General features: G+C 64.1%; 110 protein-coding genes and 1 tRNA gene (2 of these 111 cut by a window edge). 74 read left to right on the top strand and 37 right to left on the bottom strand.

Annotation, left to right across the window (positions count from 1 at the left end):
• Both JGZ97_RS00850 and rsd read right to left on the bottom strand, forming a co-directional pair.
• Positions 1-242 carry the start of a WD40 repeat domain-containing protein gene (locus JGZ97_RS00850; protein ID WP_207060701.1) on the bottom strand. 733 nt of this gene lie to the left of the window's left edge, so 242 of the gene's 975 nt are visible here — the first part of the coding sequence; its start codon is at positions 240-242; the stop codon falls past the left edge of the window.
• An 11-nt stretch (positions 243-253) separates the two neighbouring features.
• Complete coding sequence (gene rsd, locus JGZ97_RS00845; RefSeq protein ID WP_207060700.1) at positions 254-718, bottom strand: sigma D regulator; 465 nt, start codon at positions 716-718, stop codon at positions 254-256.
• Positions 719-893: 175 nt separating this feature from the next.
• On the opposite strand from rsd, the gene JGZ97_RS00840 reads away from it, so the two are divergent.
• The gene (locus JGZ97_RS00840) at positions 894-1,301 is read left to right on the top strand and encodes a flagellar basal body-associated FliL family protein (RefSeq protein WP_207060699.1); all 408 of its coding nucleotides are present in this window, start codon (positions 894-896) and stop codon (positions 1,299-1,301) included.
• Positions 1,302-1,315: 14 nt separating this feature from the next.
• On the opposite strand, the gene gshA is transcribed toward JGZ97_RS00840, so the two are convergent.
• From gshA to ftsY, 8 genes are all read right to left on the bottom strand, one after another.
• Positions 1,316-2,881 carry a glutamate--cysteine ligase gene (gene gshA, locus JGZ97_RS00835; RefSeq protein WP_207060698.1) on the bottom strand — a complete coding sequence of 522 codons (1,566 nt, stop codon included), beginning with the start codon at positions 2,879-2,881 and terminating at the stop codon, positions 1,316-1,318.
• A gap of 80 nt (positions 2,882-2,961) precedes the next feature.
• Positions 2,962-3,756 (bottom strand): thiazole synthase, encoded by a 795-nt coding sequence (locus JGZ97_RS00830; RefSeq protein WP_207060697.1) that lies wholly within the window; start codon positions 3,754-3,756, stop codon positions 2,962-2,964.
• A 35-nt stretch (positions 3,757-3,791) separates the two neighbouring features.
• A complete protein-coding gene (gene thiS, locus JGZ97_RS00825) occupies positions 3,792-3,992 on the bottom strand; it encodes a sulfur carrier protein ThiS (RefSeq protein WP_207060901.1) in 201 nt (66 codons plus the stop codon).
• Positions 3,992-4,393, bottom strand: a complete 402-nt coding sequence (locus tag JGZ97_RS00820) for a DUF423 domain-containing protein (protein ID WP_207060696.1) — start codon at positions 4,391-4,393, stop codon at positions 3,992-3,994. Before JGZ97_RS00820 ends, thiS begins: the two co-directional genes overlap by 1 nt.
• Before the next feature lie 50 nt (positions 4,394-4,443).
• Positions 4,444-5,298 carry an RNA polymerase sigma factor RpoH gene (gene rpoH / locus JGZ97_RS00815; protein ID WP_207060695.1) on the bottom strand — a complete coding sequence of 285 codons (855 nt, stop codon included), beginning with the start codon at positions 5,296-5,298 and terminating at the stop codon, positions 4,444-4,446.
• A gap of 221 nt (positions 5,299-5,519) precedes the next feature.
• Positions 5,520-6,506, bottom strand: a complete 987-nt coding sequence (gene ftsX, locus JGZ97_RS00810) for a permease-like cell division protein FtsX (protein WP_207060694.1) — start codon at positions 6,504-6,506, stop codon at positions 5,520-5,522.
• Positions 6,499-7,155, bottom strand: coding sequence for a cell division ATP-binding protein FtsE (gene ftsE / locus JGZ97_RS00805; RefSeq protein ID WP_207060693.1), 657 nt, complete (start codon positions 7,153-7,155; stop codon positions 6,499-6,501). Before ftsE ends, ftsX begins: the two co-directional genes overlap by 8 nt.
• Positions 7,156-7,171: 16 nt before the next feature.
• On the bottom strand, positions 7,172-8,620 hold the full coding sequence (gene ftsY, locus JGZ97_RS00800) for a signal recognition particle-docking protein FtsY (protein WP_242521443.1): 1,449 nt from the start codon (positions 8,618-8,620) through the stop codon (positions 7,172-7,174).
• A 137-nt stretch (positions 8,621-8,757) separates the two neighbouring features.
• On the opposite strand from ftsY, the gene JGZ97_RS00795 reads away from it, so the two are divergent.
• From JGZ97_RS00795 to JGZ97_RS00780, 4 genes are all read left to right on the top strand, one after another.
• The gene (locus tag JGZ97_RS00795) at positions 8,758-9,870 is read left to right on the top strand and encodes a hypothetical protein (RefSeq protein WP_207060692.1); all 1,113 of its coding nucleotides are present in this window, start codon (positions 8,758-8,760) and stop codon (positions 9,868-9,870) included.
• Complete coding sequence (gene rsmD / locus JGZ97_RS00790) at positions 9,830-10,426, top strand: 16S rRNA (guanine(966)-N(2))-methyltransferase RsmD (RefSeq protein ID WP_207060691.1); 597 nt, start codon at positions 9,830-9,832, stop codon at positions 10,424-10,426. Before JGZ97_RS00795 ends, rsmD begins: the two co-directional genes overlap by 41 nt.
• 157 nt (positions 10,427-10,583) lie before the next feature.
• Positions 10,584-11,060, top strand: a complete 477-nt coding sequence (gene coaD, locus JGZ97_RS00785) for a pantetheine-phosphate adenylyltransferase (protein ID WP_207060690.1) — start codon at positions 10,584-10,586, stop codon at positions 11,058-11,060.
• Positions 11,061-11,100: 40 nt separating this feature from the next.
• The gene (locus JGZ97_RS00780; protein WP_207060689.1) at positions 11,101-11,349 is read left to right on the top strand and encodes a YfhL family 4Fe-4S dicluster ferredoxin; all 249 of its coding nucleotides are present in this window, start codon (positions 11,101-11,103) and stop codon (positions 11,347-11,349) included.
• Positions 11,350-11,414: 65 nt separating this feature from the next.
• Here the strand turns inward: JGZ97_RS00780 and JGZ97_RS00775 are convergent, their stop codons facing one another.
• Entirely contained in the window at positions 11,415-11,924 is a 510-nt protein-coding gene (locus tag JGZ97_RS00775; protein WP_207060688.1) for a DUF501 domain-containing protein, read from the bottom strand.
• A 100-nt stretch (positions 11,925-12,024) separates the two neighbouring features.
• On the opposite strand from JGZ97_RS00775, the gene JGZ97_RS00770 reads away from it, so the two are divergent.
• Positions 12,025-12,447, top strand: a complete 423-nt coding sequence (locus JGZ97_RS00770; RefSeq protein WP_207060687.1) for a hypothetical protein — start codon at positions 12,025-12,027, stop codon at positions 12,445-12,447.
• A gap of 17 nt (positions 12,448-12,464) precedes the next feature.
• On the opposite strand, the gene recG is transcribed toward JGZ97_RS00770, so the two are convergent.
• Entirely contained in the window at positions 12,465-14,555 is a 2,091-nt protein-coding gene (gene recG / locus JGZ97_RS00765) for an ATP-dependent DNA helicase RecG (protein WP_370583973.1), read from the bottom strand.
• The gene (locus tag JGZ97_RS00760) at positions 14,552-15,460 is read right to left on the bottom strand and encodes a hydrogen peroxide-inducible genes activator (protein WP_207060685.1); all 909 of its coding nucleotides are present in this window, start codon (positions 15,458-15,460) and stop codon (positions 14,552-14,554) included. The genes recG and JGZ97_RS00760 overlap by 4 nt, the downstream gene beginning before the upstream one ends.
• A gap of 124 nt (positions 15,461-15,584) precedes the next feature.
• Here JGZ97_RS00760 and JGZ97_RS00755 point away from each other — a divergent pair, with 124 nt between their 5' ends.
• A complete protein-coding gene (locus JGZ97_RS00755; RefSeq protein WP_207060684.1) occupies positions 15,585-16,460 on the top strand; it encodes an SDR family oxidoreductase in 876 nt (291 codons plus the stop codon).
• Positions 16,461-16,486: 26 nt separating this feature from the next.
• Here JGZ97_RS00755 and hemB read toward each other — a convergent pair whose 3' ends face one another.
• Positions 16,487-17,497: a porphobilinogen synthase gene (hemB, locus tag JGZ97_RS00750; protein WP_207060683.1), complete on the bottom strand. Its 1,011-nt coding sequence runs from the start codon at positions 17,495-17,497 to the stop codon at positions 16,487-16,489.
• A gap of 195 nt (positions 17,498-17,692) precedes the next feature.
• Here hemB and JGZ97_RS00745 point away from each other — a divergent pair, with 195 nt between their 5' ends.
• From JGZ97_RS00745 to JGZ97_RS00730, 4 genes are all read left to right on the top strand, one after another.
• Positions 17,693-19,726: a TonB-dependent receptor domain-containing protein gene (locus JGZ97_RS00745; RefSeq protein WP_207060682.1), complete on the top strand. Its 2,034-nt coding sequence runs from the start codon at positions 17,693-17,695 to the stop codon at positions 19,724-19,726.
• A 66-nt stretch (positions 19,727-19,792) separates the two neighbouring features.
• A complete protein-coding gene (gene elbB, locus JGZ97_RS00740) occupies positions 19,793-20,446 on the top strand; it encodes an isoprenoid biosynthesis glyoxalase ElbB (protein ID WP_207060681.1) in 654 nt (217 codons plus the stop codon).
• A gap of 69 nt (positions 20,447-20,515) precedes the next feature.
• A complete protein-coding gene (locus JGZ97_RS00735) occupies positions 20,516-21,463 on the top strand; it encodes an ABC transporter substrate-binding protein (protein WP_207060680.1) in 948 nt (315 codons plus the stop codon).
• Positions 21,460-23,766 (top strand): ATP-binding protein, encoded by a 2,307-nt coding sequence (locus JGZ97_RS00730; RefSeq protein ID WP_207060679.1) that lies wholly within the window; start codon positions 21,460-21,462, stop codon positions 23,764-23,766. Before JGZ97_RS00735 ends, JGZ97_RS00730 begins: the two co-directional genes overlap by 4 nt.
• 94 nt (positions 23,767-23,860) lie before the next feature.
• On the opposite strand, the gene JGZ97_RS00725 is transcribed toward JGZ97_RS00730, so the two are convergent.
• Together JGZ97_RS00725 and JGZ97_RS00720 are read right to left on the bottom strand one after the other, a co-directional pair.
• Complete coding sequence (locus tag JGZ97_RS00725) at positions 23,861-24,964, bottom strand: TRAP transporter substrate-binding protein (protein WP_207060678.1); 1,104 nt, start codon at positions 24,962-24,964, stop codon at positions 23,861-23,863.
• 36 nt (positions 24,965-25,000) lie between these two features.
• Complete coding sequence (locus JGZ97_RS00720) at positions 25,001-25,219, bottom strand: hypothetical protein (RefSeq protein WP_207060677.1); 219 nt, start codon at positions 25,217-25,219, stop codon at positions 25,001-25,003.
• A gap of 10 nt (positions 25,220-25,229) precedes the next feature.
• Between JGZ97_RS00720 and hexR the strand changes: the two genes are divergently transcribed.
• The 23 genes from hexR (at position 25,230) to JGZ97_RS00605 (ending at position 49,367) form a co-directional block, all read left to right on the top strand.
• Entirely contained in the window at positions 25,230-26,105 is an 876-nt protein-coding gene (gene hexR / locus JGZ97_RS00715) for a transcriptional regulator HexR (protein ID WP_207060676.1), read from the top strand.
• A gap of 176 nt (positions 26,106-26,281) precedes the next feature.
• Positions 26,282-26,479 carry a PA3496 family putative envelope integrity protein gene (locus JGZ97_RS00710; RefSeq protein WP_207060675.1) on the top strand — a complete coding sequence of 66 codons (198 nt, stop codon included), beginning with the start codon at positions 26,282-26,284 and terminating at the stop codon, positions 26,477-26,479.
• Positions 26,480-26,619: 140 nt separating this feature from the next.
• Positions 26,620-26,874, top strand: a complete 255-nt coding sequence (locus JGZ97_RS00705; RefSeq protein ID WP_207060674.1) for a sulfurtransferase TusA family protein — start codon at positions 26,620-26,622, stop codon at positions 26,872-26,874.
• Positions 26,875-26,907: 33 nt separating this feature from the next.
• Positions 26,908-27,255 (top strand): hypothetical protein, encoded by a 348-nt coding sequence (locus JGZ97_RS00700; protein ID WP_207060673.1) that lies wholly within the window; start codon positions 26,908-26,910, stop codon positions 27,253-27,255.
• Positions 27,243-28,646 carry a hypothetical protein gene (locus tag JGZ97_RS00695; protein ID WP_207060672.1) on the top strand — a complete coding sequence of 468 codons (1,404 nt, stop codon included), beginning with the start codon at positions 27,243-27,245 and terminating at the stop codon, positions 28,644-28,646. The genes JGZ97_RS00700 and JGZ97_RS00695 overlap by 13 nt, the downstream gene beginning before the upstream one ends.
• A 64-nt stretch (positions 28,647-28,710) precedes the next feature.
• Positions 28,711-30,204, top strand: a complete 1,494-nt coding sequence (locus JGZ97_RS00690) for a B12-binding domain-containing radical SAM protein (RefSeq protein ID WP_207060671.1) — start codon at positions 28,711-28,713, stop codon at positions 30,202-30,204.
• Between the two features lie 38 nt (positions 30,205-30,242).
• Positions 30,243-30,917 (top strand): NnrU family protein, encoded by a 675-nt coding sequence (locus JGZ97_RS00685; protein ID WP_207060670.1) that lies wholly within the window; start codon positions 30,243-30,245, stop codon positions 30,915-30,917.
• A 115-nt stretch (positions 30,918-31,032) separates the two neighbouring features.
• Positions 31,033-32,130, top strand: a complete 1,098-nt coding sequence (locus tag JGZ97_RS00680; protein ID WP_207060669.1) for a 6-bladed beta-propeller — start codon at positions 31,033-31,035, stop codon at positions 32,128-32,130.
• A gap of 92 nt (positions 32,131-32,222) precedes the next feature.
• Positions 32,223-34,922: a cytochrome c3 family protein gene (locus tag JGZ97_RS00675; protein ID WP_207060668.1), complete on the top strand. Its 2,700-nt coding sequence runs from the start codon at positions 32,223-32,225 to the stop codon at positions 34,920-34,922.
• 39 nt (positions 34,923-34,961) lie between these two features.
• Positions 34,962-35,981: a hypothetical protein gene (locus tag JGZ97_RS00670; RefSeq protein ID WP_207060667.1), complete on the top strand. Its 1,020-nt coding sequence runs from the start codon at positions 34,962-34,964 to the stop codon at positions 35,979-35,981.
• 41 nt (positions 35,982-36,022) lie between these two features.
• Positions 36,023-36,802: a formylglycine-generating enzyme family protein gene (locus JGZ97_RS00665; RefSeq protein WP_207060666.1), complete on the top strand. Its 780-nt coding sequence runs from the start codon at positions 36,023-36,025 to the stop codon at positions 36,800-36,802.
• Between the two features lie 3 nt (positions 36,803-36,805).
• The gene (locus tag JGZ97_RS00660; protein WP_207060665.1) at positions 36,806-37,783 is read left to right on the top strand and encodes an SUMF1/EgtB/PvdO family nonheme iron enzyme; all 978 of its coding nucleotides are present in this window, start codon (positions 36,806-36,808) and stop codon (positions 37,781-37,783) included.
• Positions 37,770-38,627 carry a tetratricopeptide repeat protein gene (locus JGZ97_RS00655; protein WP_207060664.1) on the top strand — a complete coding sequence of 286 codons (858 nt, stop codon included), beginning with the start codon at positions 37,770-37,772 and terminating at the stop codon, positions 38,625-38,627. Before JGZ97_RS00660 ends, JGZ97_RS00655 begins: the two co-directional genes overlap by 14 nt.
• 58 nt (positions 38,628-38,685) lie before the next feature.
• On the top strand, positions 38,686-39,459 hold the full coding sequence (locus JGZ97_RS00650; RefSeq protein WP_207060663.1) for a formylglycine-generating enzyme family protein: 774 nt from the start codon (positions 38,686-38,688) through the stop codon (positions 39,457-39,459).
• 33 nt (positions 39,460-39,492) lie between these two features.
• Positions 39,493-40,374 (top strand): formylglycine-generating enzyme family protein, encoded by an 882-nt coding sequence (locus JGZ97_RS00645; protein ID WP_207060662.1) that lies wholly within the window; start codon positions 39,493-39,495, stop codon positions 40,372-40,374.
• 19 nt (positions 40,375-40,393) lie between these two features.
• Positions 40,394-41,215 (top strand): cytochrome c biogenesis protein, encoded by an 822-nt coding sequence (locus tag JGZ97_RS00640; RefSeq protein WP_207060661.1) that lies wholly within the window; start codon positions 40,394-40,396, stop codon positions 41,213-41,215.
• Between the two features lie 124 nt (positions 41,216-41,339).
• Entirely contained in the window at positions 41,340-42,302 is a 963-nt protein-coding gene (locus JGZ97_RS00635; RefSeq protein ID WP_207060660.1) for a MoxR family ATPase, read from the top strand.
• A gap of 10 nt (positions 42,303-42,312) precedes the next feature.
• A complete protein-coding gene (locus JGZ97_RS00630; protein WP_207060659.1) occupies positions 42,313-43,245 on the top strand; it encodes a DUF58 domain-containing protein in 933 nt (310 codons plus the stop codon).
• Positions 43,239-43,745, top strand: coding sequence for a DUF4381 domain-containing protein (locus JGZ97_RS00625; RefSeq protein ID WP_207060658.1), 507 nt, complete (start codon positions 43,239-43,241; stop codon positions 43,743-43,745). Before JGZ97_RS00630 ends, JGZ97_RS00625 begins: the two co-directional genes overlap by 7 nt.
• Entirely contained in the window at positions 43,742-44,761 is a 1,020-nt protein-coding gene (locus JGZ97_RS00620; RefSeq protein ID WP_207060657.1) for a VWA domain-containing protein, read from the top strand. Before JGZ97_RS00625 ends, JGZ97_RS00620 begins: the two co-directional genes overlap by 4 nt.
• Entirely contained in the window at positions 44,758-46,683 is a 1,926-nt protein-coding gene (locus tag JGZ97_RS00615) for a VWA domain-containing protein (protein WP_207060656.1), read from the top strand. The genes JGZ97_RS00620 and JGZ97_RS00615 overlap by 4 nt, the downstream gene beginning before the upstream one ends.
• A gap of 54 nt (positions 46,684-46,737) precedes the next feature.
• A complete protein-coding gene (locus tag JGZ97_RS00610; protein ID WP_207060655.1) occupies positions 46,738-48,462 on the top strand; it encodes a BatD family protein in 1,725 nt (574 codons plus the stop codon).
• 200 nt (positions 48,463-48,662) lie between these two features.
• Positions 48,663-49,367 (top strand): DUF1294 domain-containing protein, encoded by a 705-nt coding sequence (locus JGZ97_RS00605; protein WP_207060654.1) that lies wholly within the window; start codon positions 48,663-48,665, stop codon positions 49,365-49,367.
• Between the two features lie 334 nt (positions 49,368-49,701).
• On the opposite strand, the gene JGZ97_RS00600 is transcribed toward JGZ97_RS00605, so the two are convergent.
• Positions 49,702-49,777 (bottom strand) — tRNA-Phe (locus JGZ97_RS00600).
• Positions 49,778-50,030: 253 nt separating this feature from the next.
• Here JGZ97_RS00600 and JGZ97_RS00595 point away from each other — a divergent pair.
• The 17 genes from JGZ97_RS00595 to JGZ97_RS00515 all read left to right on the top strand — a co-directional run bounded on the left by JGZ97_RS00595 (position 50,031) and on the right by JGZ97_RS00515 (position 63,628).
• Positions 50,031-50,852, top strand: coding sequence for a hypothetical protein (locus JGZ97_RS00595; RefSeq protein ID WP_207060653.1), 822 nt, complete (start codon positions 50,031-50,033; stop codon positions 50,850-50,852).
• On the top strand, positions 50,849-51,457 hold the full coding sequence (locus JGZ97_RS00590; RefSeq protein ID WP_207060652.1) for a PilN domain-containing protein: 609 nt from the start codon (positions 50,849-50,851) through the stop codon (positions 51,455-51,457). Before JGZ97_RS00595 ends, JGZ97_RS00590 begins: the two co-directional genes overlap by 4 nt.
• Positions 51,447-52,097 carry a hypothetical protein gene (locus tag JGZ97_RS00585; protein ID WP_207060651.1) on the top strand — a complete coding sequence of 217 codons (651 nt, stop codon included), beginning with the start codon at positions 51,447-51,449 and terminating at the stop codon, positions 52,095-52,097. Before JGZ97_RS00590 ends, JGZ97_RS00585 begins: the two co-directional genes overlap by 11 nt.
• Positions 52,090-52,434, top strand: a complete 345-nt coding sequence (locus JGZ97_RS00580) for a hypothetical protein (protein ID WP_207060650.1) — start codon at positions 52,090-52,092, stop codon at positions 52,432-52,434. The genes JGZ97_RS00585 and JGZ97_RS00580 overlap by 8 nt, the downstream gene beginning before the upstream one ends.
• A complete protein-coding gene (mshL, locus tag JGZ97_RS00575) occupies positions 52,434-54,023 on the top strand; it encodes a pilus (MSHA type) biogenesis protein MshL (protein ID WP_207060649.1) in 1,590 nt (529 codons plus the stop codon). The genes JGZ97_RS00580 and mshL overlap by 1 nt, the downstream gene beginning before the upstream one ends.
• Position 54,024: 1 nt before the next feature.
• Positions 54,025-54,939 (top strand): ExeA family protein, encoded by a 915-nt coding sequence (locus JGZ97_RS00570; RefSeq protein WP_207060648.1) that lies wholly within the window; start codon positions 54,025-54,027, stop codon positions 54,937-54,939.
• Positions 54,936-56,183 carry a tetratricopeptide repeat protein gene (locus JGZ97_RS00565; protein ID WP_207060647.1) on the top strand — a complete coding sequence of 416 codons (1,248 nt, stop codon included), beginning with the start codon at positions 54,936-54,938 and terminating at the stop codon, positions 56,181-56,183. Before JGZ97_RS00570 ends, JGZ97_RS00565 begins: the two co-directional genes overlap by 4 nt.
• 9 nt (positions 56,184-56,192) lie before the next feature.
• On the top strand, positions 56,193-57,980 hold the full coding sequence (locus tag JGZ97_RS00560; RefSeq protein WP_207060646.1) for a GspE/PulE family protein: 1,788 nt from the start codon (positions 56,193-56,195) through the stop codon (positions 57,978-57,980).
• Between the two features lie 5 nt (positions 57,981-57,985).
• Positions 57,986-59,215 (top strand): type II secretion system F family protein, encoded by a 1,230-nt coding sequence (locus JGZ97_RS00555; RefSeq protein WP_207060645.1) that lies wholly within the window; start codon positions 57,986-57,988, stop codon positions 59,213-59,215.
• Positions 59,212-59,760, top strand: coding sequence for a Tfp pilus assembly protein FimT/FimU (locus JGZ97_RS00550; RefSeq protein ID WP_207060644.1), 549 nt, complete (start codon positions 59,212-59,214; stop codon positions 59,758-59,760). The genes JGZ97_RS00555 and JGZ97_RS00550 overlap by 4 nt, the downstream gene beginning before the upstream one ends.
• Before the next feature lie 121 nt (positions 59,761-59,881).
• Positions 59,882-60,400, top strand: a complete 519-nt coding sequence (locus tag JGZ97_RS00545) for a type II secretion system protein (RefSeq protein WP_207060643.1) — start codon at positions 59,882-59,884, stop codon at positions 60,398-60,400.
• A 9-nt stretch (positions 60,401-60,409) separates the two neighbouring features.
• Positions 60,410-60,955, top strand: coding sequence for a hypothetical protein (locus JGZ97_RS00540; RefSeq protein WP_207060642.1), 546 nt, complete (start codon positions 60,410-60,412; stop codon positions 60,953-60,955).
• Positions 60,918-61,475, top strand: a complete 558-nt coding sequence (locus tag JGZ97_RS00535) for a prepilin-type N-terminal cleavage/methylation domain-containing protein (protein WP_207060641.1) — start codon at positions 60,918-60,920, stop codon at positions 61,473-61,475. The genes JGZ97_RS00540 and JGZ97_RS00535 overlap by 38 nt, the downstream gene beginning before the upstream one ends.
• Positions 61,475-62,305: a PilW family protein gene (locus JGZ97_RS00530; protein WP_207060640.1), complete on the top strand. Its 831-nt coding sequence runs from the start codon at positions 61,475-61,477 to the stop codon at positions 62,303-62,305. The genes JGZ97_RS00535 and JGZ97_RS00530 overlap by 1 nt, the downstream gene beginning before the upstream one ends.
• 31 nt (positions 62,306-62,336) lie before the next feature.
• Positions 62,337-62,750 carry a hypothetical protein gene (locus tag JGZ97_RS00525; protein WP_207060639.1) on the top strand — a complete coding sequence of 138 codons (414 nt, stop codon included), beginning with the start codon at positions 62,337-62,339 and terminating at the stop codon, positions 62,748-62,750.
• Between the two features lie 31 nt (positions 62,751-62,781).
• The gene (locus JGZ97_RS00520; protein ID WP_207060638.1) at positions 62,782-63,150 is read left to right on the top strand and encodes a hypothetical protein; all 369 of its coding nucleotides are present in this window, start codon (positions 62,782-62,784) and stop codon (positions 63,148-63,150) included.
• A 58-nt stretch (positions 63,151-63,208) separates the two neighbouring features.
• A complete protein-coding gene (locus JGZ97_RS00515) occupies positions 63,209-63,628 on the top strand; it encodes a PilZ domain-containing protein (RefSeq protein WP_207060637.1) in 420 nt (139 codons plus the stop codon).
• A 75-nt stretch (positions 63,629-63,703) separates the two neighbouring features.
• On the opposite strand, the gene radA is transcribed toward JGZ97_RS00515, so the two are convergent.
• Positions 63,704-65,071, bottom strand: a complete 1,368-nt coding sequence (gene radA, locus JGZ97_RS00510; protein WP_207060636.1) for a DNA repair protein RadA — start codon at positions 65,069-65,071, stop codon at positions 63,704-63,706.
• Between the two features lie 107 nt (positions 65,072-65,178).
• Here radA and JGZ97_RS00505 point away from each other — a divergent pair, with 107 nt between their 5' ends.
• Complete coding sequence (locus tag JGZ97_RS00505) at positions 65,179-66,456, top strand: bifunctional O-acetylhomoserine aminocarboxypropyltransferase/cysteine synthase (protein ID WP_207060635.1); 1,278 nt, start codon at positions 65,179-65,181, stop codon at positions 66,454-66,456.
• A gap of 209 nt (positions 66,457-66,665) precedes the next feature.
• Here the strand turns inward: JGZ97_RS00505 and JGZ97_RS00500 are convergent, their stop codons facing one another.
• From JGZ97_RS00500 to rpmE, 3 genes are all read right to left on the bottom strand, one after another.
• The gene (locus tag JGZ97_RS00500) at positions 66,666-67,934 is read right to left on the bottom strand and encodes a malic enzyme-like NAD(P)-binding protein (protein WP_207060634.1); all 1,269 of its coding nucleotides are present in this window, start codon (positions 67,932-67,934) and stop codon (positions 66,666-66,668) included.
• 127 nt (positions 67,935-68,061) lie between these two features.
• Positions 68,062-68,871 (bottom strand): thermonuclease family protein, encoded by an 810-nt coding sequence (locus JGZ97_RS00495; RefSeq protein WP_207060633.1) that lies wholly within the window; start codon positions 68,869-68,871, stop codon positions 68,062-68,064.
• Between the two features lie 20 nt (positions 68,872-68,891).
• A complete protein-coding gene (rpmE, locus tag JGZ97_RS00490; RefSeq protein WP_207060632.1) occupies positions 68,892-69,107 on the bottom strand; it encodes a 50S ribosomal protein L31 in 216 nt (71 codons plus the stop codon).
• Between the two features lie 258 nt (positions 69,108-69,365).
• On the opposite strand from rpmE, the gene JGZ97_RS00485 reads away from it, so the two are divergent.
• From JGZ97_RS00485 to JGZ97_RS00460, 6 genes are all read left to right on the top strand, one after another.
• Positions 69,366-71,573, top strand: coding sequence for a primosomal protein N' (locus tag JGZ97_RS00485; RefSeq protein ID WP_207060631.1), 2,208 nt, complete (start codon positions 69,366-69,368; stop codon positions 71,571-71,573).
• A gap of 83 nt (positions 71,574-71,656) precedes the next feature.
• On the top strand, positions 71,657-72,268 hold the full coding sequence (locus JGZ97_RS00480) for an SPOR domain-containing protein (protein WP_207060630.1): 612 nt from the start codon (positions 71,657-71,659) through the stop codon (positions 72,266-72,268).
• Between the two features lie 78 nt (positions 72,269-72,346).
• Positions 72,347-72,874 (top strand): ATP-dependent protease subunit HslV, encoded by a 528-nt coding sequence (gene hslV / locus JGZ97_RS00475; RefSeq protein ID WP_207060629.1) that lies wholly within the window; start codon positions 72,347-72,349, stop codon positions 72,872-72,874.
• 3 nt (positions 72,875-72,877) lie between these two features.
• Positions 72,878-74,206 (top strand): HslU--HslV peptidase ATPase subunit, encoded by a 1,329-nt coding sequence (gene hslU / locus JGZ97_RS00470; RefSeq protein WP_207060628.1) that lies wholly within the window; start codon positions 72,878-72,880, stop codon positions 74,204-74,206.
• A 10-nt stretch (positions 74,207-74,216) separates the two neighbouring features.
• On the top strand, positions 74,217-74,591 hold the full coding sequence (locus JGZ97_RS00465; protein ID WP_370583972.1) for a gamma-butyrobetaine hydroxylase-like domain-containing protein: 375 nt from the start codon (positions 74,217-74,219) through the stop codon (positions 74,589-74,591).
• 10 nt (positions 74,592-74,601) lie between these two features.
• The gene (locus JGZ97_RS00460) at positions 74,602-75,231 is read left to right on the top strand and encodes an SCP2 domain-containing protein (protein ID WP_207060626.1); all 630 of its coding nucleotides are present in this window, start codon (positions 74,602-74,604) and stop codon (positions 75,229-75,231) included.
• Here the strand turns inward: JGZ97_RS00460 and JGZ97_RS00455 are convergent.
• A complete protein-coding gene (locus JGZ97_RS00455) occupies positions 75,228-75,890 on the bottom strand; it encodes a fumarylacetoacetate hydrolase family protein (RefSeq protein ID WP_207060625.1) in 663 nt (220 codons plus the stop codon). The two genes, JGZ97_RS00460 and JGZ97_RS00455, sit on opposite strands and share 4 nt — an antisense overlap.
• A gap of 186 nt (positions 75,891-76,076) precedes the next feature.
• On the opposite strand from JGZ97_RS00455, the gene JGZ97_RS00450 reads away from it, so the two are divergent.
• From JGZ97_RS00450 to JGZ97_RS00440, 3 genes are read left to right on the top strand one after another with little or no spacing between them, the layout of a single operon-like run.
• The gene (locus tag JGZ97_RS00450; protein ID WP_207060624.1) at positions 76,077-77,762 is read left to right on the top strand and encodes a diguanylate cyclase; all 1,686 of its coding nucleotides are present in this window, start codon (positions 76,077-76,079) and stop codon (positions 77,760-77,762) included.
• Positions 77,750-78,748, top strand: coding sequence for a cytochrome-c peroxidase (locus JGZ97_RS00445; RefSeq protein WP_207060623.1), 999 nt, complete (start codon positions 77,750-77,752; stop codon positions 78,746-78,748). Before JGZ97_RS00450 ends, JGZ97_RS00445 begins: the two co-directional genes overlap by 13 nt.
• Entirely contained in the window at positions 78,745-81,303 is a 2,559-nt protein-coding gene (locus JGZ97_RS00440; RefSeq protein ID WP_207060622.1) for an EAL domain-containing protein, read from the top strand. The genes JGZ97_RS00445 and JGZ97_RS00440 overlap by 4 nt, the downstream gene beginning before the upstream one ends.
• A gap of 90 nt (positions 81,304-81,393) precedes the next feature.
• Here JGZ97_RS00440 and JGZ97_RS18410 read toward each other — a convergent pair whose 3' ends face one another.
• Entirely contained in the window at positions 81,394-82,317 is a 924-nt protein-coding gene (locus JGZ97_RS18410; RefSeq protein ID WP_207060621.1) for a MurR/RpiR family transcriptional regulator, read from the bottom strand.
• A 157-nt stretch (positions 82,318-82,474) separates the two neighbouring features.
• Between JGZ97_RS18410 and JGZ97_RS00430 the strand changes: the two genes are divergently transcribed.
• The 6 genes from JGZ97_RS00430 (at position 82,475) to JGZ97_RS00405 (ending at position 88,860) form a co-directional block, all read left to right on the top strand.
• Complete coding sequence (locus tag JGZ97_RS00430; protein WP_207060620.1) at positions 82,475-83,032, top strand: TRAP transporter small permease; 558 nt, start codon at positions 82,475-82,477, stop codon at positions 83,030-83,032.
• The gene (locus JGZ97_RS00425; RefSeq protein WP_207060619.1) at positions 83,029-84,309 is read left to right on the top strand and encodes a TRAP transporter large permease; all 1,281 of its coding nucleotides are present in this window, start codon (positions 83,029-83,031) and stop codon (positions 84,307-84,309) included. Before JGZ97_RS00430 ends, JGZ97_RS00425 begins: the two co-directional genes overlap by 4 nt.
• Before the next feature lie 28 nt (positions 84,310-84,337).
• On the top strand, positions 84,338-85,369 hold the full coding sequence (locus JGZ97_RS00420) for a DctP family TRAP transporter solute-binding subunit (protein ID WP_207060618.1): 1,032 nt from the start codon (positions 84,338-84,340) through the stop codon (positions 85,367-85,369).
• A gap of 65 nt (positions 85,370-85,434) precedes the next feature.
• The gene (locus tag JGZ97_RS00415) at positions 85,435-86,673 is read left to right on the top strand and encodes a diaminopropionate ammonia-lyase (RefSeq protein ID WP_207060617.1); all 1,239 of its coding nucleotides are present in this window, start codon (positions 85,435-85,437) and stop codon (positions 86,671-86,673) included.
• Positions 86,673-87,917 (top strand): M20 family metallo-hydrolase, encoded by a 1,245-nt coding sequence (locus tag JGZ97_RS00410; protein WP_207060616.1) that lies wholly within the window; start codon positions 86,673-86,675, stop codon positions 87,915-87,917. Before JGZ97_RS00415 ends, JGZ97_RS00410 begins: the two co-directional genes overlap by 1 nt.
• Before the next feature lie 13 nt (positions 87,918-87,930).
• The gene (locus JGZ97_RS00405) at positions 87,931-88,860 is read left to right on the top strand and encodes an N-carbamoyl-D-amino-acid hydrolase (RefSeq protein WP_207060615.1); all 930 of its coding nucleotides are present in this window, start codon (positions 87,931-87,933) and stop codon (positions 88,858-88,860) included.
• A gap of 87 nt (positions 88,861-88,947) precedes the next feature.
• Here JGZ97_RS00405 and JGZ97_RS00400 read toward each other — a convergent pair whose 3' ends face one another.
• Positions 88,948-89,223 (bottom strand): HU family DNA-binding protein, encoded by a 276-nt coding sequence (locus tag JGZ97_RS00400; protein WP_207060614.1) that lies wholly within the window; start codon positions 89,221-89,223, stop codon positions 88,948-88,950.
• Between the two features lie 199 nt (positions 89,224-89,422).
• Between JGZ97_RS00400 and JGZ97_RS00395 the strand changes: the two genes are divergently transcribed.
• From JGZ97_RS00395 to phoR, 4 genes are all read left to right on the top strand, one after another.
• Positions 89,423-89,968 carry a chorismate lyase gene (locus tag JGZ97_RS00395; RefSeq protein ID WP_207060613.1) on the top strand — a complete coding sequence of 182 codons (546 nt, stop codon included), beginning with the start codon at positions 89,423-89,425 and terminating at the stop codon, positions 89,966-89,968.
• 41 nt (positions 89,969-90,009) lie between these two features.
• Positions 90,010-90,891, top strand: a complete 882-nt coding sequence (ubiA, locus tag JGZ97_RS00390) for a 4-hydroxybenzoate octaprenyltransferase (RefSeq protein WP_207060899.1) — start codon at positions 90,010-90,012, stop codon at positions 90,889-90,891.
• A gap of 81 nt (positions 90,892-90,972) precedes the next feature.
• Positions 90,973-91,671, top strand: a complete 699-nt coding sequence (phoB, locus tag JGZ97_RS00385; RefSeq protein WP_207060612.1) for a phosphate regulon transcriptional regulator PhoB — start codon at positions 90,973-90,975, stop codon at positions 91,669-91,671.
• 6 nt (positions 91,672-91,677) lie between these two features.
• A complete protein-coding gene (phoR, locus tag JGZ97_RS00380; RefSeq protein WP_207060611.1) occupies positions 91,678-93,000 on the top strand; it encodes a phosphate regulon sensor histidine kinase PhoR in 1,323 nt (440 codons plus the stop codon).
• A gap of 40 nt (positions 93,001-93,040) precedes the next feature.
• Here the strand turns inward: phoR and cysZ are convergent, their stop codons facing one another.
• The 3 genes from cysZ to JGZ97_RS00365 form a co-directional block, all read right to left on the bottom strand.
• Positions 93,041-93,796 carry a sulfate transporter CysZ gene (gene cysZ, locus JGZ97_RS00375; RefSeq protein WP_207060610.1) on the bottom strand — a complete coding sequence of 252 codons (756 nt, stop codon included), beginning with the start codon at positions 93,794-93,796 and terminating at the stop codon, positions 93,041-93,043.
• Positions 93,796-94,023, bottom strand: a complete 228-nt coding sequence (locus JGZ97_RS00370) for a hypothetical protein (protein WP_207060609.1) — start codon at positions 94,021-94,023, stop codon at positions 93,796-93,798. The genes cysZ and JGZ97_RS00370 overlap by 1 nt, the downstream gene beginning before the upstream one ends.
• 85 nt (positions 94,024-94,108) lie before the next feature.
• Positions 94,109-95,065, bottom strand: a complete 957-nt coding sequence (locus JGZ97_RS00365; protein WP_207060608.1) for a hypothetical protein — start codon at positions 95,063-95,065, stop codon at positions 94,109-94,111.
• A gap of 66 nt (positions 95,066-95,131) precedes the next feature.
• Between JGZ97_RS00365 and JGZ97_RS00360 the strand changes: the two genes are divergently transcribed.
• Positions 95,132-96,076 (top strand): NADP-dependent oxidoreductase, encoded by a 945-nt coding sequence (locus JGZ97_RS00360; protein ID WP_207060607.1) that lies wholly within the window; start codon positions 95,132-95,134, stop codon positions 96,074-96,076.
• 9 nt (positions 96,077-96,085) lie between these two features.
• Here the strand turns inward: JGZ97_RS00360 and JGZ97_RS00355 are convergent, their stop codons facing one another.
• Positions 96,086-96,685, bottom strand: coding sequence for a YjaG family protein (locus JGZ97_RS00355; protein ID WP_207060606.1), 600 nt, complete (start codon positions 96,683-96,685; stop codon positions 96,086-96,088).
• A gap of 117 nt (positions 96,686-96,802) precedes the next feature.
• Between JGZ97_RS00355 and JGZ97_RS00350 the strand changes: the two genes are divergently transcribed.
• Both JGZ97_RS00350 and JGZ97_RS00345 read left to right on the top strand, forming a co-directional pair.
• Positions 96,803-97,348, top strand: a complete 546-nt coding sequence (locus JGZ97_RS00350) for a TRAP transporter small permease subunit (protein ID WP_242521441.1) — start codon at positions 96,803-96,805, stop codon at positions 97,346-97,348.
• Positions 97,345-98,724, top strand: coding sequence for a TRAP transporter large permease subunit (locus tag JGZ97_RS00345; protein WP_207060605.1), 1,380 nt, complete (start codon positions 97,345-97,347; stop codon positions 98,722-98,724). The genes JGZ97_RS00350 and JGZ97_RS00345 overlap by 4 nt, the downstream gene beginning before the upstream one ends.
• A gap of 65 nt (positions 98,725-98,789) precedes the next feature.
• On the opposite strand, the gene JGZ97_RS00340 is transcribed toward JGZ97_RS00345, so the two are convergent.
• The 9 genes from JGZ97_RS00340 to pilQ form a co-directional block, all read right to left on the bottom strand.
• Positions 98,790-99,404: a transglycosylase SLT domain-containing protein gene (locus tag JGZ97_RS00340; RefSeq protein WP_207060604.1), complete on the bottom strand. Its 615-nt coding sequence runs from the start codon at positions 99,402-99,404 to the stop codon at positions 98,790-98,792.
• Positions 99,405-99,466: 62 nt separating this feature from the next.
• A complete protein-coding gene (locus JGZ97_RS00335) occupies positions 99,467-101,470 on the bottom strand; it encodes a hypothetical protein (protein ID WP_207060603.1) in 2,004 nt (667 codons plus the stop codon).
• A gap of 211 nt (positions 101,471-101,681) precedes the next feature.
• Positions 101,682-102,746: a uroporphyrinogen decarboxylase gene (hemE, locus tag JGZ97_RS00330; protein WP_207060602.1), complete on the bottom strand. Its 1,065-nt coding sequence runs from the start codon at positions 102,744-102,746 to the stop codon at positions 101,682-101,684.
• Between the two features lie 102 nt (positions 102,747-102,848).
• The gene (locus JGZ97_RS00325; RefSeq protein ID WP_207060601.1) at positions 102,849-104,270 is read right to left on the bottom strand and encodes an FAD-dependent oxidoreductase; all 1,422 of its coding nucleotides are present in this window, start codon (positions 104,268-104,270) and stop codon (positions 102,849-102,851) included.
• A 66-nt stretch (positions 104,271-104,336) separates the two neighbouring features.
• Entirely contained in the window at positions 104,337-108,782 is a 4,446-nt protein-coding gene (gene gltB / locus JGZ97_RS00320) for a glutamate synthase large subunit (RefSeq protein WP_207060600.1), read from the bottom strand.
• A gap of 175 nt (positions 108,783-108,957) precedes the next feature.
• A complete protein-coding gene (locus tag JGZ97_RS00315) occupies positions 108,958-110,517 on the bottom strand; it encodes an SPOR domain-containing protein (RefSeq protein ID WP_207060599.1) in 1,560 nt (519 codons plus the stop codon).
• 6 nt (positions 110,518-110,523) lie between these two features.
• Positions 110,524-111,615, bottom strand: coding sequence for a 3-dehydroquinate synthase (gene aroB, locus JGZ97_RS00310; protein WP_207060598.1), 1,092 nt, complete (start codon positions 111,613-111,615; stop codon positions 110,524-110,526).
• A gap of 6 nt (positions 111,616-111,621) precedes the next feature.
• Positions 111,622-112,140, bottom strand: coding sequence for a shikimate kinase AroK (gene aroK / locus JGZ97_RS00305; RefSeq protein WP_255537630.1), 519 nt, complete (start codon positions 112,138-112,140; stop codon positions 111,622-111,624).
• Between the two features lie 18 nt (positions 112,141-112,158).
• Positions 112,159-112,765 carry the 3' portion of a type IV pilus secretin PilQ gene (pilQ, locus tag JGZ97_RS00300; protein WP_242521440.1) on the bottom strand. The gene runs 1,481 nt beyond the window's last position, so only the last 607 of its 2,088 coding nucleotides appear in the window; its start codon lies beyond the right edge, outside the window; it ends in the stop codon at positions 112,159-112,161.

The raw sequence follows: 112,765 nt of genomic DNA, 5'->3' as shown, positions 1-112,765 counted from the left end.
ACCAGGTTGGAATAAGCCCCTTCCTGGTGATTCCAGTTGTAGAGGCGCTCGCGCTGCTGCACATCCCACAGGCTGCCGCCATGCTGAATGGAGCCGATAAACGCGTAGCGGGACTGGGGAGAGATGGTGCCGCTGTAGGCGCCCTGTACGGCGAATTCGACCTGTGCGTCGGGGGAGTCAACCCCGCACCCCCCGAGCCCAAGGCTCAGGAAGGCCGCGAGGGCCGCAGCGCCGGGCCGCATCGGGCCGGGGGTCAGACGCGGTCCTTGTGGGCGGTGTGCAGGCGCTCGATCAACTGGTCTTCCAACTCGAAGCGTTCGGCCAACACCTCGCCCAGCTTGGAGAGGTCTTCGCTCAAGTGACAGACTTCCTGCACGCTGAGGCTGTCGATGTTCGAATAGCGGTCGTTGAAGTTGAGCACTTCGTCCGTGCTGGCGCGTACCCGCGGATCCAGCTCCTTGGCCAGTTCCAGGCCGCCATCATTGAATTCATCGGCTTCTGCCAGCAGGTGCTCATAGAGGCCGAAGTGCCAGGATGAAACGTAATCCACCAGAATCTCGCTGAAGCGGCTGAGGGTGCCGATCACGTCTTCGCGGATCGATTGTTGCGGCAGGCTGACAAAAAGGCTCAACAGGTCCTGGCGCTCCTGCAGCCAGCGGTCGATCAGATCGCTGACACCGCCCCAGCGTTCTTTGGCGTCGCGGCATTGTTCCAGCATGGTTGAGCTCCTTGCCTCATTATCGTGATGATGGATGGGGATCAATACTAGCGCCAAGCCCCAATCGATGGCAACCGCTTAGGGGCGGGCTAGGATAGCCCTTTGCAGGCAGGCCGTTATATACTGAATCGCCTTAAACTTGCTGCGATCGTTGTAACCCTGCGAGGTCTATATGATGTTGAAACGACTGCTGCTGGCGGCGCTGCTGCTGGTGTCCGCCCTGCCGGTTCTTGCCCAGCAAGGGGGTGGCGCCTACGTCGAGTATATTGAGCTGCAGCCGCCGTTTATCACCAACTACGGCGGTCCCGGCCCGCTCAAGTACCTGAAAGCGGAGGTCTCTATCAAGGTGACCAGCCGCGAGGCCGAGGCCAAGGTGAAACTGCACCAGCCCAATATCCGCAATAACCTGGTGTTCCTGCTCAGTCGCCAGAACGACGACAGCGTCAACTCTGCCGCCGGGCGCGAGCAGATTCGACGGCAGGCGCTGGAAGCGGTGCGCGAGATCCTGGTGGAGGAGTATGGCCAGCAGGGCTACGAAATGGTCGGCGACCTGCTGTTTACCAGTTTCGTGGTGCAGAGCTGACGCTGTCGAGGCGTTCAGCTCTGCAGGTAGTTCCTGAGGAATTCATCGAAAGGCGGCTGCGCGGCCGCTTCCAGTGCTGCCTGGTCGGCCTGCGAGCGGGCGGTGAGCCGATCCAGCTCCTGCCGGCAGACGGCACTGAGCGCCTGCTCACGGAGCCGTTCGCGGTGCTGCAGTGATTTTTTCAGGGCGAACTCATCGTAGGACAGGTTTTCCCGCTGCAGCTCTTGCAGCACCTGGCCCGAAGGTGTTGCCTCCGGATCGAGCAACTTTTCACGTTGTGCAATCACCGCCTTGGTGTGGCAGGCGCGGTGCTCGGCCCGGTCCAGCTCCTCGGCCACCGGCAGCAGCGCATCCAGCAGCGATAACCCCCATTCTGATAGCGAGCGCTTACCTTCTACGAGCTGGAGTTCCAGACCGGGCTGGCGCCCCCGGCGCACAACGCGGGCGTGGTTCTCTTTTATCCGCGCGCATTCGCTATCGTCGATCTCACCGGACTCCAGCAACAGGCAGTAAACCAGGAAGCAGTCCAGGAACCGTGCCTGTTCGGCGTCCAGTCCCACCGGCAGGAAGGGGTTGATATCCAGGCTGCGCACCTCCACGTATTCCACCCCGCGGGCATTCAGCGCCTGGAGCGGCTTCTCGCCGGAGTGGGTCACTCGCTTGGGCCGAATATCGCTGTAGTACTCGTTCTCAATCTGCAACAGGTTGGTGTTGAGCTGACGGTACTCGCCGTCTACCCGGACCCCGATCTGCTGGTAGGGCGGGTAGGGGGTGGTGATCGCCTGGGCGAGCGTTTTGGCGTAGTTGTCCAGCGTGTTGTAACAGATGTTGAGCTGTGACTGGGCCTGGTTGGAGTATCCCAGGTCGCTCATCCGCAGGCTGGTGGCGTGGGGGCCGTAAAGGGTCTGTTCCCCGTGGCTGAGCAGGCCCTGGCTGTCGCCTTCGACAAAAGAGCGACTCAGGGCCGGTGAGGCGCCGAAAAGGTAGATCAGCAGCCAGGAAAAGCGGCGGAAATTGCGGATCAGTGCAAAGTAGGCGTTGGAACGCAGGTCCTGCAGGCTGGTTCCGGAATCGCCCTTGACCGCTTGGTAATGGGGCCAGAACTCGGCAGGCAGGGAGAAGTTGTAGTGGATCCCGGCAATGGACTGCATCACCCGCCCGTAGCGGTGCTCCAGCCCCACCCGGTAAATGTGCTTGAGACGGCCGATGTTGGAGCTGCCGTACTCGGCGATGGGAATGTCTTCGGGGCCGTTGAGGCTGGGCGGCATGCTCGCCGCCCAGATCAGCTCCGAATCCAGCTGCTCGAAGCTGAAGCGGTGCAACTCTTCCAGGTAATGAAGCGCCTGGTCGATATCGCTGAACACCGGCGTGATGAACTCCAGCAGGGCCTCGGAGTAGTCCGTGGTGATGCGGCTGTGGGTGAGCGCCTTGCCCAGGCCCCGAGGGTGCTCACGTTGGGAGACCCGGCCTGTGGTGTCGACCCGCAAGCCCTCCTTTTCGATGCCGTGCTGGATGCCCTTGAGCAGCCCGCTGTTTTGTTGAAGCAGCGAGTGCAGTGTCCGTTGAAGCTGTTCAGACAAAATCGACTCTTCCTTAAAAGGGGTGGCTGTGGGGCCCGCCAGGGGGCGTTTCCGCAAAGCCCCCGGAGCGGTGTAACACCTCAGACAATCGTGCCGTCCAAGGGGGAGGACGCGCTGGCGTAGAGTTTTCGCGGCATGCGGCCGGCCAGGTAGGCTTCGCGGCCCGCTTCCACCGCCTTCTTCATGGCCGAGGCCATGAGCACCGGCTTTTGCGCCGCGGCGATCGCGGTATTCATCAGCACCCCGTCACACCCCAGTTCCATGGCGATGGCCGCATCGGAGGCGGTGCCCACGCCAGCGTCGACCAGGACGGGGACCTTGGCGTTTTCCAAGATCAGGCGGATATTGTAGGGGTTGCGAATACCCAGGCCGGAGCCGATCAGCGACCCCAGTGGCATGACCGCCACGCAGCCCATGGCTTCGAGCTCCTTGGCGATAATGGGGTCGTCGCTGGTGTAGACCATGACCTTGAAACCGTCGTCGATGAGCTCGCGGGCTGCCACCAGGGTCTCGGTGACGTTGGGAAACAGGGTCTTCTCGTCGCCCAGCACTTCCAGCTTCACCAGATCGTGACCGTCCAGGAGCTCGCGGGCCAGCTTGCAGGTGCGCACCGCGTCCCGGGCGCTGTAGCAGCCGGCGGTATTGGGGAGCAGGGTGTAGCGTTCGGGTGAAACCACGTCCAGCAGGTTGGGTTCGCCGGGATTCTGGCCGATATTGGTGCGGCGCACGGCCACGGTGACGATCTCTGCGCCGCTGGCCTCGATCGCCGCGCCAGTCTCATCCAGGTCCTTGTACTTGCCGGTGCCGACCAACAGCCGTGACTGAAAGGTCTGTCCGGCGATAACCAGCGGTTGCTCCAGGTGCTCTTCGCTCATACCTGCTTTGCCCTTGTTGGGGTTGCTTGCCCGGTTCAGCCGCCGCCGATGGCATGGACGATCTCCACCCGGTCCAACGGGGACAGGGTGGTGTTGCCATGCTCACTACGAGGCAGAATTTCCAGGTTGTATTCCACCGCGATGCGGCGTTCTGTAAGGCCCAGTGTCGTGATCAGGTCCAGTACGGTGCTGCCGGCGGCCACCGACTGGCGTTCGCCATTGAGTTCGATTTCGATCATTTGCCTGTTGTCCCCGCTTGTCGGAACAGGGCCCGCGCCAACACCAGCCAGCCGGCGATCAGCGCCAGCCCTCCCAGGGGCGTCAGCCATGCCACCCAGCGGACCTCTGTGAGGCTGAGTATATACAAACTGCCGGTAAAAATACCGGTCCCGGCCGCCAGCAACGTGCCTGCCAGCCGCAGCCCGCACCAGCCTTTCACTTCAGCCAGAATTCCTACGCCCAGCAGCGCCAGGGCGTGGTAGGCCAGGTAACGGGTGGCGGTATCGAAGGTTGCGAGCGCGGCGGGGGTTAAGTGCCCGCGCAGCGCGTGGGCGCCGAAAGCGCCCAGGGCGACGCCGCAAGCGCCCAGCAGCGCTGCGGTGACAAGCAGAAATCGGGAGGGGGAGCGTTGCACCATGGGGGCACTTCCGTGGCCGCCGCAGAGCGGCGATGGCTTAAAAGCCGGGCTCAGGCTTCCAGAACCGCCCTGACTTTCTTCATGGCATTCTTTTCCAGCTGCCGAATACGTTCGGCAGAGACCTGGTACTGGGCCGCCAGCTGGTGAAGCGTCGCCTTCTCCTCCTGCAGCCAGCGTTGGGCCAGGATATTCTGGCTGCGTTCGTCCAGGTTGCCGATGGCCTGGCGCAGGCGCTGGCTGGAGGTCTCGTCCCACTGGGCGTCTTCCAGCAGGCGGGCCGGGTCTGAACGCTTGTCCTCCAGGTAATAGGCGGGCGCCTTAAAGGCCTGGTCATCGTCGTCGTCAACGCCGTGATCAAAAGGCGTGTCCTGGGAGCTGAGGCGTCCCTCCATCTCGCGCACCACCCTGGGCTCGACACCCAGGTCCTCGGCCACCGCGTCCACCTCGGCGCTGGTCAGCCAGGCAAGGCGCTTTTTGGCGCTGCGCAGGTTGAAGAACATCTTGCGCTGCGCCTTGGTGGTGGCGACTTTGACGATGCGCCAGTTGCGCAGGATGAACTCGTGCATCTCGGCCTTGATCCAGTGCACGGCGAACGAGACCAGGCGGACGCCCACGGTGGGATTGAAGCGCTTCACCGCCTTCATCAGGCCCACGTTGCCTTCCTGAATGAGGTCAGCCTGGGAGAGACCATAGCCGGAGTAGCTTTTGGCGATATGGACCACGAAGCGCAGGTGCGACATGACCAGCAGCCGTGCTGACTCCAGGTCCTGTTCGTGGTAGAGGCGGTCGGCCAGAGCCCGCTCTTCCTCGGCACTCAGCACCGGAATGGCGCTCACCGCCTGAACGTAACCCTCGAGGTTGCGTCCGGGGCTCATCAGGTCCGTAGGCTGCAGGCTGGTACCCATCAATGTCTCCGTTCCAAAGGCGTTTCGGTGTTGCGTGTCCGTTTTGCGCCGGCCCCATGCCGCAACGCAAAAAGCAGCATAGCACAGGCGCCAAAGCGGACCATTTTACTTACGGGGCATGTCCTACGCAACCGGTCGGGTATGTGCACTTGCGCGGGAACTCCTCTCCGGGGCGGCTTGGTCAGCGCCTGGTGGCCGCGAGCGGGCGCCGCTCTGATCGACTAACGTGGCTCGATGGCGTGCAGGTGGCGAACCACGGCGATCCAGGCGCCAAGGACTCCCATCAGGGCGCTGATGAACACCAGCACCAGCCCTGGCAGGGGACCGAAACCGGCCGGGGCGAAGCTGCCTTCGTAAAGGCTGACCAGTGCTCCCACGGGTTCGGACAGCAGCCAGAGTCCGGCCAGGATCAGGCCCCAGGCCAGTACACCGGAAAAAAGCCCGTAGCAGAAACCGCTGTAAAGAAAGGGACGGCGCACGAAGGCGTCGGTGCCGCCGACCAGCTTCACCACCAGGATCTCTTCGCGCCGGTTCTCAATTTCCAGGCGAATGGTGTTGCCCACCACCAGCACCACGGCGGTGGCCAGCAGCACGGCGAGGAGCCCGGTAATGCGCTCGCCCAGGGCAATGATCTGGTTCAGGCGGGCGACCCAGGCCTGGTCGCTCTGCGCCTCGGCGACGCCGTCCACCGAACCCAGCAGCTGGCGCAGTTGCTCCAGGGCAGGCTGGCGTCGGTACTCCGGACTGGGGGTGACCAGGATGACCGCCGGCAGCGGGTTTGCCTGGAGCTGGTCCAGGGCTTCACCGAAGCCTGAGAATTGCTGGAATTCGGCCAACGCATCGTCGGGTGAAAGGTAGCTGAGCGTTTCCACCTGAGCGTTGGCGCGCAGCTGTTGGGCCAGGTCCTCCCCGGCGGCGGAATCCAGGCCTGGTTGCAGGTAGAGGCTGATCTGTCCTTCCCCCTGCCACTGGTGGCTCAGCGACTGGGCATTGCTCAGCCCCACGTAGAGCAGGCCCGGCAGGGAGAGTGCAATGGCCATTACCAGCAGGGTCATCAGGCTGTTGAGGGGGGCGGTGCGCAACCGGCGCAGGCTCTCGGCGGCCACCTGCCGATGGTGATGCAGGTAGCTGCGGCCCCGGTCCTGCCAGCTGACCCGCTGACTGCTGGCGCCCTGGGGGGCGGGGCGTTTGACGGTCGGTTCAGCCATGGTGAACGCGCCCCTTCTGCAAGGTGATGACCCGGTGCGGAAGCCGGGAGATCAGCGCCAGGTCATGGCTGGCTACCAGCACCGTGACCCCCACCTGGTTGAACTGGTGGAAGAGCCCCATGATCTCCGCCGAGAGTCGCGGGTCCAGGTTGCCGGTGGGTTCGTCCGCCAGCAGCAGCTGAGGCTTGTTGACGATGGCCCGGGCGATGCCGACCCGCTGCTGCTCGCCGCTGGAGAGCTGGATGGGGTTGAACTTCTCCTTTTCCAGCAGGCCCACCTTGGCCAGGGCGGCGCGTACCCGGCGGCCGATGGCGTCCCGTTCGTAGCCGGCGATCAGCAGCGGCAGGGCCACGTTGTCGAAGGCGGTGCGGTCAAACAGCAGTTGGTGATTCTGGTGGATTACGCCGATCTTGCGCCGGTGGAAGGGAATCTTGCGCGCCGGCATGCGGTTGAGGTTCTGGCCATTGACCCGCAGTTGACCCTGGCTGGGGCGCTCCATAAGCATGATAAGCTTGAGCAGCGAGCTCTTACCGGCCCCGGAATGGCCGGTCAGAAACGCCATCTCCCCCCGCGCCAGGCGCAGGTCCACCTGGCTGAGCGCCTCGAAGCCGTTGGGGTAGCGCAGGCTGACGTTGTCAAACTCGATCATCGGACGGCGGCTCGGCTCAGTCGAAGAGGGCCTCGACAAACTCGTCGGCGTCGAAGGGCCGCAGGTCGTCGATCTGCTCACCGACACCGATAAAGCGGATCGGCAGGTTGAGCTGCTTGGCAATGGCGAAGATGATGCCGCCCTTGGCGGTCCCGTCCAGCTTGGTCAGGGTGATGCCGCTGACACCCACCGCCTCGGAAAAGAGGCTCGCCTGGCTGAGGGCATTCTGGCCGGTGCCGGCATCCAGCACCAGCATCACCTCGTGGGGCGCGCTGGCGTCGAGCTTTTGCATCACCCGCACCACCTTCTCCAGCTCCGCCATCAGGTTGGCCTTGTTCTGCAGCCGACCCGCGGTGTCGGCGATGACCACATCCACCCCCTTGGACTGGGCCGACTGGACGGCGTCGAAAATCACCGAGGCACTGTCGGCGCCGGTGTGCTGGGCGACCACCGGAACCTGGTTGCGCTCGCCCCAGACCTGCAGCTGCTCCACCGCGGCGGCGCGGAAGGTATCCCCGGCGGCCAGCATCACGGAGCGGCCCTCGGCCTGGAAGCGCTTGGCCAGCTTGCCGATGGTGGTGGTTTTACCCACGCCGTTAACCCCCACCATGAGGATGACGTAGGGCGTTTTTTGCGAATCGATCGCCAGGGGCGCGCTGCTCTCTTCCAGCAGCCCGGCGAGTTCCTGCTTGAGGGCGGCATAGAGGGCGTCGGCGTCGGCCAGCTGCCTGCGTTCGCAGCGCTCGGTCAGGCGTTCGATGATCCCGGTGGTCGCCTCGACGCCTACATCCGCCATCAGCAGCTGGGTTTCAATCTCCTCGAGCAGGTCGTCGTCGATCTCCTTGGCGCCCAGGAAAAGATCGGCCAGGCCGCTGGTCAGGTTGGCCTTGGTGCGGCTCAGCCCCTGCTTGATGCGACCGAACAGGCGCGCCTGGCGCTGTTCCGGGGCCTCTTCGGGCTCGGGTGCCGGCTGGGCTTTCGGGGTGACTGCAGGTTCAGTCTGGGGCACAGGAGCCGGTTCAGGCTCGGGGGCCGGCGCGGGCGCGGCTTCAGGTTCGGGCTCAGGTTCGGGCTCAGGTTCGGGCTCAGATTCGGGCTCAGATTCGGGTGCGGCTACCGGCTCCGGCTTGGGTTCCGGGGCCGCCTCGGACAAGGGCTCGGCGACCGGCTCGGGCGTTGATTCATGCTTAAGCTCAGGCTCAGGCTCAGGCTCAGTGCTCGGTGCAGGCGCAGGTTCTGCTTTGGCCCCGGGAACAGGCTCCGCTTCGGCCTTGGCTTGTGGCTCGGCTGGCTCCTTGGTTTCGGCGCCGGCTTTCTGATCCTGCTCCGCCTGCTCTGAGCCGGCCTCGGCATCAGATCCCGAGGTCAGCCAATAGAGTGCGGCGACAACGATCACCAGGGCGATCCCCCCCATCACATAGGGAAAAACTTCGGGGCCGCCGAGGGCCTGAATCAACTCATTCATCGGGTCTGTATCCATTCTTACGCTAAAAAGATCGGCCTCATCCGCCCTGGGGATCGGGCGCCGGCTCAAAACAGCCGATGATCTTACCATAGAGGGTCTGCTGGGGTATAAAGGCCCAGAGATGATCGAGGCCCTAAATGTTTGGAGATAAACCGCTCTTTTCCCGTCGCCAGTTGAACATCCTGATGGTGGCCGTGACCCTGGCCATCGCGCTGCTGGCAAACCTTGACGACGATTCCGGCAGTCGGTCCGCGGCCGAGGTGCCGACGGAGCGCGCAGAGGTGGCCGGGGTACCGGTTTACTGGAGCAGCCGCCACCGGCAACAGCCGTCTACGCTGATCAACCTGGCGCTGCCAGCCGAAGCGAAGCCGCAGCGGCTGTACGCGGTGTTGCAGGAGCTGACCGGTCGCCTGCCCGCGGAGGTCAAGGCCCTGCGTTATCCGGATCGCTGGACCGTACTGCTTCCGGGTGCGGCGGATTTAGCATCCACGCTGTCGGCACTGGCTGCTCCCCTGCCCGATAACGAATGGCAAACGCGGCTTGAGCGCCAGCGTACCCAGCGCTACTTGCAGGGGGCGTTGCCCGCTCAAGCCCTGACTGAAACCGGCGGGAACGCGGCGGCGCAGGCTGCGAATCTGCATCGCCGTCTTTTAAGTCGCGCTCAACTGAGTCTGAGCCTGAGCGGCACCGAGCTGAATCCGGCGTCGCTGGAGCAGGCGCTGATGCGCCTGCCCGCTGGGGAACCCTGGCCGGCGCGCAGTGAGATGCCGGAGGAGCGCGGCCCCGGTCTCGCCCTGCCCGGACGGCACAGCCCGGACTATCCGGAAACGGCGTTGACCGCCCGGCTGCTGACAATCCTCGCTGAGGATCGGGCGGCAGTGGAGTTTATTCCCGGCGGCTTGCACAGTCGGCTGCGGATTCGTCCGCTGCAGGGGAGCTCGGACTCGGCCTTCAAGACCCTGCGCCAGCGTCTGGAGACGGCGCCGGAACGGCAACTGGAGGGCTTGCAGCAGCAGTTCCTGAGTGACCTGCAGGCGCGGCTGGAGGATCCCGAAGGGTTCGCCTACCAGCAGGGGGTGCAGGCTTTTTACCGGCTTCCTCTGGACTACTGGCCGGGCTTTGTCGCTAGAATAGAGGCCCTGTCAGCCTCGGCGCTGACCCAGCGGGCCCTGGACTGGCTCGACCGTGCAGAACAGAGCGAATCGACAGATGACCCGAAAAAACCGGCCCCGGGCACCGCGCCCCCTTAACCAGCTGCGAATCATCGGCGGCGACTGGCGGGGCCGCAAGCTGAGCTTTCCCGACCTGCCGGGGCTGCGCCCGACCCCGGATCGTCTCCGCGAAACCCTGTTCAACTGGCTGCAGCCCTGGGTTCCCGGCGCCCGTTGCCTGGATCTGTTTGCCGGCAGCGGCGCCCTGGGCCTGGAGGCGCTCTCTCGCGGCGCGGACCACGCCACTTTCGTTGAGCAGGCACCTGCCGCAGCGGCGCAACTGCGCGCTAACCTCGCCCTGCTGGGGGCCCAGGACTGCAAGGTGGCGGCCGGCTCCCTGCCGGGGTGGCTGCAGCAGCCGCCAGAACGGCCCTGGGACCTGGTGTTTCTTGACCCTCCCTACCGCCAGGGGCTGCTGTCCGACTGTTGCGCCTTGCTGGAGAGCCAGGGATACCTGGCGACTGACGCGGCCATCTACCTGGAGGCGGAACAGGAGCTGGGTGTGCCCCGGGTTCCGTCCAACTGGACGCTGCATCGCGAGAAGCGGGCCGGGCAGGTGGCCAGCTATCTTTTTTTGCGTGGCGACGCTGGCTGAAGATCGCTGCTATATCCCGGCAAAATGCCGTAGTTTTCCTTGAGATAGGCATATCAATAGAGCCGCATTCTATTTGTACCGCTAGTGCAATTTCGGTACCATTCGGCCTCGTTTGAGGCCCGCTTGCCTCACCCATCGGCACACGGTGAATTTTTTCATGAATATCGTTGTCTACCCGGGAACGTTCGACCCCATTACCCATGGCCACACCGACCTGGTGACCCGGGCGGCACGCCTGTTTGACCGGGTGGTGGTGGGCATCGCGGCGAGTCCGAAGAAGCGACCGCTGCTGCCGCTGGAGCAGCGCGTGGAGCTGGCCAGGGAAGTGGTGGCGCACCTGGATCACGTGGAGGTGGTTGGCTTCGACGGACTGCTGACCGACTTCATGAAGCAGCAGCAGGCGAACGTGGTGCTGCGGGGCTTGCGGGCGGTATCCGATTTCGAATACGAGTTTCAGCTGGCCAATATGAACCGGGCACTGGCCCCTGAGATCGAGAGTCTATTTTTAACCCCGGCCGAGAAATACAGCTTCGTTTCCTCGACCCTGATCCGCGAGATCGCCAGCCTCGGGGGGGATGTCTCCCAGTTTGTGCATCCGGCCGTGGTCGAAGTCTTGAAGCAGCACCGGGCTTAACGCCGGTGCTCCTGAATCCGCGTATAGAGGTAGCCAAAAAATGGCATTGATTATTACTGACGAGTGCATCAACTGCGACGTATGTGAGCCCGAGTGCCCGAACGAGGCGATTACCCCGGGTGACGAGATTTACGAGATCGACCCGGCCAAGTGCACGGAGTGCGTGGGCCACTATGACACGCCCCAGTGTGTCGAGGTGTGCCCCGTGGACTGCATCCCCAAGGATCCGGATCACGAGGAGACGGAAGAGCAGCTGATGGAAAAGTACAAGCGCCTGCAGGGCCAGTAACGGCTTTCAGGGCCGGGCGAATCACGCCCGGTCCTTCCTTTCCCTTCCTTCGTATTCCCCGCGGCTCAGATCGTCAGGGCCAGCTGCGACAGCCCGAACTCTGCTTCCATTCGTTCCCCGATCAGGTTGCCGTCGCACAGGTAATGGGCGTAGTGCATGTGCAGACAGCGCACCTTGTCCCACTGGCGGATGCCCCCGATACCGTACTCGTCGAACAGCCGGGCAAAGCCCAGGGCCTCGATGCGCGCCCGATCCCCGGCGTCCATCAGCGCCCAGCGGCGCGCTACGTAGGCTTCGTGGTCCCGGCGGTAGCGGGCCCGCAAGTCGGCATCCCGGGCCAGCTCCGCTTCCATCGCCTTGACCCAGCCGGCGGTTTCGATGCGGCTGATCTCCCGGTAAAGATCTTTCGATGAGAGCCAGTACAGGGTGGGGAAGGGCTGTTCGTCCACCAGTGAGCGCATCTGCAGCACCACCGGCAGCCCCGACGCAGTCTGGTGGGCGACGGCGACAATCCCCCGGGGGGGGCGGCCAAGCTGGCGTTCGATCAGTTGCTGTTGTTGCTCGCTCAGGGGCATGGTAAAAGGGTGCCTCGTTTGAAAAGGGCCTATTCTACCCCCTGTGGGCGTGAACGCGAGCCTACCCATCTTTTGGCCTTAACCTTCAAGGAGCCAGACCATGCACGATCACCGCAAAGCCACTTATGCTGTCCTGGCTTTCGGCGCGCTGCTGGTGCTGATCGGCTTGTTCCTTGCCAGCGTACGCCCGCCCCTTGTGGCTAAGGGCGATGAGCCGGCCGTCGGCCCCGATGCCCTGATGGGGCGCTGGCACACGCGAACGGTGGTGGATGGGGATCCCAACACCGCTTACGACGGGGCGTTGCTGTTCGGGAAAGACTTTTATGAGATGGGGAACGCGGTGATCGGCACCTCGGTGCGCATCGAGAACGTCCGTTACCGCCGTGAAGGCGATCGAGTCATGCTCTGGGTGCAGGGCACCCCGGAAAAAGTGACCACGGTGACGCTGCTGGAGGAGGGCGGTGCTCTGGTACGTCTACCGGGACGGGAGGCGCTGCAGATCGAGCTGCGCCGCGCCCCTTAGCCCCTTAAACCAAGCCCTTAAACCTGGGCATAGCGCTCGCCACGGCCGAGCCAGCGACGAATGATGGCGTCCACCCGTGGGGTGTCTTCAGCCAGCTCCTGGGCCACGGCCTTGACCCGGGTCAGCAGGTCGGCGTCGCGCTCCAGGTCCGCCACCTTGAACTGCATCATGCCGGTCTGGCGGGTGCCCAGTACCTCGCCCGGGCCGCGGATCTCCAGGTCTTTCTCGGCGATGCGAAAGCCGTCGTTGGTTTCGCGCATCACCCGCAGCCGCTCCCGTCCCTGTTGCGAGAGGGGATTCTGATACATCAGCACGCAGTGGCTCGCCACCGACCCCCGGCCGACCCGCCCCCGCAGCTGGTGCAGCTGCGCCAGCCCCAGCCGCTCGGGGTTCTCGATGATCATCAGGCTGGCGTTGGGTACGTCCACCCCCACCTCGATCACGGTGGTGGCCACCAGCAGGTCCAGTTCGTGGCCCTTAAACGCGGCCATCACCGCCGCTTTCTCGGCCGCCTTCATGCGCCCGTGGACCAGCCCGATGCGCAGCCCCTTGAGCTGTTCGGCCAGGTGCTCGGCGGTGGCTTCGGCGGCCTGGCACTGCAGGGCTTCGGACTCCTCGATCAGGGTGCAGACCCAGTAGGCCTGGCGGCCCTGCTGGCAGGCGGCCCGCACCCGCTCGACCACGTCATCCCGTCGCTGGTCGGCGATCAGCACCGTGTTGACCGGGGTCCGTCCCGGGGGCAGCTCGTCGATGATGGAGCAGTCCAGGTCGGCGTAGGCGCTCATGGTGAGCGTGCGGGGAATGGGGGTGGCGGTCATGATCAACTGGTGCGGCTGGCCGCCCCCGGCTTCCCCCTTCTCCCGCAAGGCCAGGCGCTGATGCACCCCGAAGCGGTGTTGCTCGTCCACCACCACCAGGCCGAGTCGGTGAAACTTAACCTCTTCCTGAAACAGGGCGTGGGTGCCGACCACCACGGGTGACTCACCGCCGGCGATTCGGGCCAGCGCCTCGCTGCGCTTGCGCCCCTTGAGCTTGCCCGCGAGCCAGTCGACCGTCAGCCCCAGGGGCTCTAGCCAGGCCCGGAAGTTGCTGAAGTGCTGTTCGGCGAGGATCTCCGTGGGCGCCATTACCGCCGCCTGGTATCCGTTTTCCACCGCCTGCAGGGCCGCGAGGGCCGCCACCACTGTTTTGCCGGACCCCACGTCCCCCTGCACCAGCCGCAACATCGGCGCCGGGCTCGCCAGGTCTTTTCCCACCTCTTGATAGACCCGCTGCTGCGCCTTGGTCAGGGCAAAGGGGAGCTGCGCGAGAAAACGTTGTTCCAGCTCGCCCTTGGCATTCAGCGCCGGCGCCCCCTGGCTGCGCTGCTGCTGGCGCAGGCGCAGCAGGCTGAGGTGGTGGGCCAGAAGCTCCTCAAAAGCCAACCGCCGCTGCGCCGGATGGCGCTCCTCGCTGAGCTGGTGCAGATCCGCGTCTACCGGCGGGTGGTGCAGGTAGGTGACGGCCTCGTTCAGCGGCATCAGGCTGAAGCGCTGCTGCAGCGCCTCGGGTAGCCACTCCCGCAGGCCGCACTGCTGGACCTGCAGCTCCAGCGCCTGGGCGCAGAGGTTGCGCAGGCGGCCCTGGGTGACGCCCTCGGTGAGGGGATAGATGGGGGTCAGGCGCTGCTCGGTGGGCTCCGGCGCTTCCTGGGCGATCTCCCGGTACTCGGGGTGGTAGAGCTCCAGCCCCCCGGGTCCCGGCCGGGCCTCGCCGAAACAGCGCAGCTCCAGCCCCGGTTTAAGGGCGTTTTTCTGGGCGGCACTGAAGTGAAAGAAGCGCAGGCTCACCTGGCCGGTGGCATCGCGCAGGCGGCAGCGCAGGCTGCGCCGGCGCCCCATCACCAGGTCGCAGCTGACCAGGGTGCCCTGGATTACCGCCTCGTCGCCCGGGCGCAGCTGGCCGATGGGCTTGATGCGGGTCCGGTCCTGGTAGCGCAGCGGCAGGTGGAAGAGCAGGTCCTGGACGGTCTCCAGCCCCAGCTTGGCGAGCTTGTCGGACATCGCGGCCCCCACCCCCTTGAGGCGGCTGACCGGGATCTGCTCCAGCGAACGGAGGGCGGAGGTCACGGGCGCCCGTCCAGAAACGGCTCGCGGCATTGCAGAATGCTCTGCAGCAGCACCTCGATGGCCTTGGGACGGGGAAAGCTGGCCCGCCAGGCCAGGGCCAGGGTGCGGGAGGGGACCGGGTCGAAGGCCTTGAGGTGCAGTTCCGGTGACTCCTGCAGCCCCACCGCCGCCGACTGCGGTATCACGCTGGCGCCCAGCCCGCCGGCGACCATGTGGCGGATGGTCTCCAGGGACCCTCCCTCGGTGATCAGGGCGCCGGATTCGCGGCGCTGCAACCCGGGGCAGGTCTCCACCACCTGGTCGCGAAAGCAGTGCCCTTCACCGAGCATCAGCAGGCGGGTCTGGTGCAGATCCTGCGGGTCGACCGTGGCCTGCCCGTCCCACTCGTGGCCGCTGGGCAGCAGCATGACGAAAGGCTCGTCAAAGAGGGGGCGCACCAGCACGTCGGCCTCCTCAAAGGGCAGCGCGATGACGATGGCGTCCAGCTCCCCGCGGTGCAGCTTCTCCCGCAGCACCTCGGTGAGGTTCTCCTCCAGGTACAGCGGCATTTCCCGGGCCAAGTCGCGAATTGCCGGCACCAGGTGCGGGTAGAGGTAGGGGCCCACGGTATAGATGGCGCCGATCTTGAGGGTGGCCTTGAGCTGGTCGCGGCCGGCATGGGCCAGCTCGCTGATCCCCTGGACCTCCTCCAGTACTTTCTGCGCCTGGCTGACGATACGCTCGCCCACGGGGGTGGGCTGCACCGAGCTCTTGCTGCGTTCAAAGAGGGGCACCCCCAGCTCCTCCTCCAGTTTCTTGACCGCGACGCTGAGGGTCGGCTGGCTGACGCAGCAACGCTCCGCGGCGCGGCCAAAGTGGCGTTCCTGGGCCAGACTGACGATGTAGCGGAGTTCGGTCAGGGTCATGGGGGATTCCGTTCGGGGTGATCGTGGTCTCGATTTAAGGCGATGCTGACAGGGGAGTATTTTGGTATGCCCCTGCTGTTATGCTCAAGTGATTCCTGAAGGGTTATAAGAGGATCGGCTAACCATGGCAACTATTCTGCTGGTCGGATGTGGGGACATCGGCAGCCACCTGGGGCTGACGCTGGCGCGGCAGGGGCACCGCTGCATCGGCCTGAAAAGGCAGATCGCGGGCCTGCCCGCGGCGATCGAGGGGGTGGCCGGGGACGTCACCCGTCCCGAGACCCTGTCCGGGCTGCCGCGTGATGTCGACTACCTGGTCTACAGCGTGGCCGCCCCGCGTTTTGACGCGGACTGCTACCGGGCGGTTTACGTGCAGGGGCTGGGCAACGTGCTGCAGGCGCTGCAGGGCCGGCAGACAGCGCCGCGACGCTGTTTTTTCGTCTCCAGCAGCGCCGTTTATCACCAGCGGGACGGCGAGTGGGTGGACGAGACCAGCCCCACCCGGCCCACCTCGTTCTCCGGGCAGGCCATGCTCGAGGCGGAGCGGCTGCTGGAAGAAGCGCCGCTGGCCACCACGGCGGTGCGTCTGAGCGGGATCTACGGCCCCGGGCGGCGGCGGTTGCTGGAGTGGGTCAAGGCGGGGGTGGCCTGCGCGGCCGAACCGGTGCTCTACAGCAACCGGATTCACCGGGATGACGCGGTGGGGATTCTGGATTTCCTGATTCGGCGGGATTTGGATGGCCAGGAAGTGGCCGGTCTCTATCTGGCGTCGGACCCCCATCCCAGCCCTTACCACGAAGTGCTGGAGTGGCTGCGCCAGGCGTTGGCGCTGCCGCTGCCGGCGCCCGAGCGCTACGAGGACTTCAGCCAGCGCCTGCGCACCGGCAGCAAGCGCTGTGATTCGAGTCGTCTGCAGGCCAGCGGCTACCGCTTTATTTACCCCAGTTACCGGGAGGGCTTTGCCGACCTGATCGCCGAGGAGCGGGCTGCGGGCGGCTGACCGGGGCCGCCCGGCAGGGACGGACGCTAGCGGTTGAGGACCTGGGCTGCCCGCTTGGCGAAGTAGGTGAGAATACCGTCGGCGCCGGCGCGCTTGATGCAGACCAGGGACTCCATCATTACCGCCTCCTCGTCGAGCCAGCCGTTCTGCGCCGCCGCCATGTGCATGGCGTACTCGCCGCTCACCTGGTAGACGAAGGTGGGCACTTTCAGCTCCTGCTTTACCCGACGCACGATATCCAGGTAGGGCATACCCGGTTTGATCATCACCATGTCGGCGCCCTCGGAGAGGTCCAGGGCGACCTCATGGAGGGCCTCGTCGCTGTTGGCCGGGTCCATCTGGTAGCCGGCCTTGTTGCCCTTGCCCAGGTTGGCCGCCGAACCCACGGCGTCGCGGAAGGGGCCGTAGTAGGCGGAGGCGTATTTGGCGGCGTAGGCCAGAATCCGGGTGTTGACGTGGTCGCCGTCCTCGAGCACATCGCGGATCGAGCCGATGCGCCCGTCCATCATGTCCGAGGGGGCGACGATGTCGGCCCCGGCCTCGGCATGGGACAGCGCCTGTTTGACCAGCGTCTCCACGGTGCGGTCGTTGAGCACGTAACCGTCGTCGTCGATGATGCCGTCCTGGCCGTGGGTGGTGAAGGGATCCAGCGCCACGTCGGTAATCACTCCCAGCTCCGGGTAGGCGTCTTTCAGGGCCCGTACCGCCCGCTGGGCCAGCCCGTCGGGGTTGTAGGCCTCTTCCGCGTAAAGCGATTTCTTGTGCGCCGGGGTTACCGGAAACAGCGCGACCGCCGGCACTCCCAGGCTTACCAGCTCGCCGGCTTCCTTGAGCAGCAGGTCGATGCTCAGGCGCTCGACCCCCGGCATGGAGGCAACGGACTCGCGCTCATTCTCTCCCTCCAGAACAAACACGGGATAGATCAGGTCGTCCGGGGTCAGGGTGGTCTCGCGCATCAGGCGGCGCGAGAAGTCGTCCCGGCGCATACGCCGCATTCGAGTATCGGGAAAGAATCGCTGGCTGTTGTTGAAGGACACGTCCATCTCCTCTGTTGGCTCGCCGGTGGCCGCGAAACGACCTTGGGTGGGGCCCGAATCATAGCGCACCTCCGGCAACGCGAAAACAGCGCGGCTGCACGCGCACCAAAACCGAGCACGGCGCATAGCCCATACCGGTAGCCCCGTGCTAGCATGCCCCCTTAAATGTAGTGGGATTGGTGACAGGAGTCAGGGGTGAGCAGTAGCCGTAAACGCAGACAGGCAGCCGTCGGTGTATTGTTGTTGGGCGTCTTGCCCCTGGTCACGCTGGCGGCGGAGCCGGCCCCGCCGCCACTGACAGAGGCGGACTACCTGGCCGAGCTTGAGTCCACCCGGACCGCTACCCGCATGCGCCAGCACCGCTTCGAGGTGCCCGCCGCGGTCACCCTGATCGATCGACCGATGATCGAGGCCTCGGGGGCCCGGGAAATCGCTGACCTGCTGCGCCTGGTTCCCGGCTTCCAGGCTTACCACGTAAACGGCCACAAGTTCGGCGTCACCGCCCACGGTCTGGGCGCCCCCCATCCCGGCCGCCTGGAGATCATGGTCGACGGCCGTTCAGTCTACCTGCCCTCATTCTCCTCCGTGGATTGGCGCGCCCTAGGGATCGGCATCGCCGATATCGAGCGCATCGAGGTGGCCCGGGGGCCGGCGGTGACTACCTGGGGCTCCAACGCCTTCCAGGGAGCAGTGAATATCATCACCCGCAACCCGGTGGCCTTTCAGGGCACCCGGGCCATCGCCCAGGGGGGCAGCGCCGACAGCGCGCGGCTGGAGTTGAGCCACAGCCAACAGCTCGAGACGCTGAGCCTGCGCACCTCGGCCGGTTACCGGGACAGTGACGGCTTTGAGGTGAATGATGACGGCGAGAGCGGCTATTTCGGCCTGCGGGGGGTGATGACCCCCAGCCTGCGCGACACCCTGGACCTGCAGCTGGGGTTCAGCGGCGGCCACCACGGGGTGGGGGATGCCTTCAGCGATATCAACCGGCGTGATTTCAAGAACTTCTACCAGTCCCTGAGCTGGCGGCGGGACCTGATGTCGGGGGGCGAGCTGCAGTTGAACGCCCACCACAATTACCTGGACTACGAGATGGAAACCTGGCTGCTGTCCGAGGGGCTCGGTATTCCGCCGGCGACGCTGGCCGCCCTCGGGGTGCCCGACGAACCCATTATCGCCAACCTGGAGCACGGTGCCTCCCGGCGCTACGACCTGGAACTGCAGCACACCTTCACCCCGCATCACGGACTGCGGGTGCTCTGGGGGGCGGGAGCGCGCCTCGACAAGGGCAAGAGCAGCGCCGTCTTCTCCACCCGTGGCAGTGAGCAGGCCTGGTTCTGGCGCGCTTTTGGCAACCTGGAGTGGAAGCCCGCCCCGCGCTGGGTCTGGAACCTGGGAGCTATGCTCGAGCACAGCAAGTTCACCGAAACCGAACTTTCGCCGCGCCTGGGACTCAACTATCGGCTCGCCCCGGCCCACACCCTGCGCGCCAGCTACACGCTTGCCCACCGTGCCCCGTCGCTGGTGGAAGCGCGGCAGGATTCGCGCCTGTTCCACAGCAACGGTACCCAGCTCCTGTGGCTGCGTCACGCCGATCCTAGCCTCGGTGCTGAAACCAATCGCGCCCTGGAGCTTGGCTACCTGGGCCAGTGGCCTTCCCGCGACCTGGAGCTGGACCTGAAGCTTTTCTGGGAGCAAATCCGCGACGGCATCGGGCGCGCCACCCTGATCGATGCCCAAGCGCCTCTGTTCTCCCAGGTCGACCCTTCGAGTAACGTGAACAACGCGGATTGGGACACGCGCGGCCTGGAGGTAGAGGCGCGCTACCGCCCCTCCGCGGGCCGCTGGCTGGCCCTGGCCTACAGTTACCTGGAGCTGGACGGCGGCATGACACCGGGCCCGCTGGATGACCCCGCGAACCCCATCTTTGACTTTGATGACCGCGGGCCCCGGCACAACCTGGCCCTGCTTGGCAGCCAGCAGTTGGGTCAGAACTACCGACTCAGCGCGGCCCTCTATCGCCAGAGCGACGTCGACTGGATCGGCGGCTCCGACCTGACCGGCTACACCCGCCTCGATCTGCGCCTGGCCCGGCAGCTGCGCCTGGGCAGAAGTGATGCCAGCATCGCTCTGCTGGTGCAGAACCTGGGCGGCGAGTACGCGGAATTTCACGCGCGCAACCGTTTCGACACCCGCGCCTACCTGACCCTGTACCTGAGCCTGCACTGAATACCAAAGCGTCTAGAATGGAATTTCATACGGCCTCGGCCCCCTACCGGCAAAAAGGAGAAGGCGATGAAGAAGGTGGCAGTCATACTCGCGGGTTGCGGCGTCTTTGACGGCTCGGAGATCTACGAAACGGTGATGACCCTTTACCAGCTGGAGCAGCAGGGCGCCTGCTACCAGTGCATGGCCCCCAACGTGGAACAGCACCACGTGATCGATCACCGATCCGGAGAGCCCATGGCGGATGAGCGCCGCAACGTGCTGACCGAGTCAGCGCGCCTGGCCCGCGGGGAGATTATCGATCTTGCCGAGGCCAAGCCCGATGAGTACGACGCCCTGATTATTCCGGGCGGGTTCGGCGCGGCGAAGAACCTGTCCGATTTCGCCCTCAAGGGCGCCGAGTGCCGGGTCAACGAGCAGGTCCTGGCCTTTGTGCAAGCCATCCACCAGGCGGGCAAGCCGGTGGGGCTGGTCTGCATTGCCCCGGCACTGGCGCCGCGGCTGTTCGGGGAGGACGTCATCTGCACCATCGGTGAGGACGAGAACGTGGCCGAGGCCATCACCGCCATGGGAGGCCGGCACCGTCCGGCCCGCGTCGACGAGGTGGTGATCGACCCCGAGCGGAACCTGGTCACCACCCCCGCGTATATGCTGGCCAACTCCATCTCCGAGGCGGCCGAAGGGATTACCTGCCTGGTTGGTGAGGTACTGGCCCGCGCCTGATCAACAGGCGCGCGATGTTTAGATTCGCAGCAAGAGCAACCACTGTAATGGGTGAAACGGTTGTACCCCATGATAAAGCTGCACCGCGCTAGTCGCGGCAGGTGCCTGCTGGCGCTCTGGCTGCTTCTGGTGTTGCCGGTCCAGGCAATGGCCGCGCGACTGTTGCTGCTGCCCAGCGAGGACCAGCCGCTATACCGGCAGCTGGTGGAGGCGTTGACCGTCGAGCTGGGTGATGACAGCGACTGGTCCTGGCGGGTACTCGACGCCGATGCCGAGCTGTCCGCGTCCGGGCTGGAGCAGGTGGATCTGCTGATTACCCTGGGTACTCGCGCCACCCGGCGCGCGCTGGCAGTGCCGGAACGGCCGCCGACCCTGAGCGTCTTTATCCCCCGCAACGCGTTCGAGGTGCTGCTCGAGGCCTCGCCCGGGGCAAGGGAGGCGCAGGCAGAGGGGCGCCTGAGCGCGCTCTATCTTGAACAGCCTTTTGAGCGACAGCTCGCCCTGGCCAAGCTCATCTCGCCGAACGCCGGTACCCTGGGTACCGTGCTCGGTCCTCGTTCGATCCAGGATCAGGCCGCTCTTGAGCAGGCTGCCAGCCGGCTCCAGCTCGATCTGCTGGTCAGCATCCTGGGGCCGGATGCCAACCCCATTCAGCAGCTCAGCCCCGTGATTGCCAGCAGTGATGCTTTTCTGGCGGTACCCGACAGCGCCGTGTTCAATCGCCGTACCGCGCGCTGGATTCTGCTGATGACCCTGCGCCAGCGCATTCCCCTGGTGGCCTATTCCCGGCGCTACGTGGAGGCCGGGGCGGTAGCGGCGGTCTTCAGCACCACCGCCACCGTGGGCCGTGAGGCAGCCATGCGGGCGCGGCACTGGCTCGCTGACGGGGAGCTGGCAGCCCCCTCGCACCCGGAGCTGTTTGAGGTCAGCGTCAACCCGACCACGGCGCGTTCACTGCGTCTCACCCTGCCACCCGCGCAGGCGCTGGCGGACCAGCTAAGGAGGCTCGCACCATGAAGCGACTCGGCTTGCCCGTCAGGTTCGGGATCCATCAACGGGTGTTGCTGTTGGGGTTGCTTCCGGTGATCCTCATTACCCTGGTGCTGTCCGGCTACATGATCAAGACCCGTCTTGAGCACGAGCGGGAGAGCCTGTTCGAAAACAGCCAGGCTTTAGCGCACTACCTGGCTGCCGGTTCCGAGTTTGCCCTGTTTACCGGCGATACCCGTGACCTGGAATCCCTCACCCGTGGATTGAACGAACGGCCGGAGTTGACCGAGGTGCTGTTTGTCAACGACCAGCTGGAGCTGGTTCACCGCACCGGCCCTCAGCCCTATGACTACCTGCCGGCCGAGCACCGGCACCAGTTGCAGCAGCCGTTCCATCAGCTGGCGTCGGGGCTCTGGGCGTTCCATGCCCCGGTGCTGGCCTCGGATATGGCCATCAATGATTTTGCTCAAACCGCCAACACCCAGCGGCGCCTCGGCTGGGTGGTGGTGCTGGTCAATGACGACGCCCTCAAGGCGCGCCAGGCAGAGATTTTGCTGGATGGGATCATCATCACCCTGGCTGGGCTGGCCCTGACCCTGTTGCTCTCGCGCAGCATCGGGCTGAGCATCACCCGGCCACTGGAGAACCTGGTGCAGACGGTGAACCGGCTCGGCGCAGACGAGCTCAAGGCACGTGCCAGAGAGGGCAGTGCCGGTGAGCTGGGCGAGCTGCAGCGGGGCATCAACAGCCTCGCCGACCGGGTCGAGCACAACCAGTCCCTGTTGCGCGTGGAGGTGGATGAGGCGACCCGCGCCCTGCGCGACACCCTGGGGCAGCTGGAGGACAAGAACCGGGCCTTGGAAGAGGCGCGGGCGCGGGCGGAGACCGCCAACCGCGCCAAGGGCGAGTTTCTGGCCCGCATGAGCCACGAGCTCCGAACGCCCCTGACCTCGGTGCTCGGCTTCGGACAACTGCTGCAGCGTACCCGGCTGGATCACGAGCAGACGGAGTACAGCGAGATTATTCAGCGCACCTCCGGTTTGTTGCTCGCCCTGATTGACGACGTCCTGGACTTCTCCAAGCTGCAGGCCAACGCCATCGTGTTGGAGCAGGTGCCTTTCTCGCTCGCCCAGGCCGCCGAGGATATCCTGGCCATGCACCGTCCACTGGCGGCGGAAAAAGGGCTTGATCTGACATGGCGCGCGCCGGCCGGGTTGCCCAGTCAGGTGGTTGGAGACCCCATGCGCATCCGCCAGGTGATGACCAACCTGGTCAGTAACGCGGTCAAGTTCACCGAGGCCGGCACGGTCGAGATGCTGCTCGTTTCCCAGCGGGCTGCCTCGGGGATCAACCTGGAGCTGCAGGTGAAGGACACGGGGCCAGGAATACCCTCGGCCCAGCAAGCGCGGCTTTTCGCCCCGTTTGCCCAGGCCGATATGTCAATCAGTCGCCGCTACGGCGGTTCGGGCCTGGGGCTGATTATCACCAAGCGTCTGGTGGAACTGATGGGGGGGCAGGTGGGGCTGGACAGCTCGCCCGGCGTCGGGACCCGAATCTGGGCCCGGCTGCCGCTGGCCACGATCGACTCCTTCCCCGGTCCGTTGCCAGAGCAGGTAGGCGATACGCCGGACCCGGGACCGGTGCTCGCGGGGCTGCACATTCTGGTGGTTGAGGATAATCGCTTCAACCGCGTGTTGCTGCAGCGCATGCTGGAATACCGCAAAGCCGAGGTGACCTTGGCGGAGAACGGCCGCCAGGCCCTTGACCAGGTTGCGAACCGCTCCTTCGACCTGGTGCTGATGGACCTGCATATGCCGGATATGGATGGGCTTGAGGCCACGCGCCGTATTCGCGCGCTGCCAGCCCCGAGTGCCCGCGTGCCGATTATCGCCCTGACCGCCGATGTGATGGCCGGGAGCGAGGAGAGCTTCAGCCGGAGCGGTATCGACGGCATCCTTTACAAGCCCATCGACGAGGTACGGCTGATCGAGTGCATCCGCCAGCGGGTCAACCCGTCAGCGACGACAGTGCCGTCCGGCGGCGCAGCCTCGGGGCCTCCGCGCCTGGAGAGCTATGGAATCACCCCCCAGGCGCTCCACGAGGAGCTTCAGCGCCAGGTCGAGGGAATTCACCGCGGGTTTGTTGCACGCAATGCTGAAGCCATGCGCGATCACGCCCATCAGCTCAGCGGCCTGGCGGGACTGTTGGGAATGGCGGAGCTGGAAGCAGCCACCCGCAGCTTCCACCTGGCCGCAAAAGGGGCAAGCGCGCGGCGGCAGTGGCGTGAGCTCTGGCGTCTGGAGCGGGTGATCGACGGCTTGGCGCGCTAACGGGCGCTAGAGAGACGGGCGGGAAACGCAAAGGGCGCGCAAACAAAAGGGCCGCCAGCGGCGGCCCTTGGGTCCTGCGTACTGCGACTCAGGACTAGAGGCTGCGAGCCTCCAGGTAGGCTTTCTCGGATATGGCGTGGTAGGCCTCGGCCTGGTCGCGGAACTGGCGGAAGGAGTCGTACACCTTGCGGGTCAGTTCGTCCTGCTCGGCCTCTTCGGCGACCACCTCGTCGGAGAGCTCCTTGAGTCGCTTGAGCACCTCGTCCGGGAACTTGCGCAGCTCCACGTTATGCTCGTTCACCAGCTGTTGCAGGGCGGCGTTGTTGCGGGCGGTAAAGTCGGCCAGCATGTCCTGATTGGCCACCCGGCAGGCGTTGCGGACGATCACCTGCAGATCCGCCGGCAGGGCCTCGAAGGCTTCCTTGTTGATAAAGCTCTCCAGGGTGGTGCCGGGCTCATGCCAGCCAGGGTAGTAGTAGTACTTGGCCGCCTTGTGCAGACCGAACGCCAGGTCGTTGTAGGGGCCGACCCACTCGGTGGCGTCGATGGCGCCAGACTGCAGGGACGGGAAGATTTCACCGCCGGGCAGCAGCACCGGGGTGCCGCCGGCGCGCTTCAGCACCTCTCCGCCGAGGCCGGGAATACGCATTTTCAGGCCCTGCAGGTCGTCAACAGAGTTGATCTCCTTGTTGAACCAGCCGCCCATCTGCACACCGGTGTTGCCGGCGGCGGCGGGGATCAGGCCGAAGGGTGCGTAAACTTCTTCCCACAGTTGCATGCCGCCACCGTGGTAAAGCCAGGAGTTCATTTCCTGGGCGGTCAGTCCGAAGGGCACGGCGGCAAAAAACTGTGCCGCGCGGCTCTTGCCTTTCCAGTAGTAGGCGGCGCCGTGACCCATTTCAGCGGTGCCTCGGGAGACAGCGTCAAAGATTTCCAGCGCGCCCACCAACTCTTTGGCCCCGTAGACCTTGACCTTGATGCGCCCGCCACTCATCTCCTCAATCAGCTTGGCGAGGTTGTTAGCACCGGTACCCAGGCCCGGAAAGTTCTTGGGCCAGGTGGTGACCATCTTCCACTCGATGGTTTCGGCTTTCTTGGTTTCCTGCTTGGCCTCTTCGGGCTTTTGAGAGCAGGCGGCGAGGGTGCCCGCAGCCAGTGTGCCGAGTCCCAGGGCTTTGATGAGTTCGCGACGTTTCACAAATGCTTCCCCTTGTTGTTTTTAGTTTTTGCCAAGCTAGCATGGAATGATAAATGCCGCAATTTGCCCATCGGCACAAAAAATATCGGAATCAGCCAGTTGAAAGCAGCGCTTGCTGAATGTTGCGTTGCACCATAAAACGTGGAACACTGGCGGTGCGTTGGGCAATTGAATATGCTTCAGCCTCAGTCCGGCGGCGCGAGTCAAATCGTCTGGATTCAACGGGTTCGGCAATCCGGGCCGAAACAGCAGCACGAGACCATCCTTGAACACCGTTAACCTTCTCAAAGCGATCGCTGAGGCGCGCCCCAGCCTGCGCAAGTCAGAGCAGAAAGTGGCTGACTACGTGCTGGCCCAGCCCAACGAGATCATCCACATGCGCATTGTCGACCTGGCTTCCGAAGCCCAGGTCAGCGAGCCCACCGTGGTGCGTTTCTGCCGCGCGCTGCACTACGACGGTTTTCAGGACTTCAAACTCACCCTGGCCCAGGGGCTGGCCACCAGCCCCAACTTCGAGCAGTTCTCCCTGGACAAGAAGGACAGCGTCAGCGACTTCAAACAGAAAATCTTTGACTCCACGGTGGGCAACCTGATCAACGTGCGGGAGACCCTCGACGCCGAGACCCTGGAGCAGGCGATCGACGCCCTGGCCCAGGCCAAGCGTATCGAGTTCTACGGTTTTGGCGCCTCGGCCGCGGTCTGCACCGATGCCCAGCACAAGTTCTATCGGCTCAAGGTCACGGCCGTCTCCTACTCCGACCCGCACCTGCAGGCGATCGCGGCAGTGACCCTGTCCGAGGGGGACGTGGTGGTGGCCATCTCCCAGACGGGCCGCACCAAGGACCTGCTGCACTCGGCCAAGCTGGCCCTGGAGCAGGGGGCCCAGGTGATTGCCCTCTGCCCCAGCAACACCCCCCTCTCAGAGCTGGCCACCATCCCTATCCACATCGACCTGGAGGAAGACCGGGACCTCAGCGCACTGATGGCCTCGCGGGTTATCCACCTGGTGGTTATTGATGTCCTTGCGGTGGGGCTGGCGATGCGCCTGGGTCCCGGGGTCATCGATCATCTCAAGACCATTCGGCGCAGCCTGCGCTCCTTGCGTCAGAACGAAAAACGCCCGCCGCTGCGCAAGAATTGAGCGGGTTCTCGCCCTCAAAAAGTCTTTAACGCAACCGCTGCGTCCGACACAGATTTGATTTTTGCACCAAAACTGAGGTATTTAGGAGGTTACGGGACCGGAGTTGTCGCCGTATCGTCACAGAAGGCGTTTAAGGTGGGTCCCGCTTGATTGCTAGTTGGCATGGAGTGATGACCATGATGCGAAACGACCCCCAGCTGAATAACCTGCAGTCCCAGATTTTCGATATCTTCATGGAGCTCGACTCCGAAACCCAGCAGGCCGAGCGCAAGGCCGCCTGCGACCGCAACCTCAAGGCCCGCCGCGCCATCGAGGATCACTTCGAGCGCAAGCGCCTGCGCAAAGCACTGATCGATTACGACTTCGAAGACTGATCCCGGCTCACCCGGGAACGGGTTCGCCCCTTTCCCGGGCCGCGTTGCCAGGCGCGGGCGCGATACAGTATGCTGGCCCGCAGCGCGGGACTGCCACAGGCCCCGCTTTCCTTGTCACGGGGCCGGGTTAAACGTCCTTCATGTCATCCATCACGACCAGCGATATCACCTGCACGTCCGAGGTTGATGCCCGGGGGCTGCGCTGCCCCCTGCCGCTTATTCGTCTCCAGGAACGAATGGAAACCCTCGCCAGCGGCGAGTCGCTTCGGCTGCTGGCGGACGATCCGGGTATCGAAGACGACCTGCCCGCCTGGTGCGAGGCCACCGGCCACCGCCTGCTCAGCCTGCAGCAGCGTCCCGACGCGAGCTGGCTGGGCCAGGTCGAAAAACAGTAACCGGCGCTTCTCGCGCCCTTTCGGAGAGATCGCTTGAAACCCTGGCTTATCCTGCTCAATAACTTCAGCCATGACCTCTTTACCGGCCTCTGGTTCGGCAGCTTCGTCACCCTCTACGTGCTCAAGGTCAAGGCCGCGGAACTGGGGGCGCCCGGCCCCTGGCTGGCGGAGCTCAACAGCTTTTTCTTTACCTTTTGCTGGGTCTCGCTGCTGCTGGTCTGCCTGACCGGGCTGTTCCGCTTCCTGTTTGACCGCCGCGGCGACGGTGGCATCAGCAAGGACAACTGGCAGGTGAAGAAGCAGATGCTGATCGTCAAACACGCGGTGCTGGGAACCGCTTTCATCGGTGGCAGCATCATGAGCTACGTATGGACGCACTGACTGCGGAGCGCGAAGCGCTGGCCGCCGCCATCGGTGCGCGGATCGAGGCGGGCATCAACGGGGATGCGGCGGCATTTGAGCCGCTGGCGCTGCGCCTGTTCGCCTACCAGTACCGGGCCAATGATCCGTTCCGCGAATACTGCGACGCCCGCGGCGTGACGCCGGAGAACGTCGACCGCTGGGAGCAGATCCCGGCCTTTCCCACCAACGCCTTCAAGGACACCCTGGTCACCTCGTTCCCGCAGGAAGAGGCGGTGATGGCACAGCTGACCTCCGGCACCACGGCCAACAAGCGGGGCCAGATCTTCCGCGACGCCCAGGGCCGGGAACTGGTTTTCGCCGCCAACCGGGTGATGACCGAGGCCTACCTGTTTCCCGACCTCAAGGCCCGCGAGGCCGCGGGGAAGCCCCGCTGCCGGGTGCTGATCCTGGCCCCGAGCCCGCAGATGGCCCCCTCCATGGGCATGGCCATGGGCATGGAGGAGACCCGGGTCCGGTTCGGCGCGGACAACAGCCGCTTTCTGCTGGAGCGCAGCGGCATCGACATCAAGGGCATGGTGGAGGCCCTGACCGAGGCCGAGCGCAGCGGCCAGCCGGTGGCTTTTATCGGCGCGACCGGGGCCTTTGTCTACTTCTTTCAGGCGTGCCAAAAGCGCGGCCTCTCCTTCCGCCTGCCCGAAGGCAGCCGCATCGGTGACGGCGGCGGCTACCGGGGCCGTTTCGGGGAGATGGACCGTAACCAGTACTACCGCATGGCCGAAGAGATCCTGAGGATTCAGGCCGATCACTGCATCAACGTGCTGGGCATGGCCGAAAGCGCCACCAACTACTTTGAAAATCCCCTGCACGATCGCACCCACGGCCTGCGGCCCGGTCCCCGGCGCATGATCCCGCCCCCCTGGACCCGTACCCAGGTGGTGGACCCGCACACCCTCGAGCCCCTGCCCGCGGGCGAAGTGGGTCTGCTGCGGCACTTCGATCTGGCCAACCTGCCCACCGTGCTGGGGGTGCAGAGCGACAACCTGGGGGTGGCCCTGGAGGACGGCAGCTTCCGTATCATCGGTCGCGCCCAGGTCGAGGACGGCAAGGTCTCTCTGCTGCCTGCCGAGCGCACCGTGGGGCCCATGGGGGACAATCGCATTTTCCGTTTCCTGGAGAACTACGTTAACTTCTCCATCCGCTTCAAGATGGGGCTGCTCTCCTTGGGTAAGCGCCAGCCGCGGGCTCCCGCGCCGGTGCCGAACCCGACGGCCAACGGTCCCGCGCGCTCGCCCGAGGCCGACATGGAGACCATGGGGGCGGACTGTCCCTGCGGTGAGGGCATCGAACAGCTGGTGGAACAGGGCCAGAACGGGGACAAAGAGCGGGAAAAGCCCTCCGGTTCCAGTTAAGATATGTCACTCCATCCGGCGCAGCCGCGTCCACCCGTGATTGTCCAGGTTTAAGCAGTTTGTGATGAAAAAGATTCTCTTTATCGCGCCTCCCTATCACTGCTGGGGGGTTCAGGTGATCGGCACCTGGCCACCGCTGCAGCTGGCCTACCTGGCCGGCGTGGCGGTCAAGGCCGGCTTCGAGGCGAAAATCTTCGATGCCATGAACAAGTACGTCACCTTTGACGAGGTGCGCGCCGAGATCCAGCGCTACCGGCCCGATTGCGTGGTCTCCCTAGACTACCTGCCGGTGTCCGGCGCCATCAGCACCGCCACGGTGCCGGCGGCATTGGAAGCGCTTGCGATCGCCAAGGAGGTGGATCCGTCGATCACCACCCTGATCGGGGGCCCCCACCCCACCTTTATGTACCAGGAGATTCTCACCGCCGAGCGCCTGCCGCCGGATTTTGTCCTGCGCGGGGAGAACGAGGCCACCTTTGCCGAGATGCTGCGCCTGTGGAGCGATACGGAGCGGCTGGCCATCAACTGGCGCGAGGTGAAGGGGCTGGCCTTTATCGATGACGGGGAGGTGGTCAATACCCGCCTGCGCCCCCACATCGAAAACCTCGATGATTATCAGCCCGCCTGGCACCTGCTGGACTGGGAGGACTACCACTACAACATCGAGCCCTGGGGGCGCATGGCCTCGATCATGACCACCCGCGGCTGCATGATGGACTGTTCCTTCTGCTCCCACCGGGTGTTCTGGCGCGGCGACTGGCGGGTGCGCTCGCCGGAACTGGTGATCGAGGAGATCCGCCACCTGGTGGACACCTACCAGGTGGAGTTCATCACCCTGATCGACCCTTATCCCACCAAGGATCGGGAACGCTGGGAGCACCAGCTGGACCTGCTGATCGAGGCCCAAATTCCGGTACGGCTGCTGATGGAGACCCGGGTCGAGGACATCATTCGCGACGCCGATATCCTGCACAAGTACCGCGACGCCGGCATTATTCACATGTACCTGGGCGCCGAGAGCAGCGACGACACCACCCTCAACAGCCTCAACAAGGGCACCAGCGTGGACATGAACAAGGAGGCCATCGACCTGCTGCGCGAGGTGGATATCATGACCGAGGCCTCGTTCATGATCGGCTTCCCCGAGGACACCCCCGAGAGCGTCAGCGCCACCATCGACGAGGCGATCCGCCTCAACCCCGATATCGCGGTCTTTCCGCTCATCACGCCGATGCCCTTCACCCCGCTCTACAAGCAGATGAAGAGCCGTATCCGGGTCCACGACTGGTCCAAGTACAACCTGATGACACCGATCATCGAGCCGGACAACATGTCCCTGGACCAGGTGCACCGCGAACTCGCCCGCTGCTACATGACCTTCTACGGCAACAAGATGAAGGAGGTGCTGGAACTGCCCGACGGCTTCAAGCGCCGTTACATGCTCAGCGCCTTCAAGGCGATGATGAAGGACTTCCACAACCACTTCGATTTCGGCGACCACCCGGTCCCTCACGATATGGCGGGGCTGCGCGAACTCAAGGACGCGATCGATTACTGAGCGCGGCCTGAGCGGAGGCCTAGTGAGGGGCGCTGGCCTTGATTGAGTTGTTGGTCGCCGCCGGTGTGTTCGTGTTCAGCCACCTGCTGCCCATGCATCCGTCCTGGCGCGGGAGGCTGGAGCAGCGCTTGGGCGAACGGGGATTTTTGCTCGGTTACAGCCTGCTCTCCCTGGCTGTTCTCGCCTGGCTTGGTCACGCCTTCGCCAGCGCCCCCTACGTGCTGCTCTGGCCCTGGCACCCGGCGACTGCCTGGGTGCCGGTGCTGGTGATGCCCTTTGCCTGCATCCTGCTGGTAGCGGGTCTCAGCTCATCCAACCCCTTTTCGCTCGGGCTTGGCGCCCAAGGCTACGACCCGGGGCGGCCGGGGATCGTCTCCCTGACCCGCCACCCGGTGATGTGGGCCCTGGCGCTTTGGGCTGGCAGTCACATGCCCGCCAACGGTGATCTGGCGGCGGTGGTGCTGTTCGGCCTGTTGCTGCTCTTGAGCCTCACCGGCACCCGCACCATCGAGGGGAACCGCCGGCGGCGTTTCCGCGTCGAACAGTGGGCGGTCTGGCGCGAGGGGACAGGGAATTGGCCCTCCATCGCCTCGGTGGACTGGTCCGGAATCGGTCCGGCGCGCATCGGTGGCGGCCTGGTGCTTTACGGTCTGCTGCTCGCCCTTCACTCACGGCTGGTGGGGCCTGACCCCCTTGCCGTTCTGGGCGGGTAAAGGTCGGGTGGTTGGCCCTCATTTGTTGATATCGAGGCAGGACCCCTTTAGTATCCGTACGTTTGCCATGGAATGGCGCCTTCAAGGCGGTCGGGCGAGAGGTGTAAACGCGCGCATGATGAAAAACCGTGGAATCGGTCTAGGCCCCGTCCTCCTTTGCCTGTTATCCCTGCTGCTGGGTGCCTGCGCCGGCCCCAACTATTCGCTGCAGAACCCGGTTGATGCCATCCCCCTGGACGAACGTCCGACCTGGCCCCGCGGCGGAGAAACGGCCCGCTATCGGCTGGCGGGCCTCTACTACGGCGAACAGAACCTGAATGCCTCCTTTGAGGACGATGCCTCGGCCGCCTTCACCAAGGCCCTTTACTGGGTCGCCGGCGTGTTCCAGGACAACACCAGCCGGCAACTGCAGTCGCCCCAGGGCGTGTTGAGCGATGAGCTGGGCGCCCTTTACGTGGCGGACGTGGGCTGGGGGGGGATTTTTGTCTTTGACCCGCTCTATGCGGCCTCCACCGGCGGTGCCCTGCCGATCTGGACCCGGGCCACCCCTGACGGCGAGCGCTTTATCACGCCGGTCGCCCTGGTGAAGGCGAGCAACGGCGACCTGCTGGTGACCGACGCTGACCTGGGGCTGGTGGCGCGCCTGGACCGAGAGGGGCAACCCAAGGGAACTTTTGGTAAAGGAGTGCTGAACCGGCCCACCGGAATTGCCCGCGATCCCGCACGGGGCCGGATCTACGTGGCGGACACCCAGGACCACGACATCAAGGTGTTCAGCGACAAGGGTGAGCTGCTTGACACCTTTGGGCAACGGGGGGTGGGCGCAGGGGAGTTCAACTTCCCCATCCACCTGGCGTTTGCCCGTAACCGGCTGCACGTGGTTGATTCCATGAACGCCCGCATCCAGGTGTTCGACACCGAAGGTGAGCACTTGCTCAGTTTCGGCAAACGCGGACGCTACCTGGGGGACTTTACCCGTCCCAAGGGGATCGCTGTCGACAGCCAGGGCCATGTCTATGTCTCTGACTCCTTCGTGGACAGCGTGCTGGTTTTCGATGCCGAGGGGCGCTTTCTGCTGCCTATCGGCGGTAGTGGCGCAAGGGCCGTGTTCCAGCTGCCGGCGGGGATCTTTGTCGACGACCGGGACCGGGTTTTTATCTCGGATTTGGATAACGGGCGGGTGGTTGCCCTGGATTACCTGGGTGGAAGTTGACCCGCGGCATACCCGCAGGATTGTTATGCGTTTAAAATAGGGCGCTGGATCGCGCCTGCAATCGCGCGTGCAGGGAAATCGGATTGGTGGTGATGAAAAAAACTCTGGCTCTTGCGGTAACGGCAACACTGGTGCTCCTCAGCGCCTGGGCGCAGGGGGCCCGTGTCTCCGATATCGCCAGAACCAAGCACAACCTGTCCGCCAACTCCGGCGGAGTGGAGAGCACCGAAACCACCGAAATTTGCGTCTTCTGCCACACCCCCCACGGCGCCAATGCCGGCAGCGGCGGGCCGCTGTGGAACCGTCCGCTCAGCGGCCAAACCTATACGATGTACAGCTCCTCGTCGTTGGATGCCGCCTCCCTGGCTGGTAAATCCCTGGGTACCCCCGAGGGCAGCTCCAAACTCTGTCTGAGCTGCCACGATGGCACCATCGCCATCGGTACCGTCAGCAACGAGCCTGGGCAGGACGTGGGTGACGGCACCATCGCCATGACTGGCACCGAGACAGACGGCAGCATGCCGCTGGGTACCGACGGTTATACCCGCCGCCTGGGTACCGACCTGACCAACGACCATCCCATCTCCATCAACCTGGATCTCGACGTGGCCCAATCCGACGGCGAACTGAGAGAGCCGTCCAACGACGCCAAGCAGGAAATACTCGACGGTGGGCAGACATTGGTGGGGGTTCGCGGCGCCGACGGACTGGCCTCAAAGCCCAAGCTGCCCCTGGAACCTACCGGCAGCGGCAATGCCGGGCAGGTACAGTGTGCCAGCTGTCACGACCCCCACATTACTGAGACCGACAGCAGCAAGCACCTGGGGGAAAGTATCAAGTTTTTGCGCCTCAACCGCTTCCAGCTGGCCGAGCCCACCGGCACCTACAGCCAGGAAAACGACATCATCTGCCTGGCCTGCCATGACAAGGATGGCTGGGAAACCTCCGCCCACGCGCTGCAAAACGTTGCCGGCGAGACCTACAAGACGACGCCGGCGGCCACCCGCGAGTTCCCCGATGGTCTGCCCGTCTACAAAGCCGCCTGCCTTAACTGCCACGACACCCACACCGAGTCTGGCGCGCCGCGGCTGATGCGCGCCGGCGCCGATACTAGCGGCAAGGCGGCGGTGGAGGAGACCTGCTACCAGTGCCATACCACCAGCGCCAACGCGGTGGTCAACAAAAGTGAAACGAGCGGCTCGCCGACCAATGCGGTGCCCAATATCGAAACCGAATTCGGCAAGAGCGTGCGCATGCCCATCACCACCGATGATCAGCGCACCACCGGGAATCCGGCGCACGACATTCACAACGCCGATTTCGTCGAGGATCCTGCGAATCTAAACGGTGGTAACAATGCTAACCGCCACGCCGAGTGTACCGATTGCCATAACCCTCACCGGGTGATGCGTAATGTGCGCTTCAACGGCAACGCCGATGGTCTGGGAGACGATACGCTGCGGACTCACGAGACCGGTCGTGATGAAACCAGCGCGGGTCCGGCCGACGGTCGCGAGGGCAATGTGGCCTCCGGGGTGCTGCGGGGCGCCTGGGGGGTCGATCTGCTCAACCCGTCTTTCTTCCGAACCAGCCTGGGCGTCAACTGGCCGGAGCAGATGACGGCCGCGGATTTCGAGATCAAGTCGGGCGACCCGGGCAACAGCGACCTGTCTCAGGCTGAACTCAATGACAACCTGACCCGGGAGTACCAACTGTGCTTCAAGTGCCACTCCAGCTACAGCCAGAACGACCGTCTTAGTGGCGGCCGCTCGGAAACCGATATTCCATTGGGTGGTCACGGGGGCGCTACGGCCGCCAACACCAACGGGCTCGATTATTACACCAACGTGGCGGCCGAGTTCCTCTCGGTCAACGCCACTAACCCGCCAACATCGGGCACCGACCAGGGTGAGGTATTGAACACAGGGGGCGGCGCCGACGGCAACACCGAAGCTTTCGATAGCGGAGGGAATAGTGCCGGTAACCTGTGCGGTGGTGGTGGCTGTGAACCGGTTGCGTCGGGGCCGGGCAATACCAACGCCAACGATACGTCCGGCTTTAAAGATTCACGTGATATTCCACCGGGTAGTAGTCCGTTATTTGATCCGGATATCAACCATCGCTCCTGGCACCCGGTGGTGTTCCCGACCGGGAGGGATCGCGCCAGGCGCGGCATCAACAGCGGAACCGGTCCCGTAAACTTCAGAGCCCCGTTTGCCGACAACATCGGCGCCCAGACCATGTACTGTTCAGACTGCCACGGCGCCGAGGGCTCCTGGGACACCACGAACGGGGGGGCTGATCGTTCCACCGTGCAAGGCCCCCACGGTTCGAATACCAAGTTTCTGCTTAAGACCGACTCCACCAACCCGTGGAACCCTGGGCCCCCATCCAGCGCCGGTATTACGCGACTTGGCAGCACGCGAAACAACTTGGGCCTGTGCGGTAACTGTCACCAACCGGAGGTCGACAACAACGGCAGCGGCTTTTACGGGAACCATATTCCTGACGGCAACATGGGAACCGAGGCCTGCATGAACTGCCATATCGCCATCCCTCATGGGTGGAAAAACAAGGCGTTTCTGGTGAATATGCGCTGTGTCGGCCCGGAAGCCGCCGGTATTACCCAAACCTGCACCTCCCAAGGCTCTTGGGATAATGGCCAGACCATAGAGCCTTACTACGTGGACGCCTACCTGCGGATATCGCTCTGGGCACCGGCGGGCTCCTGGTATTACGAGGCCTGCGGTGGTGACGCCATGAAAAACTGCGCAAGTGGTGACGGTTATTAAGGCTAAACAGCAGTTCGGACCGGTCAAGCCTGAAACGCTATGAGCCAGACCACGCAGCGCACGGCACCACGGTGGTTAGGTCAACTGGCCGCCGCCCACTGGACAGTCCTGTTCTTTCTGGCCACCGCCCTTTCGGCACTGGCGGTCACCCGTACCGAGGGTATGGCGACCGTGCTGATGGTCGTGCCGTTCACCCTGCTGGCACTGAATCTGGGTGCCGCGATTATCACGCTGCCGCGCTTTCGCCGCGATCTGCCGCTGCTGATTTTTCACTTATCCCTGCTGGCGCTGGTCATTCTATTGGTCGCTTCACGATTAACCTATTTCCAGGCAGGGGCGAATTTGGCCGAGGGTGAAACCTTTTCAGGTAACTGGGTGGCCAGTGAAGGCGGCCCGATGCACCACCAAGCCGCCAGGGAACTGTCCTTCACCAACTTAGGTTTTCGTGATGTGTGGCCCCGCCAAGGCCCGTTTCGTTACACCTACAACCGAATTCAGTGGCAGTCAGCGGATGGTCAATCGCACTTTTCGGTGATCGGTAATGATACGCCCCTGGTACTGAATGGCTATCGGATCTACACGGGGCCAGTACGCGGCTTCGCTCCGGTCTTTCGATGGGAAGACAATAAGGGCAACCGCACCGTCGGAATGGTGCACCTCAACAACGAAGTGGTGGATGAGACGCCGTCAGTCAACGAGTGGCAGTTACCCTCGGGAACTCGTGTGTGGGCCATGCTCGATCGTGGGGCGGCTTCTCCCCGTGAATTTGCACCCAGAGCCGATCGACGTGAGCGTCGGAACCTGGGAGCAGACAGTTTGCCGCATTCACTGGTGCTTCGCCTTGGAGATGCCAAGCGGTTTGAACTGCGGGTCGGGGAGAGTGTGGACATTGATAACGGAACCCTGACCTATCTGAAGCTTACTGCCTGGATGGGCTACAAAATTATTTACGACCCCATGCGCCCCTGGCTTCTCAGTACCGTTATTATCGGTGTACTCAGTTTGTGCTGGTTTTACCTGCGCCGCGTTTTCAGAGGCAGCTCATGGGATTCCGACTAAGTCTCCGGCAGGCGACATTCAGTCTATCGATGGGAGTTGCATTGTTGGGGGCAACTGGCAGTGCATGGTCAGCCGTTGCTGCTTGGGCGGACCCGCTGACGGGGCAGCGTTTTTTAAAAATCGACGCGGGATGTTTTTCCAGGGGGAATCCCGATGCGCTGGAGGCAGACCGCTCCGATTACCAGCTGACTCAGCTGGGCTTTAACTCACGCCCCTTCGCTGATGAAGCACCGGTGCACCGCACCTGCCTAGATACCTTTTGGATCGCTCAAACCGAAGTGACCGCCGCCCAATGGCAAAGAGTTATGAACCGCCTGCCACCTGCGGGCGCAGGCCAGCAACCGGCGGCGGGAATAAGCTGGCAGCAGGCACAAAACTTTATTCAAACTTTAAACGCAAAAGCAGCGCCCGAGCGATATCGCCTTCCCACCGAAGCCGAATGGGAGTATGCCTGCCAACTTGGGTTTCCGGAGGGACCACCAAAACGCCGGGGGCAGTATCGCTCGCTGGCCTGGTATAACCTGCTCGGACACCGCGTTGATGCGGCACAGGAGGTCGCAACGCTTTCAGCAGACCAGCTCGGACTTTTTGATATGTTGGGCAATGTTTGGGAATGGACGCAGGACACCTACGATCCCGAAGCTTACATCGACAGCCCGCGGTATCAACCGACATCAACCAAGCCGACCGGAACGCGCGTCATACGTGGCGGCAGTTACCGTAGCCAGTGGCGGCAAGTTCGATGCCGTAACCGCGCTTCCTATCCGGAACGGATGGATGCCGTTAAACAGCTCGGCTTGAGGCTGGTGAGGGAGCCTTGAGAGATGCATAGATGGATCCTCTTCATGCTGCTCATGGTTTCTGCCGTTCCAAGCGCGGTTATGGCGGAATCCGCTTCAGACCTTCCCTCCGAGGTTGTCATAGACGGCATCCCCTTTGTGTTGATACCCGAGGGAAATTTCACTTTTACCGCCCATACCGGGGCGGCTCGCAGCACGCTCAAACCCGGCCAGCAATATTACCGCGATGTTTCGATATGGCTTGATAGTTTCTACATCGGCAAGTGGGAGGCGCGCGCGGTAACGCTCGCGCGCTACCTTAACGAGGCGGCAAGCCAGGCTGTTCGTGATGACTATCAGCGAGGTTGGGATCGCCCCGCTTCTGCAAAGGCGCCCGTTGCAGAGGGGTGTTCGCTTAAACTGTCACAGGAAACGCTTTTTGAAGTTAACGGCGATCCCTATTGGCCCGCAACGGACCTTTCCTGGGAGCTTGCCCACCAACTTGCGACTTGGTTAGGGTTCAGGCTTCCCACCGAAGCCGAGTGGCAGAAGGCCGCTCGCGGCTCTGATCCGCAGATATGGCCTTGGGGAAACACCTTCCCAGACGATACCTATGCCAACTTTGGGATGGGCCGGCACTGCCATCCGGAGCCTGTTAACCAGTATCCGCGCGGCGCATCGCCCTATGGCGCACTGCAAATGGCGGGTAATGTGAGTGAGTATGTCGTTGATTGGTACAACGAACATAACGATTCGCAACTCACGGACGGGACCAGAAACCCTGTACCACCGGCCACAGCGACCCCGCTGCCCTTTGAGGAGCCGCAGCGTATCAGCAAAGGCGGCGACTGGGGAGGAGGACCGACCTTTTTGGCCATCGGTTTTCGTAATTACCGCCAACCCGACCTGCCACAGAACCGCGCCGGTGTGCGCTTTGCGCTTGATGCACAAAAAGTTATTGAGCTGATCGCGGCAGGAAAAGCGTCGGTTTCTGGCAGAATAGAGCACTATGTTGAGAAGTGATGGGGGCGATAAAGGCATGCCGTTAGCTCAAAAGCCAATGCAAGCAAGACGGAAGGATTTTCGCTTACCGGCGTTGATCGGGGTGCTGACTGTGGTTGTGTTAATTGGTTTGGGGATACGAAGCCTGCCGGATACAACGGCTCCGGCGCTGTCGCTTGAAGAAACCACTCAACATCAATCGTTTCAGCGTTTTCAATCACAGGCTCCAGAAGAAGCAGAGGAGAAAGTGTGGAAAACGGAACCCCGGATAAATCCTCAAGATGACCCGAGTGGTCATGCAAAGCAGGCCAGGGAGAGTGAAGCGAGCTTACGTTTCCAACAAGCCTTGGCCATGATGGACACACAGCGCTTTGAGTATGCTTTAGTGGCCCTAAACCGGGTACTCGAATTAAACCCGGATGACCCCCGCGCGCTGACCAAGAAGGGGTTTGCCTTACAGGCACTTGGACAGCCAGCTCAAGCATTCGCGGCATTTGATAGAGCGCTGGATGTTGACCCGGGGCATGCCATGGCCTACTTCGGGGCGGCCGCTGCTTTAGAAAGCTTAGGTGATCTGGAAGCGGCCCTTAGCGGGATGCGATCATTCCTGCACACGACAGACATGGGACCGGAAAAGCTTTATGTAGCCCAGGCCCGTTCGGCCATCTGGGAGTGGGAGGCCCGGTTAGGCCGGGGGCCTTGGGGGCCGACAAAAGGGATCCCGCCGGGATTCAGTGCCGAAGAAGTGCGCCGCGATGGCAAGGGGGTTGGCGTTAAAATTCCGCTGCCCGAAACAGCGGATGAAGAAGGACGCATGCGCTACGAGATAAAAGCTGCAGAAAAAACTGAAATATTTGAACGGTAAGCATTTGCCAGAAAACGAGGCTCAATTCATGCGATATGTAAACCCAAGGTTCTGGCTAGTGACTGTAGCACTTATTTCGGCTACTGCTACTGCTACGGCTGACGATCAGCCGGGTTTCGCGGACATGGCTTTTACCCGTGTTGATGCCGGATGCTTTTTAATGGGACACAATCAGGTAGAAGCGCCTCCCCCCGGCCAGGTTGTCGAAGGGCCCCGAAGTGATGAGTACCCCCAGCACCAGGTCTGTGTGGATGTCTTTGACCTTGGAACCTATGAGGTCACTCAACAAGAATGGTATGCGGTCATGGGTGGCCCGAAACCAACGCACCCGCAACGGCCCGTAGCCAATATTTCGCGAGAACAGATTGGGTACTTTCTTGAGAAGCTGAATAGCCTTCAGAGTGAGAGTCGTTACCGGCTCCCCACCGAGGCTGAATGGGAATATGCCTGCCGTGCCGGCGGCCACGATGAGGGCACCAACTTTCATGACATGGCGCGTCGCGACCGCTTAATGGAAGTTGCCTGGTATAGGCGTCCAGTGCGGCCTGACGCAACGCCAGAGCCGGTGGGCAGCAAACTGCCCAACGCTTGGGGGCTCTACGACATGCTCGGTAATGTATGGGAGCACACCGCGGACAGTTATGTTTCGGATGCGTACGCAACCCATGCTGAGAACAACCCGGTGACGCAATCACCCACGGACAAGTACGTCATCCGGGGTGGCAGCTACAAAAGTGAGCATTTTCAGGTCCGTTGCGGCTCCAGAGTCTACAGCCTAAGTGACGATCCACTTCCGACGGTTGGTTTCCGGCTGGTCAAACAGATTCCGTAAGCGAGCCCGATGATGACTATTGAGGTGAGACGAATGAAACTTGTTGCCGCGTTTTTGACGCTGCTAGGGATAAGCATCGCCGCACAGGCGCAAAGCCTGGATTCCCAGGCATTGCCAGACCAAGTCAGAATAAATGGCGTTGAGTTTGTACTAATTCCCGAAGGCTGGTTTTACAAGGCATCAGCGTCGATTTCAGCCGGAGGCGCCGAACTAGCCGTAGAGGATCCTAAAATCTGGCTGGACAGCTTCTATATTGGGAAGTACGAAGCCCGCGCCAAAGATTTGGTGCGCTTTCTTAATAGCAATCGTGGAGTTGACTACCAGGGGGTTGGGACTAGCTGCTCGATTGGCCGGGAGGCTGACGGACAATACGTGCAGTTTCGGCCCGACGACAACCTTCCCGCCACCCACCTTTCGTGGGAGCAGGCCAGCCAGTGGGCTTTGTGGATGGGGTTTCGACTGCCGACCGAGCTGGAATGGGAAAAAGCGGCAAGAGGACAGGATAAGCGCATTTTTCCCTGGGGGAACGCTTGGCCTGATGAGACCTATCTGAACTTTTACACTAATAGTAAGTGTTCAGTAGAGCGCGTCGATCGTTACAAAAAAGGGGTCTCCCCCTACGGCATTTACAATATGTCTGGCAATGTTTACGAGTATGTAGGTACCTGGCTCGATCACGAGTTTGACCGCAGCTTGAAGGATGGTATGCGCAACCCGACGCCTGCGGATGACAGTGCCAGCACCCGAATAATCCTTAAAGGCGGACGCTGGGGGTCAAAGGCTGACTTTGTGAAAATTGGTTCGCGTATGGCCAGCAGCCCCGATCACATCTGGCGGTGCAATGGAACTCGGTTTGCCATTGATACTGAGGCTGTCAAACGACATCTTGATAACGGCTCAGCCGAAATTCTCTGACAAGAAAGGCTCAACCTGAATGGATTCAACCGCGTTGGAAAACCTGACTCTTTGGCTGGCCCTGGTGGGTTATGTCGCCGTAACTATTTGGGCCCTCTCGGCTCTGGTATTCAAGCGTTCTCTCGGGGAAGGATTATTCTGGCTTTTGCTTTGCAGCACAGCACTTCATACGACCTCTCTCGGGTTGCGTTGGAGCATCATCGACCGGGTTCCCGTGGTTGGGATCTACGAGATGCTTTCAGCCAACATTTGGGGGTTGATGGTGGCGGTGACCGTCGCCTATAAAATCCTGCCAAAAACCCGCCTCATCATAGCTTTGTTGATGCCGATCATCATCATGCTGATGGCATGGATGATGCTCAAGGCGGACGATCCCGCTGCTACTCCCAGCACCTACGACACCATCTGGTTATACATCCACATCGGTTTTATCAAACTGTTTTTGGGGTGTGCGTTTATCGCCCTTGGATTGGCCTTGGTGATCCTGCTTAGGCACAGTGGCTTTGGGCCAAAACGCCTGCTGGAGCTACCTAGCGATGCCGGGCTGGATAATCGCGCTTACCGGTTTATGGCCCTGGCGCTGGTCTTTGATACCCTCGGCGTCGTCTCCGGTGCCATCTGGGCCCAGGACGCCTGGCATCGATACTGGGCATGGGATCCTCTAGAAGTGTGGTCACTGGTCACCTGGCTCTGCATTGGTCTGACATTGCATATCCGCGCTCAATACAAGACCTCCCCTCTGGTGAACGCCTGGTTAATTCTTGCCACCTGGCTGGTCGCCTTTTTTACCTTCTTTGGCATTCCTTTTGTATCGGCTTCCCTGCACAAAGGCATGATTTAGTCGCACGACAAAAGTGCCGCTGGTATTGCCGGCAGAACTTGTGCTCCAGTTACCCGTCAGATCAGATTCTGTTACGTTACGCTCTCTATTTATCAACAGGATAAGGCCTGATAAGAGTCTGAGCATGACCGCACTCAATCAACTCCAGTCCCTTCAACGCTGGCTCGAATCCCAGATCATCGGCCAGCAGACCCTTATCGAGCGGCTGTTGATCGCCCTGCTGGCGGACGGTCACCTGCTGGTGGAAGGCGCGCCGGGGCTCGCCAAGACCCGGGCGATCAAGGCGCTGGCCGAGGGGATCGAGGGGGACTTTCACCGTATCCAGTTCACCCCTGACCTGCTGCCCGCCGATGTCACCGGCTCCGATATCTTTCGCCCGGAGAACGGCAGCTTCGAGTTCCAGCCCGGGCCCATCTTTCACAACCTGGTGCTGAGCGATGAGATCAACCGCGCTCCGGCCAAGGTGCAGTCGGCGCTGCTGGAGGCCATGGCCGAGCGCCAGGTCAGCGTGGGCCGGCGCAGCTACCCGTTGCCGGAGCTGTTTCTGGTGATGGCGACCCAGAACCCCATCGAGCAGGAAGGCACCTACCCGCTGCCCGAGGCGCAACTGGACCGCTTTCTGATGCAGGTGCTGGTGGATTACCCCGATCGCGACGCGGAGCTCGCCATTCTGCGCCTCAACCGCCGCGAGGCCGACCCGGCGGGCTCGATGCAGCGGCCTGAACCCCTGGGGCAGGCCGCCCTGGCCCGGGCCCGGACCGAGGTGCTGGCGCTGCACATGGCCGAATCCGTTGAGCGCTACATCGTCGAGCTGGTGCTGGCCAGCCGTGACCCGGGGCGCTACAGCGAGGCGCTGGCGGGCTGGATCGACTACGGCGCCAGTCCCCGCGCCACCATCGCCCTGGATCGCTGCGCCCGGGCCCGGGCCTGGCTTGCCGGGCGTGACTATGTCAACCCGGACGATGTTCAGGCCGTGGCCCACGACGTGCTGCGTCACCGCCTGCTGCTGAGTTTCGAGGCCGAGGCCAACGGCATGACGCCGCAGGGGGTCATCGACGAGCTCCTGCAGCGGGTGCCGGTCGCCTGAGCAGGTCGCCATGGTAGCTGTCGTCACGCCAGACCGGTTTCGTGTGCGGGGTGCCTTTACCGAGGTGGACCGCCTGGTGGCGCTGCACCGCTGCACCCGCGGGCTCAAGCTCGGCGGCGGGCGCCGCCGCGCAGCCCCCCTGGCCGGGGAGTGGAAGACCCGGCGCCGGGGGCGCGGCATCGATTTCGAGGAGGTGCGCCTCTACCAGCCCGGCGACGATATTCGCGCCATCGACTGGCGGGTGACCGCCCGCAGCCAGCACCCCCACACCAAGGTGTACCGGGAGGAGCGTGAACGCCCCATCATGCTGGCGGCCGACCTGCGCTCACCGATGTTTTTCGGCAGCCGCTGCTTCAAGTCGGTCTACGCGGCCTCCCTTATGAGCGCTTTGGCCTGGGTCGCCCTGGGTAACCGGGACCGGGTCGGCGGCATCGCCTTTGGTGACAGCGACCACCGGGATATCCGGCCCCGGCGTAGCAAGCACGCGGTGCTGGAGTGGATCCGCCAGCTCGACCGCTACAGCCGCAAGCTACAGAGCCCCTGCCCCGGAACGCCGCCGCAGCCCCTGAACCGTCTGCTGGAGCAGCTGATTCACACCTGCCGGCCGGGTACCGCGATCTACCTCGTCAGCGACTTTCACGACCTGGACGCGGCCAGCCAGCAGCGGCTGCACCAGTTATCCCGTCACAACGAACTCACCCTGTGCCTGCTGGCAGACCCCCTGGAGCAGGGGACGGCAGGCGAGGAGGGACTCTGGATCAGCGACGGGCGCCATCGACAGCCGCTGCAGAGCACCGCGCCCCTGGCCGCGGCGCTGCAGGCGAGATACCGGCAGCTGCAGCAAGGGTGCGCCCCCCTGGGGGCCGCCGCCCACCTGTTCGATACCGGGGCGCCGCTGTCCCAGCCCCTGAGTGTCCTTTGCAGCGGGGGCAAGCCATGGTGAGCAGCGCCGCCCCCAGCCTGGCCCAGCTGCGCCCGCTGCAGGCGCCGCCACCGGTCAGTTGGTGGCCGCCGGCGCCGGGCTGGTGGCTGCTGGGGCTGATGATCCTGGCGCTGGTGGCCTACGGTTTGTGGCGCTTTCGCCAGCACCGCCGCCGCAACCGTTATCGTCGCCGCGCCTTGGTGGAGCTGAGCGCCATCTACCGTCAGTATCAGGCGGGGGGGGATGCCGTTCAGTACCTGCACCAGGCTTCCAACGTGATAAGGCGGGTGGCCCTCAGCGCCTTTCCCGCGGAACAGGTCGCCGGCCTTCAGGGCCAGGCCTGGGTCGACTTTCTGCATCGCAGCAGCGGCCTCGAGGGGTTTGCCGAGGGGGCCGGCGTCTGTCTCGCGGCGGGGCCCTACCAGCCCGCCCCCCGGGTGGAGGTGGAGCCGCTGGATGCGCTCCTGCGGGCGTGGGTCGTGCGCCATCGAGGGGATTGGCCCGGTGGGGGAAGGCCATGACGTTCGGTTTTGACTGGCCCTGGCTGTTACTGCTGCTGCCCCTGCCGTGGGTGGTGAACCGGCTGCTGCCCGCCGCTCCGCCCCGGCGCGCGGCCCTGCGGGTTCCGTTCTACCAGCAGGTGGGTGGCACCGAAGGCGGCGCCGATTACCGCCCGGCCCACCGCGGCAGGGCCGCGCTGCTGTGGCTGATCTGGCTGTTGCTGCTGCTGTCGGCCGCACGCCCCCAGTGGGTGGGGGAACCCCAGCCGGTGGCCCTCAGCGGGCGGAACCTGATGCTGGCGGTGGATATCTCCGGCAGCATGGATTCCGAGGACATGCTGCTGGACGGCGCGCGGGCCAACCGGCTGCAGGTGGTCAAGCGGGTATTGGGGGATTTTGTCGTCCGCCGCGCCAGCGACCGCCAGGGGCTGATCCTGTTCGGCACCCAGGCCTATACCCAGGTGCCTCTCACCTTTGACCACCTTACCCTGGCCCGTTTGCTGGACGAGGCGCAGATCGGTTTTGCCGGCGAGAAAACCGCCATTGGCGATGCCATCGGTCTGGCCATCAAGCGGCTGCGCGAGGCACCGGCCGAGAGCCGGGTGCTGGTGCTGCTGACCGACGGCGCCAATACGGCGGGCCGGGTCGAGCCCCTGGATGCCGCCGCCATGGCCGCCGGCGAGGGGATCCGCATCTACACTCTCGGGTTCGGCGCCGAGGAGGTGGAGGTGAGGGGGCTGTTCGGCACCCGCCGGATCAATCCGTCGGCGGACCTGGATGAAACCACCCTGCGGGGAATCGCCGCCCGCACCGGCGGCCGTTACTTCCGCGCCCGTGACCGGGAGGAGCTGGCGGCGGTCTATGCCGCCCTGGACGAGCTGGAGCCGGTGGAGCAGGAGGCCGAGGTGGTGCGCCCGCGCCAGGCTCTCTTTCACTGGCCCCTGGCCCTGGTGCTGCTGCTGAGTTTCGCCTGGGCGGCATTCGCCCTCTACCGGGGGCGTCGAACGCTGCCGGCCGACGCGGAGGCGGCGCGATGATCGAGGCCTTTCACTTTTTGCGGCCCGCCTGGCTGCTGGCCCTGCTCCCGGCGCTCTGGCTGGTCTGGCGGCTGTGGCAGAGCCCGGGCGGCGCCAGCGGCTGGCAGCGTTGGATTCGCCCCGAGCTGTTGCCGCTGCTGCTGGAACGCCCCGGTGGCGCCGGCGGCCAGCGTCTGCTGCTGGCCCTGGCGGCGGGCTGGGGGCTGGCGGTGCTCGCCCTGGCCGGGCCCACCTGGGAACGCCTGCCCGAGCCTCTCTACCGGACCCAGCAGGCCCGGGTGTTGATTCTCGACCTTTCCCCCTCCATGCGCGCCGGCGACCTGAAACCCTCGCGCATCGTGCACGCCCGGCACCGGCTGACCGACCTGATCAACTCCCGCCGCGAAGGGCTGACCGGCCTGGTGGTCTACGCCGCCGATGCGCACGTGGTCTCGCCTTTGAGCCATGACCGGCGCACCTTGCTGGCGCTGACGCCCACCCTCTCCCCGGATTTGATGCCCGCCCCGGGCAGCCGGGTGGAGGCGGCGATTGAAGAAGCGTTGGCGCTGCTCAAGAACGGGCGGCACACCCGGGGTGAGCTGCTGCTGATCACCGATGGCATCGCTCCCGAGGCCGAGGCGCGCATTGGCGAGCTGCTGGGCGGCGGCGATTACAGGCTCTCCATTCTTGGCGTGGGCACCACCGAGGGGGCGCCGGTGCCCCTGGCGGACGGTCGTTTCGCCCGCGACAGCGACGGCAACCTGCACCTGGCCCGCCTGCAGCCGCAGCGCCTGGCCCGTCTGGCCCGGGCCCATGGTGGCGTTTATCGCCCCCTGGCGTTCGATGGCAGCGACGTGCAGAGCCTGAACGCGCAGCTGGCCCGCGCACCGCGCCCGACGGACAAAGACCCGGCGGCGCTGGAACAGCACTTTGATCGCTGGGCGGAAGCAGGCCCCTGGCTGGTTCTGCTGTTGTTGCCCATCGCCGCCCTGGCCCACCGTCGCGGCTGGCTGCTGTTGTTGCTGATCACCCCCCTCACCCTGCCGCAGCCCGCCCATGCCCTCGAGTGGCAGGACCTGTGGCTGACGCCCGACCAGCAGGGAGCTCGCGCCCTGGAAGAGGGGGATCCCGAACGGGCCTCGCGGCTGTTTGCCAGCCCCCAACGCCAGGCAAGCGCCCTTTATCAACAGCAAGCTTACCCGGAGGCCGCCGAGCGCTTCGCCGAGGCGGTGAAGGCCGACCCCAGCGCCGTCAACCACTACAACCACGGCAATGCCCTGGCCCGGGCCGGTGAGCTGGATGCGGCACTGGCCGCCTACGACCGGGCCCTGGCATTGGCGCCCGGTATGGAGGACGCCCGCTTCAACCGGCAGTTGGTGGAGCAGCTGCGCCAGCAGCAAAGCGAGCAGCGGGAGTCGCAAAGCCAGCAGGAGCAACAACAGCAACAACAACAACAACAACAGCAGTCCGCCGCCGGCCAGCAGCCCGACCAGGGGCAAGCGGCGCCCCGGGGAGCAGAAGGGGACCAGGAACAAGCAGCGAACCAGGGGCAGGAGAGCGAGCCACAGTCCGGGGGACAGCAAGTTCAGCAGCAAAGCGGGCAGCCACGGGATGAGCCGCAAGGCCAGCAGCCAGGTGAGCCCAGCCCGCCCCCGCAAGCTCGGGAGGCGTCGCCTTCGGCCGATGAGCAGGCAGGCGAGCCTCCGCCGTCAACGAGCGCCGGACAGGAGGCGGCCCCGGCCGAGCAGGCGCGAATCGGTGCGGAACCGGTGGCGCCGGAGGGCGAGGCGGGGGAAGGGGATGCCGATCCTGCCCTGGAGCGGTGGTTGCGCCAGCTGCCGGAGGACCCGGGCGGACTGCTAAGACGCAAGTTTGCCTATGAATACCAACGCCGCCAGGCCCTGCAGGGCCCTCCCGGCACGCCGCCCCCGCAGCGCTGGTGACAGGCACTCCATGGGACGACAGCAAGTGATGAGCAGAGCCATGACGAGAGAACTATGACGAGATTACAGCAGATCAGCGCGGTGCTGGGGCTCTGTCTGCTCCTGGCCTTTTCCGCGACGGCCGCCGAACTCTCGGCCCAGGTGGACCGTCGGCAGGTGGCGCTGGACGAGACCCTGCGCCTGACCCTGCGGCTGGATCAACGCTCGGTCTCCAGCCCGCCCGATTTCAGCGTGCTGGAAGCCGACTTCGATATTCTCAACCAGGGCCGCAGTACCCAGTTGCGCATCGTCAACGGTCGCTCCGAGGCCTGGACCACCTGGGAGCTGGTGCTGGCGCCCAAGCGCGAGGGCGCCGTCACGATTCCCGCGTTCGACGTGGACGGGGCGCGCAGCGATCCCATCACCCTCCAGGTCGATCAGTCCGCACCGGCCGACGCCAAGGGGAAGGCCGAGTATTACGTGGAGCTGGAGGTGGACAAGGAGCGGCTCTACCCCCAAGAGCAGCTGCTGGTGCGGATCCGGCTGCTGAGCGCCGTACCCCTGGGGGATCTGCGCGGCACGCCGCTGGAGATCGAGAACGCCCGGGTGGTGCCCCTGGGGGAGCAGCAGTACCAGAAAACCCAGGGCGCGCTGGACTACCGGGTGTACCAGCTGGACTACGCCGTCTTCCCGGAGGTATCCGGCACCCTGGAAATACCGCCCCAGCGCTTCACGGCGGTCAAGAATCCCTCGCGGTCGCTGTTTGACCGGGGGCGCGGGCGCCAGGTGCGCATGGCCACCCGGGCCCGGCGACTGGAGGTCAAACCGTTGCCGCCGGGGGCCGAAAGAGCGCGCTGGCTTCCGGCCTCGCGGCTTGAGTTCAGCCAGGAATTCAGTGCGGAGGGAGACGGCTACCGGGTCGGGGAACCCCTGACCCGTACCCTCACCCTGACCGTGGACGGCCAACCCGCAAGCCTGCTCCCTTCCCTGACCTTACCTCCGCTGCAGGGGGCGCGACGGTATCCCGAAGCGCCGGAGAACAGCAGCCGCGAACATCGCGACGGCATCACCGCCACCCAGCGGCTGCGGGTCAGCGTGGTGCCCGGGCAGCCGGGCACCCTGGAGCTGCCCCCGCTGGAGCTGGCCTGGTGGGATACGACTGCCGACCGGGCCCGCGTGGCACGGGTGCCGGCCCGCACCATCGAGGTGCTGCCCGCCGCGGTCTCTCAATCCACACCGGTGGTCGCGGACCCCGCACTGCCACCGGCGCCGGCTGCTCCCGTCCCCGCCCAAGCGCCCGTCGAGTCGCCTCAGGGTACCCATTGGCTGCTCTGGAGCAACCTCGCCTGGGCGCTGATCAGCGCGGGGCTGGCCGTGCTCTGGTGGCGGGCCCGCCGCCGCAGCCCTGCAGGCGCCACCGGGCCTGCCCCTGCGGCAGGACCGCTCGCGGGATCGCGACCCGCCGAAAGCCGGGCCTTTGAGACCCTGCGCGAGGCCTGCCGCGGCGGTGATCCCGGCGCCATTCGACAGGCGCTGCTGGACTGGGCGCCGCTTCGTTTTGAGCTGAATGGGGCCGCGACCCTCGAGGCAATCGGCCGACAGACGCAGGAAGGGGCGCTTATCGAGCAGCTTCGCCTGCTGGACCGGGCCCTGTTTCACCCCCAGGCTGCCCAAGGGCTGAACCCGGACCAGCTGCTGTCGGCTTTGCAGCGGTTGCGTGAGCAGAAACCGGGACCAAGCAGTACGCAAACGGACCTCTTGCCGCCACTCTATCCACAGTCAGGATCGGCCGTAAATTGAGACAGGTTATCGGGGGGCTTTATTAATCGGGCTTCCAGCATAAGGATTTCCGATTTTTATTGAATATCCTGGCGTATAAACAATTCAATCACTGCGGGCGTTCGTCCCGGTGCATTTGTGCCATAAAAGCATGTAAATTAGTGTGAATTTGCTTCGTAGTAGCACTTTCACGTCACAGGCTCTTGAAAGGACCCAGGCTAATGGCTCAACAAAAAGGAACCCTGAAAACTTGGAAGGATGAGAAGGGGTTCGGCTTCATCAAGCCTGATCAGGGTAGCCGTGATGTGTTCGTTCACATGCGGGACTTCGGCAATATCGCCAGAAATCCTCGTGTAGGCGATATCATTTACTACCAGCCCATGAAGGACAAGGAGGGCCGTATTCGTGCGGGTGACGTTCATATCGAAGGGTTGGCTCGCGGGCCTGTTAGTCGTCTCCAAAAAGGGCTTTCCTCGCCAGCAAGCGCCAAGGCTTTGAAGCATAGTGGTAAGCCGCGGCCAAATAAGACAAGGCGTCAAGGCGGCTCTACAGCGACACTGGTGGCCGCTGTTTTCTTCAGCATCCTCGGTATCTCAGCTCTTTCAGGAAAAATAGACTCTCTAATTTTTGCCCTTTATCTAGTAGCGAGCTTGCTTGCCTTTCTCATGTATGCGGTTGATAAATCGGCAGCTAAGAAGGGGGCATGGCGAACTCAAGAAAGCACGCTGCATCTGGTTGCCCTAATCGGAGGCTGGCCTGGCGCACTCCTTGCCCAACAAAAGCTACGCCACAAATCCAAGAAACAGTCTTTTCGCTCTGTATTCTGGATGACTGTCTGCTTGAACTGCGGATTTCTTGTGTGGCTACTTACGCCGACAGGGGCTTCTACGGCAAACGCGTTGATTTCACAGATAGGATGGGGATAAAGGGAGGCCCGGTCTATTTCAGCTTACCGCCGATCGGGTTGGGCGTCTGGTTTCGACTTCTTCGACTAACCGCAGGCCTGCGGTCAGCTGACAACGTTGCACAGGGTGGGAACAAGGGAGGTCCTTGTTCTCCCCGAACGCGAGGGTCAGGACTGCAGGACGTTCTTCAGGCACTCCATCGTTCAGATCACGGACATCAAGGCTGATCCTGAGGCAAATATCGCCTTAGGGCGTCGCGGAAAAGAAGAGATACTGGAAAGATCGGTTCCGGCCGGAGAACGGCCAGAGGCCAGAAACAAAAAGGCCCCGTTCACTGACGAGGCCTTGAAAGAAGTGGTGCCCGGAGGCGGAATCGAACCACCGACACGAGGATTTTCAATCCTCTGCTCTACCAACTGAGCTATCCGGGCAACGGGGGCGTATTAAACACGCCCCTTTTTTATTAGTCAACACGAAATCCGTCGCTAGGCGCTGGAGCGGCGGTGGCATCAGGGGCCGGGCTGTGATAATAAAGGCACTTCAAACTCGTTGGCGTCGGAAGTAAGGGGAAGTACGCTGTTCAGCCTGTTCAGGAAAAAACGTAGTAGGGACGGGCGGGTCGGTCTCTGTTTGCGGCAGGAAGGTGCGGCGCTGGCCCATTACCGGACTGGGGCGGAGCCGGCGTTGAGCCAGTGCGCCCTGATTCCGGGCGTCACTCACGATAATCCCCAACCCCTGCGCCAGGAGGTTGAAGCCCGCGGCCTGCAGGGGTGTGCCACCAGTTATCTGCTGGGGCCGGAGGACTACCAGCTGCTGCTGGTGGAGGCGCCTGCGGTTCCGGAAGCCGAGCTGCTCGAGGCCCTGCAGTGGCGGGTCAAGGATCTGATCGCCTACGATGTCGCCGAGGCGGTGATTGATTACGTCACCCTGCCGGAAGACGCCTACCGCGGGCGCTCGCGCATGCTCTACGTGGCGGTGATGAACCGTCAGGTGTCGGAGCAGGCCGAGGCGCTGACCCGGGCGGTGGGGCTGCATCTTGATATCCTGGACATACCGGAACTGGCGCTGCTCAACCTCAGCGACCTGCTGCCCGCCGAGTCCACCGGCTCGGCCCTGCTGGGGCTACAGGCCGGCACCAGTCATATCAACCTGCTGGCCGAGGGCCAGCTTTACCTGACCCGCTCCCTGGAAGCACCGGCAGAGGTGCTCTCCCCCGATGCGACCGATATCGAGTCCCGTGCCAGCGCCCTCGTTCTGGATATTCAGCGCTCCCTGGATTACTACGAGAGCCAGATCGGCAAGCCCCCCTGCCTCAAGCTCCTGGTCTGCCCGCTGCAGCCGGGCGAAACGCCGCTGCTGTCCCAGTTCCGTTACAACCTGCCGGTAGAGGTGGTGCAGCTGGACCTGGGCGAGTGGCTCACCAGTGCCGAGCCCCTGACACCCTTGCTTCAGGCCCAGTGCCTGCCGGCCATTGCCGCGGCCCTGCGCCCGGAGGGGGCCGCATGAAGCAGCGCATCAACCTCTACGTGCGACGCGAAAAAAAGCGCCTGCCCTTTTCTGCGGGCATCTGCCTGCTGGTGCTGTTGGCGGTGGGGACAACGGTGTTAGCGGCTTACCTGTTTAGCGCCAGCGAGTTGAAACAGGCGCGGGCAGAACTGGCCGCACTGCGCACCGAGCAGGCATCGCTGCAGGCCGAACTCGACCAACTGCAGCAGCACCGGGCACAGCTGGTGGCCTCGCCGGCCCTGGCAACCCAAATCGCACGGCTGGAAGGCACCCTGGCGACGAAGCAGGAGTACCTGGCCCTGCTGGGCGCCTTGGAGCCCGCTGCCCAGACCCCTTTTTCCGTGCTGCTGGACGGGCTGGCGGCGCAGAGCCCGTCTGAGCTCTGGCTGACCCGGATTCAGGCGGCCGAAGGCGGGCGCCTCTTCAGCCTTGAGGGGCGTAGTCTGCGTGCCGGGCTGGTGCCCGAGTACCTGCAGCGGCTGGGCGCCGAGCCCGGCTATCGCCAGGCCCGCTTTGACGACTTCTCCCTGGAGCAGGGCGAGGGGCGCGGCCTGCGGTTCGAACTGAACGCACGACTGGTGCCGGGGGTGGACGGTGAAAGCTAAGCTGCTGGCCCTCGCGGAGCGGTTTGACGGGCTGACCCTGCGCGAGCGGCTGCTGATCCTGATCACCCTGGTGGTGGCCCTGGTGCTGCCCACCTTCCTCTATTTGATCGAGCCGGCGCAAAAGGCCAAGGCCGGCGTGGAGCGTCGCGCCGTGCAGCTGGAGGCGGAGCTGGCCAACAAGAAGCTGGAGCTGGTCACCCTCAAGAGCCGTCCCCTGGTGGACCCCAACGACGCCCTGCGTAGCCAACTGGCGGCGCTGCAGGCGCGGGAGAAGGCCCTTGATGCCACCCTGTTAGAGCGCAGTGCGCGGCTGATTTCCCCGCAGGAGATGCTGGAGGTACTGCAGGCGGCGCTGGCCGAGCAGGCCGGGTTGACCCTGATAAGCGCCCGCAAGGGAGATGCCGAGCAGGTGGCCGAAGGGCCGGAGGGGGCACCGCTGAAGGGGGTTTACCGCCATGACCTGACCCTGGTGGTGGCGGGGGGCTATTTTGACGTGCTCGCCTACGTGCGGGCGCTGGAGTCCCTGCCCCGGCGCTTCTTCTGGGATGCGATTGACTACCAGGTGCGGGACTATCCCCGGGCGGAGGTGACCTTGAAACTGCATACCCTGAGTACCGAGAAGGGGTGGCTGGGTGTTTAGGGCGGCGCTGCTAAGCCTGGCCACGTTGCTGGCCCTGTCTCCCTGGGCAAGCCTGCAGGCCGCCAGCGATCCGACTCGCCCCCCGGTGGTCGTGCGCGCCGCGAAGAGCCAGCCGGCGGCGGCCAATCAATGGCGCCTGGAGTCGGTTATCATGGGCGCCGGGCGCAAGGTCGCGGTGATCAACGGCCGGCGTCTGGGGGAAGGCGATACCCTGGGCGCGGCCCGGGTGCTGAGCATCGACGCCGGCGGCGTGTGGCTGAGCAGTGACGGTAAGCGCCGGCGGCTGCAGGTGCACCGGGCCTTGAACAGAAATTGGATAAAGCGGGATCGAAATTGATGGGGCTGCGAAGCGCGCTGGTTGTATTGGTATCTGTGGTGGTGGCCGGCTGTCAGAGCTGGGCGCCGGTGTCCGGGACCCCGCCGCGGGAGACGGCCATGGCGCAACTGAGCCAGGATGTCGCCGAGCACCGTGCCGCCGAGATGGCCACCCCGGACGCGCAGGTGCTCGAGGCCCTGTTGCCGCCCCTGGACGTGACCCGTGGAGGCCCCGAGGCCGAGGCGCGGTTTGATATCGCGGTCAACGGCCTCGCCGCCCGGGAGTTTTTCATGGGGCTGGTGCAGGGCACCGATTACAACATGGTGGTGAGCGAGGGCATCGGGGGGACCCTCTCTCTGGATTTGAAGAACGTCACCGTGGAAGAGGTCATGGAGATGGTGCGGGATGTCTACGGCTACGAGTACAAGCGCCGGGGCAACCTCTTTTCGGTGGTACCCGCGCGCCTTGAAACCGCGCTGTTTCACATCAACTACCTCAACGTGAGCCGTGACGGCAGCTCCGACGTGCGGGTGAGCGCCGGTACCGTCGCCGACTCCGACGACAGCAACCGCTCGGCGGTGGTGGGCACCCGCATCAACACCCGCAACGCCACCGACTTCTGGGGGCGTCTGGAAGCCACCCTGCGCACCCTGATCGGCAGCGGCGAGGGGCGCAACGTGGTGATCACCCCCCAGGCCGGCGTGGTGGCCGTGCGGGCCATGCCCAGCGAGCTTCAGACCGTGCGCGCCTACCTGGAGCAGGCGGAGCTGACCCTGCAGCGACAGGTGATCCTGGAGGCGAAGATCCTGGAGGTGGAGCTCAGCAACGGCTTTCAGAGCGGCATCAACTGGAACGCGGTGATCGATGCCGGCAGCGACGGTGAAACCCTGGTCCTCAGCCAGTCCAGCGCCGTGCTCAACAACCCGGACAACATCGCCGGGGTGTTCGGCGCCGCCCTCAACCTCACCGACTTCAGCGGCCTGATCCAGCTGCTGGAGACCCAGGGCGAGGTGCAGGTGCTCTCCAGCCCCCGGGTCTCCACCCTCAACAACCAGAAGGCGGTGATCAAGGTGGGTACCGACGAGTTCTTCGTCACCGATATCGAGACCACCACCACCACGGGCACGGCCACCACCACCACCCCGGACGTTGAGCTGACCCCGTTCTTTTCCGGCATCGCCCTGGACGTGACGCCGCAGATCAGCGGGGAAGGGGAGATCATCCTGCACGTGCACCCCTCCATCAGCGAGGTGACCGACCAGCAGAAGACCGTTACCGTGGGGGCCGATACCCTGCAGCTGCCGCTGGCGCTCAGCACCATCCGTGAATCCGACAGCGTGGTGCGCGCCAGCAGCGGCCAGGTGATCGTGATCGGCGGCCTGATGAAATCCGCCGTGAAGGACACCCGCGCCAAGACCCCGGGGATGGGCGATATTGCCGGTATCGGCGCCCTTTTCCGGCAGAAGCGCCAGGCGTCGCTGAAAAGCGAGCTGGTGATCCTGCTCAAGCCCACCATTGCCGGCAGCCGGGGCTGGCAGCGCAGCCTGCAGCAGAGCCTGGACAACTTCACCCAGCTGCGTCGCGCCGACGAGCCCGGGCGGGTGGAGTAGCATGTACGAGCAGCACTTCGGCCTGCGGGAGCTGCCCTTCACCCTGACTCCCAACACCCAGTTCTTTCTCAACCTGCCCACCCACCAGGAGGCGCTGAACCTGATCCTGGTGGCGCTGGGCAACGGCGACGGCTTTGTCAAAATCGTCGGCGAGGTAGGCACCGGCAAGACCCTGCTGTGCCGCAAGGTGCTCGGCGCCCTCGACGAGGCGTGCTACGTCAGCGCTTACATACCCAACCCGGCCCTGAATCCGGAGGACTTTCGGTCTAACTTCGCCCGTGAACTGGGGCTGACGCTGACCCCGGGCGAAACCGGTTTTGCCCTGCTGGAGCGGATCAACCAACGGCTGATCGAGCTTGCCGGGGAGGGGCGGCAGGTGGTGCTGATGGTGGACGAGGCCCAGACCATGCCCGAGGAGACCCTGGAGAGCCTGCGGCTGTTGACCAACCTGGAAACCGAGTCGCGCAAGCTGTTCCAGGTGGTGCTCTTCGGCCAGCCGGAGCTGGATACGCTGCTGGCCCGGCCTTCGCTCCGGCAGTTGCACCAGCGCATTACTTTCTCGTACCGGCTGCGAACCCTCGATCGCAGCGGCACTGGGCACTACCTGCAGCACCGGCTCGGCGCCGCCGGCTACAACGGCCTGCCGCTGTTCACGGCGGCGGCGTCGCGGCTGGTGTACCGGGCATCCAGCGGGACGCCCCGGTTGATCAACATCCTGGCCCACAAGGCGATGATGGCCGCCTACGGCAAGGGTGAGCGGAGCGTCGCCCCCGCCCGGGTGCGCGCCGCCGTGGCCGATACCGAGGGGCTGCGCCTGCCGCTGCACAGTCGCCCCTGGGTGCGTTACCCCGCAGCCCTTGGCGCTCTGCTGCTGGCCGGGCTGTCGGCGTTCTGGTTTTCGGGGACCAGCCTGTGAGCCTGGTCAACGATATGCTGCGGGACCTGGAGCAGCGCCGCGAGCAGGGGAGTGATGGCAACCTGCAGGAGCGCGGTGGCACCCCCCCGGTCACAGCGTCGCCGGCGGCCGAGCGACGTTTTCCGCGCTGGCTGGCGGCACTCGCGGTGGTGGTCGCAGGCCTGGTGGCCTGGCTGCTGCTGAATCCCGAATCGCCGCAGACGGACACCCGCTTTCAGCCGCGCCAGGCCAGGGTCGCCGCATCTGCCGAGAAGGCTACTTCAACTGCGTCTGTCGCCCCTGCTGAAATTGGTACTTCTGCTGAGTCTGTCGTACCGGATGCGCTTGCCAAGCGGGCCGAGCGCACGGTCTCGCCGCAAGCGCCCCGGGCCGTGACCGAAACGACGGCGCCGGAGCGTGCGCCCGAGAATGACCCTGTGGTGACTTTGCCCCGGCTGGCCCCGCCCGAGCCTGCGCCGGCTGCCGAGACTCCTGCCCCTGCCCCTGCGAAGGCGGTGGCTGCCATTGAGACGGCCCCCCTCGCACCCGCGCCGGGTGAGGCAGCTCCCGTCGAGGTCGCTTCCACGCAGGCTGCTTCCACGCAGGCTGCTTCAGTTCAGGCTGCCCCCCTTCAGACAACGGTGCAGAGTTCGCCGCCGGTGGGGCCGCTACGCAAGACGCCCCGGCTGAGCGCGGCTGAGCGCGACCGCCAGACCGTTCAGGATGCCCGCGCCCTGGTCGCCCGGGGCGAGCAGGAAGAGGCCCAGCGGCGGCTTAAGACTTACCTGGGCAAGGAGCCGGGCGCGCTTGAGAGCCGAGCCCTGCTGGCCACCCTGTTGCTCAGCGAGGGGGATGTGGCCGGGGCGGAGCAGGTGCTGGATAGCGGTCTGGCGCTGGCGCCCGAGGCGCCGGGGCTGAAAAAGCTCAAGGCGCGGCTGCTCTTGCAGCAGGGGCGCGCGGAGGCCGCCGCGGCGTTGCTGGCCCCCGCGGCGCCGTCACCCGTCGCCGACCCGGAGTATCACCAGCTGCGGGCCGCCGTGCTGCAGGCCGCGGGCGATCACGGCCAGGCGGTGGAGACCTACCTGGCGCTGCTGCGCCTCGACAGCACCCGTCCGGCCTGGTGGCTGGGGCTGGGGATTTCCCTGGAGGCGCTGGCTGCCCCGGAACAGGCCCGTGAGGCCTATCGCAATGTGCTACGCATTCCCACAGCCGAGCCCGCCCTGAACCGCCATGCCCGCCAGCGGCTGGCGCAGCTGGGCGGTTGAGGAGAGACCATGTCCCCCCCGAAGAAGATCCGCATCGGCGACCTCCTGGTCCAGAACAACGTGATCAGCGAGCCCCAGCTGATGGAGGCCCTGGCCAAGCAGAAGCAGACCGGGCAGAAGCTGGGGCGCACCCTGGTGGCGCTGGGGTTCGTCACCGAGCAGCGCTTTCTCGACTTTCTCTCCCAGCAGCTCAACATTCCCAAGGTCGACCTGACCCACTACGAGTTCGATGCCCAGGAGGTGATGCGCCTCTCGGAGTCCCACGCCCGCCGCTTCAGGGCCATCGTGCTCAAGGAGCACGCCGATCACTTCCTGATCGGCATGGCCGACCCCATGGACCTGCACGCCTTTGACGAGCTGCAGCGGCTGCTGTCCAAGCCGATCCGCCAGGCGGTGGTGCCCGAGAGTCAGCTGCTGGGCACCCTGGACCTGATGTACCGGCGCACCGAGGAGATCGCCTCCCTGGCTGGCCAGCTGGAGGAGGAGATCAGCGACGACGCCTTCGACATCGCCCAGCTCAGCGCCCAGGACGACAGTGAAGTGCCGGTGGTCAGGCTGCTGCAGACCATTTTCGAGGACGCGGTGCAGGTGCGGGCCTCGGATATCCACATCGAGCCCGACGAGCACGTCCTGCGCATTCGCCAGCGGGTGGACGGGGTGCTGCAGGAGAACGTAGTCAAGGAGCGCCGGGTTGCCTCGGCCCTGGTGCTGCGCCTCAAGCTGCTGGCCCAGCTCAATATTTCCGAAAAGCGCCTGCCCCAGGACGGGCGCTTCAACATCACCGTCAGTGGCCGCAGCCTGGACGTGCGTATCTCCACCATGCCGATCCAGCACGGCGAATCGGTGGTGATGCGTTTGCTGGATCAGTCCGCCGGGGCCATCGGCCTGGACAAGGCCGGGCTGCCCGAGGCGTTGCTGAGCCGGTTCCGCAAGCTGATCCACCAGCCCAACGGGCTGATCCTGGTCACCGGCCCCACGGGGAGCGGTAAGACCACCACCCTCTACGGCGCCCTGATGGAGCTCAACGAGGCCAGCAAGAAGATCATCACCGTGGAGGACCCGGTGGAGTATCGCCTGGAGCGGGTCAACCAGGTGGGCATTAACCCCAAGATCGGCCTCGACTTCGCCACCGTGTTGCGCGCTACCTTGCGCCAGGACCCGGATATTCTGCTGGTGGGGGAGATCCGTGATGCGGAGACGGCCGCCATCGCCATGCGCGCGGCCATGACCGGGCACCTGGTGCTCTCCACCCTGCACACCAACGACGCCATCAGCAGCGCCATGCGCCTGGTGGATATCGGCGTCGAGGGGTTCATGGCCGCCAGTGCCCTGCGTGGGGTGCTGGCCCAGCGGCTGGTCCGTAAGAACTGCGTCCACTGCAGCCAGCCCTACACCCCCAGCGCCCGGGAACAGGCTTGGCTGGAGGAGCGGCTCGGTGCGGAGCTCGCGGGGGCCAGCTTTGCCGCCGGCAGTGGCTGCACTTACTGCAACAACACCGGCTACAGCGGCCGTATCGGTATCTTCGAGCTGCTGGAGCTGGACGACGCCATGGCCGACGCCCTACGTTCCAGCAATACCCTGGCCTTTACCCAGGCCGCCCGCAGCGCCCCGGGCTACACCACCCTGGCCGAAAGCGCCCTGGCCTTTGCCGGGCAGGGGGTCACCACCCTGGAGGAGGTGTTCCGGGTTACCGAGCAGATGGACGAGGTGGCGCAGGAGCTGGCCCATGCCTTCCAGCCGCCGGATAAACCCCAGTTCGGTGGCCTCAGCCTCGAGCCCCTGGACGGGGAAGGCTAGGCGGTATGGCGGTCTTTCAGTACGTGGGGCGCGATGCCGGTGGCGCCCGGGTGACCGGCCGCCACGAGGCGGGCAATGCCGGGCAGGTGGCGGCCTTTCTCAGCGAGCGCCAGATCACCCCCGTCTCGATCACCCAGGAGCGGGGGGCGAAGCCGGCCGAGGACAGCGCAGGGGCCGTCAGGCTGCGCCTGCTGCAGCGGGTGAAGCTGGACGAGCTGATCATCTTCAGCCGCCAGATGTACAGCCTGACCAAGGCCGGCATTCCGATTACCCGGGCCATGCGCGGGCTGGCCCTGTCGGTGCGCAACCCGTTGCTGAGCGAGACCCTCAACGCGGTCACCGACGACCTGGAGCAGGGCCACACCCTCTCCGGCAGTCTCAACCATCACCCCAAGGTCTTCTCGTCCCTCTACGTCAGCCTGATTCACGTGGGGGAGAACACCGGTAACCTGGACCAGGCCTTCCTGGAGATCTCCAAGTACCTGGAGCTGGAACGTCAGACCATCAAGAACATCAAGCAGGCGACGCGCTACCCGCTCTTTGTGATGATCGCCATCGGTGCAGCCATCGCCGTGATCAACCTCTTCGTGATCCCTGCTTTCGAGGGGGTGTTCCGAAGCCTGGGCGCGGAGCTGCCCTGGCAGACCCGGGCGCTGATCGCCACCTCCGGCTTTACCCGGGATTACTGGTACCTGATTGTCGGCGGCTTTGTCGGTGCGCTCTACGCGTTTAAGCGCTACGTCGCCACCGAGCCGGGACGGCTGAAGTGGGACCGACTTAAACTGCGCCTGCCGGTGGTGGGCGGGCTGTTTCAACGGATCACCCTGGGGCGCTTCTCTCGGACCTTCGCGCTGGTGATGCGCGCCGGGATTCCCATCGAGCAGGCCCTGACCATCGTCTCCACCGCGGTGGGCAACGCCTATATCGGCGACAAGGTGCGCGGCATGCGCCAGGGCATCGAGCGGGGCGAGGGCTTTACCCGCACCGCCCATGCCACCGGCATGTTCAGCCCCCTGGTGCTGCAGATGCTGGCGGTGGGGGAGGAGACCGGCAACATCGACGACCTGCTGGAAGAGGCGGCCGATTTCTACGAGCAGGAGGTGGAGTACGACCTCAAGGGGCTGGCCAGCGCCATCGAGCCGATCCTGATCGTGGCCATCGGTTTCATGGTGCTGGTGCTGGCCCTGGGGGTGTTCCTGCCGCTGTGGGAGCTCAACGCCTCCGTCAACCGATGAGGGGCGATGCTCGCCGGCAGCGAGGGTTCACCCTGTTCGAGCTGGTGGTCTGCCTGCTGCTGATCACGGTGCTGGCGACCCTGGCCTACCTTCATTACCAGCGCCTGGCGGTGGATGCCGAACGGGCGGCGTTTCGCGGGGTGCTGGGCTGGCTGCGGGCCGGCATTAACCTGGAGCGGACCCGGGCCCTTGGCAGCGGCCAGCCGGCGTCGTTGGAGGCCCTGGAGGGGACCAACCCCATGGCCCTGCTCGCACGGGTGGTGACCCCGCCTGCGAATTACGTCGGCGAGCGCAACGGGGACGAGGCGCTGGCGGTGCCCGGCGGCCGCTGGTATTTCGACAGCGGGACGGGGCAACTGGTCTACCGGGTGCGCTACGCCGCCAACCGGCGGGGGTTGCCCCCGGGGGTGGAGCGGGTGGGGTTTTCTCTAAAGGTGCACCCTGCTCCGGCCGATAAAAAAGACAGGCGGGTTAGACGGGGGCTGGCGTTGACGGCCCAGACCCCGGGCTACGACCGCAGCCCTTTAAGGCTCGGCGGACGCTGAATGAGTTCGTGTTTATTTAACAGGCTATTGTGTAGGGTTTTTCGGTTTTAACTCAACCAAGACTGTTATATCTTTGAACCCTATACAAAAGCTCCGGTGACGGTGACGAAGAGGTCGAATCATGAGTAACAAGCAGTCCGGTTTTACCATTATCGAGTTGATCGTGGTAATCGCCCTTCTGGGGATTCTTTCCGCCGTGGCCCTGCCGCGTTTTATCAGCGTCACCGACGACGCCCATGATTCGGCGGTCGAGGGCGCCGGGGCCGGTTTCGCCACTGGTATCGCCCTGCTGAAGGCGCAGGTGGTGGCCAACGGTGACCTGGGCTCCTTTACCCAGGATGTTGACGGCTACGGCGACGAAACGTTGGACGTCAATGCCAACGGGTATGCCGTGGGCACCAATGTCACTACCAGTGGCGGCGCTGCCTCGCTGTCTCTGACCCAGTGTGCCGACCTCTGGGCCGGTGTCTTCGATGCCAATGGGCCGACCGCCTCGACCGCCGCGGACTCCGACTATACCCCCGCGGGTAGCGGCACCGAGTGCACCTTCACCTACAGCAGCCAGAAAAACGGCCAAGATCGGGAAATCTTGTACAACTCCGCCAACGGCGAGGTGGTGACCGTCATTCCTGCGGGCTAAACCCGCCTCATGACTCCGCGCGTCCGGCCCCCGGTGTCCGGCAGGGTCGGCGCCGGCTTCTCGCTGATCGAGCTGATCAGCATCCTCGCCCTGCTCGGCATTCTCGCCGCCGTGGCTTTTCCCCGTTTCGCCGATACCCAGAGCTATCGCGACCTGCTGCTCAAGGATCAGCTCATCAGCAGCGCCCGCTTCGCCCAGCAGGCGGCCCTGGCCCGCCATAACCAGTCGGTGAGTCTGGTGTTGGGACGGCCTGACGACTGGCGCTTTGAGGTATGGGTGGACACCGACGGGGACGGAACCCAAGATCTTAGGCTGCAGCAGCAGACACCGGAGCGGGGAAACGCCCGCCTGAGCCTGGCCTCACCTACGGCGGTACCTGTCACCGGTGCCAACGCGGTGCGGGTCGGCTACGATAACCTCGGCCACCTGAACACCCTTAACGGGGCGCCCCTCAATGCCAACCTGGCGTTTACCGCCAGCGAGCGGATTGTCTGTCTCTCCCTGGCCGGCTATGCCTATGAAGCAGCGAACCTTGCAGACTGCATCGCCCAGTAGCGCCGGGTTTACCCTGGTGGAGCTGGTGGTGACCATCGCCGTGCTGGCCATCGCGCTGCTGGCGGTGGCCAATTCGCTGCGGTTCAGCAGCCAGTACAGCGCCGACCCGCTCTGGCAGGCCAAGGCGGTGGCGCTGGCCGAGGCCTACAGCGACGAGATCCTGGGCAAGCGCTTTGATGAGCGCACGGCGCTTGGCGGAGTGCCGGCGTGCGTTGGCATCGGCGCCAGCGCCGGCCAGTGTACGCCGGCGGCGGACTTTGGCGCCGCGCTGGCGGAAGAGGCCGGTGAAACCCGCGCCAGCTTTGACGACCTGGACGACTTTCACGGCCTGGATGAGTCCCCCCGCAGCGCAGAAGGGACGCCCCTGGCGCAGTACGCCGGGTACGGTGTCCGGGTGTCGGTGCATTACGCGGGCAGTGAGCTGGGGCTTGATCCATTCGATGCCAAGGCGGTGACGCTCACCGTGACCCCGCCGGGGCAGGCGCCGCTGGTGTTCAGCTTCTACCGGGGCAATTTCTGATGCGCGCCAGCCGCGGCTTTACCCTGATCGAGCTGATCGTGGTGATCGTGGTCATGGGCATCATGGCCTTCGGCACGGTGCAGTTCATCGTCAACAGCAGCCAGGGCTACGCCGACGCGGCGCGCCGGGGCCGCCTGGGTTCGACCGGAGCGGTGGCGGTGGAGCAGCTCGCCCGGGAACTGCGCAACGCCCTGCCCAACAGCGTGCGGGCAGGGCGTTCCCCTAACGTGGGGATTCCCTGCCTTGAGTATGTGCCGGTGCTGGCCGGCACCCATTACCTGGATATACCGGTGCAGAGCGCCTCCAGCGGTTTTCTCTCGGTGCCGTTCATGGCGCCGCCAGCGATCGGCCGGGTGGCGGTTTACCCGCTGCAGGCCGCCGACATCTATCGGCTGGCTTCAGTCCCGGGCGAGCCCTCGGTGATCTCGGCGGAGAAAGTCATCACCGCCCCCTCGGACCTGGTGGGTACGGCAGCGGTACGGGTGGGGTGGGGCAGCAGCCATGCCTTCCCCTCGGCGTCCCCCACCGGGCGTTGGTTTATGGTGGATGAGCCGGTGAGCTTCTGCGTGGTGGGGGACAAGCTGTTTCGCTACGCCGGGTACGGCTTCCATTCGGTCCAGCCTTTTCCGCAAGAGTCGTCTGCTCCGCTGCCCGCCGCCGTGCCGCAGCGACGTCTGCTGGCCGATGCCCTGGTGCTGGAGGGCGAGCCCTTCCGCCTGATCGCCGCCACCCTGCAGCGTAACGCCCTGGTGCGCCTGGACCTCTCCTTCAAGGCAGGCGACGAGGGCGTGCGCATTCAACACGAGGTGCAGCTGCGCAATGTACCTTAGAGACACGTATCCCAGAGAAAGGTGCTCCAGGTTGCGCGGCGCGCAGCGTGGAATCGGGCTGGTGGCGGCGATCTTCGTGATCACCGTGATGGCCCTGATCAGCGTCGGATTGAGTCAGCTGGTGGTCACCGGGCAGCAGGGCTACGGCTACCAGGTACTCTCGGCCCGGGCCTTTCTCGCCGCCGAGAGCGGCGCCCAGTTGGCCGCCAACCAGCTGATGCCTCCCGAGGGCGGCGGGGGGAGCGGCTGTCCGCTGCCGAATCCGCCGCTCCCGGCCGAGGGGTCCGGGGGCTGTGAGGTCCGGTTGGCGTGCAACCAGGTCGGCCCCCTCGAGGTCCAGGGGAGGCTGACCACTTACTACACGTTGCAGAGTGAGGGGCGCTGCGGCAGCGGCAAGGATCTGGCGATACGGCGCCTGACCCTGCGTTTCCAGAGACCGGAGTAGCCCGAGGCCGCCACTCAGCCCCGGAGGTGATATGCGCCAGCCAGGTCGCGCTCGGGTCCTGTTCCTGAGCCTGGGATTGGCCTTTCCCCTGGCCGCGGCAGAGCGCTATTGCCTGCGCACCGATGCCGCACGCGGGATTACCGATGGCGATACCCACCAGAGGAGTAAGCGCGGGTGGGGCGGGCAGGTGGGCAAGGCGGAGGAGGGTTGCTACGACCTGCGGTTTATCAAGGGCAAGTATGCGGCGCTGCTCGACCGGGACGGCCAGGTCGCGTACGAGTCGGCCCCTGAGCAGCTGCAACGGGCGCCCGACAGCCGGGCGTCCCTGCCGCCGGAGATCGGGAGCCGGATCTACTATGCCGCCTACCGCGCCTGGATTCAGACATTTATCGGCGACTGAGGGGCCGGGGTGTCAGGCACAACGTCCAGGTGCGCCCTTTCGGGATTGGCGTTATAGTGTGGCCCAGACAGCCTCGATCATGGAGATTCACCCGGTGGCAGTAACCCATCCCCCCGCGCAGGACCGGCGCCGCTTTACCCGTATCACCTTCGATGCCCGTACCGAGCTGAGGATCAACGGCGAGCGTTGGCCGGTGCAGTTGGTGGATATCTCCCTCAAGGGATTGTTGGTCAGGCTGATCGATCCGGTGGAACTGGCCGTTGGCGATGAACTCGAGGCGCGGGTTACCCTGGCCCGGGGCGAAATCGAGTTGTGCCTGCCGGTGACCCTGACCCGGATGACGCCGCCTTATCTGGGCTTTGAGTGCGGCGCGATCGACCTGGAGAGCATCAGCCACCTGCGCCGCCTGTTGGAGCTGAACCTGGGGGATGCTTCCCTGCTGGACCGGGAGCTGGAACAGCTGGTGGCCGAGGAGTAGCCCGGCCAGACGTTTTCTTGAAGGGCTCCGGCGGCTCTAAGGGCCTCCAGCGCCTCTAACGGGCCTCCAGCGGCTTTAAAGGGCGTCCAGCGCTTCGCTGAGGCGCTCCACTCCGATCACTTCCATTCCCTCAGGCGGATTTTTCGGCGCATTGGCCTTGGGCACGATGGCGCGGCGGAAGCCGTGCTTGGCGGCCTCGCGGATCCGCTCCTGGCCGCTGGGGACGGGGCGAATCTCCCCGGACAGCCCCACCTCCCCGAACACCACCCAGTCCTGGGGCAGGGGCCGGTCGCGCAGGCTGGAGACCACCGCCAGCAGCAGCGCCAGGTCAGCACTGGTCTCCAGCACCTTGACCCCGCCCACCACGTTGACGAACACATCCTGGTCCCCGGTGTGCAGGCCGCCGTGACGGTGCAGCACCGCCAGCAGCATCGCCAGGCGGTTCTGGTCCAGGCCCACGGCGATGCGGCGTGGGTTGCTCAGGTGGCTCTCGTCCACCAGCGCCTGGACTTCCACCAGCATGGGCCGGGTCCCTTCCCAGATCACCATGACCAGCGAGCCCGGACTGGCCTCCTTGGCCCGGTTGAGAAAGATGGCGCTGGGATTGGTGACCTCTTTGAGCCCCTGTTCCAGCATGGCGAACACCCCCAGTTCGTTGACCGCGCCGAAGCGGTTCTTCTGCCCGCGCAGGGTGCGGAAACGGCTGTCGTTGCTGCCTTCGAGCAACAGCGAGCAGTCGATCATGTGCTCCAGCACCTTGGGGCCTGCCAGGGTGCCATCCTTGGTGACGTGGCCGACCAGAAACAGCACGGTGTGGGTCTGCTTGGCGTAGCGGGTGAGAAAGGCGGCGCTCTCGCGCACCTGGGAGACGCTGCCGGGGGCGGACTGCACCTCGTCCATGTGCATCACCTGAATCGAGTCCACCACCAGCACCTTGGGCTTGTGCTGCTGGGCGATCTGGCAGATTGCCTCGGCCCGGGTCTCGGAGAGCATTTTCAGCTTGTCGGTGGGCAGCCCCAGGCGCTGGGCGCGCAGCGCCACCTGCTGCAGGGACTCCTCGCCGGTGATGTAGAGGGCGTCCTGGGTTTCGGCCAGTTTGCACAGGGTCTGCAGCAGCAGGGTGCTCTTACCGGCCCCGGGGTGGCCCCCGATCAGGATCGCCGAGCCGGGCACCAGCCCGCCGCCCAGCACCCGGTCGAACTCGCTGGAGCCGCTGGAAAAGCGGGGCAGGTCGGCCAGGTCCACCTCGGCCAGTTTCTTCACCCCGTCGCCGCCGGCGGTGCCTGCATAGCCGGCAAAGCGGGGGGCGCGACTGGCGGTGGTGGCGCCCAGGCGCACTTCGCTGAGGGTGTTCCAGGCACCGCAGTCGGTGCACTGGCCCTGCCACTTGCTGTAGTCCGAGCCGCAGTCGTTACAGACGTAGGCAGTTTTCTGCTTGGCCATGGGCTTCTCCGCTTCGCTAAGGCGGCGATGATAGCAGATTGGAACCGGGCCCGCTTTTGCGGTTATATTGCCAAATTCCCAATGATAACAAGGACGGAAGCGACCGAATGAAACTCGAGACCCAGGCCATTCACAGCGGCTACCAGCCTGACCCCACCACCAACGCGGTGGCGGTGCCCATCTACCAGACCACCTCCTACGCCTTCGACGACACCCAGCACGGCGCCGACCTGTTCGATCTCAAGGTGCAGGGCAACATCTACACCCGCATCATGAACCCCACCACGGCGGTGCTGGAGGAGCGGGTGGCGGCCCTTGAAGGGGGCATCGGCGCCCTGGCGGTGGCTTCCGGCATGGCGGCCATTACCTACGCCATCCAGACCCTGGCCGAGGCCGGCGACAACATCGTCAGCATCAACAAGCTCTACGGCGGCACCTACAACCTCTTTGCCCACACCCTGCCCAAGCAGGGCATCGAGGTGCGGATGGCGCCCCACGATGACCCGGGCGCCCTGGAAGCGCTGATCGACGACAACACCAAGGCGGTGTTCTGTGAGTCGATCGGTAACCCGCTCGGCAACGTGGTGGATATCGCGGCGCTGGCTGAGGCGGCGCACCGCCACGGCGTGCCCCTGATCGTCGACAACACCGTGGCCACCCCGGCCCTGCTGCGTCCTATCGAGCACGGCGCCGACATCGTGGTGCACTCGCTGACCAAGTACATGGGCGGTCACGGCACCACCATCGGCGGCATCGTGGTGGACTCGGGCAAGTTCCCCTGGGCCGACCACAAGGCGCGTTTCCCCATGTTCAACGAGCCGGATCCTTCCTACCATGGCGTGGTTTACACTGAGGCCCTGGGCGAGGCGGCCTTTATCGGTCGCTGCCGGGTGGTGCCCCTGCGCAACATGGGCGCGGCCATCAGCCCCTTCAACGCCTTCCAGGTGCTGCAGGGGATCGAGACTTTGCCGCTGCGCATGGAACGCCACTGCGACAACGCCATCCGCGTGGCCAGGTACCTGAACGACCACGATCAGGTGGAGTGGGTCAACTACGCCGGGCTCGAGGGCAACGCCGGCTATGAACTCGCCCAGAAGTACGTCAACGGCCGCCCCTCGGGCATTCTCAGCTTCGGCATCAAGGGGGGCGTGGAAGCCGGTGCCCGCTTTATCGACGCCCTGCAGCTGGTCACCCGCCTGGTCAACATCGGCGACGCCAAGTCTTTGGCCTGCCACCCGGCGAGCACCACCCACCGTCAGTTGGCCGAGGATGAGCTGGCCGCCGCGGGGGTCAGCAGGGACATGGTGCGCCTCTCCATCGGCATCGAGCATATCGACGATATCCTGGCCGACATCGAGCAGGCGCTGGAGGCTTCGCGGGGCTGATCCGCGCCCATCCAACTGCCACTTGAAAAGCCTGGCCGAATGGCCGGGCTTTTTTGTGGGCGACATTGGGCGTGTGGCGGGGGTGTCGGCTCCAGCCCTCTTTTTCTTCAGGCTGGCGGCCGCCGGGCACCGCCAGCCCGCGGTTGATAAAAAAGCCCAGCGCGGTGGCTGGGCTTCTTCGTGTAGTGGGAGGCTATCGCGGATAGCGGCTAAAGCTCCGAGACGCTGCCGATCGGGTAGTGGGGCGGTAGCGGCAGGCGCGCCACACCCACTTCCACGGCGGCCTCGGCCACGGCCATGGAGACCTTGCCCAGCAGGCGCGGGTCGTTGGGCTTGGGCAGGATGTACTCCGGGCCGAACTCGATTCCTTCCAGGTTGTAGGAGTCGAGTACCGCTTGCGGCACCGGCTCCTTCGCCAGGTCGGCAATGGCGTACACCGCCGCCATCTTCATTTCGTGGGTGATGTGGCGGGCCCGCACGTCCAGGGCACCCCGGAAGATGTAGGGGAAGCAGAGGACGTTGTTGACCTGGTTGGGGTAGTCGGAGCGGCCGGTGGCCATGATCACGTCAGGACGGGTCTGGTGCGCCAGCTCCGGCTTGATTTCGGGGTCTGGGTTGGCGCAGGCGAAGACGATGGGGTTGGCCGCCATGGTCTTGAGCATCTCCGGGGTGAGCTGGTTGGCGCCGGCCAGGCCCAGGAACACGTCGGCGTCTTTTACCGCGTCTTCCAGGGTGCGCATGTCGGTGTTGATGGCGGCGAACATCGCCTTCTCCGGGGTCAGGTCGCCCCGGCCGTCGTGGATCACGCCGCGGCGGTCCACCACGATGATGTTGTGGCGGCGGATGCCGGAGCTGATCATCAGGCGCAGGCAGGCGGTGGCGGCGGCGCCGGCGCCGAGACAGACCACCTTGACCTCTTCAATGTCTTTCTTGGCCAGTTCAATGGCGTTGAGCAGCCCCGCCACGGTGACGATGGCGGTGCCGTGCTGGTCGTCGTGGAAGACCGGAATATCCAGCCGCTCCACCAACTGGCGTTCGATCTCGAAGCACTCGGGCGCCTTGATGTCTTCCAGGTTGATGCCGCCGAAGGTGGGGGAGATACGGGCGACGGTGTCGATAAAGGCCTGGGGGCTTTCGTTGTCCACTTCGATATCGATGGAGTCGATGCCGGCGAAGCGCTTGAACAGCAGCGCCTTGCCTTCCATGACCGGCTTGCTGGCCAGCGGGCCCAGGTTGCCGAGCCCGAGGATGGCCGAACCGTTGGAGATCACCGCCACCAGGTTGCCCTTCATGGTGTAGCGGTAGGCGTCGTTGGGGTTCTCGGCGATGGCGCGGACGGGCTCTGCGACGCCGGGGCTGTAGGCCAGGCTCAGGTCTTCGGCGGTGTCCGCAGAGGTGGTGATTTCAACGCTGATTTTTCCCGGCTTGGGGTACTCGTGGTAATCAAGGGCGCGTTGAGTAAACGAGGTGTCCGTCATGGTCGCTTTCCATTGGTCAGAAGACTGGGGGCGGCCATGTTATACGAAAGTCGCACCTTGCTCAATGGGGCATGCCGGCGTAACGTCTTGTCAGGCCTGGGTTTTGCCGCCAGTTGAGGCGCCCGGGTCAGTCGGGGCGGAGGTGGAGGGCGTCCGGGTGGCGCAGTTCCAGCATGAAGGGGCGGTAGCCGCGGGCCTTTTCCTTGGCTGATAGTTGTCGCGGCACCACCCAGCCTCGCACTTCCACCAGCCGGTCTTGCAGGTGGGCGAAATCATGGCGCTCAAAGTACTGCATATGGCGCTGGCGGACCCGCACGAAAAGGCGGTCGTCCAACTCCAGGTAAGGGCCGCCGCGGGTCTTGCCCGTGGTGCTGACCCGACCGAGTACCCGTCGAAAGCCGCCGTCTTCGGGGCCGAGGTGCGATGCCCTGACTGGGCGGTAGGCCGGTAGCGACCAGACCCCCAGGCCCGCCGCCTGCGCTTGCGCTTCGGCGGTGTTGAAACAGTCGCGTAGGGCCAGGTTGGGAGGGAAGCTCAAGGAAAAGCCCAGCCCCTGGCGCAGCAGTTCGGCCTCGAGGTTCTGGCCGCGGCCGTTGTAAAGGTGGGCGAGGGTGCGGCCATAGTGGTCCTGCGGGTCTTTTTCGGTGTGCAGGCTCAGGGTGCGGGCCTCGGCGACAAAACGGCGGGCCGCGTTGCGGGCGCTGGCGGCGAGGGGTTGGTCGGGGGCGCCGTCCCGGCCCAGCTCGGGAGTGTTGATGCCGATCAGCCGCACTTTGCGACCGTCCGCCAGGCGCAGGGTGTCGCCGTCAAACACGTGCTCTACCTGGACGGGCTCACCGGGAGAGGGCGGTGCGCAGGGATCGGCCGAGGTGGCGGCTGTAAAAAGCCCAGAAAGCAAAAAGGCACCCCCGAGGAGTGCCTTTTTCACGTTCACCATGGCGTCAGCCCGGTGCGTTTTTACTTCTTCAGGCTGCGGCTGCCGAAGCGCTTGTTGAAGCGATCGATACGGCCGCCGGAGTCCAGTACCTTCTGCTTACCGGTGTAGAAGGGGTGGCAGGCGCCGCAGACGTCCACGTGGATGTCTTTGCAGACGGTGGAACGGGTCTTGATGACGTTACCGCAGGAGCAGGTGGCGGTAATTTCTTCGTACTTGGGATGGAGTTCAGCTTGCATCAGTCTATAACCTCAGAGTTTTTGATGTGCCGCCACCCAGGTTTCTCACTGGGCACCGCACTCATGCAGGGAGGAATTACCTCACACCTGCGACCAGGCGGCGAAGTTTATCAGACTCGGCACCGGAAGCAAGTAATAAGAAGCGTAGGGCGCTTTGGGGGTCGAGAAAAGCGGGGGGCTTTAAAAACCGGGTGCTACAAATACCGGGTGTTACAATGGCCGCTTTTCTTTTCTTTGATTGACGACTGGCCGTAACGGATGACCCCTGAGCTGTTCCTGCGCCTGGCCCTGCCATCGCCCCTGAGGCGCAGCTTTGACTACCTGCCTCCCGAGGGCGTTGACCCGCGGACCTTGCAGCCCGGCGTGCGCCTGCGGGTGCCCTTTGGTCGTCGCGAGCTGGTGGGGGTGCTGCTGGAGGTCGCCGATCACAGTGAGGTGCCCGCCGACAAGCTGCGCCCGGCCATCGCCTGCCTGGATAATGCCCCCCTGTTGCCGGCGCACCTGCTGGTACTGGCCCGCTGGGCCGCAGCCTACTACCAGCACCCGGTTGGTGATGCGCTGTTCTCGTTGCTGCCGGCCCAGTTGCGCCAAGGGGTGCCGGCGGCCTTTCGCCACGAGCGGCTCTGGGTTGCGCGCAGCAGTGAGTCGGCGGCGCTGGCCCGGGCGCCCCGGCAGCAGGAGTTGCTAGCGCTGATTGTCCGCCACCCAGACGGCATCAGCCTGGATGCGATCAAGGCCCTGGGGTATGCCCCGGGCTTGCTGCGCAACCTGGCCGAGCGGGGGCTGGTGGAGGCGGTGACCCGGGAGCTGCAGCCCGCCGCAGGCGCCGCCGAGGGGGAGCTGCTGCACGAGAGCCCCCTGACCCTCAACCGCGAGCAGCAGGAAGCCCTGGCGGCCCTTGCCGAGAGCGGGGACCGCTTCGGCGCCTTTCTTCTCCAGGGAGTGACTGGCAGTGGCAAGACCGAGGTCTATCTGCAGGCCATCGAGCGGGTGCTCAAGCAAGGGCGCCAGGCGCTGGTACTGGTCCCGGAGATCGGCCTCACGCCGCAGACGGTGGGGCGTTTCCGCCAGCGTTTCAACGTGCCGGTCGAGGTGCTGCACTCCGGGCTCAACGACCGCGAGCGTCTCGATGCCTGGCTCAAGGCCCGTGAAGGGCTGGCGCGGATTCTGATCGGTACCCGTTCGGCGCTGCTGACGCCGCTTAAAAATCCCGGCTTGATCGTCATTGATGAGGAGCACGACGGCTCCTTCAAGCAGCAGGAGGGGTTTCGTTACTCGGCCCGGGATTTGGCCGTAATGCGCGCCCGTGCCGAGCGGATCCCCATCGTGCTGGGCAGCGCCACTCCGTCGCTGGAGACCCTCAGTAACGCCCAGAGCGGCCGCTACCATTGGCTGCAGATGAAGTCCCGGGCCGGCGGCGCCCGGCCGCCAGCCTTTGAATTGCTGGATATCCGTGGGCTGGAGTTGGATGAGGGGCTGTGCGCGTCGCTGCTGAACGAGATCGGTCGCCATCTGGCGCGCGGGGAGCAGGTGCTGGTGTTTCTCAACCGGCGGGGGTTCGCGCCCACCCTGATGTGTCACGACTGCGGCTGGATCGCCGACTGTCCCCAGTGCGACGCCCACATGACCCTGCACCGTCGTCCGCCGCACCTGCATTGCCACCACTGCGACTTCCAGTCCCCGTTGCAGCCGGCCTGTCCGGAGTGTCAAAGCCGCAACCTCAACCCGGTGGGAGCCGGTACCGAGCGCACCGAGGAGAGCCTGGCGCGGCACTTTCCCGAGGTGCCTGTGTTGCGGGTGGACCGGGACAGCACCCGGCGCAAGGACGCCATGGCCAAGATCCTGGCTCGGGTGCACCAGCCGGGGCCCTGCCTGCTGGTCGGCACCCAGATGCTGGCCAAGGGGCACCACTTTCCGCGGGTGACCCTGGTGGCGATCCTGGATGCGGACGCCGGGCTGTTCAGCGCTGACTTTCGCGGCATGGAAAAGATGGGGCAGCTGCTGCTGCAGGTTGCAGGCCGTTCCGGGCGGGCTGAAACCCCCGGGCGGGTGCTGATGCAGACCCTGCATGCCGACCATCCCCGGCTGCGCACTCTGGTGGAGGAGCCCTACGAGGTGTTTGCCGGTCAGGAGCTGGCCGAGCGCCGCCTGGCCCAGCTGCCCCCTTACAGCCACCTGGCGTTGCTGCGGGCCGAGGCGATCAGCATGGGGCGGGCAGAGGCGTTTCTGCAGATGGTGCGGGCACTGGTCGAACCGCTTTGCGGACCGGAACTGGTGCTGCTGGGGCCTTTGCCCTCGCCCATGGAGCTCCGTGCCGGGCGCTACCGCGCCCAGCTGCTATTGCAGTGCGCCAGGCGCGGACCCCTGCAAGGGGCCGTCGGGCGCCTCGCCCTGCTGTTGGAAAACAACCCCCAGGCCAAGAAGGTGCGCTGGTCGATCGACATCGACCCGCAGGATATGTTCTGATCCCTTGGCAGCTCCAGTCCGCCCGTAGATAATAGCGCCCACGACCCGACCCCACCCTTACAGCGAGAGTACCCGCTCCTTTCATGGCTCAGGATTACGCACACAAAAACCGCCGTCAGCGACCGGCGGCGCAGAAAGTCAGCGCCAAGCCCGCCCCTGCCGCGTCCGGCGGGCGTTGGTTGTTGGGGCTGGTGACGTTGGTTGCGCTGGCGACGCTGGGAGGCGGCCTCTATTTTCTCACCGGAGTCAGGCCCGATCCGGTGGCGACTCAGGAGACGGTCAAGCGCCAGGCGGGCGAAACCGCCCCGAGTACCGCCAAGGCCGCTCCCAAGGCGCCCGCGGAGCCCGCCGAAAAGGATTACCGCTTCTACCAGCTGCTGCCAAAGAGCGAGGTGGTGCCCCCGGAAGTGGAGGCCTACAAGTCCACCCCCCGCTCCGCCGAGGAGTACAGCCAATACTTGCTGCAGGCCGGATCCTTTCGCAGCGCCAGCGACGCCGACAGCCTGCGCGCCAAGCTGATCCTGCAGGGGCTGCCCAACGTCACCACCAGTCGCGTGGTCTCCGACAGCGGCGCGGTCTGGTACCGGGTGCGGCTGGGCCCCTTCCCCTCGCGCTCCAAACTCAACAAGGCCTATGACAGCCTGGTACGGCTGAACCTGCAGCCGATGCGGGTCAAGCTTCCCAAGGGGGCCTGAGGGCGCGGTCAAGGGTTGAAATTCGCCCGTGCGCCTACATAGTGAACGGATCAGGTTTAGCAAATAGGGCTCTAACCCATGACGACAATTGTTTCAGTTCGCCGCGGCGACAAGGTGGTGCTGGGCGGTGACGGCCAGGTCTCCCTCGGCAACACCGTAATGAAAGGGAACGCCCGCAAGGTGCGACGCCTCTACCGGGACCAGGTCATTGCCGGCTTCGCCGGTGGCACCGCCGACGCCTTTACCCTGTTCGAGCGCTTTGAGGCCCAGCTGGAAAAACACCAGGGGCAGCTGGTGCGCGCCGCCGTGGAGATGGCGAAGGAGTGGCGCAGCGACCGCGCCCTGCGCCGGCTCGAGGCGATGCTGGTGGTGGCCAACGCCGAGGCCTCGCTGATCATCTCCGGTACCGGTGATGTGGTGGAGCCGGAGGCGGGGCTGCTGGCGATCGGCTCGGGCGGTAACTTCGCCCAGGCGGCGGCGAAAGCCCTGATCGAGAATACCGACCTGGGGGCGCGGGAGATCGTCGAGAAAAGCCTCAATATTGCCGCCGATATCTGCGTCTTTACCAACCATAATCTGATGATCGAAGAGCTGGATGCGAGATAAATCATGTCCCAGATGACCCCCCGAGAGATCGTCCACGAACTGGACAAACACATCGTCGGTCAGGCCGAGGCCAAGCGTGCCGTGGCTATCGCGCTGCGCAACCGCTGGCGCCGTATGCAGCTCGACGACACCCTGCGCAGCGAGATTACGCCCAAGAATATCCTGATGATCGGCCCCACCGGGGTCGGCAAGACCGAGATCGCCCGTCGTCTGGCGAAGCTGGCCAACGCGCCTTTTATCAAGGTGGAGGCGACTAAGTTTACGGAAGTTGGCTATGTCGGGCGTGATGTTGAGTCGATCGTGCGCGATCTTGCCGATATGGCGATCAAGATGCTGCGCGAGGAAGAGATGGCCAAGGTGCAGCACCGGGCCGAGGACGCCGCCGAGGAGCGTATTCTTGACGCCCTGCTGCCGCCGCCCCGGAGCGGTTTCGGCGAGGAGCCGCCCCGCGAGGACAGCAGCACCCGGCAGATGTTTCGCAAGAAGCTGCGCGAAGGTCAGCTCGATGACAAGGAGATCGAGGTGGAGGTGAGCGCCTCCCCGGCAGGGGTGGAGATCATGGCGCCCCCTGGTATGGAGGAGATGACCAGCCAGCTGCAGAACATGTTTTCCAACCTCGGCTCCGGCCGCAAGAAAAGCCGCAAGCTGAAGGTGCGCGACGCCCTGAAGGTGCTCCGCGATGAAGAGGCCGCCGCCCTGATCAAGGAGGATGACCTCAAGCACCGGGCGCTGGAGCTGGTGGAGCAGAACGGCATCGTCTTCCTCGACGAGATCGACAAGGTGGCCAAGCGCACCGAGGGCAGCGGCGCCGACGTCTCCCGCGAGGGGGTGCAGCGCGACCTGCTGCCGCTGATCGAGGGCAGCACCGTCAGCACCAAGTACGGGATGCTCAAGACCGACCACATTCTCTTTATCGCCTCCGGCGCCTTCCACCTGGCCAAGCCCTCAGACCTGATCCCTGAGCTGCAGGGGCGCCTGCCCATTCGGGTGGAGCTGGATGCCCTGACCCCGGATGACTTCCGCCGCATTCTGGTCGAGCCGGACGCCTCCCTCACCGAACAGTACCAAGCACTGCTGTCGACCGAGGGAGTGACGGTGACCTTTACCGACGAGGGGATCGAGCGCTTGGCGCAGATGGCCTTTGAGGTCAACGAGCGCACCGAGAACATCGGCGCACGGCGACTGCACACCCTGATGGAACGGCTGCTCGAGGAGGCGTCGTTCGAGGCCAGCGACCGCTGCGGTCAGACCCTCACCATCGACGCGGCCTACGTGGACCAGGCGCTGCAGGCGCTGTCCCAGGATGAAGATCTGAGTCGTTACATCCTCTAGGGGAATGGCCGTGAGCGAAGCGCATCCGCAGAAAATAGCCCTGCACCTTAAATCCCGCGAGCTGGAGCTGGTCTATCCCGATGGCAGTTACCGGCTGGGCGCGGAACTGCTGCGGGTGCTGTCCCCCTCGGCCGAGGTACGCGGACACGGTGTCGGTAACGGTGTGCTGCAGACCGGAAAGCGCCATGTCGGCCTCGTCGCCGTGGAGCCCAGCGGACGTTATGCCCTGAAGCTGACCTTTGACGACGGCCACGACAGCGGGCTGTACAACTGGCACTACCTGCGCGACCTGTGCCTGAACCGCGAGCGTTACTGGCAGGACTACCTGGCCCGGCTCGAGGCGGCCGGTGCCAGCCGCGACCCCGACGGGGCCGGTGCCGACTAGGAGGGAGAAAATGGACTTCTTAAACGCTGGCTTGAACGTGCCGCTGGAGGTGGCGATACGGGCGGCGGTGCGCCGCGACCCCCGGGCCCAAAAGCGCTTGGCGTCCCTCGAGGGGCGGCGGATTCGGGTGGACCTGCGGGTGCCTGCCCTGAGCCTGGTGCTGGCCCCCCACGGCGAGGGCATTGACCTTTCAAGCCCCGGTGAAGAGGCCGTTGACTGCACCCTCGAGGGGGGCGTGGCCGACCTGCTGCAGGTGCTGATGGATGAGAATAAGGCTTTTGGCAAGGGGATCCGGATCAGCGGCGACAGCCAGTTGGCCCTGGATCTGAAGCGTTGCCTGCAGGAGCTGGATCTGGACTGGGAGGGCTTTCTGGGCGATCACCTGGGGGACCTGGCAGCGCACTCACTGGCCGGACTGGTGCGGGACGGCTTGGATTGGGGCCGCCGCAGCCGCGAGTCCCTGCTAGACGATCTCGACAACTACCTGCACGAAGAGCTGCGCACGCTGCCGCCGCGGGAGGAATTGAACGGCTTCTACAGCCAGGTGGACCGCCTGCGGCTGGCTGCCGACCGCCTCCAGGCACGGGTGCAGCGGCTGCAGAGCAGTGTCCATCCCGTGACCGAGGACGCGGGGAGCTAGCGGGCCCGCGTACGCACCTCAAGCACCTCACCAAGCTGCATCCGTAATGCGTCACCCGGATTGAGGGGGCCGACCCCGGCGGGGGTGCCGGTCATCACCACGTCCCCTGGCAGCAGGGAGAAAAAGCGGCTGCAGTAGGCGATCAGCGCGTGCACCGGCAGCGTCATCTGGTTGGTGTTGCCGGCCTGGCGTGGCTCTCCGTTGACCCAGAGGCGCAGGTCCAGCTGGTCGACGTCATCCACCGCATCGACCGGCAGGAAACCCGACAGGGGCGCGCTGGCGTCAAACGCCTTGGCCCGCTCCCAGGGGTGCCCCTGAGCCTTGAGCCGGTTCTGTTCGTCCCGCAGCGTCAGGTCCAGCCCCAGCCCGTAGCCGGCGACCGCGGTTGCAACCTCCTCCTCCGTGGCGCCGCAGAGGGGGCGGCCGATCAGCACGCACAGTTCCAGCTCGTGATGGCATTCGCCACGCTCACGGGGCAGCACCAGCGGTGCGGCCAGGTCGGCGTGGCTGGTGTTGGGCTTGAGAAACAGCAAGGGCTCCTTCGGAACGGCGTTGCCCAGCTCCCGGGCGTGTTCGGCATAGTTGCGTCCCACGCAGACAATCTTGCCAATGGGGAGGTCGATGGCGCGCCCGTCCGGGCGTCGGTGGTGATAGGACATGGGTGCGAAGGCCCTCTGCTGGATCTGGGTTACCGCGGGTCAGGGGCCTATCTAACCGTTTTTGTTGCCGTAGATCAATTGGCGGGGTGCGCACTCCGGAGTTGCTTGCATTGGGCTGTAGCAGTTGATTAGCATGGTCTGATTGCGCGCGAGGGCACCCCGTCCTGCGCCTGTCCAGAGCAGTGCATGGATTCAATTCGGGCCGGTATGTTCAAGCATATAGGGCATAAGATCATCACCGTGTTTGGCATCGTGGCCAGCTTGGCCATGCTGTCGATGATCGCGTTCTATACCTACAATCAAGAAAAAAGCATCCTGGCCCAGAACGAGCGCACCATGACCAAGCTGACCGAGAGCGTCAGTGAAGGCTTGCAGTCGGTGATGCTCGCCGGTTACGCCGACATCGCCCACAGTTTCGCGGCCCGCCTCAGGAACGTGCCCGAGGTGGTCGATTTCGTGATCATGCGGACCAACGGCAAAGAGGCCTTTCTCGATAACAGTACGGTGACCTCGGTCAACAACCGGCTGGGGGAGGAGGACTTCGACCCCAAGGACAACACCCGTATCCACCAGGTGCTGCCGCCCCGCGACCCCAACCTGCAACAGGTGCTGGATACCCGCCGCCAGGTTTCCTACTACGAAACCGACGCTGACAATTCCGAGCTGCTCACCTTCCTGGCCCCCATCCCCAACAGCAAAGACTGCCACCGCTGTCACGGCGGGGATCATGCGGTGCGCGGTGTGCTCAAACTGACCACCTCCCTGGCGCCCATACGGGATGACATCAAAGCCACCCGGTACCAGTCGCTGATGGTGCTGGTGGTGATGCTGGTGCTGGTGTTTATCGTCACCAGCCTGCTGATCCGGCGCTCGGTGGTGGCTCCGATCAACAAGCTCACCGACGCCATGTTGGAAGTCAGCCGCGGCGACCTGGACCAGGTGGTGCCGATTATCGGTCGCGACGAACTGTCGCGGATGGCCCGCAGCTTCAACCACATGTCCCGTGAAGTGCTCAACTCCTACAAGGGAATCAAGAGCGAGCAGGACAAGCTCAACACCGTGATTCTCAGCTCCCTGGAGGGGATTGTGGTCACCGACAGCAGCGGTAACGTGGTGCTGGTCAACCCGGCGGCGGAGAGCCTGCTGGGCAAGAGTGCCGAGGCAATCCGCAAGGACGGCTTCCTCTACATTCTCGACGACCCCGAGCTGATCAAGCAGAACCTGCACGGCGAGGATGAAACGCAGGAGCCGGTGCTCATCGAGTACAAGGATCTGATTCTGCAGATGCTGGCCTCCAGCATTGTGGACTCCCAAGGGCAGGTGATCGGTTCGTCCGTGCTGCTGCGCAACGTCACCGAGGAGAAGAAGCTCGAGCGTAAGCTGATCGAACTGTCCACCACCGACGGCCTGACCAAGCTCTTTAACCGCCGCTACCTCGATGAGACCCTGGCCCAGGAGCTCAAGCGCGCGCGACGTTACAAGCTGGATCTGTCGATTTTGATGTTCGATGTGGACCACTTCAAAAAATTCAATGATACCTACGGTCACGACCAGGGCGACCGGGTTCTGCAGACCGTGGCCCGGGTCATGCGCGAGGCCATTCGGGAGGTGGATATTCCCTGCCGTTACGGTGGTGAGGAGTTTGTTGTGATCCTGACCAATACGTCTCGTAAGGGAGCGCTCACTACGGCCGAACGCCTCCGTAGAATGATGGAGGAGTCCCGCACCGACGACCTGCAGGTCACCATCAGTATCGGGGTGGCCAGCTATCCCTACGTGGACGTGCAGGACGCGGACACCTTTGTGGAGCTGGCCGACGGCGCCCTTTACCAAGCGAAGGAGGAGGGCAGAAACCGCGTATGCGCTGTTTGACCCAGTCTGGCCCGGGCCTTCTGGCCAAGGTGCTGCTTATGCTGAGCCTGGGGCTCGCCGCCCGGGGCGCCCTGGCCGCCGAGCCGGCGCTGGTCCTGAGCCTGAATGCCGAGCCCGCGCGCCCCGTTCCCACCATCGTCGAGGTAGAGCCGCGCAAGCAGGCCCTGGGGCGGAAAATATTCTTCAACCCGCGGCTGTCGAAAGATCAGCAGACCAGCTGTGCCACCTGCCACGCGCTGCCGCCGCTGAAGGAAGGGGAGGAGCTTCACCAGGCATCCGAGCTGATGGGCGACCACGACCGCAGCGTGCCGCTGCTCTACAACGTGGCCCTGGCCTACTGGTGGAACTGGGATGGCCAGTACCGCAGCCTCGACGACCTGCTGGAAGCGTCCTTTCCCGCCCTGGACAAGATGAACCTGGCCTGGGACCAGGTCATTCTGCGATTGCTCGCTGCCTATGGCGATGAATTCGAGGCCATTTACGGCGGCCCGCCCGATCAGCAGCGGGTGGTGGAAGTGCTTGGCGCCTTTCTCAAGGGGCTGAATGCCCCCAATGCCCGCTTCGACCGCTTTCTGCGCGGCGAGGTGGAGGCGCTCTCTCCCCGGGAGCGGGAGGGTTACGAGCTGTTCAAAGAGATCGGCTGTGCCTCCTGCCACCACGGGGTCATGTTGGGTACCAACTTCTTTGAAGAGTTCTATATCTACCGCCACGAGGGTGAAGAGGGGGTGAAGGCGCGTCTGAAGGACCTTGGTCGGTTCTACGTGACGGCCGAGGAGAGCGACCGCAACGTCTTCCGCGTACCTAGCCTGCGCAACGTGGCGCAGAGCGCACCCTATTTTCACGACGGCTCCGCCGACACGCTGGAAGGGGCCGTCGAGGAGATGATCGAACATCAACTGGGGCTCAAGCCCGAGCCGGCCCAGGTGCAGCTGCTGGTCGACTTCCTCCATACCCTGACGGGAAGTCACCCGGGAGTGTCGCCATGAGACAGATGAGCTGGACCCCGATGCTGGCGGGCATCACGATTCTGATGCTGCTCAGCTTCCTGTTCTTCCAGGCCCAGCAGGTGGACGAGATCAACGAAGAGCACTCGGCGGTGCTCGACACCCTCTACCAGGCCCAGCGGCTGGACGACCAGTTGCGCCAGGGCGTGTTGCAGATCTACTACGAGCGTCACCATAACTTTGACCGGGTGCTCCAGGATCAGCGCCGGCTCAGCGGCATCATCCGTGAACTGGGCAGTTCATCCTACAGTTCTTTCCGCGAGGCCAGCACGGGGGTCGAGTACTACGTCAACCGCCTGGCTAACCTTCAGCAGGAGCGCGAGGACCTGCTGGCCCGCTATATGCGAAGCGTTGTTCTGCTCAAAAATGCGGTCTCGGGGCTGTCCCAGAGTCAGTTGACTGCCAAGCTGGAGGCGGGCAGCGAACTCAGGCAGACCGTTGCCGCTTACCGCGACAGCCTGCTGCGCTACGCCACCAACCCGGATCCGGGCCTGGGCGAGGAGGCGCAGGAACTGATCGAGGCGCTGGAGTACGCCCTCTACGATCTCGCCGAGTCGCCGCTGCACGATGAATTTGAATACGGTCTCCAGCATGGTGAAGTGCTGTTGCGCGAACGCCAGCAGCTGGGGGGGCTGATCAACCAGATTTTCGAAGTGCCTATCCCTTCTCACCTGGCCCAGGTCACCGATGCTTACCTGCAGTACCACGAGCAGCAGGAGCGTTTCTCCCGTTACTACCGCATCGGGCTGTTCGCTGCCGGTGCGCTGCTGCTGGTATTGCTGGTGGTCACGCTGCTGCGGCTTCGGCATACCGCGGTGCACCTGTTCGGCGAAAAAGAGATGGCCCAGATTACCCTGAGCTCGATCGGCGACGCGGTGATTACCACCGACCACCACGGGAATATCTCCTTTATGAACCCGGCGGCGGAAAAACTGACCGGGCATACCGCGTCCGGGGCCAAGGGGCGACCGCTGGCAGAGGTGCTGACCCTGGTCAGCGAGATCAACCATCGGCCGGTGGATGATCCTGCAAAGCAGGCGATGGCCAACGAATCGGTGGTGGAGCTGGCCCAGCACATCTACATGGAGCGGCCCGAGGGGGGGCTCAGCCATGTCACCCTGACTGCCTCCCCCATCGGCTACGCCGGGGAGCGTATCCTGGGCGCGGTGCTGGTGGTGCAGGACGAGGGCGAGGCGCGGGTGCTGGCTGAGCAGCTCTCCTACGAGACCTCCCACGACGCCCTCACCGGTCTGCTCAACCGTCTGACCTTTGCCCAGCGTATTCACAACACCCTGAATGAGTATGAAGGCAAACACAGCCCGATTCTCTGGCATATCGACCTGGATCACTTCGCGGTGATCAACGATATCTGCGGCTCCAAGGGCGGCGACGGACTGTTGCGGGTGATCAGCGGCGTGCTCAAGGAGGTGATCGGCGACCACGACGTGCTTTCCCGGGTCGGCGGGGATGAGTTCGCCATTCTGCGGGCCAAGGCGGGGCCGGCGGACGCCCTTAACCTGGCCTGCAAGGTGCGCGAAGCGATTAATGAAATCGACTTCGACTGGGAAGATAATCGCTTCGATATCACCGCCACCATCGGGGTGGTCTTTATCAACGACAGCTACCGGGATCTTTCCGATGTGTTCATGGCGGCCAAGGCGGCGGTGGACACGGCCCGCGAGAACGGGCGCAACAATATTCACATCCATACCAAGGACCATTACGAGAAGAGCCGCAAGCACGAGCTGAGCCTGTGGGTGCCCAAGATCAAGAAGGCGCTGGACGAGAAGCGCTATCACCTCTTCCTGCAGTCGATCTCCCCGGTCACCGAGCAGGGCTGTCAGGCGCCCCACCACGCCGAAGTGTTGATACGGATGGAGAACGAAGAGGGCAAGCTGCTGCCTCCGATCTTTATTCCGGCGGCGGAAGAGTACGACCTGATGCAGCAGGTGGACCGCTGGGTGATTCAGGAGGTCTGCGCTAACATCGCCCTGGCCCAGGAGCAGGGGCTTCCCGACAAGGACCTGTGCTACTCGGTCAACCTGTCGGGGACGACCCTGAGCGACACCTTCTTCCTCGACTACCTGCGTGGGCTGTTTTCCGAGTTTAAAACCCCCACCGAGCAGATCTGCTTCGAGATCACCGAGACCGCGGCGATTCAGAACCTGGAGTCGGCGGTGGTGTTTATCGAGGCGGTGCGCAAGCTCGGCTGTAAGTTCGCCCTCGATGACTTCGGCAGCGGCATGTCATCGTTCGCCTACCTGAAGAGCCTGCCGGTGGACTACCTGAAGATCGACGGCGCCTTCGTGAAGCGTCTCGCCCAGGATCCGGTTCAGTACAGCATTGTCGAGGCGGTCAACAAGGTGGGCCACACCCTGGGGATGCATACCATCGCCGAGTTCGTGGAGGACGATGATATCATCCGCGGTCTGAGCAAAATCGGGGTCAACTACGCCCAGGGTTATGGAATCGACCGTCCCCGGCCGTGGCGGGAGTACTTCGACGCGGCCACGGGTGAGCGGCAGGTGGCCGGCTGAGTCCGGAACCCAATACGCCAGGATAAAAAAAGAGCCCCTCGGGGCTCTTTTTTTATCCTGGGCGCGACGCCGCGTCGCCAGCCAGATTCTCTACTTGCTGATCTGCTTCTCCAACCCTTCCAGCAGGTTGCTGGGTAGAGAGGGGTGTACCCCCGCCACTTTCAACTCTCCGACCTCTTCATGGAGCTGCTCGATCTCGCGCAGGCGGCGATGGCTGTTCTCCAGGTCCTCACACATTGTCAGGTTCACCAGCAGGGTGATGACGCTGCTGACGCTGCTGTAGGAGTCGAACAGCGAACTGCTGTGAACGTGGCAGCGGAGGCTCCACTGGGCCAGCTCTTGCAGTTCGTTGGCCGAGGGGTCTGCGATCAATACGCAGGGCACCTGTCGTTTCTTCGCCAAGCTCATCAGCTCGCGGACCTTGGGGATCCGGCGGCGCATGGCCACCACCACCAGCAAATCCTCGCGGCCAAAGTCGACGAGATCCTCGGCGACGGTCTGTCCGGCCGCCGGTAGCAGCGAGACGTTCGGGCGCAGCAGGCTCAGCTGGCGGTGGAAATAACTCGCCAGAAAGCGGCTATTGCGAAACCCGATTACCGCGACCCGGCGCTGGCGGGTGAGCTGACCGGCGATGGCCCGCAGGGTGTCGGGGTTGAGCGCCTCCAGGGTGCGCTGCAGGTTGACCGTCTCCCGCTCAAGGTGGGCGCTCACCACCTGGCTGCGGTTGAAGGGGCTGGTGCTGGTGCTGTCGTGCTGCTGGTAGAGCGGCGATCCCCAGCGCTGGGCCTCGCGGATCTGCAGTCGGGCCTCATTGAAGTCCTTGTAGCCCAGGCGACGGAAAAAGCGGGTTGCGGCGGCCTTGGAGGTGCCCGCCAGGTCCGCCAGCTCGGTGGCCGAGTAGTTGGCGATATCGCCGGGAAAGCTCAACAGCAAATCACCCAGCCTGCGCTCTGCCGGGGGGAGCTCCTCATAGCACTCCTGAATGCGGGTATCGAGGGGTTTGGGTTCCTGCACGCTCGCCTGACCTCTGCTGCAAATGAAACACGAGTATCATTTTCGCTCATTTATTTAAAAAAATGAAACCAAAATTTCACTTTCGTGTTGACAGACTGAAACCTCTGTTTCAGTATCAACTGAAAAAGAAACCTCAATTTCATTAAGAAGAGGCGTTATGGCAGCGAGCGACGTTGCGCAGCAGAACCGGTTTTCTGTGCGCTTTATTCAGGTCAGTCACAAAATCAACTGGGTGGTTGAGCGCTGTTGTGCGGCCTTGCTTGGGGCCATGGTGCTGATCGTCTGGTTCGGGATCGTCAACCGGTACTTCTTGGAAACCGGGGTAACCTGGACCGAAGAAGCCGCCCGTTACCTGATGATCTGGGCGGCGCTGCTGGCGGTCTCCTGTAGCGCCCGCTACCGGGAACACATCGGCTTTGAAACCCTGATAAGCCGCCTGCCAGCTTCGCCGCAACGGGCCCTGCGCGTGCTGACCGACGTGCTGGCCGTGGGCTTCTTTATCTACCTGACGGTCTACGGACTGCGCATGACCTCTTCTGGGGCGCACCAATACGCCACCATTTTTGGTATGACGATGATGCTGCCTTTCGCCGCGGTACCGGTTTCCTCGGCTTTAACCTTGATCCAGCTGGTGGCGTCGATGCTGAGCGTTTCGCCTCAAGCGCTGGCCGCTGAAACCCACGAAGCGATTGACGGCACGGAGGCGGCATCATGATCACGGTGGCCATCTGTTTCTTCGGACTGATGCTGGTCGGCATGCCGATCGGCTATGTATTGGGCATTGCCGGCACCATCGGCCTGTTCCAGCTGGGCGGCAGCAACTTCCTCGAAATGGGGCCCAAGCGCTTCTTTGAAGGGCTCGACCTGTTCACCTTCATGGCCATGCCCTTTTTTATCCTGGCCGGTGAAATCATGAACCGCTCGGGGATCACCCTGCGCCTGATCGCCTTTGCCGATGCCCTGGTGGGCTACCTGCGCGGGGGCCTGGCCCAGTCCAATATGCTGGCCTCGGTGCTGTTTGCCGGGATGACCGGCGCGGCGGTGTCGGATGCGGCCGCGTTCGGCAACACCCTGGTCCCGGCCATGGTCAAGAAGGGCTACAGCCGCCCCTTTGCCTGCGCGGTGACAGCGGCGGGCTCCATCATTGGCCCGACCATCCCCCCTTCTAACCTGATGGTCATCTACGGCTCCTTGATGGGGGTCTCCATCTCCGGCCTGTTTGCCGCCGGTATTCTGCCCGGCCTGCTGATCGCCCTGACCTGCATGGCGCTGATCGCGGCGTTCGGGCGTCGCTGGAAGCTGCCCAAGGGTGAGCAGCGCCCGAGCCTGCGACTGATCCTGGTGAGCTTCCGCTCCAGCCTCTTGGCGATCATCATGCCGGTGATCATCCTGGGCGGCATCATCGGCGGCATCGTCACCCCCACCGAGGCGGCGGCGGTGGCGGTGCTCTACGCGCTGATCGTAGGCGCCGGCATCTACCGCTCCATCACTTGGCAGGACCTGCAGGAGATGCTGATCCGCACCGCCAAGATTACCGGTATCGTGTTCCTGATCATCGCCTCGGCATCCATCCTCGGCTGGTGGATGACCTTCAACCAGATTCCACAGATGGTGGCCGAGGGCTTCCTCGCGATCTCGGAAGATCCGGCGATGGTGACGCTGATGATTCTGATGCTGCTGATCGGTATCGGCATGTTCATGGATATCAACGCGGTGCTGATCATTCTGGCGCCGGTGCTGGTGCCGCTGACGGTTGCCATCGGTATGGATCCGATCCACGCCGGCATCATGATCATCCTGGCCCTCAATATCTCGCTGATGACGCCCCCGGTCGGCGCCTGCCTGTTTGTTCTCTCGTCGGTAACCGGGGAGAAGATCGAACGCATCAGCGTGGCGCTCTGGCCGTTCCTGCTGGTTCAGTTTGGCGTCCTGGTCCTGATCGCCTTCTGGAGTGACCTCACCTTAATGATTCCCCGCCTGTTGGGCATGTAAGTACCTTTTGTTAACTGGAGAAATACCTATGAAATTGATGAAGAAAATCGTATCGGCTTCAATGACGTTGGGTCTGGCTGCCGGTCTGCTGGCTGCCCCGATGGCGCACGCTGAAAAGGTGCTGAAGCTGCACCACCTGAACAACAACGACCCCTTTGACAACCCTACCGGCGCGATGGCCAGCGTGTTCAAGAGCCTGGTGGAGTCCGGCACCAATGGCGAGGTCAAAGTGCAGCTGTTCCCCAACTCCCAGCTGGGTAAGGATGCGGAGGTGGTGCAGCAGGTAAAGGCCGGCGTGGTGCAGTCGGGCATCCACTCGGTGGGCGGCTTCGCCAGTGCCTACCCCCTGATCGGGGTGCTGGACGTGCCCTTTGCCTATCCCAACATCAGCGCCACCTACAAGGTGTTTGACGGACCCTTCGGCAAGCGCCTGGCCGGCGATATCGAAGACAAGACCGGAATCAAAGTACTGGGTTTCGGTGACTCCGGCGGCTTTTTTGCCATCACCAACTCCAAGCGCGAGGTGCGCTCACCGGCCGACATGAAGGGGCTGAAGATCCGTACCATGGGGCTGGACACCCACAAGGCGGTGATCGAGTCCATCGGCGGGCAGCCGGCGGCGATCGCCTGGTCCGAGGTCTATACCGCGCTGCAAACGGGCGTGGCGGACGGCCAGATGAACCCGGTGCCGATCATCTCCTTTGCCAAGTTCAACGAGGTGCAAAAGCACCTGACCCTGACCGGGCACCTGTTCACCCCCTATGTCTGGTCGATCAATGCCGATTTCTATGACGGTCTGAGCGAGTCGGAAAAGAGCGTGGTGGAGTACGCCGCCCGTTCCGCCATCGTTGCCGGTCGCGGTATGGCCCGGGCCATCGAGGCCTCCGAGCGCGGTCTGCCGTCCCTGGAGAAGAGCATGAAGGTGTATTCACCGACCCCCGCCGAGCGCGAGGCCTTCCGCGAAGCGGCCCAGCCGGTGGTGAAGAAGGTGATTGCCGAGAAGTACGGCGAAGAGGGTGAGGCCCTGATGAACGCTTTCCTCGAAGCGGTTGAGAGCTAAGTCAGGTTTTCCAGAGCGTAGCGGCGCTACCTTCGGGTAGCCCGCCAACCCTAGGACATGAATGAATGAGTCTGTTAAATAGCCAATACCCGGTGCAGCTTGCTCATAACGCCCAGGTTATAAAGGGTCGCGCCATCGGCGATCGCCAGCTGGCGGTCCTCAATGCCGAGGGGTTTGAGGTCGCCAAGGGCGAGATCAGCCGCTGGCCGGGGTATGCCGTCACCCCCCTGTGTGAACTCGACCGGGCGGCCGATCAGCTGGCGCTTGGCGGGATCTGGTACAAAGACGAGGCGGGGCGCTTCGGGCTGGGCAGCTTCAAAGCGCTGGGCGGTGCTTACGCGGTCGCCCGGTTGCTCAAGCGGGAGCTGGTGGCACGGGGCGTCTGTGCCGCGGTGCCTTCGACCGAAGAACTGTTGAGCGGCCAGTACGCCGAGGCGTTAAAAGCGATTGTGGTGACCTGCGCCACCGACGGCAACCATGGCCGTTCGGTGGCCTGGGGCTGCCAGTTGTTCGGCTGCGGTTGCGTGATCTACATCCATGCCACGGTGAGCGAAGGGCGTCGCGCCGCGATCGCCGCCTACGGCGCCGAGGTGGTGCGTGTGCCGGGGAACTACGACGACGCCGTCCGCCAGGCCGCCGCCGATGCGGCAGAGCTGGGGCGCTTCGTGGTGTCCGACACGTCTTATCCCGGCTACATGGAGGTGCCCCGTGACGTAATGCAGGGCTACACCCTGATGGCCCAGGAAGCGTTCGAGCAGTTACCCGAAGGGGTTAAACCGACCCATATATTCCTCCAAGGCGGAGTGGGCGGCCTCGCCGCGGCGGTGGTGGCTCAGGCCTGGCTGCACTACGGCGCCGAGCGCCCCCACTGCGTGGTGGTGGAGCCTGATCTGGCGGCCTGCCTGTATGAGAGTGCCAAGCAAGGGGCTCCTACCGTGGTCGAGGGCGACCTTGACACCCTGATGGCGGGGCTGGCCTGTGGCGAGGTTTCGCTACTGGCCTGGGAGGTGCTCAGCGAGGGTGCCAGTGATTTCATGACCGTTACCGACCAGGCGGCGGTGGACTGCATGCGCCTGATGGCCAATGGCGCGTTGTGCAGCGAGCGGCCGGTCGTGGCCGGTGAATCAGCGGTTGCGGGCCTTGCGGGTGTGATCCTGGCGGCTCAGCAACCTTCTTTACGTGAGGCCCTGGGGCTGGATGAAAACAGCCAGGTCCTGCTGATCGGCAGCGAGGGGGCGACTGACCCCGAGCTCTACACCGAGCTGGTCGGGCGCAGTGCCGAAGCCGTGGAACGGGGCGAGTGATGAGCAGCGAAGCGTTGAAAATCAACCGGCAGCGGCTGCATCAGCGGCTCCAGGCGCTGGGCCAGTGCGGCGCCCTGGCCGGCGGTGGTGTCAGCCGCCTGGCCCTGACCGATGCGGACAAGCAAGGGCGGGATCTCGTGGTCGGCTGGATACGCGAGCTCGGCCTTGCGGTCGAGATCGACCAGCTCGGCAATGTCCTGGGCCGGCGCGCGGGGCTTGAAACGGGCCCTGCGGTGATGACCGGCTCGCACATCGACACGGTCAGCACCGGGGGCCTTTATGACGGCAACCTGGGTGTGCTGGCCGGGCTGGAGGTGATCCAGACCCTTAATGAGGCCGGCGTCAAAACGAGAAAGCCGCTGGCGGTAGCCTTTTTTACCAACGAAGAGGGGGCGCGTTTTGCCCCGGACATGATGGGCAGCTGCGTCTTCACCGGCGTGCTGGATCTCGAAACGGCGCTTCAGACTCAGGGTATCGACGGCGCCCGGGTTGGCGACGAGTTGGAGCGGATCGGCTATCGGGGTGAGGCTCCGGTCAACCGTGCCCGGGAGCAGGCGGCTGCCTTTATCGAACTGCATGTCGAGCAGGGTCCGGTGCTGGAGCAGGACGGAATCCGGATCGGCGCGGTGGAGGGGGTCCAGGGGATCTCCTGGACCGAGTTCAGCATTAAAGGGACTTCCAACCATGCCGGCACCACGCCCATGGCTTACCGACAGGACGCCGCCTTAGCCGCCGCTGAAATCACGGTGTTCGTTCGCCAGTTGGCCCAGCGCCTGGGGGGGCGGCAGTTGGCGACCGTGGGGCACTGCGAATACCGCCCCAACCTGGTTAACGTGATTCCCAACCACGTCGAGCTGACGGTCGACCTGCGCAACACCGACGAGCAGCAACTGCAGCAGGCAGAGGCCGAACTGTTTGAATTCGTGCGCGCCGTTGCCGAGCGCGAAGGGGTGAGTATCAGCCACCGTTCGCTGGCCCGCTTCGAGCCGGTCAACTTTGACCCGGCGCTGGTGGCCCGCATCGAGCAGATCGCCCTGGACCAGGGCAACAGCGTCAAGCGCCTGCCCTCGGGGGCCGGGCATGACGCGCAGATGTTTGCACCGGTCTGCCCTACCGCGATGATTTTCGTTCCCAGCGCGGGCGGAATCAGCCACAACGTGCGCGAGCACACCGATTTAGATGACCTCGAAGCCGGCGCCAATGTGTTGCTGCAGGCTTTGCTGGAATTGGCCGAACCGGCTTAACGGGAGAGTGAATATGTCGAGAGTAATTACCGCGGCTGTTGCCCAGATGGGGCCGGTGGCCCGAAGCGATACCCGCACCCAGGTGGTTGAGCGGCTGGTGGCGATGATGCGCGATGCCAGCGCCTGCGGCTGCTCCTTGGTGGTGTTCCCGGAACTGGCGTTGACCACTTTCTTCCCCCGCTGGTTCATGGCGGACCAGACCGAGGTAGACCAGTTTTTCGAAACCGAGATGCCGGGGCCGCAAACCCAGCCGCTGTTTGACGAGGCGCGGCGGCTGAAGATCGGCTTCTACCTCGGTTATGCCGAACTGTGTCAGGACGAGGCCGGCAGCACCCGCCACTTTAATACCTCGATTCTGGTTAACGAGCAGGGCGAAATCGTCGGCAAGTACCGCAAGATCCACCTGCCGGGCCATCCCGAGCACGAGCCGTGGCGCCCGTTCCAGCACCTGGAGAAGCGCTACTTCGAGCGGGGTAATCTCGGTTTTGGCAGCTGGGATGCCTTCGGCGGCAAGATCGGCATGGCACTTTGCAACGACCGCCGCTGGCCCGAGACCTATCGGGTGATGGCGTTGCAGGGGGCAGAGATGATCCTGCTCGGTTACAACACGCCTATGCACTATCCCCCGGTGCCGGAGCACGACCACCTGCAGGGCTTCCACAACCACCTCTGCATGCAGGCTTCGGCCTACCAGAACGGCTGCTGGATTCTGGCCGCGGCCAAGGCCGGTAAGGAGGAGGGGTGCGACCTCTTGGGCCAGAGCTGTATCATCGCCCCTACCGGCGAGATCGTCGCCCAGGCCTCGACCCTGGAAGATGAGTTGATCATTGCCCGCTGCGACTTTGAACGGGTCGCGGAGATTCGGGCCAATATCTTCAACTTCGCCCTTCATCGGGCGCCCGAAGAGTATCGGATTATCTCGGCCGCTTCCTGCGACGCTTGACCTTGCCGCCAAGAATGACAAGGTGAAAAAAAGCCCCGCATCACGCGGGGCTTTGAGTTGTTCGGTCCGGAAAAGGGACGCAGGCGCCTAGCTGTTGAGGCTGTCCTTGAGGGCCTTGCCGGGCTTGAAAGCCACGTTGGTGCTGGCCGCGATTTCCATGGGGGCGCCGGTCTGGGGGTTCTTGCCCTGACGGGCCGCGCGGTGACGCTGGGTGAAGGTGCCAAAGCCGATCAGAGAGACGGTATCTCCCTTGGCCAGGGCGTCGGTCATGCTGTCGGTCATGGCGTTGAGAGCGGCCTGGGCTTCGCTCTTGGTCAGGTCCGCTTTTTCGGCGATCAGCGCCACCAGTTCTGCTTTACGCATAATAATCCTCGTAATTCCCGAAGTTGTCGGGGCTGATTAAATCAGCCCAACCCTAAAGAAGCAAAGGCCTTTTTCAATATCCGCCCCCCGCTATTGCTCCAGGTCATGCTACCGTGCCGGTGGCCGCTCGGGCGGCGCTTGAATATGGACAGTGAATCGCGCATCCTCTGCGCCTGATTTTTCATCACAGGACCTTTTTGTGCCGGTTGCTTCTTCCCTGGCCCGACAGCCCCTGTCCGTGCGTTGGCGCAGCTACCGCCGTGGCCCCTGCAGTCGCCTGCCCCGGGCCTGGCGGGGCTGGCTGCTGGACTCGGGGTCGCTGACCCGGCGTCTCAAGCGGGCCAGCGCCGGCGACTTCAGGGTCGAGGTGCTGTTCCAGGGCTGGAGCCGTCCCACCCTAAGCGAGGCCCGCGCCCTGGGAATTGCCCCCAGCCAGCAGGTGCTGGTGCGCGAGGTGCGCCTCTGGGGGCTTGGCGAGCCCTGGGTCTGCGCCCGCAGCATCATTCCGGCAACCACCCTCACAGGCCCCCAGCGGCGCCTCAAGTTCCTCGGCGAGCGTCCCCTGGGCGCGGTGCTGTTCAACGATCCCAGCATGCACCGCGGCCCCATCGAAACGGCGCAGCTGCCCCTGAACGGCACCCGGACCCGGACCCGGGCCTGGGCGCGCCGCTCCGTATTCCGCCTAGAGGGCAAGCCGCTGCTGGTCAGCGAGATTTTCCTGCCTTCGCTACTGCAGGTACAATGAGCCCCTTCGATTCCTAGAAGGAGCGGAACTTGCTGCGACCGATGGATATTCGCCGGGGCCTGAGCGTCGAGCGGCTCAGGGCCTGGATGGAGCTGACCCGCCTCAACCGGCCGATTGGCATCTACCTGCTGCTCTGGCCGACCTACTGGGCGCTGTGGGTGGCGGCCGAAGGGGTGCCCGCGCTTCACCTGCTGATTATTTTCACCCTCGGGGTGGTGCTGATGCGCTCGGCTGGGTGTGTGATCAACGACTTTGCCGACCGGCACCTGGACGGTCATGTCAAACGTACCCGGGGCCGCCCTCTGCCCTCCGGACGGGTCACCGTTCGCGAGGTGATCGGCCTGTTTTTCGTACTCTGCCTGAGCGCCTTTGTGCTGGTGCTGTTTACGGACCGCCAGACCGTGCTGCTCTCGTTCGGCGGGGTCGCCCTGGCCACCGCCTACCCGTTTATGAAGCGCTACACCTACCTGCCCCAGGTGGTGCTGGGCGCGGCCTTCTCCTGGGCGGTGCCCATGGCCTTCAGTGCCCAGAGCGGCGAGGTGCCGGCCATTGCCTGGCTGATTTATGCCGCCAACCTGCTCTGGACCGTGGCCTATGACACCCTCTACGGCATGGTGGACCGGGACGATGACTTGAAGATCGGCATCAAGTCCACCGCCATCCTCTTCGGTGACGCCGACCGCGTCGCGGTGGGCGTCCTGCAGGGGCTGGTGGTGCTGACCCTGCTGCTGCTGGGGGCGCAGTTACAGGCGGGCGTGCTCTATTATTCGGGAGTCACCCTGGCGGCGCTGCTGTTCGGCTATCAGCAGTATCTGATCCGTCACCGTACCCGCGAGGGCTGCTTTGAGGCGTTTCTGAACAATCACTGGGTGGGGGCCTTGGTCTTCGCCGGACTTTCGCTGGATTACCTGCTGCGGGGCTGAATCCCGTGCCTGTCATGGGACTGTAACATTGGCCCGCTGTAATAGGCCGTTAATGGTTCAGTCATAGAGGGTCGAGGTACCATGAGCAGCAAACGCGTGCTGATTGTTGACGATGAAAAGCCGATCCGGGAGATGCTCAGCCTGGCGCTGGAGATGGCCGGCTACGAGTGCCTGGAGGCGGATAACGCCCAGGCCGCGCTGGCTGCCGTGGTGGATGCCCAGCCCGATCTGATTCTTCTGGATTGGATGATGCCCGGCACCAGCGGCATCGAACTGGCCCGGCGGCTGAAAAGAGATGACCAGACCGCCGATATCCCCATCATCATGCTGACCGCCAAGGGGGATGAGGACAACAAGGTGCAGGGCCTGGAGGCCGGTGCCGACGATTACATCACCAAGCCCTTCTCTCCGCGGGAGCTGGTGGCGCGCCTGAAGGCGGTGCTGCGGCGCGCAAGCCCCGGCGGCGAGGAGGCGCGGATTGAGATTAACGGTCTGGTGTTGGATACGGTCTCCCACCGGGTGACGGTGGACGGCGCCCCCCTGGAGCTGGGGCCGACCGAGTACCGGCTGTTGAGCTTTTTCATGACCCACCCCGAACGGGCCTTTTCCCGCGCCCAGTTGCTCGACTTTGTCTGGGGGGGGAACGTCTATGTCGAAGAACGTACCGTGGATGTCCACATTCGACGGCTGCGCAAGGCCCTGGGTGAGGAGCTCGCCCCCCTGGTGCAGACGGTGCGGGGCATGGGCTATCGCTTTTCCAACCAGCACCTGAAGGCGTAGACAGGCGTGCCGCCGGACTCTCTTTTCAGCGTTAAGTCCACCACGGCCCTGCTGCTTTTCGCCCTGCTGATCGGCTGGTGGCTGGATGCCTTGGGCTGGGCCCTGGCGGCAGCGCTGGCCGGGCTGCTCGCCTGGCACAATTACCAGCTGAGCCGTCTCTACCGCTGGCTGTTGCGCAGCGACGGCAGCGACGCCCCGGAGGCGCCCGGCGCCTGGGGACACCTGACCGATGCCATCTACCGCCTGCAGCGTCAGCACCGCCAGTCGGAGGCGCACCTGAGGGGCGTCATCAAACGGGTCCAGGAATCCAGCAGCGCCCTCAAGGACGCGGTGGTGATGATCGACTCCCAGGGCAATATGGAGTGGTGGAACCGGGCGGCCAAGCAGTTGCTGGGGCTGCGCCGGCCCGACGACGTGGGGCAGGGGGTGCTCAACCTGATCCGCGATCCCCGCTTTGTCCGCTATTTCGAACGCCGCGACTACGATACCCCCCTGGAGCTTCCCTCGCCGGTCAACCCGGCTGTCCGGCTGCAGTACACCATCGCCGTCTTCGGCAAGCACGAACGCCTGATGCTGGTGCGGGATGTCACCCGCCTCTACCGGCTCGAGCGGATGCGCCAGGACTTCGTCGGTAACGCTTCCCACGAATTGCGCACCCCGCTCACGGTGATCCAGGGTTACCTGGAAACCCTGCAGGATCAGCTGGAGGATAGGGAACCGGGGCTCAGGCGCGCCCTGCAGCAGATGGAGGGCCAGGCCCGGCGGATGCGGAACCTGGTGACCGACATGCTGATGCTCTCCCGGCTGGAGACCACGGAGAGCCTCAGCGACGAACTGCCCATTGATCTCGGCCACCTGCTGCGGGAGTTGCGCGAGAACGCCCTGGCGCTGGCGCAGGACAAATCTCACCAGATTACCCTGGAGGTGGATGAGCGCTACCTGTTGATGGGGCAGGAGGCGGAGCTGCTCAGCGCCTTCTCCAATCTGGTCTACAACGCGGTTAAATATACCCCCGAGGGCGGCGATATCGACGTTCGCTGGTGGGTGGACGGCGCCGGCGGGCACTTCAGTGTCCGCGACGACGGCATCGGTATCGAGCCGCACCACATCAGCCGCCTCACCGAGCGTTTCTACCGGGTCGATGCCGGGCGCTCCTCGGCGGCGGGGGGGACGGGGCTGGGGCTGGCGATTGTCAAGCACGTGATGTTGCGCCACGGGGCGCGCCTTGAGATCGACAGCCGCCCCGGCGAGGGCAGCCTTTTTCTCTGCCACTTCCCGGCGCACCTGTTGCGCCCGGCCTCTGCCATGGTCAATGAGGATTCGGCCTGAAATCAGCGGGAAAGGGCCGCTTCGGGCTGTTCGCTGACATTCAGCGTCGGCTAGGCACGCCCCGGGCTTGCTCGGGAAACTCCTCGACCCAGAACAGGGTGGCGCCGATCACCGCGGCCGGCATGATCAGCAGGTTGATCACCGGCACCAGCATTCCCAGTGACACTAGGGCGCCGAAGCCCAGCGAGCTGAGGCGCCGGCTTTTGAGCAGCTGGCGCATGTGGGTAAAGCTGACCCGGTTGTTGTCCATGGGGTAATCGCAGTACTGGATCGCCATCATCCAGGCGCCGAAGAAAAACCAGAACAGGGGCGCGGCAAATCCCACCACCGGCACTAGGGTGAGGATAAAGATCAGCAGCAGGCGGGGCAGGTAGTAGACCAGCTTGGCCAGCTCGCGCTGCAGCGCCCGCCCCGTGGAGGCGAGCAGCTCCCGCCAGCCTTCGTCCGGCGGAATGGTGCCTCGCAAGCGATGCTCGACCCGCTCGGCCAGCAGGCCGTTAAAGGGGGCGGCGATGAAGTTGGCGATCAGGGTAAAGCTGAAATAGACCCCCAGCAGCACCAGCAGGGCGAACAGGGGCCAGAGCAGCCACTCGGCAAAACTCAGCCACTCGGGCATCAAAGAGAGCCAGTAATCCACCCAGTTGCCGAACTGCTGTATCAGCAGATAGATGGCGGTGCTGAAGAGCAGCAGGTTGACGATCAGGGGGACGATGACAAAGGTGCGCAGGCCCGGCTCGGTGAGCAGCTGCAGGCCTCGGAGCAGGTAGCCGCCCCCTTTGACGGGATTGCCTCCCATCAGGCGATGGCCCAGGCGTTGAAGAAGCGCAGGACGATGCCCATCACCATGATGGTGATGCCGATACGGTTAATAACGAACTCCTTGTGGGTAAAGGCGATATCCGCCTGCCAGAACTTGAGCACGGCTTGGATGTTTTTGGTGCGGATGATGAACATGGTGAGCGAGGCCAGGAAAACCAGAAATCCCAGTACGAGAAAGAGCGGTTCCATAAGGTCCAGGGGCATGAATAACTTCCTTTGGGGTTTTGTTTTTATTGGTCTGTCGATGGTAGCGGTCGGGACGCTTCCGCCACAGTAGACCAAGGGTGGATTACCAGTCGGCCGGCACGCTGAAGACGAACAGCCAGGGGCGGCGGTCTTCTGGATCAGCAGCTCTCGGGCCGTGATTATTGTCCAGCACAAGATAAAGAAGATCACCCCGGCGGGCAATCCCCTCGGCCTTGCCAAACCGCTGATCGCGGTAGGCCAGGTCGGGGGCCTGCTCTACATGCCGATAGCCCCAGCAGCGGTTGGCTTTGAAGTCCGGCGGCGGCCGCCTGCAGACCTGATAATGGTTGCGCTCCAGGGTGTAGAGGGTATCCGTTTCTGCCCAGAGGCCACTGAAATCATGGGGACTCATCAGGTCGGGAAAGGGGGTGAGCCAGAGGGCCCGCGCGCGAGGCCAGGGGCGTCTGCCCCGCTCGGCGATCACCAGTCCCCGGGGCTGGCGCTCGCCGGCCACAAAGGCCTGGCTCGGCGTCAGGGTCAGACCCTCGGCAAAGGCGTTCGGCAGGGCGAAGAGGCCGATGTCACGCCCGGCCCGGTACAGGCTGGTACCCATCCAGGTTCCGAGCCCCTGGCTGTCCACCGCCAGCACCTGCGCCAGGGTTTCGCTGAGCAGGAAAAGCTCCCCGGCCTCGCAGGCGATCCCCTCCCAGTCCCAACGTCCCTTAGCGGCCAGCCGTCTGAGCCGTCGGGAGGTGTAATTCGGCAAGGTGGGGGGCGCCCCTACCTTGATCTCTATGAAGACCCGGGCCCTGGCCTGGCGGGGTCCCGGGAGCAGCTCGAACACGCGGTCATCGTGATCGTCTGAAACCATCAGCAGGCGATCACCGCAGACGGCAAGGCCCGAGGGCTCCAGGGGGACGGTGTCATGGGCGGCAGGCACAATGGGGAGCGCCTGTACCAGCTCCAGCCGCTCGGCGCCCTGCACGGCGGTTCCCCAGAGGGCGCAAAGCCAGAGCAGGAAAACGGCAGCCGCCGTGGGCTGCGGCACCGGCAAGATCATGCTTCACCTCCGGGACAGTGGGCGCTATGCTGAAAAGAAATTCACCTCATTCAACAGGATACCCCCATGAAAGCGGTCCGTCTTCACCGCTTCGGTGGCCCCGAAGTGCTGCAGTATGAAACTCTGCCCGACCCCCGGCCCGGCGCCGGCGAGGTGCTGATTCGAAACCAAGCGGCCGGTGTTAACCCCATCGACTGGAAGACCCGAAGCGGCGGCGGTGCGCGTCCCTTCCTGGGGGAGCCGCCGCTGATCCTGGGTTGGGAATTTGCCGGGGAAGTCGCTGAGATAGGCCCTGAGGTCAGCGACTGGAGCGAAGGGCGCAGGGTCTGCGGGCTGCTGAACTTTCCACACCCGGGAAGCTGCTATGCCGATCGGGTGGTAGCCCGCTCTTCCCAGCTCGTGGCCCTGCCCGACGGGGTCGCGCCCGAGGTGGCCGCGGGCTTGCCCATCGCCGGCATGACTGCTTGGCAGGCCCTGTTCGAAGCCGCGGAGCTGGAGTCCAGCCATAAAGTGCTGGTGCTGGCTGCCGCCGGCGGGGTGGGGCACTTGGCGGTGCAACTGGCTCACTGGAAGGGCGCAACCGTGGTGGGCACGGCCTCGCCGGTCAACCACGCCTACCTGCAGGAGCTGGGCTGCTCCCAGGTGGTTGATTACGTGAGCGCCGATCTGGCGAGCGCAGTGCAGGACTGCGATCTGGTGATCGACGGGGTTGGCGGGCAGGCGGGTATCGAGGCCCTGGGCTGCCTGAAGCCCGGTGGCCTTCTGGTCACCCTGCCGACCGTTACCGCCGACGAGGTGGTGAAGGCGGCTCAAGAGCAGGGGCTGAAGGCCCAGGGGATTCGGGTTCACGAGGACCCAGCGCAGCTGGCGACGCTGCTGGCGCTGGTGGCCGATGGCCACCTCAAGCCCCGCGTGGAGCGGACCTTTGCGCTGAGCGAGGCCGCCGAAGCCCACCGCCTCAGCGAGAGCGGTCACGCCCGGGGCAAGCTGATTCTGACCATGGAGGGCTGACGCCCGGGCTCACGGCTGGTCGCTGATACCGATGTTGCTGACACCCTCGTTAGCGGCCAGCGTGCGCAGTTCGTCGACGAGGCCGGCCTCGGCTTTGGCGGCCGCGTTTAGTTTGGCGAGCAGCGTCTCCTGAAATTCACGCTCCTGTTCCATCAACGGGTGGGTGTTGATGTGACGCACCAGCTCCTCGTCGGAAAGGTCGACATCGGCGGTGATCTCAAGGTAGGTCTCGACGCCAGTGAGGGCCAGTTCGCTGAGGTTTTGGGCCTCCTCGGCGCTGGCTTCGACCATCTGGTTGAGGGCGCCGTAAAGGGCCACCGCCGCATCCAGCGCGGGATAGACGCCGAACATGTCGAAGGCTTCCGGATCTGGAATCTGCCCGTCCACCCGCTCCAGCTGGGTGTCGAAGTTGACCTTGCCGCCGCGATTGGCCAGGCGGTCCCACACCTTGTCCAGGGCCTGTCGCATCAAGGGTGCGTCTCCGGTGTCCGTGAGGCGGGCAAAGAGGGCGTAGTTGGGGAACAGGCGCTCGGCGATGGCGGCGGAAAACACCCCCAGCTGCCAGCTGCCCAGTTGGCCGAGGCGCAGGCTGTGGTCGGATTGATTCAAGGACGCTAACTCCTGGTCGATTTTTGTGTATTCTAGGTGATTCCCAGACAAATCAATACCTAATCCCCGGCGGGGGTAGGGATAATCGAGCGCTCGGTTACGGAGGATCCGTCTTTAATGTCATCTCTTAGGCTAATGGGCATCGTGCAGCGCATTGATCGCCTCAGCGAACTCACCGGGCGGGCTATCTCCTGGCTCACCCTGCTGATGGTGCTGATCACCTTCACCGTGGTGGTGCTGCGCTACCTCTTCAACGTGGGGTGGATCGCCCTGCAGGAGTCGGTCATTTACCTGCACAGCTGGGTCTTTCTGCTGGGGGCCGCCTACACCCTCAAGCACGACGGTCACGTACGGGTGGACATTTTTTACCGGCCGATGCCCGAGCGGCGCAAGGCCCTGATCAACATCGCCGGCACCAGCCTGTTGCTGCTGCCGGTGTCGGTGTTCATGTTCTGGATCGCCTGGGATTACGTGGCCAACTCCTGGGCGATTCTTGAAGGATCCCAGGAAGCCGGCGGCATCGAGGCGCGCTTTGTGCTTAAGACCACCCTGCTGGTGATGCCGGCGTTGATGATCCTGCAAGGCATCGCCGAGCTGTTGCGTAACCTGCTGGTGCTGCGCGGGCAGGCCCATCTGGAAGAGAACCAGGAGACCGAGCTGTGACCGAACTGATGCCCCTGCTGCTGTTTCTGACGGCGCTGATCATTCTGCTGGCCGGTTACCCGGTGGCTTATTCCCTGGCGGGTACCGGGCTGCTCTTTGCGGCCATCGGCACCCTCAGCGGTTACTTCGACCCGGTGTTTCTGGAGGCCATTCCCAACCGCCTGTTCGGAATCATGACCAACGAGGTGCTGGTGGCAGTACCCTTGTTTGTCTTCATGGGGGTGATGCTGGAGCGCTCGCGCATTGCCGAAGAGCTGCTGGACACCATGGCCACCCTGTTCGGCCCCCTGCGCGGCGGACTCGGCATCTCGGTGACCCTGGTGGGCATGCTGCTGGCGGCCAGCACCGGTATCGTGGGCGCCACCGTGGTGACCATGGGGCTGTTGTCCCTGCCCACCATGGTGCGCCGCGGTTATGACCCGCGACTGGCCACCGGCACCATCTGCGCCTCCGGTACCCTGGGGCAGATTATCCCGCCCTCCATCGTGCTGGTGCTGCTGGGAGACGTGATCTCCTCCGCCTACCAGCAGTCGCAGTTGGAACAGGGGATCTTTTCGCCGGAGACGGTCACCGTGGGGGACCTCTTTCTCGGGGCGTTGCTGCCGGGGCTGGCCCTGGTGGTTGCCTATATTGTCTATCTGCTGCTGCGGGCGCTGCTGGACCCGAAATCGTCCCCGGCGATTCCCGCAGAGGAGCGCCGCGCGGTGGCGAACCTGGGCAGCAAGACCTTCAAGGTGCTGGTGCCGCCGATCCTTTTGATCGTGCTGGTGCTGGGTTCGATCCTGGGGGGGCTTGCGACCCCTACCGAGGCCGCCTCGGTGGGTGCGGTGGGGGCACTGGTGCTCGCGGCCCTGCGCCGCAGCCTGAACCTGGATATTCTGCGCGAAGTGATGCGCACCACCACCCAGGTCAGCTCCATGGTCTTCATCATCCTGGTGGGCGCCTCCATCTTCTCCCTGGTGTTCCGCGGATTTGGCGGTGACGACCTGGTCCGTGACTTCCTCCACGAGCTGCCCGGCGGCACCTTTACCGCGGTGTTGCTGGTGATGGCAGTGATGTTCCTGCTCGGCTTTTTCCTCGACTTTATCGAGATCACCTTCGTGGTGGTGCCGTTGGTGGCGCCGGTGCTGCTCTCCATGGGACTGGATCCGATCTGGCTGGGGATCATGATCGCCCTCAACCTGCAGACCTCCTTCCTCACCCCGCCCTTTGGCTTCGCCCTGTTCTACCTGCGCGGGGTGGCACCGGACAGCATCAGCACCGGCCAGATCTACCGGGGGGTCATGCCCTTTATCGTTATCCAGCTTGGGCTGCTGGGCGTGCTGGCCTACTGGCCGGCGCTCGCCACCTGGCTGCCTAAGCTGGTCTACGGATAAAGGGCGGCGCTGCGATTCAATAATATCAATAATAGAAGTGCAGGGGCCGCCACTGCTGGCGGCCCCTAGAAGGGCCAGAACCAGGGGGAGTCGAGGTCATCCTCGCAGCGTTTGAGCTGCACGGCGTAGCGGTAGGCGTTGTCCTTGACCTTGCGGGCGACGCCCAGCAGCCAGGGCTTGCGGTTGTAAGTCTTGCGCTTAAAGCCCCCCTGCCCCTCGTGGTAGGCCAGGTACTGGTTGTAGGCGTCCCACTTGGAAATTCCCAGCATTTTGTGGCTCATCTGGCCGTACCAGCCGATAAAGTCCACCGCGTCCTCGAAATCGTCCCGGTCGGCGCCCCAGTTGCCGGTCTTGCTGATGTACCAGTCCCAGGTGCCGTCCTTTACCTGCGCGTAGCCGTAGGCAGAAGAGGGACGGAACCAGGGAATGATCCCCAGCAGGTACGTGCGCGGCGGGCGGGCGTCGTACTGGAACTTGGACTCCTGGTGAATGATCGCCAGCTGCACGTGAATCGGCACCCCCCAGCGCTCGAAACTGTCACGGGTGGCATCGTACCAGTCGTCCTTGTCGTAGAAGATATCGCAGCTGTTATTGATGTTGCGGGGCGGGGAGTTGGCGCAGCCGGAGATAAACAGGGCGCCACAAAGAACCACTGCTAGTTGGAAGGCCGATTTGCTCATTACTGCTGATACTCTATAAAAAAAGCCGGGCTAAGCCCGGCTCTACAACTATCCAAGGGCGATTAGGGGTTTATTGTAATCGGAATCGAGGCGGTTGTTTCATCTCCAGCCGGTGTTGTGACTTTGGCTGTTAATTTACCGTTCAAGGTCGAGTCCGTGGCTTCTCCCTTGAATTCCAGGTCTGCGTCGAATGGATCCAGCTGATTTCCGACGGTGAAAGAGGTTTGCCCTTGCAGGCTGCCCACTGTCACTGTGAAGGCCACCGTGGTTCCGTTAGGGGGTGAATTACCGTTCACGTCCTGGACGGTTGCGGAAATATTGGCTTTGCCATCATCGGTGACTGTGATGGACGCGGGAGAGAAGGTGATCCCGCCGACTTCAGGAACCGCGCTAGACATAACGATAATCGAACTTTCGCGGACTTCGACCAGGCTGGCGCAGTGCCCCAGGGTCTTGGCCGCTGAGGTACAAAGGGAGCCGTTATAAAAGCTGTCGGCGAGGGTGTACTGACTGTCTTCATCAAAATCGCGGAAAAACTCGCCGCTCTCCCAAACACCGCTTTCATCTGCATCACGGAAGGCTTCGGGCAGTGAGCTGACCGGCTCGCCGTCGTCATACAGGCCATTACCGTTGAGGTCAGTAAAGTCCTCTTCACCGATGGCGGTGGCGAGCACGGTTACGCGACCGTCCGCGGGACGCGGATTCTGGCTGGTCCAAATTACATTACAGGCACCACCTTCGGTGACGCAGCTTGGTTCAATGACGCCTCCTTCCGTGGTAAAGAGCACGGTGGTGTTATCGGGCACCGGGTTATTAAAACGGTCGGCGAGGCGGGCGGTAAAGGTCACTTTCTCACCGTCACGATCCCATCCCTGGGGGGTTTCGATATCCCGGGAAAGCGACAAACTGTTCTGGTCGGGCAGGCCGGTGCTGAGCGTGAGGTTGCTGGAAACGGTAAAGAGATCCGTTCCCCCGCCGGTGGTAAAGCGGGCGTGGACCCGAACATTGGTGGGAACGGTTCCCGCGTTGACCACGGTTTGGACAAGGCCGCTGCTGTCCGAGGTGGCGCTGGTGGTAGAGAGGGATAGACCACCAACGGTTGTGGAGAGGTTGAAATTCACGGTTTGACCGGCACGGGGATTGCCGTTGATATCCAGCACCTTGAACACCACCGTGGAAGTTTCCGGTCGCTCGCTGTCACCGGTTCCTTTCAGTGCGATGGTGCCAGGGGTGGCTGAGACAAACTCCAGGGAGCCTGCCGCCGCGGCCGCCACGAGAATGTTGGTCGAAGCGCTGAGGCCACCGGGGGCCGATGCTGTGATGGTGTCGCTGCCGACGCAGCCGTCGGCCCGATAAGTGGCTACGGCGGTTCCGCCGACGGTGGTGACCGTACCGTCGATAGTCGCTTTACTCGCCGCGACACAGGAAGAGGTAAAACTCACCTCCACCGGAGAGGTGAACAGGGCGTTAGCGTTGTCCTGATCTGCAACCGTGGCGGTAATTGTCATGGTGCCTCCGGCGGAAAGCTCCGCGGGTGGCGCCACACTGGGTTCCAGCGAGCCTTCGCTGAACCCGGCGCCTGAACCTGAGCCCAGGGCGATATTGGCCAGAGAGGTGCTGAAGGCCTGCGTATCCGAGACGCTCTCATCGTTGACGGTGGCGGTGGCGGTGGCCGTCGCTGCGCCCGCGGCGGTGCCTGCCTTCAGGGTGATGCGCGCTTCGCCGGAGGCGTTGGTCAACGCGGTGCCGGACGCCGGCTCCAAGGTACCGATGTTGGTGTTGTCGAGTTGGAAGGTAACGACGGTCTCGGCGACCGGCACGCCGCCTGCGCTCAGCACCTTGGCGACCAGCGTGCCCTGTTGGGATTCGGTGATGCTGGTGGTTTTATTGGCGCCGCTGTCGATCAGGGTCAGGGCTAGTGATGGGGAAGTGGATGCAGTGGTGCTACCGGTATCCCGGGTAGCGCTGCCCCCGCCGGAGCCTACCGCCCCGTCACCGCCGCCACAGGCGGCAAGAAGGATTCCACAGAAAACTACGCACAACAATCGGTGAATTAACTGCCCCATCATCATTTCCTTTTTAATGGTGACTGTGACAGGTCAGTTTTTCCTAAAAGGAATCGCTACCCTGCTCCAACGTATATTCGTTCGGACAAGGCTAGCATATCTAACAAATAATTAGGAAGGTTAGTGGCTAAATAAGAAGGGGGGGTTGGATTTAAATAAACCGACTTAAACAGTTGTTTAAAAAGGGCTGGGTGTACCAGCCCTTTTGGGCTTACGCGTGATATTTCGCGCTCAATTCATGCACCGCTTCCACAAACACTTTCGCGTTTTCCGGGTCCACATATTGGTGAATGCCGTGGCCCAGGTTGAAAACGTGTCCGGGGTTATTACCGAAACGTTGCAGGATATCTTCGACTTCCGCGCGGATCCGCTCGGGGCCGGCGTAAAGTACGCAGGGGTCCATGTTGCCTTGGATGGCCACCTTGCCTCCGACGCGCGCGCGGGCTTCGTCGATGTTGGTGGTCCAGTCCAGGCCCAGGGCGTCGGTGCCGGTGTCGGCGATCGCTTCCAGCCACTGGCCGCCGTTCTTGGTGAACAGGATCACCGGGACCTTGCGGCCGTCGTGCTCACGGATCAGGCCGTCAACGATCTGCTGCATGTACTTGAGGGAGAATTCGCGGTAGCAGGGGCCGCTGAGCACGCCACCCCAGGTGTCGAACACCTGTACCGCCTGGGCGCCGCTCCTGATCTGCTCGTTGAGGTAGGCGGTGACGGTGACGGCAAGTTTGTCGAGCAGGGCGTGCATCACTTCCGGGGTCTCGTACATCATCCGCTTGATGTGGCGGAAGTCCTTGGTGGAGCCGCCTTCGACCATGTAGGTGGCCAGGGTCCAGGGGCTGCCGGAAAAACCGATCAAGGGGACGCGGCCGTTGAGTTCGGCGCGGATGGTCTTGACCGCGTTCATCACGTAGTCGAGGTCGCTGCTCACGTTGGGCAGGGGCAGGGCGGCGACATCCTGTTCGGTGCGCACTGCTTTTTTGAACTTGGGTCCTTCGCCGGTCTCGAAATAGAGGCCCAGCCCCATGGCGTCGGGAACGGTGAGGATATCGGAGAAGAGAATCGCCGCATCCAGGGGAAAACGCTCCAGGGGCTGAATGGTGACCTCGCAGGCGAAATCCGCGTTTTTGCACAGGCTCATGAAGTCGCCGGCGGTGGCGCGGGTCTCGCGGTACTCGGGCAGGTAGCGGCCGGCCTGGCGCATCATCCAGACGGGGGTGACATCCACGGGTTCGCGGTTCAGGGCACGGAGAAAGCGGTCGTTTTTCAGTTCGGACATGGAAACTCTCGGCAAAAACTCGTTAACAGCCGCCTAGTATAGGGGCTTACCAATAAAAAAGGCACGGGTTTACCGTGCCTTCTTCGCGACAGCTCAACACGATCAGGCGTCGAGGTAGTCCAGAATGCCTTCGGCGGCCTGACGGCCCTCGTGAATGGCGGTGACCACCAGGTCCGAGCCGCGGACCATGTCGCCGCCGGCGAACACCTTGGGGTTGCTGGTCTGGAAGGGGAAGTCCCCCTGCGCAGGCGCCACCACCCGGTCGCCCTCGTCGAGCTGAATATCAAACTGTTTGAACCAGGGGGCGGGGCTGGGGCGGAAGCCGAAGGCTACCAGTACCGCGTCGGCGGGCACCACTTCCTCGCTGCCCTCGACCACCTCGGGACGGCGGCGGCCATTGGCGTCGGGCTCGCCCAGGGCGGTGGTGACCAGCTTGACGCCGGTGACCTTGCCGTCCTCGCCTACCACCTCCACCGGCTGGCGGTTGAAGAGGAACTTGACCCCTTCTTCCTTGGAGTTGACCACTTCCTTGCGCGAGCCCGGCATGTTGGCCTCGTCGCGACGGTAGGCGCAGTGCACGCTCTTGGCGCCCTGGCGAATGGAGGTGCGGTTGCAGTCCATGGCGGTGTCACCGCCACCGAGGACCACCACCCGCTTGCCCTTAAGGTTGATAAAGCCGTTTTCGTCCTGGGGGTAGCCCAGGCAGTTGTTGACGTTGGAGATCAGGAAGGGCAGGGCGTCATAAACGCCTTCCAGCTCTTCTCCCGGGAAGCCGCCCTTCATGTAGGTGTAGGTGCCCATGCCCAGGAACACGGCGTCGTACTCCTCGAGCAGGGTGTCAAAGGCGACGTCCTTGCCCACCTCGGTGTTGAGGCGGAACTCGATGCCCATGCCCTCGAGCAGCTCGCGGCGGCGGGTGATGACGCTCTTTTCCAGCTTGAACTCGGGAATGCCGAAGGTAAGCAGGCCGCCGATCTCCGGGTGGCGGTCGTAGACCACGCACTGCACGCCGTTGCGGGTCAGCACGTCGGCGCAGCCGATGCCGGCCGGGCCGGCGCCGATCACGGCCACCTTCTTACCGGTGGGAACCACGTTGGAGAGGTCCGGCTTCCAGCCCATGGCGACGGCAGTGTCGGTGATGTACTTTTCCACCGAGCCGATGGTGACGGCGCCGAAACCGTCATTGAGGGTACAGGCGCCTTCGCAGAGACGGTCCTGGGGGCAGACGCGGCCGCACACCTCGGGCAGGGAGTTGGTCTGGTGGGAGAGCTCCACCGCCTCCATGATATTGCCCTCGGAGACCAGCTTCAGCCAGTTTGGAATGTAGTTGTGAACCGGGCACTTCCACTCGCAGTAGGGGTTGCCGCAGGCCAGGCAGCGGTGGGCCTGGGTGGCGGCCTCCTCCGGCTTGAAGGGCCCGTAGATCTCGGCGAACTCCTTCTTGCGGATGCGCGCGGGGACCTTGGTCGGGTCCTGGCGCTTGACGTCCACGAACTGAAAATCGTTTTGCAGGCGATCACTCATTTCACCTAGTCCTCATATCTCGGCCCCTCGCGGGGGGCGTACAAACCTGTGTCACCGAAGGGCCCCTTACTCGGGGCGCTTGCGCATATTGTCGAGCAGCTCACCCAGGCCCGCGGCCTTGGGCTTGACCAGCCAGAACTTGGTGATGTAGTCGTCGAAATTGTCCAGAATCTGCCGACCCCAGGCACTTTCGGTTTCCTCGACATACTCGGTTATCACGGAGCGCAGGTGGTGGCGGTACTCCTCCATGTGGTAATTGCTGATGCGATGGATCTCCACCAGCTCGTGGTTGTACTTGTCCACGAAGGAGCGATCCAGGTCCAGCACGTAGGCGAAGCCGCCGGTCATGCCGGCGCCGAAGTTGTAGCCGGTGTTGCCGAGGACGGTGATCAGGCCGCCGGTCATGTATTCACAGCAGTGATCCCCGGCACCCTCGATCACCGCATCGGCGCCGGAGTTACGTACCCCGAAGCGCTCGCCGGCGCAGCCCGCAGCGAACAGCTTGCCGCCGGTGGCGCCGTACAGGCAGGTGTTGCCGACGATGGAGGTTTTCTGGGTCTCGCACTCGCTGGCGGCGGGGGGACGAATGACGATCTTGCCGCCGGCCATCCCTTTGCCCACGTAGTCGTTGGCATCCCCTTCCAGGCGCAGCTCCAGGCCACCGGCGTTCCAGACGCCGAAGCTCTGCCCGGCGACCCCTTCCAGGTTGATGCGGATGGGGGCATCGGCCATGCCGTCGTTGCCGTAGTGCTTGGCGATCTCACCGGAGACCCGTGCGCCCACCGAGCGGTCGCAGTTGGTGATGGTGAACGTAAACTCGCCGCCGCGCTTGTTGGCGATGGCGTCCCGGGTCGCCTCCAGCAGCTTCAGGTTCAGCTCGCCCTTGTCATAAGGGGCGTTATGGGCCTGCTGGCAGGTCTGGGGCTTGCTGCCGTCGACGAAATCGTTCTCCAGGATCGGGCTCAGATCCAGACGCTGCTGCTTGTCGGTGGTGCCGGGCAGGATTTCCAGCAGGTCTGTACGGCCCACCAGTTCCTCCAGGGTGCGCACGCCCAGTTTGGCCATCCACTCCCGGGTCTCCTCGGCGATAAAGGTGAAGAGGTTCTTCACCATCTCCACGGTGCCGATGAAGTGCTCGGAGCGCAGGTAATCGTGCTGGGTGGCGACACCGGTGGCGCAGTTGTTGAGGTGGCAGATACGCAGGTACTTACAGCCCAGGGCCACCATGGGCAGGGTGCCGAAGCCGAAACTCTCGGCGCCAAGAATGGCCGCCTTGATGACATCCAGGCCGGTCTTGAGGCCGCCGTCGGTCTGCACCCGCACCTTGTCGCGCAGGTTGTTGATCATCAGTGCCTGGTGGGTCTCGGACAGGCCGATCTCCCAGGGCGAGCCGGCGTGCCGGATGGAGGTGAGCGGGCTGGCCGCGGTACCGCCGTCGTAGCCGGAGATGGTGATCAGGTCGGCGTAAGCCTTGGCGACACCGGCGGCGATGGTGCCGACACCGGGACGCGAGACCAGTTTCACCGAGACCAGCGCGTCGGGGTTGACCTGCTTGAGGTCAAAGATCAGCTGCGCCAGGTCTTCGATCGAGTAGATGTCGTGGTGCGGCGGCGGCGAGATCAGGGTGACGCCGGGCACCGAGTAGCGCAGTTTGGCGATCAGGGCGTTGACCTTGCCGCCGGGCAACTGGCCGCCCTCGCCGGGCTTGGCTCCCTGGGCTACCTTGATCTGCAGCACATCGGCGTTGACCAGGTAGTGGGGCGTGACGCCGAAGCGGCCGGAGGCGATCTGCTTGATCTTGGAGCGGCGGTTGGTGCCGTAACGGGCCGGATCCTCGCCTCCCTCACCGGAGTTGGAGCGCCCGCCCAGCTCGTTCATGGCCACGGCCAGGGCCTCGTGGGCCTCGGGAGAGAGGGCACCCAGGGACATGGCGGCGGAGTCGAAACGCTTGAAGATGGCTTCCTTGGGCTCGACCTCGGAGAGGTCAATGGCCTTGCCCTCCTTGAGCTTGAACAGGTCGCGCAGGGTGGCCACCGGGCGCTCGTTGACCAGCGCCGCAAACTCTTTATAGGTGCCGTAGTCGCCGTTCTTTACCGCTTTCTGGATGGTGCCCACTACGTCCGGGTTGAAGGCGTGGTACTCCTTGCCATGAACGAACTTGAGCAGCCCGCCCTGGTCCACTGGCTTGCGCAGCTTCCAGGCGTCCTGGGCCAGTTTCTCCAGATCACGTTGGAAGTCAAAGAAGTTGGCCCCCTCGATTCGGCTGGCGACGCCGCGGAAACAGAGGTCCACCACCTCGCTGGCCAGACCCACGGCCTCGAACAGCTGGGCGCCGCGGTAGGAGGCGATGGTGGAGATGCCCATCTTGGAGAGGATCTTCAGCAGCCCCTTGTTGATGCCCTTGCGGTAGTTGCTGTGCAGGGTGATCTGGTCCCCCTGCAGCTCCCCGGTGGCCAGCATGTCGTTGATGATGCGGTAGGCCAGGTAGGGGTAGACCGCGGTGGCGCCGAAGCCGAACAGTACCGCCATCTGGTGGGAGTCGCGGGCGCTGCCGGTGTCGACGATGAGGTTGGCGTCGCAACGCAGTCCTTTCTGCACCAGGCGGTGGTGTACTGCGCCGATGGCCATGGGGGCGGGAATCGGCAGCATGCCCTGCTTGATGGCGCGGTCGGAGAGGATCAGCAGGATCCGGCCATCGCGCACCGCCTGCTCGGCGTCGTCGCAGAGTTTCTCGATGGCCGCTTGCAGCCCCAGCGCGGGGTCGTAATTGAGGCCCATGAAGTGGCTCTCAAAGCCCGGCACTTCGTTGTTGAACAGCACCTGGTACTTGCGCGGCGAGAGTACCGGGGATGCCAGAATGATGCGCTGGGCGTGGTCGGCGGTGTAGTCGAAGACGTTGCGCTCGTTACCCAGGCAGGTCTCCAGGGACATGACGATCGCCTCGCGCAGGGGGTCGATCGGCGGGTTGGTGACCTGGGCGAACTGCTGGCGGAAGTAGTCGTAGATGGGCCGCGCCCGCTGCGACAGCACCGCCATGGGGGTGTCGTCGCCCATGGAACCCACCGCTTCCTGACCGGTCTCGGCCAGGGGGCGGATCACCTGGTCTCGCTCCTCAAAGGTGACCTGGTAGAGCTTCTGGTGGGTTTTCAGCTGGTCCGGGGTGAACTCCTTGAACTGCAGGTCCTGGTCGCGCAATTGCGCTTCCAGGCGGTAGGAGTGCTGCTTCAGCCACTGCTTGTAGGGGTGGGCGCTCTTCAGACGGTTGTCGACGTCGTCGGTGTGCAGCACTTCGCCGGTCTCGGTGTCGATGGCGAGGATCTGGCCGGGGCCCACCCGGCCTTTGGCGACCACGTCTTCGGGCTTGTAGTCGTAAGTGCCGATCTCGGAGGCGGTGCAGATGATGCCGTCTTTGGTCATCACCCAGCGGGAGGGGCGCAGGCCGTTGCGGTCGAGCATGCAGACCGCGGTGCGACCGTCGGTCATCACCAGGCCAGCCGGGCCGTCCCAGGGCTCCATGTGCATGGAGTTGTACTCGTAGAAGGCGCGCAGATCCGGATCCATGGTCTCCACGTTCTGCCAGGCCGGGGGAATCATCATCCGCACTGCCTGGTAGAGCTCCATGCCGCCGGCGATCAGCAGCTCGACCATGTTGTCGAGGCTGGACGAGTCGGAGCCGGTGGTGTTGACCACGGGCTGCAGCTCCTCGAGGTTGGGCAGCAGGTCGGTTTCAAAGGTACGGGCGCGGGCATTGGCCCAGTTGCGGTTGCCTTCGATGGTGTTGATTTCGCCGTTGTGGGCGATGGTGCGGAACGGCTGCGCCAGGGGCCAGCGGGGCGCGGTGTTGGTGGAGAAGCGCTGGTGGAAGACGCAGATGGCGGTCTCCATGCGGGCGTCGTCCAGATCCTTGTAGAAGCTGGTCAGGTCGGCCGGCATCACCAGCCCCTTGTAGGAGAGCACGCTGTTGGAGAGGCTGCAGACGTAGAAATCTTGGTCCTCGACCAGGGCCAGCTCCGCCTTGCGGCGGGCCACGTAGAGGCTCACGGTAAGTTGCTGGGCAGATTTTCCGGCGCTGTTGACGAACACCTGCTCAATGCGGGGCAGGGTCTCCAGGGCGATGGGGCCACAGGAGGACGGGTCGGTGGGCACTTCGCGCCAGCCCAGCACTTCCAGCCCCTGGGCGGTGAGCGCCGCATCAAGGCGCTGGCGGGCGGTGGCGGCCTTGGCCTCATCCTTGGAAAGGAAGATCATGCCCACGCCATACTGCTCGCCGAGCTCGCGATCAAAGGCCTCCTTGGCGACGGTGCGCAAGAAACTGTCGGGCTTTTGCAGCAGCAGGCCGCAACCGTCTCCGGTTTTACCGTCGGCAGCGATGCCGCCGCGGTGGGTCATGCAGGTCAAGGACTCGATCGCTTTCAACAGCAGGTCGTGGCTGGCCTCTCCTTTGATGTGGGCCATCAGGCCGAAGCCGCAGTTGTCCTTGAATTCGCCAGGGCGATAAAGTCCTGTCTTCATAAGCAAACCCTATGTAAAGCTTTTGAAATCAGCTGCTTATGACGGCTTCGTTCGAGCGGGGGCCGTTGCAGCCGAGAAAAAGGGACGGACAGTCTACCTGCCAACGGCCAGCAGGACAAATTAATAGCGTTTTAGGGGGTATGGACGAGCTGTTTGGGCACGATTATTGCGTAAATTATTCTTTACGCCGTATGTCATTCTGAACACCCTTGATGCTGCGTGCCCAGGGGCGACGCTCGCGCAGTGTTCGGGGCAGTTCGGGGATGGCCGCCATGGCCTGATCGCGGGTGCGGTACTCGCCGTAGACCACCACGTACCAGGGCTTGCCCTTGAAGATGGTGGAGAAGGCGTAGAGGTCGGCCCGTTGCGGGTGCCCCTGGACGAAATCGGTCACGCTTTGCTCCTTGCGGGCACCCAGGATCTGCAGGGTATAGCCGTCCGGATTCCAACTCAGCAGGACATTTTCACGCCCGAAGGTGGTGTCCTGCGGTTGGGCGGCCAAGGGCGGTGTTTGCGGAATTTCCAGCACCCGTTTTTTCGGCGTGGGGGGCTCGGCGGCGCTCACTTCGCCGGGCTCGGATGCTACCGGCGTGGCACGAACCGGGGCGGCAGGCAGCTGGTCGGTTGAGGCAGGCGTGGGCTCCGGCGGGGCCGCGGTGTCGTCACTGGCAGGTACGGGGTCCGCGGGCGGTGTCGGCTCAGCCTGGGCGGTTGCTGCCAGCTCCGCTTCGGCGCGGGCCAGCTTCTCCTCCAGCGACAGTGCAGGAGTCGGCGGTTCAGTATCCGTGATCGGCGAAGGCTCGGTCATGGGTACTGGCAGGGTCACCTGCAGGCGGTCGCCGGCTTGCTGCGAGCCCAATGGCAGCAGCAGCCAGGTGGCGCCTGCCCCGGCTGCCAGCAGCAGCACCAGGCCGGCGCCCAGAAGCCATTTGCGCGGCGCCGTTTTGGGGGATGGCCGGGTCTGCGGCGGCTCAGCTACGCTCTTTTCCCCTTTTATCACGGCCTTGAGCACACGGGGAACTCGCCCGGGAAGGCCGAAAGATTCGTTGTGAAGGCGCTTGAACTGGGCTTCGCTCAAGCGCGGATAGATGCTGGGAAAACGGTGGCGGAGGTAGGCCGCCATGGCCGCTTCATCCAGGGCCTCGAGTTCCATAAAGTGGCAACTGCTGTCCATCACCGGCTGGAACAGGGGTTGGTTGAGCATCTCGCGCAATTTTGGGGTGGCGAAAAACACCAGGTGGGGGCGGGCATCGGTGTGGCTCACCGCCAGCAACCGGTTGAGCAGGAGATCCAGGGCGCTTTCCGCCAGTTGCTCGGCATCGTCGATAATGATCAGGAAGAGGCGCGAGATGTCCTGCAGCAGCTCGGCGTGCTCCGCCACCGCACGCTCCTTGGTTTCGTCGCTGGCGGTCAAGGCCACATCCAGGGTGAGCTGTTCAACCAGTGCGCTCAGCAGCTCCGAGTCTGACATGGCCTCGCTGGCCTGGATGCTGCAGGCATGGACGCTGGTGTCGCCGGGGTCGGGTTCGAACTGCTGGCGCAGGATGGTTTTTCCGCTACCGGGTACCCCTTCCACCACCTGGACGAAGTGGCTGTAGCGGCTGAGGTGTTCCAGTTTTTCCAGCAGCTGCACATGGGAGGGGGGCAGGTAGTGCTCGCCCTGGGGCGCGCGATCGCTCAGGGTAGGGGCCTGGCGGGGGGGCGGGGCCTCGTAGTCGCGACGCTGGTCTGTCATGGTTCCTCAGGCGCTTGCTTGGCTGAGCGCATCGTCCAGGGTCTGGTGAAGCGCGTCAGGGGCGAAGTCTGCACTCACTACGGCGTGTCCCAGGGACTTAAGCAGGACCAGCCGCAGCTGTCCGTCGATCACTTTTTTATCCACCGCCATGCGCTCAAGGAAATCCTCGGGGGTCATTCCCTTTGGTGGCATCAGGGGTAGCCGGGCGGCCTGCAGAATGCGGCGAACCCGTTCGCAGTCCTCGCCGTCGAGCCAGCCAAGGCGGCGTGAGAGCTCGGTAGCCAGTACCGTGCCTGCCGCCACAGCCTCGCCGTGGAGCCATTCGCCGTAACCGGCATAGGCTTCGATGGCGTGACCGAAGGTGTGGCCCAGGTTTAGCAAGGCCCGCTGTCCGGCCTCTTTTTCGTCGGCCGCCACCACTTGCGCCTTGATGGCGCAGGAGCGCCTGATCGCTTCGGCCAGGAGCTCGGGATCTCGCGCCATCAGGGATTCCATGTGCGCTTCGAGCCAGTTGAGAAAATCTGAATCCAGGATCAGACCGTACTTGATCACCTCGGCCATGCCGGCGGCAAGCTCGGTATCGGCAAGGGTCTGTAGGGTATCGGTGTCGATCACCACGCAGCGGGGCTGGTGGAAGGCGCCGATCATGTTCTTTCCTTGGGGGTGGTTGACGCCGGTTTTGCCGCCCACGGAAGAGTCCACCTGGGACAGTAGGGTGGTGGGAATCTGGATAAAGTTGACCCCGCGCTGGTAGCAGGCGGCGGCAAAGCCGGTCATGTCGCCAACCACGCCGCCCCCCAGCGCCACCAAGGTCGTGGTGCGGTTGTGGCGGCACTTGAGCAGGCGGTCGAATATCCGGTTAAGGGTTTCCAGGGTCTTGAAGCGTTCGCCGTCCGGCAGGATGACGGTGTCGACAGTCTTTCCGGCGAGGGCAGTCTTCACTTGCTCCAGGTAGAGCGGGGCGACCGTTTCGTTACTGACGATCATCACCTGGCTGCCGTGAACGGCATCGGCCCATAGCGCGCCGTCCGTCAGCAGGTCGCGGCCAATGTAAATCGGATAGGCGCGCTCACCGAGGGCGACGTTCAGCCTGTGCATCGTTGGCTACCTCTGAATTCCGGCCTGCTGCAGATATTTGATGATTTCGCGGGCCACGGATTTGGGTCGGCGGCCGTCCGTTTCCACAACCAGGTCGCAAAGGCGGCGGTAGATGGGGTCGCGGGCGGCCATTAGGTCGGCCAACACTTTAGAGGGATTTTCCTGTTGAAGCAAAGGGCGGTTGCGATCCTTGGCGGTCCGCTCCACCTGCTGCCCGATGCTGGCGTGAAGGTAAACCACGGTTCCCCGGGATTGCAGGCAGCGCTGGTTGCCCGGGTCCAGCACGGCGCCGCCGCCGGTGGCCAGAACCAAGTCTTTCTCGGCGCTGAGTTCGTCGATCATCGCGGCCTCTCGGCGGCGAAAGCCAGCCTCGCCTTCCACGTCAAAGATCCAGGGGATGTCGGCGCCGGCGCGTTCGACGATCTCACGATCCGAGTCTTTGAAGGTCAGCTTCAGCTCTTGAGAAAGAAGACGGCCTATGGTGCTTTTTCCCGCACCCATAGGCCCGATGAGAAAGATGTTCAAGTCTGTCGATTCCGATCTTTAGCGCGCGGTGACCGACTCCTCGATGATCTTGGGGGTAATGAACACCAGCAGCTCCGTTTTGCTGTTGGTGTTCTCGGTGCGACGGAACAGGCTTCCCACGAACGGCAGGTCTCCGAAGAAGGGGACCTTGGAGAGGTTCTGGGTGGCTTCGTTGCGGAATACGCCGCCGAGCACGATGGTCTCGCCGTTGTCGATCAGCACCTGTGTTTCCACTTCGTTGGTAATGATCCCCACTTCACCGTTCGGCAGCTCTTCGCCCACGGAGTCCTGGTTCACCTTGAGGTCGAGGATCAGGCGGTTATCCGGTGTGATCTGCGGCGTTACGTCCAGTGCCAGCACCACCTCTTTGAACTCCACGTTCACTTCGCCGTCCTGCACGGTCTGGAAGGGGATTTCGTCACCGGACTGAATGCGCGCCGGCTTGCCGTTGGCGGTGATGATCTTGGGCTGGGAGACGATCTCCGCCTTGCCGTCGGTCTCCAGGGCGGAGAGTTCGAGTTGCAGCAGCGAACTGCTGGTGCCGATGCCGATGGCGAGGGCAGAGTTACCGGTGTTGGTTGCGCCCAGGTCTACGTTAAGGGCCCCACTGGGCGGAATGCCGTCG

The sequence above is a fragment of the Motiliproteus sp. SC1-56 genome (assembly GCF_017309075.1).
In the GTDB taxonomy this organism is placed as follows: domain Bacteria; phylum Pseudomonadota; class Gammaproteobacteria; order Pseudomonadales; family Balneatricaceae; genus Motiliproteus.
Note: the sequence above shows the minus strand (reverse complement) of the source record. Positions and strands in the feature narration are given on the sequence as shown.

Bases quoted from the DNA above. Each gene is read 5' to 3' on its own strand.
- JGZ97_RS00450 (WP_207060624.1), top strand. From the start codon at position 76,077: ATGGATTCAATTCGGGCCGGTATGTTCAAGCATATAGGGCATAAGATC.
- JGZ97_RS00560 (WP_207060646.1), top strand. From the start codon at position 56,193: ATGTCCCCCCCGAAGAAGATCCGCATCGGCGACCTCCTGGTCCAGAAC.
- JGZ97_RS00655 (WP_207060664.1), top strand. From the start codon at position 37,770: ATGTTGAGAAGTGATGGGGGCGATAAAGGCATGCCGTTAGCTCAAAAG.
- gltB (WP_207060600.1), bottom strand. From the start codon at position 108,782: ATGAAGACAGGACTTTATCGCCCTGGCGAATTCAAGGACAACTGCGGC.
- hslU (WP_207060628.1), top strand. From the start codon at position 72,878: ATGTCCCAGATGACCCCCCGAGAGATCGTCCACGAACTGGACAAACAC.
- mshL (WP_207060649.1), top strand. From the start codon at position 52,434: ATGGGGCTGCGAAGCGCGCTGGTTGTATTGGTATCTGTGGTGGTGGCC.
- JGZ97_RS00460 (WP_207060626.1), top strand. From the start codon at position 74,602: ATGGACTTCTTAAACGCTGGCTTGAACGTGCCGCTGGAGGTGGCGATA.
- JGZ97_RS00415 (WP_207060617.1), top strand. From the start codon at position 85,435: ATGAGTCTGTTAAATAGCCAATACCCGGTGCAGCTTGCTCATAACGCC.
- JGZ97_RS00405 (WP_207060615.1), top strand. From the start codon at position 87,931: ATGTCGAGAGTAATTACCGCGGCTGTTGCCCAGATGGGGCCGGTGGCC.
- JGZ97_RS00830 (WP_207060697.1), bottom strand. From the start codon at position 3,756: ATGAGCGAAGAGCACCTGGAGCAACCGCTGGTTATCGCCGGACAGACC.
- JGZ97_RS00535 (WP_207060641.1), top strand. From the start codon at position 60,918: ATGAAGCAGCGAACCTTGCAGACTGCATCGCCCAGTAGCGCCGGGTTT.
- JGZ97_RS00425 (WP_207060619.1), top strand. From the start codon at position 83,029: ATGATCACGGTGGCCATCTGTTTCTTCGGACTGATGCTGGTCGGCATG.
- JGZ97_RS00635 (WP_207060660.1), top strand. From the start codon at position 41,340: ATGACCGCACTCAATCAACTCCAGTCCCTTCAACGCTGGCTCGAATCC.
- JGZ97_RS00710 (WP_207060675.1), top strand. From the start codon at position 26,282: ATGATGCGAAACGACCCCCAGCTGAATAACCTGCAGTCCCAGATTTTC.
- JGZ97_RS00570 (WP_207060648.1), top strand. From the start codon at position 54,025: ATGTACGAGCAGCACTTCGGCCTGCGGGAGCTGCCCTTCACCCTGACT.
- rpmE (WP_207060632.1), bottom strand. From the start codon at position 69,107: ATGCAAGCTGAACTCCATCCCAAGTACGAAGAAATTACCGCCACCTGC.
- ubiA (WP_207060899.1), top strand. From the start codon at position 90,010: ATGGATATTCGCCGGGGCCTGAGCGTCGAGCGGCTCAGGGCCTGGATG.
- JGZ97_RS00680 (WP_207060669.1), top strand. From the start codon at position 31,033: ATGATGAAAAACCGTGGAATCGGTCTAGGCCCCGTCCTCCTTTGCCTG.
- JGZ97_RS00755 (WP_207060684.1), top strand. From the start codon at position 15,585: ATGGCAACTATTCTGCTGGTCGGATGTGGGGACATCGGCAGCCACCTG.
- JGZ97_RS00795 (WP_207060692.1), top strand. From the start codon at position 8,758: ATGTTTGGAGATAAACCGCTCTTTTCCCGTCGCCAGTTGAACATCCTG.
- JGZ97_RS00485 (WP_207060631.1), top strand. From the start codon at position 69,366: ATGACCCCTGAGCTGTTCCTGCGCCTGGCCCTGCCATCGCCCCTGAGG.
- JGZ97_RS00735 (WP_207060680.1), top strand. From the start codon at position 20,516: ATGATAAAGCTGCACCGCGCTAGTCGCGGCAGGTGCCTGCTGGCGCTC.
- JGZ97_RS00400 (WP_207060614.1), bottom strand. From the start codon at position 89,223: ATGCGTAAAGCAGAACTGGTGGCGCTGATCGCCGAAAAAGCGGACCTG.
- JGZ97_RS00325 (WP_207060601.1), bottom strand. From the start codon at position 104,270: ATGAGTGATCGCCTGCAAAACGATTTTCAGTTCGTGGACGTCAAGCGC.
- JGZ97_RS00340 (WP_207060604.1), bottom strand. From the start codon at position 99,404: ATGAGCAAATCGGCCTTCCAACTAGCAGTGGTTCTTTGTGGCGCCCTG.
- JGZ97_RS00455 (WP_207060625.1), bottom strand. From the start codon at position 75,890: ATGTCCTATCACCACCGACGCCCGGACGGGCGCGCCATCGACCTCCCC.
- JGZ97_RS00540 (WP_207060642.1), top strand. From the start codon at position 60,410: ATGACTCCGCGCGTCCGGCCCCCGGTGTCCGGCAGGGTCGGCGCCGGC.
- aroB (WP_207060598.1), bottom strand. From the start codon at position 111,615: ATGCACAGGCTGAACGTCGCCCTCGGTGAGCGCGCCTATCCGATTTAC.
- JGZ97_RS00605 (WP_207060654.1), top strand. From the start codon at position 48,663: ATGGCTCAACAAAAAGGAACCCTGAAAACTTGGAAGGATGAGAAGGGG.
- JGZ97_RS00430 (WP_207060620.1), top strand. From the start codon at position 82,475: ATGGCAGCGAGCGACGTTGCGCAGCAGAACCGGTTTTCTGTGCGCTTT.
- JGZ97_RS00640 (WP_207060661.1), top strand. From the start codon at position 40,394: ATGGATTCAACCGCGTTGGAAAACCTGACTCTTTGGCTGGCCCTGGTG.
- ftsE (WP_207060693.1), bottom strand. From the start codon at position 7,155: ATGATCGAGTTTGACAACGTCAGCCTGCGCTACCCCAACGGCTTCGAG.
- JGZ97_RS00780 (WP_207060689.1), top strand. From the start codon at position 11,101: ATGGCATTGATTATTACTGACGAGTGCATCAACTGCGACGTATGTGAG.
- JGZ97_RS00840 (WP_207060699.1), top strand. From the start codon at position 894: ATGTTGAAACGACTGCTGCTGGCGGCGCTGCTGCTGGTGTCCGCCCTG.
- JGZ97_RS00645 (WP_207060662.1), top strand. From the start codon at position 39,493: ATGAAACTTGTTGCCGCGTTTTTGACGCTGCTAGGGATAAGCATCGCC.
- JGZ97_RS00315 (WP_207060599.1), bottom strand. From the start codon at position 110,517: ATGACAGACCAGCGTCGCGACTACGAGGCCCCGCCCCCCCGCCAGGCC.
- phoB (WP_207060612.1), top strand. From the start codon at position 90,973: ATGAGCAGCAAACGCGTGCTGATTGTTGACGATGAAAAGCCGATCCGG.
- JGZ97_RS00620 (WP_207060657.1), top strand. From the start codon at position 43,742: ATGACGTTCGGTTTTGACTGGCCCTGGCTGTTACTGCTGCTGCCCCTG.
- cysZ (WP_207060610.1), bottom strand. From the start codon at position 93,796: ATGGGAGGCAATCCCGTCAAAGGGGGCGGCTACCTGCTCCGAGGCCTG.
- JGZ97_RS00365 (WP_207060608.1), bottom strand. From the start codon at position 95,065: ATGATCTTGCCGGTGCCGCAGCCCACGGCGGCTGCCGTTTTCCTGCTC.
- radA (WP_207060636.1), bottom strand. From the start codon at position 65,071: ATGGCCAAGCAGAAAACTGCCTACGTCTGTAACGACTGCGGCTCGGAC.
- elbB (WP_207060681.1), top strand. From the start codon at position 19,793: ATGAAGAAGGTGGCAGTCATACTCGCGGGTTGCGGCGTCTTTGACGGC.
- JGZ97_RS00370 (WP_207060609.1), bottom strand. From the start codon at position 94,023: ATGCCCCTGGACCTTATGGAACCGCTCTTTCTCGTACTGGGATTTCTG.
- JGZ97_RS00495 (WP_207060633.1), bottom strand. From the start codon at position 68,871: ATGGTGAACGTGAAAAAGGCACTCCTCGGGGGTGCCTTTTTGCTTTCT.
- JGZ97_RS00675 (WP_207060668.1), top strand. From the start codon at position 32,223: ATGAAAAAAACTCTGGCTCTTGCGGTAACGGCAACACTGGTGCTCCTC.
- JGZ97_RS00530 (WP_207060640.1), top strand. From the start codon at position 61,475: ATGCGCGCCAGCCGCGGCTTTACCCTGATCGAGCTGATCGTGGTGATC.
- JGZ97_RS00590 (WP_207060652.1), top strand. From the start codon at position 50,849: ATGAAGCAGCGCATCAACCTCTACGTGCGACGCGAAAAAAAGCGCCTG.
- JGZ97_RS00500 (WP_207060634.1), bottom strand. From the start codon at position 67,934: ATGACGGACACCTCGTTTACTCAACGCGCCCTTGATTACCACGAGTAC.
- rsd (WP_207060700.1), bottom strand. From the start codon at position 718: ATGCTGGAACAATGCCGCGACGCCAAAGAACGCTGGGGCGGTGTCAGC.
- JGZ97_RS00440 (WP_207060622.1), top strand. From the start codon at position 78,745: ATGAGACAGATGAGCTGGACCCCGATGCTGGCGGGCATCACGATTCTG.
- JGZ97_RS00480 (WP_207060630.1), top strand. From the start codon at position 71,657: ATGGCTCAGGATTACGCACACAAAAACCGCCGTCAGCGACCGGCGGCG.
- ftsX (WP_207060694.1), bottom strand. From the start codon at position 6,506: ATGGCTGAACCGACCGTCAAACGCCCCGCCCCCCAGGGCGCCAGCAGT.
- JGZ97_RS00360 (WP_207060607.1), top strand. From the start codon at position 95,132: ATGAAAGCGGTCCGTCTTCACCGCTTCGGTGGCCCCGAAGTGCTGCAG.
- JGZ97_RS00690 (WP_207060671.1), top strand. From the start codon at position 28,711: ATGAAAAAGATTCTCTTTATCGCGCCTCCCTATCACTGCTGGGGGGTT.
- JGZ97_RS00335 (WP_207060603.1), bottom strand. From the start codon at position 101,470: ATGGGGCAGTTAATTCACCGATTGTTGTGCGTAGTTTTCTGTGGAATC.
- JGZ97_RS00730 (WP_207060679.1), top strand. From the start codon at position 21,460: ATGAAGCGACTCGGCTTGCCCGTCAGGTTCGGGATCCATCAACGGGTG.
- JGZ97_RS00550 (WP_207060644.1), top strand. From the start codon at position 59,212: ATGAGGGGCGATGCTCGCCGGCAGCGAGGGTTCACCCTGTTCGAGCTG.
- JGZ97_RS00420 (WP_207060618.1), top strand. From the start codon at position 84,338: ATGAAATTGATGAAGAAAATCGTATCGGCTTCAATGACGTTGGGTCTG.
- JGZ97_RS00555 (WP_207060645.1), top strand. From the start codon at position 57,986: ATGGCGGTCTTTCAGTACGTGGGGCGCGATGCCGGTGGCGCCCGGGTG.
- JGZ97_RS00625 (WP_207060658.1), top strand. From the start codon at position 43,239: ATGGTGAGCAGCGCCGCCCCCAGCCTGGCCCAGCTGCGCCCGCTGCAG.
- JGZ97_RS00410 (WP_207060616.1), top strand. From the start codon at position 86,673: ATGAGCAGCGAAGCGTTGAAAATCAACCGGCAGCGGCTGCATCAGCGG.
- coaD (WP_207060690.1), top strand. From the start codon at position 10,584: ATGAATATCGTTGTCTACCCGGGAACGTTCGACCCCATTACCCATGGC.
- JGZ97_RS00775 (WP_207060688.1), bottom strand. From the start codon at position 11,924: ATGCCCCTGAGCGAGCAACAACAGCAACTGATCGAACGCCAGCTTGGC.
- JGZ97_RS00670 (WP_207060667.1), top strand. From the start codon at position 34,962: ATGAGCCAGACCACGCAGCGCACGGCACCACGGTGGTTAGGTCAACTG.
- hemE (WP_207060602.1), bottom strand. From the start codon at position 102,746: ATGTCCGAACTGAAAAACGACCGCTTTCTCCGTGCCCTGAACCGCGAA.
- JGZ97_RS00770 (WP_207060687.1), top strand. From the start codon at position 12,025: ATGCACGATCACCGCAAAGCCACTTATGCTGTCCTGGCTTTCGGCGCG.
- ftsY (WP_242521443.1), bottom strand. From the start codon at position 8,620: ATGAATGAGTTGATTCAGGCCCTCGGCGGCCCCGAAGTTTTTCCCTAT.
- JGZ97_RS00505 (WP_207060635.1), top strand. From the start codon at position 65,179: ATGAAACTCGAGACCCAGGCCATTCACAGCGGCTACCAGCCTGACCCC.
- JGZ97_RS00760 (WP_207060685.1), bottom strand. From the start codon at position 15,460: ATGACCCTGACCGAACTCCGCTACATCGTCAGTCTGGCCCAGGAACGC.
- rpoH (WP_207060695.1), bottom strand. From the start codon at position 5,298: ATGGGTACCAGCCTGCAGCCTACGGACCTGATGAGCCCCGGACGCAAC.
- JGZ97_RS00520 (WP_207060638.1), top strand. From the start codon at position 62,782: ATGCGCCAGCCAGGTCGCGCTCGGGTCCTGTTCCTGAGCCTGGGATTG.
- rsmD (WP_207060691.1), top strand. From the start codon at position 9,830: ATGACCCGAAAAAACCGGCCCCGGGCACCGCGCCCCCTTAACCAGCTG.
- JGZ97_RS00545 (WP_207060643.1), top strand. From the start codon at position 59,882: ATGAGTAACAAGCAGTCCGGTTTTACCATTATCGAGTTGATCGTGGTA.
- JGZ97_RS00820 (WP_207060696.1), bottom strand. From the start codon at position 4,393: ATGGTGCAACGCTCCCCCTCCCGATTTCTGCTTGTCACCGCAGCGCTG.
- JGZ97_RS00615 (WP_207060656.1), top strand. From the start codon at position 44,758: ATGATCGAGGCCTTTCACTTTTTGCGGCCCGCCTGGCTGCTGGCCCTG.
- hslV (WP_207060629.1), top strand. From the start codon at position 72,347: ATGACGACAATTGTTTCAGTTCGCCGCGGCGACAAGGTGGTGCTGGGC.
- JGZ97_RS00610 (WP_207060655.1), top strand. From the start codon at position 46,738: ATGACGAGATTACAGCAGATCAGCGCGGTGCTGGGGCTCTGTCTGCTC.
- JGZ97_RS00630 (WP_207060659.1), top strand. From the start codon at position 42,313: ATGGTAGCTGTCGTCACGCCAGACCGGTTTCGTGTGCGGGGTGCCTTT.
- JGZ97_RS00660 (WP_207060665.1), top strand. From the start codon at position 36,806: ATGCATAGATGGATCCTCTTCATGCTGCTCATGGTTTCTGCCGTTCCA.
- JGZ97_RS00695 (WP_207060672.1), top strand. From the start codon at position 27,243: ATGGACGCACTGACTGCGGAGCGCGAAGCGCTGGCCGCCGCCATCGGT.
- JGZ97_RS00445 (WP_207060623.1), top strand. From the start codon at position 77,750: ATGCGCTGTTTGACCCAGTCTGGCCCGGGCCTTCTGGCCAAGGTGCTG.
- JGZ97_RS00350 (WP_242521441.1), top strand. From the start codon at position 96,803: ATGTCATCTCTTAGGCTAATGGGCATCGTGCAGCGCATTGATCGCCTC.
- JGZ97_RS00705 (WP_207060674.1), top strand. From the start codon at position 26,620: ATGTCATCCATCACGACCAGCGATATCACCTGCACGTCCGAGGTTGAT.